The 113,509-nt window shown below is 70.8% G+C and carries 98 protein-coding genes and 5 pseudogenes (1 of these 103 cut by a window edge); 58 read left to right on the forward strand and 45 right to left on the reverse strand.

Annotated elements, in window-relative coordinates; translation table 11 throughout:
* Positions 1-95 precede the first annotated feature (95 nt).
* The gene (locus tag ACZ4S3_RS21455; protein ID WP_467936502.1) at positions 96-1,838 is read right to left on the reverse strand and encodes a pyruvate dehydrogenase; all 1,743 of its coding nucleotides are present in this window, start codon (positions 1,836-1,838) and stop codon (positions 96-98) included.
* A 70-nt stretch (positions 1,839-1,908) separates the two neighbouring features.
* Positions 1,909-3,087: a protein phosphatase 2C domain-containing protein gene (locus ACZ4S3_RS21460; protein ID WP_467936504.1), complete on the reverse strand. Its 1,179-nt coding sequence runs from the start codon at positions 3,085-3,087 to the stop codon at positions 1,909-1,911.
* Between the two features lie 198 nt (positions 3,088-3,285).
* Here ACZ4S3_RS21460 and ACZ4S3_RS21465 point away from each other — a divergent pair, with 198 nt between their 5' ends.
* On the forward strand, positions 3,286-3,768 hold the full coding sequence (locus tag ACZ4S3_RS21465; protein WP_467936506.1) for a DUF456 domain-containing protein: 483 nt from the start codon (positions 3,286-3,288) through the stop codon (positions 3,766-3,768).
* Positions 3,769-3,858: 90 nt separating this feature from the next.
* Here the strand turns inward: ACZ4S3_RS21465 and ACZ4S3_RS21470 are convergent, their stop codons facing one another.
* On the reverse strand, positions 3,859-5,325 hold the full coding sequence (locus ACZ4S3_RS21470) for a DNA-3-methyladenine glycosylase 2 family protein (protein ID WP_467936998.1): 1,467 nt from the start codon (positions 5,323-5,325) through the stop codon (positions 3,859-3,861).
* Positions 5,326-5,488: 163 nt separating this feature from the next.
* Positions 5,489-6,616: a ribosome small subunit-dependent GTPase A gene (rsgA, locus tag ACZ4S3_RS21475; protein ID WP_467936508.1), complete on the reverse strand. Its 1,128-nt coding sequence runs from the start codon at positions 6,614-6,616 to the stop codon at positions 5,489-5,491.
* 478 nt (positions 6,617-7,094) lie between these two features.
* Between rsgA and ACZ4S3_RS21480 the strand changes: the two genes are divergently transcribed.
* Both ACZ4S3_RS21480 and ACZ4S3_RS21485 read left to right on the forward strand, forming a co-directional pair.
* Positions 7,095-7,853: an IclR family transcriptional regulator gene (locus ACZ4S3_RS21480; RefSeq protein ID WP_467936510.1), complete on the forward strand. Its 759-nt coding sequence runs from the start codon at positions 7,095-7,097 to the stop codon at positions 7,851-7,853.
* 97 nt (positions 7,854-7,950) lie between these two features.
* Positions 7,951-9,213 (forward strand): PP2C family protein-serine/threonine phosphatase, encoded by a 1,263-nt coding sequence (locus tag ACZ4S3_RS21485; protein WP_467936513.1) that lies wholly within the window; start codon positions 7,951-7,953, stop codon positions 9,211-9,213.
* Positions 9,214-9,242: 29 nt separating this feature from the next.
* Here ACZ4S3_RS21485 and ACZ4S3_RS21490 read toward each other — a convergent pair whose 3' ends face one another.
* A complete protein-coding gene (locus ACZ4S3_RS21490) occupies positions 9,243-9,902 on the reverse strand; it encodes an HAD family hydrolase (RefSeq protein ID WP_467936515.1) in 660 nt (219 codons plus the stop codon).
* Positions 9,903-9,906: 4 nt separating this feature from the next.
* Positions 9,907-10,665 carry a DeoR/GlpR family DNA-binding transcription regulator gene (locus ACZ4S3_RS21495; protein ID WP_467936517.1) on the reverse strand — a complete coding sequence of 253 codons (759 nt, stop codon included), beginning with the start codon at positions 10,663-10,665 and terminating at the stop codon, positions 9,907-9,909.
* A 73-nt stretch (positions 10,666-10,738) separates the two neighbouring features.
* Between ACZ4S3_RS21495 and ACZ4S3_RS21500 the strand changes: the two genes are divergently transcribed.
* Entirely contained in the window at positions 10,739-11,971 is a 1,233-nt protein-coding gene (locus ACZ4S3_RS21500; RefSeq protein ID WP_467936519.1) for an MFS transporter, read from the forward strand.
* A 37-nt stretch (positions 11,972-12,008) separates the two neighbouring features.
* Positions 12,009-12,413 (forward strand): MmyB family transcriptional regulator, encoded by a 405-nt coding sequence (locus tag ACZ4S3_RS21505; RefSeq protein WP_467937000.1) that lies wholly within the window; start codon positions 12,009-12,011, stop codon positions 12,411-12,413.
* Between the two features lie 278 nt (positions 12,414-12,691).
* Here the strand turns inward: ACZ4S3_RS21505 and ACZ4S3_RS21510 are convergent, their stop codons facing one another.
* The gene (locus ACZ4S3_RS21510) at positions 12,692-13,375 is read right to left on the reverse strand and encodes a DUF899 family protein (RefSeq protein WP_467936521.1); all 684 of its coding nucleotides are present in this window, start codon (positions 13,373-13,375) and stop codon (positions 12,692-12,694) included.
* Between the two features lie 950 nt (positions 13,376-14,325).
* Here ACZ4S3_RS21510 and ACZ4S3_RS21515 point away from each other — a divergent pair.
* The 4 genes from ACZ4S3_RS21515 (at position 14,326) to ACZ4S3_RS21530 (ending at position 17,971) form a co-directional block, all read left to right on the forward strand.
* Positions 14,326-14,868, forward strand: coding sequence for a LuxR C-terminal-related transcriptional regulator (locus ACZ4S3_RS21515; RefSeq protein ID WP_467936524.1), 543 nt, complete (start codon positions 14,326-14,328; stop codon positions 14,866-14,868).
* 293 nt (positions 14,869-15,161) lie between these two features.
* On the forward strand, positions 15,162-15,959 hold the full coding sequence (locus tag ACZ4S3_RS21520; protein WP_467936525.1) for a hypothetical protein: 798 nt from the start codon (positions 15,162-15,164) through the stop codon (positions 15,957-15,959).
* A 174-nt stretch (positions 15,960-16,133) separates the two neighbouring features.
* Complete coding sequence (locus tag ACZ4S3_RS21525) at positions 16,134-16,727, forward strand: DUF5819 family protein (protein ID WP_467936526.1); 594 nt, start codon at positions 16,134-16,136, stop codon at positions 16,725-16,727.
* Entirely contained in the window at positions 16,724-17,971 is a 1,248-nt protein-coding gene (locus ACZ4S3_RS21530) for an HTTM domain-containing protein (protein WP_467936528.1), read from the forward strand. Before ACZ4S3_RS21525 ends, ACZ4S3_RS21530 begins: the two co-directional genes overlap by 4 nt.
* A gap of 33 nt (positions 17,972-18,004) precedes the next feature.
* Here ACZ4S3_RS21530 and xylB read toward each other — a convergent pair whose 3' ends face one another.
* From xylB to ACZ4S3_RS21545, 3 genes are all read right to left on the reverse strand, one after another.
* Positions 18,005-19,408: a xylulokinase gene (gene xylB / locus ACZ4S3_RS21535; RefSeq protein ID WP_467936530.1), complete on the reverse strand. Its 1,404-nt coding sequence runs from the start codon at positions 19,406-19,408 to the stop codon at positions 18,005-18,007.
* 43 nt (positions 19,409-19,451) lie between these two features.
* The gene (locus ACZ4S3_RS21540; protein ID WP_467936532.1) at positions 19,452-20,450 is read right to left on the reverse strand and encodes a zinc-dependent alcohol dehydrogenase family protein; all 999 of its coding nucleotides are present in this window, start codon (positions 20,448-20,450) and stop codon (positions 19,452-19,454) included.
* Between the two features lie 87 nt (positions 20,451-20,537).
* The gene (locus ACZ4S3_RS21545) at positions 20,538-21,347 is read right to left on the reverse strand and encodes a DeoR/GlpR family DNA-binding transcription regulator (RefSeq protein WP_467936534.1); all 810 of its coding nucleotides are present in this window, start codon (positions 21,345-21,347) and stop codon (positions 20,538-20,540) included.
* A gap of 157 nt (positions 21,348-21,504) precedes the next feature.
* Here ACZ4S3_RS21545 and ACZ4S3_RS21550 point away from each other — a divergent pair, with 157 nt between their 5' ends.
* The 6 genes from ACZ4S3_RS21550 to ACZ4S3_RS21575 all read left to right on the forward strand — a co-directional run bounded on the left by ACZ4S3_RS21550 (position 21,505) and on the right by ACZ4S3_RS21575 (position 28,080).
* On the forward strand, positions 21,505-22,863 hold the full coding sequence (locus tag ACZ4S3_RS21550; RefSeq protein WP_467936536.1) for an MFS transporter: 1,359 nt from the start codon (positions 21,505-21,507) through the stop codon (positions 22,861-22,863).
* 87 nt (positions 22,864-22,950) lie between these two features.
* The gene (locus ACZ4S3_RS21555) at positions 22,951-23,901 is read left to right on the forward strand and encodes a sugar-binding transcriptional regulator (RefSeq protein WP_467936538.1); all 951 of its coding nucleotides are present in this window, start codon (positions 22,951-22,953) and stop codon (positions 23,899-23,901) included.
* 217 nt (positions 23,902-24,118) lie between these two features.
* On the forward strand, positions 24,119-25,507 hold the full coding sequence (locus ACZ4S3_RS21560) for an ABC transporter substrate-binding protein (RefSeq protein WP_467936540.1): 1,389 nt from the start codon (positions 24,119-24,121) through the stop codon (positions 25,505-25,507).
* Positions 25,508-25,574: 67 nt separating this feature from the next.
* Positions 25,575-26,456 carry a carbohydrate ABC transporter permease gene (locus ACZ4S3_RS21565; RefSeq protein WP_467937001.1) on the forward strand — a complete coding sequence of 294 codons (882 nt, stop codon included), beginning with the start codon at positions 25,575-25,577 and terminating at the stop codon, positions 26,454-26,456.
* A 5-nt stretch (positions 26,457-26,461) separates the two neighbouring features.
* Positions 26,462-27,325 carry a carbohydrate ABC transporter permease gene (locus ACZ4S3_RS21570; RefSeq protein WP_467937003.1) on the forward strand — a complete coding sequence of 288 codons (864 nt, stop codon included), beginning with the start codon at positions 26,462-26,464 and terminating at the stop codon, positions 27,323-27,325.
* Between the two features lie 278 nt (positions 27,326-27,603).
* A complete protein-coding gene (locus ACZ4S3_RS21575) occupies positions 27,604-28,080 on the forward strand; it encodes an ATP-binding protein (protein ID WP_467936542.1) in 477 nt (158 codons plus the stop codon).
* Between the two features lie 68 nt (positions 28,081-28,148).
* On the opposite strand, the gene ACZ4S3_RS21580 is transcribed toward ACZ4S3_RS21575, so the two are convergent.
* A complete protein-coding gene (locus tag ACZ4S3_RS21580; RefSeq protein WP_467936544.1) occupies positions 28,149-29,336 on the reverse strand; it encodes a cytochrome P450 in 1,188 nt (395 codons plus the stop codon).
* A 377-nt stretch (positions 29,337-29,713) separates the two neighbouring features.
* Here ACZ4S3_RS21580 and ACZ4S3_RS21585 point away from each other — a divergent pair, with 377 nt between their 5' ends.
* From ACZ4S3_RS21585 to ACZ4S3_RS21650, 14 genes are all read left to right on the forward strand, one after another.
* Positions 29,714-31,108 carry a salicylate synthase gene (locus ACZ4S3_RS21585; RefSeq protein ID WP_467936546.1) on the forward strand — a complete coding sequence of 465 codons (1,395 nt, stop codon included), beginning with the start codon at positions 29,714-29,716 and terminating at the stop codon, positions 31,106-31,108.
* An 8-nt stretch (positions 31,109-31,116) separates the two neighbouring features.
* Complete coding sequence (locus ACZ4S3_RS21590; RefSeq protein WP_467936548.1) at positions 31,117-33,249, forward strand: alpha/beta fold hydrolase; 2,133 nt, start codon at positions 31,117-31,119, stop codon at positions 33,247-33,249.
* Positions 33,246-34,928, forward strand: a complete 1,683-nt coding sequence (locus tag ACZ4S3_RS21595; protein WP_467936550.1) for an AMP-binding protein — start codon at positions 33,246-33,248, stop codon at positions 34,926-34,928. The genes ACZ4S3_RS21590 and ACZ4S3_RS21595 overlap by 4 nt, the downstream gene beginning before the upstream one ends.
* A gap of 29 nt (positions 34,929-34,957) precedes the next feature.
* Positions 34,958-35,422, forward strand: a complete 465-nt coding sequence (locus ACZ4S3_RS21600) for an SRPBCC family protein (RefSeq protein ID WP_467936552.1) — start codon at positions 34,958-34,960, stop codon at positions 35,420-35,422.
* A complete protein-coding gene (locus ACZ4S3_RS21605) occupies positions 35,419-36,300 on the forward strand; it encodes an MBL fold metallo-hydrolase (RefSeq protein WP_467936554.1) in 882 nt (293 codons plus the stop codon). Before ACZ4S3_RS21600 ends, ACZ4S3_RS21605 begins: the two co-directional genes overlap by 4 nt.
* A 61-nt stretch (positions 36,301-36,361) precedes the next feature.
* Positions 36,362-37,621 (forward strand): beta-ketoacyl-[acyl-carrier-protein] synthase family protein, encoded by a 1,260-nt coding sequence (locus ACZ4S3_RS21610; protein ID WP_467936556.1) that lies wholly within the window; start codon positions 36,362-36,364, stop codon positions 37,619-37,621.
* Positions 37,618-37,875 carry an acyl carrier protein gene (locus ACZ4S3_RS21615; RefSeq protein WP_467936558.1) on the forward strand — a complete coding sequence of 86 codons (258 nt, stop codon included), beginning with the start codon at positions 37,618-37,620 and terminating at the stop codon, positions 37,873-37,875. Before ACZ4S3_RS21610 ends, ACZ4S3_RS21615 begins: the two co-directional genes overlap by 4 nt.
* Entirely contained in the window at positions 37,853-38,311 is a 459-nt protein-coding gene (locus ACZ4S3_RS21620; RefSeq protein ID WP_467936560.1) for a holo-ACP synthase, read from the forward strand. The genes ACZ4S3_RS21615 and ACZ4S3_RS21620 overlap by 23 nt, the downstream gene beginning before the upstream one ends.
* A gap of 25 nt (positions 38,312-38,336) precedes the next feature.
* Positions 38,337-38,795 (forward strand): SRPBCC family protein, encoded by a 459-nt coding sequence (locus tag ACZ4S3_RS21625; protein ID WP_467936562.1) that lies wholly within the window; start codon positions 38,337-38,339, stop codon positions 38,793-38,795.
* A gap of 42 nt (positions 38,796-38,837) precedes the next feature.
* Positions 38,838-40,220 carry an NDP-hexose 2,3-dehydratase family protein gene (locus ACZ4S3_RS21630; protein WP_467936564.1) on the forward strand — a complete coding sequence of 461 codons (1,383 nt, stop codon included), beginning with the start codon at positions 38,838-38,840 and terminating at the stop codon, positions 40,218-40,220.
* 4 nt (positions 40,221-40,224) lie between these two features.
* Complete coding sequence (locus ACZ4S3_RS21635) at positions 40,225-41,205, forward strand: Gfo/Idh/MocA family protein (RefSeq protein ID WP_467936566.1); 981 nt, start codon at positions 40,225-40,227, stop codon at positions 41,203-41,205.
* On the forward strand, positions 41,205-41,969 hold the full coding sequence (locus ACZ4S3_RS21640) for an NAD-dependent epimerase/dehydratase family protein (protein ID WP_467936568.1): 765 nt from the start codon (positions 41,205-41,207) through the stop codon (positions 41,967-41,969). Before ACZ4S3_RS21635 ends, ACZ4S3_RS21640 begins: the two co-directional genes overlap by 1 nt.
* A gap of 294 nt (positions 41,970-42,263) precedes the next feature.
* On the forward strand, positions 42,264-42,923 hold the full coding sequence (locus ACZ4S3_RS21645; RefSeq protein ID WP_467936570.1) for a response regulator transcription factor: 660 nt from the start codon (positions 42,264-42,266) through the stop codon (positions 42,921-42,923).
* A 61-nt stretch (positions 42,924-42,984) separates the two neighbouring features.
* A complete protein-coding gene (locus tag ACZ4S3_RS21650; RefSeq protein ID WP_467936572.1) occupies positions 42,985-44,235 on the forward strand; it encodes a TrmH family RNA methyltransferase in 1,251 nt (416 codons plus the stop codon).
* Here ACZ4S3_RS21650 and rfbB read toward each other — a convergent pair.
* The 4 genes from rfbB to ACZ4S3_RS21670 are packed head-to-tail and all read right to left on the reverse strand — an operon-like array spanning position 44,222 to position 48,072.
* Complete coding sequence (gene rfbB / locus ACZ4S3_RS21655; RefSeq protein WP_467936574.1) at positions 44,222-45,262, reverse strand: dTDP-glucose 4,6-dehydratase; 1,041 nt, start codon at positions 45,260-45,262, stop codon at positions 44,222-44,224. The two genes, ACZ4S3_RS21650 and rfbB, sit on opposite strands and share 14 nt — an antisense overlap.
* Positions 45,259-46,329: a glucose-1-phosphate thymidylyltransferase gene (locus tag ACZ4S3_RS21660; RefSeq protein WP_467936576.1), complete on the reverse strand. Its 1,071-nt coding sequence runs from the start codon at positions 46,327-46,329 to the stop codon at positions 45,259-45,261. Before ACZ4S3_RS21660 ends, rfbB begins: the two co-directional genes overlap by 4 nt.
* A complete protein-coding gene (locus ACZ4S3_RS21665) occupies positions 46,326-47,372 on the reverse strand; it encodes a ketoacyl-ACP synthase III family protein (RefSeq protein WP_467936578.1) in 1,047 nt (348 codons plus the stop codon). Before ACZ4S3_RS21665 ends, ACZ4S3_RS21660 begins: the two co-directional genes overlap by 4 nt.
* Positions 47,373-47,409: 37 nt before the next feature.
* Positions 47,410-48,072 carry a class I SAM-dependent methyltransferase gene (locus ACZ4S3_RS21670; RefSeq protein ID WP_467936580.1) on the reverse strand — a complete coding sequence of 221 codons (663 nt, stop codon included), beginning with the start codon at positions 48,070-48,072 and terminating at the stop codon, positions 47,410-47,412.
* Between the two features lie 215 nt (positions 48,073-48,287).
* On the opposite strand from ACZ4S3_RS21670, the gene ACZ4S3_RS21675 reads away from it, so the two are divergent.
* The gene (locus ACZ4S3_RS21675) at positions 48,288-49,499 is read left to right on the forward strand and encodes a cytochrome P450 (RefSeq protein WP_467936582.1); all 1,212 of its coding nucleotides are present in this window, start codon (positions 48,288-48,290) and stop codon (positions 49,497-49,499) included.
* 55 nt (positions 49,500-49,554) lie between these two features.
* On the opposite strand, the gene ACZ4S3_RS21680 is transcribed toward ACZ4S3_RS21675, so the two are convergent.
* Positions 49,555-50,388, reverse strand: coding sequence for an SDR family oxidoreductase (locus ACZ4S3_RS21680; protein ID WP_467936584.1), 834 nt, complete (start codon positions 50,386-50,388; stop codon positions 49,555-49,557).
* A gap of 76 nt (positions 50,389-50,464) precedes the next feature.
* On the opposite strand from ACZ4S3_RS21680, the gene ACZ4S3_RS21685 reads away from it, so the two are divergent.
* Genes ACZ4S3_RS21685 through ACZ4S3_RS21695 form a run of 3 tightly spaced genes read left to right on the forward strand, consistent with a single transcriptional unit; the run spans position 50,465 to position 52,760 of the window.
* Complete coding sequence (locus tag ACZ4S3_RS21685; RefSeq protein WP_467936586.1) at positions 50,465-50,929, forward strand: MarR family winged helix-turn-helix transcriptional regulator; 465 nt, start codon at positions 50,465-50,467, stop codon at positions 50,927-50,929.
* Positions 50,926-51,945, forward strand: a complete 1,020-nt coding sequence (locus tag ACZ4S3_RS21690; RefSeq protein ID WP_467936588.1) for an ABC transporter ATP-binding protein — start codon at positions 50,926-50,928, stop codon at positions 51,943-51,945. The genes ACZ4S3_RS21685 and ACZ4S3_RS21690 overlap by 4 nt, the downstream gene beginning before the upstream one ends.
* Positions 51,942-52,760, forward strand: coding sequence for an ABC transporter permease (locus tag ACZ4S3_RS21695; RefSeq protein WP_467936590.1), 819 nt, complete (start codon positions 51,942-51,944; stop codon positions 52,758-52,760). Before ACZ4S3_RS21690 ends, ACZ4S3_RS21695 begins: the two co-directional genes overlap by 4 nt.
* A gap of 20 nt (positions 52,761-52,780) precedes the next feature.
* Here ACZ4S3_RS21695 and ACZ4S3_RS21700 read toward each other — a convergent pair whose 3' ends face one another.
* From ACZ4S3_RS21700 to ACZ4S3_RS21710, 3 genes are read right to left on the reverse strand one after another with little or no spacing between them, the layout of a single operon-like run.
* The gene (locus tag ACZ4S3_RS21700) at positions 52,781-54,091 is read right to left on the reverse strand and encodes a glycosyltransferase (RefSeq protein ID WP_467936592.1); all 1,311 of its coding nucleotides are present in this window, start codon (positions 54,089-54,091) and stop codon (positions 52,781-52,783) included.
* A 29-nt stretch (positions 54,092-54,120) separates the two neighbouring features.
* Positions 54,121-55,041, reverse strand: coding sequence for a TIGR03619 family F420-dependent LLM class oxidoreductase (locus ACZ4S3_RS21705; RefSeq protein ID WP_467936594.1), 921 nt, complete (start codon positions 55,039-55,041; stop codon positions 54,121-54,123).
* Between the two features lie 37 nt (positions 55,042-55,078).
* Entirely contained in the window at positions 55,079-55,504 is a 426-nt protein-coding gene (locus ACZ4S3_RS21710) for an ester cyclase (protein WP_467936596.1), read from the reverse strand.
* A 355-nt stretch (positions 55,505-55,859) separates the two neighbouring features.
* Here ACZ4S3_RS21710 and ACZ4S3_RS21715 point away from each other — a divergent pair, with 355 nt between their 5' ends.
* The 5 genes from ACZ4S3_RS21715 to ACZ4S3_RS21735 all read left to right on the forward strand — a co-directional run bounded on the left by ACZ4S3_RS21715 (position 55,860) and on the right by ACZ4S3_RS21735 (position 61,004).
* Positions 55,860-56,894 carry a methyltransferase gene (locus tag ACZ4S3_RS21715; RefSeq protein WP_467936598.1) on the forward strand — a complete coding sequence of 345 codons (1,035 nt, stop codon included), beginning with the start codon at positions 55,860-55,862 and terminating at the stop codon, positions 56,892-56,894.
* 70 nt (positions 56,895-56,964) lie between these two features.
* Positions 56,965-57,630 carry a class I SAM-dependent methyltransferase gene (locus ACZ4S3_RS21720; RefSeq protein ID WP_467936600.1) on the forward strand — a complete coding sequence of 222 codons (666 nt, stop codon included), beginning with the start codon at positions 56,965-56,967 and terminating at the stop codon, positions 57,628-57,630.
* Positions 57,631-57,664: 34 nt separating this feature from the next.
* Complete coding sequence (locus ACZ4S3_RS21725) at positions 57,665-58,897, forward strand: cytochrome P450 (RefSeq protein WP_467936602.1); 1,233 nt, start codon at positions 57,665-57,667, stop codon at positions 58,895-58,897.
* Between the two features lie 63 nt (positions 58,898-58,960).
* Positions 58,961-59,812: a class I SAM-dependent methyltransferase gene (locus ACZ4S3_RS21730; RefSeq protein ID WP_467936604.1), complete on the forward strand. Its 852-nt coding sequence runs from the start codon at positions 58,961-58,963 to the stop codon at positions 59,810-59,812.
* Between the two features lie 34 nt (positions 59,813-59,846).
* Complete coding sequence (locus tag ACZ4S3_RS21735) at positions 59,847-61,004, forward strand: nucleotide disphospho-sugar-binding domain-containing protein (protein ID WP_467936606.1); 1,158 nt, start codon at positions 59,847-59,849, stop codon at positions 61,002-61,004.
* Here ACZ4S3_RS21735 and ACZ4S3_RS21740 read toward each other — a convergent pair.
* Positions 60,968-61,618 (reverse strand): carboxymuconolactone decarboxylase family protein, encoded by a 651-nt coding sequence (locus tag ACZ4S3_RS21740; protein ID WP_467936608.1) that lies wholly within the window; start codon positions 61,616-61,618, stop codon positions 60,968-60,970. The two genes, ACZ4S3_RS21735 and ACZ4S3_RS21740, sit on opposite strands and share 37 nt — an antisense overlap.
* 351 nt (positions 61,619-61,969) lie before the next feature.
* Between ACZ4S3_RS21740 and ACZ4S3_RS21745 the strand changes: the two are divergent.
* Positions 61,970-62,338 (forward strand): annotated as a pseudogene (locus ACZ4S3_RS21745) (RNA-guided endonuclease TnpB family protein); the annotation flags it as partial.
* A gap of 2 nt (positions 62,339-62,340) precedes the next feature.
* On the opposite strand, the pseudogene ACZ4S3_RS21750 reads toward ACZ4S3_RS21745, so the two are convergent.
* Positions 62,341-62,781 (reverse strand): annotated as a pseudogene (locus ACZ4S3_RS21750) (metallophosphoesterase family protein); the annotation flags it as partial.
* A 149-nt stretch (positions 62,782-62,930) separates the two neighbouring features.
* Here ACZ4S3_RS21750 and ACZ4S3_RS21755 point away from each other — a divergent pair.
* Positions 62,931-63,254: a putative quinol monooxygenase gene (locus tag ACZ4S3_RS21755; protein ID WP_467936610.1), complete on the forward strand. Its 324-nt coding sequence runs from the start codon at positions 62,931-62,933 to the stop codon at positions 63,252-63,254.
* Between the two features lie 104 nt (positions 63,255-63,358).
* Here ACZ4S3_RS21755 and ACZ4S3_RS21760 read toward each other — a convergent pair whose 3' ends face one another.
* The 3 genes from ACZ4S3_RS21760 to ACZ4S3_RS21770 all read right to left on the reverse strand — a co-directional run bounded on the left by ACZ4S3_RS21760 (position 63,359) and on the right by ACZ4S3_RS21770 (position 68,146).
* Positions 63,359-65,011 carry a purine-cytosine permease family protein gene (locus tag ACZ4S3_RS21760; RefSeq protein ID WP_467937005.1) on the reverse strand — a complete coding sequence of 551 codons (1,653 nt, stop codon included), beginning with the start codon at positions 65,009-65,011 and terminating at the stop codon, positions 63,359-63,361.
* A gap of 407 nt (positions 65,012-65,418) precedes the next feature.
* Positions 65,419-66,777: a SufS family cysteine desulfurase gene (locus ACZ4S3_RS21765; protein ID WP_467936612.1), complete on the reverse strand. Its 1,359-nt coding sequence runs from the start codon at positions 66,775-66,777 to the stop codon at positions 65,419-65,421.
* Positions 66,764-68,146 (reverse strand): family 2B encapsulin nanocompartment shell protein, encoded by a 1,383-nt coding sequence (locus ACZ4S3_RS21770; protein ID WP_467936614.1) that lies wholly within the window; start codon positions 68,144-68,146, stop codon positions 66,764-66,766. The genes ACZ4S3_RS21765 and ACZ4S3_RS21770 overlap by 14 nt, the downstream gene beginning before the upstream one ends.
* 684 nt (positions 68,147-68,830) lie before the next feature.
* On the opposite strand from ACZ4S3_RS21770, the pseudogene ACZ4S3_RS21775 reads away from it, so the two are divergent.
* Positions 68,831-69,034, forward strand: a pseudogene (locus ACZ4S3_RS21775) (ATP-binding protein); the annotation flags it as partial.
* 135 nt (positions 69,035-69,169) lie between these two features.
* Here ACZ4S3_RS21775 and ACZ4S3_RS21780 read toward each other — a convergent pair.
* The 3 genes from ACZ4S3_RS21780 to ACZ4S3_RS21790 all read right to left on the reverse strand — a co-directional run bounded on the left by ACZ4S3_RS21780 (position 69,170) and on the right by ACZ4S3_RS21790 (position 73,591).
* Positions 69,170-69,616, reverse strand: coding sequence for a DUF4118 domain-containing protein (locus ACZ4S3_RS21780; RefSeq protein WP_467936616.1), 447 nt, complete (start codon positions 69,614-69,616; stop codon positions 69,170-69,172).
* Between the two features lie 316 nt (positions 69,617-69,932).
* Positions 69,933-71,171, reverse strand: coding sequence for an acyltransferase family protein (locus tag ACZ4S3_RS21785; RefSeq protein ID WP_467936618.1), 1,239 nt, complete (start codon positions 71,169-71,171; stop codon positions 69,933-69,935).
* Positions 71,168-73,591: a glycosyltransferase gene (locus tag ACZ4S3_RS21790; protein ID WP_467936621.1), complete on the reverse strand. Its 2,424-nt coding sequence runs from the start codon at positions 73,589-73,591 to the stop codon at positions 71,168-71,170. Before ACZ4S3_RS21790 ends, ACZ4S3_RS21785 begins: the two co-directional genes overlap by 4 nt.
* A 793-nt stretch (positions 73,592-74,384) precedes the next feature.
* On the opposite strand from ACZ4S3_RS21790, the gene ACZ4S3_RS21795 reads away from it, so the two are divergent.
* Entirely contained in the window at positions 74,385-75,107 is a 723-nt protein-coding gene (locus tag ACZ4S3_RS21795; RefSeq protein WP_467936623.1) for a transcriptional regulator, read from the forward strand.
* A 47-nt stretch (positions 75,108-75,154) separates the two neighbouring features.
* On the opposite strand, the gene ACZ4S3_RS21800 is transcribed toward ACZ4S3_RS21795, so the two are convergent.
* The gene (locus ACZ4S3_RS21800; RefSeq protein WP_467936625.1) at positions 75,155-76,594 is read right to left on the reverse strand and encodes a nucleobase:cation symporter-2 family protein; all 1,440 of its coding nucleotides are present in this window, start codon (positions 76,592-76,594) and stop codon (positions 75,155-75,157) included.
* A gap of 482 nt (positions 76,595-77,076) precedes the next feature.
* On the opposite strand from ACZ4S3_RS21800, the gene ACZ4S3_RS21805 reads away from it, so the two are divergent.
* From ACZ4S3_RS21805 to ACZ4S3_RS21815, 3 genes are read left to right on the forward strand one after another with little or no spacing between them, the layout of a single operon-like run.
* Positions 77,077-79,428: an ABC transporter ATP-binding protein/permease gene (locus ACZ4S3_RS21805; protein WP_467936627.1), complete on the forward strand. Its 2,352-nt coding sequence runs from the start codon at positions 77,077-77,079 to the stop codon at positions 79,426-79,428.
* 16 nt (positions 79,429-79,444) lie between these two features.
* On the forward strand, positions 79,445-80,062 hold the full coding sequence (locus ACZ4S3_RS21810) for a hypothetical protein (RefSeq protein WP_467936629.1): 618 nt from the start codon (positions 79,445-79,447) through the stop codon (positions 80,060-80,062).
* Positions 80,059-81,069 (forward strand): serine/threonine-protein kinase, encoded by a 1,011-nt coding sequence (locus ACZ4S3_RS21815; RefSeq protein ID WP_467936631.1) that lies wholly within the window; start codon positions 80,059-80,061, stop codon positions 81,067-81,069. The genes ACZ4S3_RS21810 and ACZ4S3_RS21815 overlap by 4 nt, the downstream gene beginning before the upstream one ends.
* A 12-nt stretch (positions 81,070-81,081) precedes the next feature.
* Here ACZ4S3_RS21815 and ACZ4S3_RS21820 read toward each other — a convergent pair whose 3' ends face one another.
* A complete protein-coding gene (locus tag ACZ4S3_RS21820) occupies positions 81,082-82,365 on the reverse strand; it encodes a streptophobe family protein (protein WP_467936633.1) in 1,284 nt (427 codons plus the stop codon).
* 315 nt (positions 82,366-82,680) lie between these two features.
* On the opposite strand from ACZ4S3_RS21820, the gene ACZ4S3_RS21825 reads away from it, so the two are divergent.
* The 3 genes and pseudogenes from ACZ4S3_RS21825 to ACZ4S3_RS21835 form a co-directional block, all read left to right on the forward strand.
* Positions 82,681-83,907, forward strand: coding sequence for a DUF6777 domain-containing protein (locus ACZ4S3_RS21825; protein ID WP_467936635.1), 1,227 nt, complete (start codon positions 82,681-82,683; stop codon positions 83,905-83,907).
* A gap of 208 nt (positions 83,908-84,115) precedes the next feature.
* On the forward strand, positions 84,116-85,297 hold the full coding sequence (locus ACZ4S3_RS21830; RefSeq protein ID WP_467936637.1) for a L,D-transpeptidase: 1,182 nt from the start codon (positions 84,116-84,118) through the stop codon (positions 85,295-85,297).
* A 17-nt stretch (positions 85,298-85,314) separates the two neighbouring features.
* A pseudogene (locus ACZ4S3_RS21835) lies at positions 85,315-85,530 on the forward strand (hypothetical protein); the annotation flags it as partial.
* Between the two features lie 51 nt (positions 85,531-85,581).
* Here ACZ4S3_RS21835 and ACZ4S3_RS21840 read toward each other — a convergent pair.
* A complete protein-coding gene (locus ACZ4S3_RS21840) occupies positions 85,582-87,639 on the reverse strand; it encodes a phosphocholine-specific phospholipase C (RefSeq protein WP_467936639.1) in 2,058 nt (685 codons plus the stop codon).
* A gap of 266 nt (positions 87,640-87,905) precedes the next feature.
* Between ACZ4S3_RS21840 and ACZ4S3_RS21845 the strand changes: the two genes are divergently transcribed.
* A complete protein-coding gene (locus ACZ4S3_RS21845; RefSeq protein WP_467936641.1) occupies positions 87,906-88,796 on the forward strand; it encodes a class I SAM-dependent methyltransferase in 891 nt (296 codons plus the stop codon).
* 144 nt (positions 88,797-88,940) lie between these two features.
* On the opposite strand, the gene ACZ4S3_RS21850 is transcribed toward ACZ4S3_RS21845, so the two are convergent.
* From ACZ4S3_RS21850 to ACZ4S3_RS21880, 7 genes are all read right to left on the reverse strand, one after another.
* On the reverse strand, positions 88,941-89,423 hold the full coding sequence (locus ACZ4S3_RS21850; RefSeq protein WP_467936643.1) for an ATP-binding protein: 483 nt from the start codon (positions 89,421-89,423) through the stop codon (positions 88,941-88,943).
* A 53-nt stretch (positions 89,424-89,476) separates the two neighbouring features.
* Complete coding sequence (locus tag ACZ4S3_RS21855) at positions 89,477-91,597, reverse strand: xanthine dehydrogenase family protein molybdopterin-binding subunit (RefSeq protein WP_467936645.1); 2,121 nt, start codon at positions 91,595-91,597, stop codon at positions 89,477-89,479.
* A gap of 38 nt (positions 91,598-91,635) precedes the next feature.
* Positions 91,636-92,622, reverse strand: a complete 987-nt coding sequence (locus ACZ4S3_RS21860) for an FAD binding domain-containing protein (protein WP_467936647.1) — start codon at positions 92,620-92,622, stop codon at positions 91,636-91,638.
* On the reverse strand, positions 92,619-93,233 hold the full coding sequence (locus tag ACZ4S3_RS21865; RefSeq protein WP_467936649.1) for a 2Fe-2S iron-sulfur cluster-binding protein: 615 nt from the start codon (positions 93,231-93,233) through the stop codon (positions 92,619-92,621). The genes ACZ4S3_RS21860 and ACZ4S3_RS21865 overlap by 4 nt, the downstream gene beginning before the upstream one ends.
* Positions 93,234-93,356: 123 nt before the next feature.
* Entirely contained in the window at positions 93,357-93,740 is a 384-nt protein-coding gene (locus ACZ4S3_RS21870) for a hypothetical protein (RefSeq protein WP_467936651.1), read from the reverse strand.
* 289 nt (positions 93,741-94,029) lie between these two features.
* Positions 94,030-94,767 (reverse strand): class I SAM-dependent methyltransferase, encoded by a 738-nt coding sequence (locus tag ACZ4S3_RS21875; RefSeq protein ID WP_467936653.1) that lies wholly within the window; start codon positions 94,765-94,767, stop codon positions 94,030-94,032.
* A gap of 254 nt (positions 94,768-95,021) precedes the next feature.
* Positions 95,022-95,708 (reverse strand): isochorismatase family protein, encoded by a 687-nt coding sequence (locus ACZ4S3_RS21880; protein WP_467936655.1) that lies wholly within the window; start codon positions 95,706-95,708, stop codon positions 95,022-95,024.
* 271 nt (positions 95,709-95,979) lie between these two features.
* On the opposite strand from ACZ4S3_RS21880, the gene ACZ4S3_RS21885 reads away from it, so the two are divergent.
* Positions 95,980-97,185 (forward strand): serine hydrolase domain-containing protein, encoded by a 1,206-nt coding sequence (locus ACZ4S3_RS21885; protein WP_467936657.1) that lies wholly within the window; start codon positions 95,980-95,982, stop codon positions 97,183-97,185.
* A 532-nt stretch (positions 97,186-97,717) separates the two neighbouring features.
* Here the strand turns inward: ACZ4S3_RS21885 and ACZ4S3_RS21890 are convergent.
* On the reverse strand, positions 97,718-98,233 hold the full coding sequence (locus tag ACZ4S3_RS21890; protein WP_467936658.1) for a MarR family winged helix-turn-helix transcriptional regulator: 516 nt from the start codon (positions 98,231-98,233) through the stop codon (positions 97,718-97,720).
* 179 nt (positions 98,234-98,412) lie between these two features.
* Between ACZ4S3_RS21890 and ACZ4S3_RS21895 the strand changes: the two genes are divergently transcribed.
* Entirely contained in the window at positions 98,413-98,739 is a 327-nt protein-coding gene (locus ACZ4S3_RS21895; RefSeq protein WP_467936660.1) for a hypothetical protein, read from the forward strand.
* On the opposite strand, the gene ACZ4S3_RS21900 is transcribed toward ACZ4S3_RS21895, so the two are convergent.
* Complete coding sequence (locus tag ACZ4S3_RS21900; protein ID WP_467936662.1) at positions 98,698-100,107, reverse strand: hypothetical protein; 1,410 nt, start codon at positions 100,105-100,107, stop codon at positions 98,698-98,700. The genes ACZ4S3_RS21895 and ACZ4S3_RS21900 overlap by 42 nt on opposite strands.
* A 157-nt stretch (positions 100,108-100,264) precedes the next feature.
* Between ACZ4S3_RS21900 and ACZ4S3_RS21905 the strand changes: the two genes are divergently transcribed.
* Positions 100,265-101,524, forward strand: coding sequence for a molybdopterin-dependent oxidoreductase (locus ACZ4S3_RS21905; protein ID WP_467936664.1), 1,260 nt, complete (start codon positions 100,265-100,267; stop codon positions 101,522-101,524).
* A gap of 418 nt (positions 101,525-101,942) precedes the next feature.
* On the opposite strand, the gene ACZ4S3_RS21910 is transcribed toward ACZ4S3_RS21905, so the two are convergent.
* From ACZ4S3_RS21910 to ACZ4S3_RS21925, 4 genes and pseudogenes are all read right to left on the reverse strand, one after another.
* On the reverse strand, positions 101,943-102,782 hold the full coding sequence (locus ACZ4S3_RS21910; protein ID WP_467936666.1) for a class I SAM-dependent methyltransferase: 840 nt from the start codon (positions 102,780-102,782) through the stop codon (positions 101,943-101,945).
* Positions 102,779-103,447, reverse strand: coding sequence for a TIGR04282 family arsenosugar biosynthesis glycosyltransferase (locus ACZ4S3_RS21915; protein ID WP_467936668.1), 669 nt, complete (start codon positions 103,445-103,447; stop codon positions 102,779-102,781). The genes ACZ4S3_RS21910 and ACZ4S3_RS21915 overlap by 4 nt, the downstream gene beginning before the upstream one ends.
* Positions 103,444-104,175, reverse strand: a complete 732-nt coding sequence (locus ACZ4S3_RS21920; RefSeq protein ID WP_467937007.1) for a glycosyltransferase family 2 protein — start codon at positions 104,173-104,175, stop codon at positions 103,444-103,446. The genes ACZ4S3_RS21915 and ACZ4S3_RS21920 overlap by 4 nt, the downstream gene beginning before the upstream one ends.
* 21 nt (positions 104,176-104,196) lie before the next feature.
* Positions 104,197-105,264: pseudogene (locus ACZ4S3_RS21925) on the reverse strand (NAD-dependent epimerase/dehydratase family protein); the annotation flags it as partial.
* Positions 105,265-105,610: 346 nt separating this feature from the next.
* Here ACZ4S3_RS21925 and ACZ4S3_RS21930 point away from each other — a divergent pair.
* Both ACZ4S3_RS21930 and ACZ4S3_RS21935 read left to right on the forward strand, forming a co-directional pair.
* Positions 105,611-106,621 (forward strand): PP2C family protein-serine/threonine phosphatase, encoded by a 1,011-nt coding sequence (locus ACZ4S3_RS21930; protein ID WP_467937009.1) that lies wholly within the window; start codon positions 105,611-105,613, stop codon positions 106,619-106,621.
* A 233-nt stretch (positions 106,622-106,854) separates the two neighbouring features.
* Positions 106,855-107,070 carry a hypothetical protein gene (locus tag ACZ4S3_RS21935; protein WP_467936670.1) on the forward strand — a complete coding sequence of 72 codons (216 nt, stop codon included), beginning with the start codon at positions 106,855-106,857 and terminating at the stop codon, positions 107,068-107,070.
* A gap of 165 nt (positions 107,071-107,235) precedes the next feature.
* On the opposite strand, the gene ACZ4S3_RS21940 is transcribed toward ACZ4S3_RS21935, so the two are convergent.
* A complete protein-coding gene (locus ACZ4S3_RS21940) occupies positions 107,236-108,270 on the reverse strand; it encodes a YihY/virulence factor BrkB family protein (RefSeq protein WP_467936672.1) in 1,035 nt (344 codons plus the stop codon).
* An 18-nt stretch (positions 108,271-108,288) separates the two neighbouring features.
* Between ACZ4S3_RS21940 and ACZ4S3_RS21945 the strand changes: the two genes are divergently transcribed.
* A complete protein-coding gene (locus ACZ4S3_RS21945; protein ID WP_467936674.1) occupies positions 108,289-109,932 on the forward strand; it encodes an acyl-CoA dehydrogenase family protein in 1,644 nt (547 codons plus the stop codon).
* A 221-nt stretch (positions 109,933-110,153) separates the two neighbouring features.
* On the opposite strand, the gene ACZ4S3_RS21950 is transcribed toward ACZ4S3_RS21945, so the two are convergent.
* Positions 110,154-110,570, reverse strand: coding sequence for a hypothetical protein (locus ACZ4S3_RS21950; RefSeq protein WP_467936676.1), 417 nt, complete (start codon positions 110,568-110,570; stop codon positions 110,154-110,156).
* Between the two features lie 325 nt (positions 110,571-110,895).
* On the opposite strand from ACZ4S3_RS21950, the gene ACZ4S3_RS21955 reads away from it, so the two are divergent.
* The 3 genes from ACZ4S3_RS21955 to ACZ4S3_RS21965 all read left to right on the forward strand — a co-directional run.
* Positions 110,896-112,188 carry a GAF domain-containing protein gene (locus ACZ4S3_RS21955; protein ID WP_467936678.1) on the forward strand — a complete coding sequence of 431 codons (1,293 nt, stop codon included), beginning with the start codon at positions 110,896-110,898 and terminating at the stop codon, positions 112,186-112,188.
* Positions 112,189-112,453: 265 nt separating this feature from the next.
* Positions 112,454-113,311, forward strand: coding sequence for an LLM class flavin-dependent oxidoreductase (locus tag ACZ4S3_RS21960; protein ID WP_467936680.1), 858 nt, complete (start codon positions 112,454-112,456; stop codon positions 113,309-113,311).
* A gap of 126 nt (positions 113,312-113,437) precedes the next feature.
* On the forward strand, positions 113,438-113,509 hold the 5' end (the start) of the coding sequence (locus ACZ4S3_RS21965) for a class F sortase (RefSeq protein ID WP_467936682.1). It continues 588 nt past the right edge of the window; 72 of the gene's 660 nt are visible here — the first part of the coding sequence; its start codon is at positions 113,438-113,440; the stop codon falls past the right edge of the window.

The raw sequence follows: 113,509 nt of genomic DNA on the forward strand, positions 1-113,509 counted from the left end.
CAGCCAAGCCCGAGCCCGCCACTGCCACTACCAACGCCGAGGCCACACACCCCACATGCGGTTGCAGTACTAGGGGGACGTCGAACGCATGCCGTCTAGACCCGGGGGATGTTCCGCAGGTTTGAGCGGGCCATCTGCAGCATCTTGCCGACTCCGCCGTCCAGCACGATCTTTCCGGCGGACAGCGCGAAGCCGGACACCATCTCCGCGCTGATCTTCGGCGGGATCGACAGGGCGTGGGGGTCGGTGACGATGTCCACCAGCGCCGGACCGTTGTGCCGGAAAGCATCGCGCAGGGCGCCGCGCACCTGCTTGGGCTTCTCCACCCGTACGCCGTGCGCGCCGGCTGCGCGGGCGATCGCCGCGAAATCCGGGTTGCGGTTGGTGGTGCCGTAGGAGGGCAGGCCGGAGACCATCATCTCCAGCTCCACCATGCCCAGGGAGGAGTTGTTGAAGAGGACGACCTTCACCGGCAGGTCGTACTGGACCAGGGTGAGGAAGTCGCCCATCAGCATGGCGAATCCGCCGTCGCCCGACATCGAGACCACCTGCCGCCGGCGGTCGAGGAACTGCGCGCCGATCGCCTGCGGCAGCGCGTTGGCCATCGAGCCGTGGCTGAACGAACCGATCACCCGGCGACGGCCGTTGGGGGTGAGATAGCGGGCCGCCCAGACGTTGCACATGCCGGTGTCAACGGTGAAGATCGCGTCGTCGGCGGCCTCCTCGTCCAGGACGGAGGTGACGTACTCGGGGTGGATCGGAGTGTGCTTCTCCACCTTGCGGGTGTAGGCCTTGACCACGCCCTCCAGCGCGTCGGCGTGCTTCTTCAACATCCGGTCCAGGAATTTACGGTTCGTCTTCAGCCGCACCTTGGGGATCAGACAGCGCAGCGTCTCGCGGACATCGCCCCAGACGGCGAGGTCGAGCTTGGAGCGGCGGCCGAGGTGTTCGGGCCGGACATCGACCTGGACGATCTTCACGTCGTCGGGGAGGAAGGCGTTGTAGGGGAAGTCGGTACCCAGCAGGATCAGCAGATCGCACTCGTGGGTGGCCTCGTAGGCCGCGCCGTACCCGAGGAGGCCGCTCATGCCGACGTCGTACGGGTTGTCGTACTGAATCCACTCCTTGCCGCGCAGCGCATGCCCGACCGGGGACTTCACCCGCTCCGCGAACTCCATCACCTCGGCGTGCGCGCCCGCCGTGCCGCTGCCGCAGAACAGCGTGATTTTGCCGGCCTCGTCGATCATCCGCGCAAATGTGTCGACCTCGGCGTCTCCCGGCCGTACGGAGGGACGCGCGGTGACCAGGGCGTGCTCGATGGCGCGCTCCGGGGCGGGCTCGGCGGCGATATCGCCGGGGAGGGAGACCACCGCGACGCCGCTCTGGCCGATGGCGTGCTGGATGGCGGTCTGCAGGACGCGGGGCATCTGCTGGGTGCTGGAGATCAGTTCGCTGTAGTGGCTGCACTCGACGAACAGCCGGTCGGGGTGGGTCTCCTGGAAGAAGGTGGTGCCGATCTCGCTGGAGGGGATGTGGGAGGCGAGGGCGAGCACCGGGGCCATGGAGCGGTGCGCGTCGAAGAGACCGTTGATGAGGTGCAGGTTCCCGGGGCCGCAGGATCCGGCGCAGGCGGCGAGCTTGCCGGTGAGCTGCGCCTCCGCGCCGGCGGCGAAGGCGGCCACCTCCTCGTGCCGGACCTGGATCCAGTCGATCGCGGAGTTCCGCCGGATGGCGTCCACCACCGGGTTCAGGCTGTCTCCGACGACTCCGTAGAGCCGTTGCACTCCCGCCCGCACCAGGATGTCCACGAACTGCTCGGCGACGTTCTGCTTGGGCATGGTGGCGCGCTCCTCCGACGGCGGGTGGCTTGGTTTCCATCAACCCATGGGGCGGGGCGGTTCGCCCGCGCTACGACTCCCATACCCCCACGGCCGTACGGTCTTTCGGATGGCCCTCGACGCGCGACCGGGCGGCGGTCAGGAAGTCGACGAGGCCGGGCGGCCGGGCGCCCCACCGGTCGGCCAGTCGGGCGGCGAACGCGGCGTCCGCGCGCAGCGGCTCCGCCAGGCCCGTACTGCACAGCAGCAGGGCGTCCCCGGCGCGGGCGACGGCCGTCCGGAAGAGGAACGGCTCGGCGTCCGCCGCGGCGGGCTCCAGATCCTGCCAGGCGCCGTCGCGCAACCGGAAGAGGCCGCCGGCGCCGGCGCCGAAGAACACCCGGGTACGGCATTCCGGGTCGGCGGGCAGCAGCAGGCAGCGCAGCGTGGCCGTGTATTCCTCCGGCGCGGTGCCCAGTTCCGTGGCCCGGCCGCGCAGCTTGCCGTAGCTGCGGTCGGTGAGCCGCCGCAGCCCGGACCTGAGGGCGTCGATGGGGGGCCTCCCGGCCGAGTCCGTTCGAGGGTGGGGGAGGGCCGTACGGATGTCGTCGGCCAATCGGGTGCAACTGCGGCCGACCGCGCCGCCGATCCAGGTGCAGGCGTCGCGGGCGGCGCGCTGGGAGCCCTCGGCACCCGGCGGGGCGCTCGCCACGGCGACCAGGATCAGGGTGTCCCGGCCGGTGCCGAAGCGGGCGGTGAGCAGGGCGTCGCGGCGGGGTGTGCCGTGGTAGCGGGCGGCGTCGCCGCGCAGGGAGGCGGCGCGGAGGGTGAGCGAGCCGTATGCGGCGCCGTCCAGCTCGGTGTCGGGCACCAGGGCGTCGAGCGCGGCGGGGTCGGCGGCGGGGAGCGCCACCGGCTCCGGGCAGTCGCCGATGACGTCGTCGGTGACGTCGCCGATGACATCGCCAGAGACATCGCCAGGGACGTCGCCCGTGGGGGGTTCCCGGCGGGCCGTGGGCGGCGCCGGCGCCGCGGGCGGCTGAGGTGCCGTCAGCGGCTGCCGTCTCCGCGCCGGGCCCGGCCGCCTCCCTCGGGGCGGAGCCACCGCCCGCAGTGCCGAGTCGACCCGGTCATCGAGGGTGTCTGGATCATCGGACGGCCCGGCGTCCCGCACCCCGCCACGTCCCGGCCCGTCCCCCGCCTCCCCCTCTCCGTACAACTGCCGCCACCACTGGTCCTCCTGGCCGCGCCGTGCCCCCTGCTCCGTCATGGCCCGCATTGTCCCTGGATGCGTACCGCGGAAACAGGGCGCGAAGACGGGCTCCCGCCGGGCCGGTGCCGTCCGTCGGAGCGCGCGCCGGGCCCGCTTCCGGCAGGCTTGGGCCATGAGAGAGCGCAGCGTGGGGGTCCCCTCGGCCGATGTCCCCCAGCTTCCGCTGGGGGGTGCCCCCAGGGGGAGAGCCGTCACATGAGCGGGTGGCAGCTGGTCGCGGTCGGCCTGGTCATGCTGCTCGGGCTGCTCGGGGTGCTGGTGCCAGGCGTCCCGGGGCCGCCGATCGTATGGGCCGGGGTGCTGTGGTGGGCGATGACCGAGCAGACCGGCGTCGCCTGGACGATCCTGATCGCCGCCACCGTCCTGCTGCTCCTCAACCAGGCCCTCAAATGGCTGCTGCCGGCCCGCAATCTCCGCGCGGCCGGTGCGCCCTTCCGCACGCTCTTCGTGGCGGGGGTGGCGGGCATCGTCGGGTTCTTCGTGATCCCGGTCATCGGCGGTCTGCTCGGCGCCGTCGGCGGCCTGTACGTCCTCGAGCGGGTCCGGCTGGGCAGCCACGGCGACGCCTGGGCCTCGACCCGCACGGTCATGCGGGCCATCGGCCTGAGCGTGCTGGTCGAGCTGTTCGCCTGTCTGCTGGTCGTCGGCGCCTGGGCGGGGGCCGTGCTCGCGAAGTGAGCGGCGTACGGGCAGGTCATGCGTACCGGCGGGTCCTGCGTACCGGCGGACCCTGCATACGGGGTCACGCGTACGGGTCCTGCCTACGCGTCATGCGTATGCGGCCGCCTCCGCCACCCCCGGGATGTCCCCCTCCGCCCGCAACCCGGCGCGCCACAGATGATGCAGCGCATACGCGCCCCAGGGCCGCCACGCGTCCGCCACACCGGCCGCCCCGGAACCGGCTCCCACATCCGGGTCCCCCATCCCCCGCATCCGGATGTACGCGGCCGCCCGCGGCCCGACGCCGGGGAGGGCGGCCAGCGCACGCTCGGCGGCGTTGCGGTCCGCGCCGGCGTCCAGCGCGATCGCCCCGTCGGCGAGCGCGGCGCACAGCGCGCGCACCGGTGCCGGGACGTCCGCACCGGTCAGCTCGGCCGGTGCCGGGAAGACATGGGTGAGCCCGCCATCGGGCGCATCCAGCGGCTTGCCGTACGCCCGCACCAGCTCCGCGGCGCGCTCCGGGGGCCCGCCGAGCACCGTCCGTACGGCGAGCTCCTCGGGGTCCGCCGCACCGGGCGAACGCAACCCGGGGCGTTCGGCCACCAGGGGGCCGAGCACGGGATCGGTGCCCAGCCGCTCCGCCACGGCGTAGGGGTCGGCGTCCAGGTCGAAGAGGCGGCGCAGCCGCTGGACGGCCGTCGACAGGTCCCGCAGATCGGTCAGTCGCAGCCGGCACTCCAGCCAGCCGCCGTCCGCGCCCCGCGCCGCCGGGCACACCCGGCCCGCGGGCGGGGTGCGCCGGGCCCGCACGCCGTTGCACTCGTCGACCTCCGCGAGGCCGGTGCCGTAGTCGAGCCGCAGCATCCGGCGGTAGGTGCGGCCGCCCCGCTCCCCCCGCATCTCCTCGACGCCGGGTACCGCCCGAATCTGCAGGAAGTCGAAGAGCTCGGCCTCCGCGAACGGGCCCCGGTAGGTCAGCCGCAGCGGAATCCCGCCGGCCGCGCTGCGGGCCCTGCCCCGGACCGCGGCGGCCCGCAGCTCGCTCGGCGTACCGGCGTAGATCTCCCGCATCGTGTCGTTGAACTGCCGGATGCTGGCGAACCCGGCCGCGAACGCCAGCTCGGTGACCGGCAGCTCCGTGGTCTGCAGCAGCACCCGGGCGGTGTGCGCCCGGCGGGCCCGCGCCAGCGCCACCGGGCCCGCGCCGAGCTCCGCGGTCAGCTGCCGCTGCACCTGACGCGCGCTGTAGCCCAGCCGCCGCGCCAGTCCGCCGACGCCCTCCCGGTCGACCACCCCGTCGCCGATGAACCGCATGGCACGGCCGACCAGATCGGCCCGGACATTCCACTCCGCCGACCCCGGCACGGCATCCGGCCGGCACCGCCGGCAGGCCCGGAATCCGGCGCCCTGCGCGGCGGCGGCCGACGGGAAGAACCGCACATTGACCCGCTTGGGAGTGACCGCGGGGCAGCTCGGCCGGCAGTAGATCCCCGTGGTCCGCACCGCGAAGAAGAACTCCCCGTCGAATCGCGCATCCCGACTGGACACCGCTTCGTACCGGGTCTCGTCGTCCATCACATCGTTCCTCACGGCCCCAGTGTGCGCCGTCCGAACCCCCCTCTCCGGCGGAATTCGGACGCAGCGCTGGCGGCCGCCGGGGCCCACCATCGGACGCAGCTCCGGCGACCGCCGGGGCCCGCCAGAGGCAGCCCCCGGCAACTGCTCCCCGCCTCCTGCGCTACCTCAGCGGCCCCCGCTTCCGCTCCCCCATGTGCCGCCCCAACGCCTGCTTCTGCCTCCAGTCCCGCCGCATCTCCGCCCGCAGCCGGGCATCCGTCTTCGCGACGATCCGCAGATTCTCGCGCTGCAGCTTCCGGTAGCTCTCCAGCCGACGCTCGGACAGCGCCCCGCTCCCGACGGCCTCCAGCACCGCGCAACCGGGCTCCGCCTCATGCGCACAGTCGTGAAAACGGCAGTCCCCGGCCAGCGCCTCGACATCCGAGAACGTCCGCGCCAGCCCGCCCGCCGCGTCCCACATCCCGACGCCGCGCAGCCCGGGTGTATCGATCAGCACCCCACCGCACGGCAGCACCAGCAGATCCCGCGTCGTGGTGGTGTGCCGCCCTTTGCCGTCCCGGTCCCGGATGGCCTGGACGACCTGCGCGCTCGCGCCGACCAGCGCGTTGGCCAGCGTGGACTTGCCGGCCCCGGACTGCCCCAGCAGTACGGACGTCCCGCCGGCGAGCACGGCGGCCAGCACATCGAGCCCCGCACCGGTCGTCGAGCTGACCGCCAGCACCTGCACCCCGGGAGCCGCGGACTCGGCATCCGCGAGGAGATACGCCAGCCCGTCCGCCTCCCCGGCCAGATCCGCCTTGGTCAGCACCACCAGCGGCTGCGCCCCGCTCTCCCAGGCGAGCGAGACGAACCGCTCGATACGCCCGAGGTCCAGCGCATCGGCCAGCGATACCGCGATCACCGCATGATCGACGTTGGCCGCCAGGATCTGCCCCTCGGATCGCTTCGACGACGTCGACCGCACAAACGACGTACGCCGCGGCAGCAACGCCCGTACCACACCGTCGAGATGATCGGCGATCAGCCCGTTCTCCAGATCGATCACGGCCCAGTCACCGGTGCACGGCACGCGCATCGGATCGCTCGTCGCTACGAGTGCGGTGTCCGCCAGAACGGTCCGGATGCCGTCGCTGTCAGCCACGACAACATCCACCCGTCCGCGATCCACGCGGACGATACGGCCGGGCACAAACCCCTGCCCGGCAAAGGGGAGGAAACTCTCCGCGAACGCTTCGTCCCAGCCGTAACCGGCCAGTGGGTGCGCAGCGGAAGGATTGAGGTCGAACAACGGGATGACCCTTCAAGAAGGTGCAGTCCCGGCTGCGCGCGCAACGCGCGAGGAGAGGCGAAAAGTCGAGTCAGCCGGAGACCACGAAGGTGAAATTGATGATCTTCTGGGTACGGGCAACGCCCATCGCAATGACAGTCATCAGTACTCACCTCCCGGATTCCTCAACGGCCGACGACGGCAGCTCCAGGCCACCGTCAAGAACATCGCTGAGCGTAGAGCAGCACCGGACAACAGCGCCAACCCTTTTCCCGCACCCCCTTCGCCGACACCCGCGGCGTACCCGGACCTCGACCTGTCCGATCTGCCAGGGCGCGGCGGCCAAGCGCCCTGCGCCGGCAGGTATGGGCGCGAGCGTGCGCGGCCGGGCGCCGGGCTTGGGTGATCGGGCCGGCGCCGCGGCGGCGACCGGCCGTCGTTTCGGCGATGCCGGCCGAGGAACCTTGCTGGCACGGTGCGCCGGGCGCAAGCTTGTGGTGTGGGTGCTCAGGACGGCCCTACGCTCATTACGTCCGTGCAGCGAGCCTTCCGCTTGATGGAGGCCGTGGGGGCACACGAGGGCGGTGCCCCGGCGAAGCAGCTGGCACGCGAGGCAGAGCTGCCCCTGGCCACCACCTATCACCTGCTGCGGACGATGGTCCATGACGGATACCTGAGGAAGCTGGAGGACGGCGGGTTCGTCATCGGGGACAAGCTGCACACGTTGCACGTCGGAAGCCACGGACAGACGCAGCTCACCCGCGTCCGTCCCGTGCTCGCCGCTCTACGGGACGAACTGTCGGCCGCCGCTTATCTGACCCTCTACAAGGAGGGCGAGATCCGGGTCATCGAGATCGTCGACAGCCCCCGGGCACCTCGGGTCGACCTCTGGGTGGGATTCGAGGATGCCGGGCATGCCACAGCGCTGGGTAAGTGTGTTCTGCGCGAGCTCGACGACGACGCCCGCAACGATTACCTCTCCCGGCACCCACTCGCCGATCTCACGCCCCGCACCATCACCCACCGTTCCGAACTGCTCCGACGGCTCGACTCGTCACCCACCGCCTCGGCCGTCATGGACCTGGAGGAGTACGCCCTCGGCACGGTGTGCATCGCGGTGCCCGTATACAGCGGGGACTCGCTCGGCTCGCTCGGCGTCTCCCTTCGGGCGGACCAGGTCACCCGCATCGACCAGGTCCGAGCGCGGCTTCTCCCCGCAGCGAGTCGCGTGACCAGGGGTCTTTCGCTCACTATCTGAAATTCTCGACCTTGCGACTCACCCGCAAATGCCTGTTTTCTTAACAAAACGGACACAGAGGCGTATGCCAACGGATCGGGGAGTTGCGGTCGAGAACATGAGTCAGGCCCGAGACCCTCAGCGCGACCGTCGACCGACCTGGAAGCTCAGCAAGCGGGCACCCGGCTCCGGGGCACCGGACCAGCCACACACCGCAGCCCGCCTCGCCGCGGGGGCACCCGCACTGATCATCGCCGCCGTGGCGCTCCTCGCCGCCGTCAACGGAGCCGGGATGGTCTGGTTGCCGCTGCTCGCCGTCGGGCCTGCGCTGGCCGCTGCCACCAGCAGGCCGTGGGGAGTCCTTCGTATCGGCTTCCTCGCCACGGCCCTGGGCGCCGTGCTCGGGACCCAGGGCGGTGCATCCGGCCGCGCTCAAGCGATCATGCTGTCCACACTGGTCGCCGTAACCCTGGCGAGCGGCCTGGCCAGCGCGCTGCGCGGGCATCGAGAACGGGTACTGGCAGCCGTCCGCTCGGTCGCCGAAGCCGCCCAGCACGCCCTGCTCAAACCCGTACCCGCCGCTGTCGGCCAGTTCCAGGTGGCCGTCCGCTACAGCGCCGCCGCGGCGGAGGCCCGAATCGGCGGGGACCTCTACGCGCTGGTGCCCACCCCGTACGGAGTCCGGCTGATCGTTGGCGATGTGCGCGGCAAGGGCCTGCCTGCGGTGAGCACCGCCGCGCTCGTGCTCGGCGTCTTCCGCGAGGCCGCCTACGACGAGCCGGACCTCCTGGCTGTCGTCGGCAGGATCGAGCGGAGCCTGGCGCGCAACCTTGGTCCCGACGACTTCGTCACCGCTGTGGTCGCCGGGTTCCCCCGGGCCGGATGCCTGGAGGTGGTCAACTGTGGACACGCCCCTCCGCTCCTGGTCCGCGAATCCGACGTCCTGGCCGTCGAACCGACCCATCCGGCTCCGCCGCTCGGGCTGAGCGCCCTCACCGGTGAGGCCCCGAGCCTCCAGGTGCTGCCTTTCACCGACGGCGACCAGTTGCTCCTCTATACCGACGGGGTCACCGAGGCCCGTAACCACAGCCGTGAGTTCTACCCGCTCACCCAGCGGGTGGCACGGCACATGTCGGACGAACCGTCCCGCACCCTCGCCGCTCTGCATCACGACCTGCTGACGCACGTGGGCGGCCGGCTCCACGACGACGCGGCGCTGCTTCTGCTCCGGAAACCGACCGTTGCCGACTCGACATCCGCCGGTGGGTGCCAGGCCCCCCACACCTCCCAGGCCTCCCAGGCTTCCGTAGGCAGCAGATTCGTCTCCCAGTCGCAGCACGCCGACGAAGCCGTGGAAGACGTTCGCTGTGACAGCACCTGAGAGGGAGTGACGGTAACCGAGACGGATGATCACGATGGCCCCGGCCGGATCCGGGGCGAGGCGGGCACCGCGCCATGGCCGCTGCCCGCGTCCCACCGGTCGAGGGCTTCCCTCAGCCGGGCGGGCGTGGTGAAAAGGTGGCCGCGCATGCCGGTCGCCTCGGCGGCGCGGACGTTGTCCTGACGGTCGTCGACGAAGAGGATGCGATCCGGTGCGGCGCGCAGAGCGTTCCGGCACCACCGGTAGGCGTCCGGCTCGGGTTTGGCGTGGCCGATGCGGCAGGAGAAGGCGCGCAGGTGGAAGCGCTTGAGCCAGCCGTGGTGTTCTTCGTAGTGGGCGGCCAGTTCCTCGGGGATGTTGGACAGCAGCGCGATACGCCGGCCGGACGCCGCGAGCTCTTCGATCAGGGCGACCATGGTCTCGTCGACGGCGCTCCAGCCGGCGATGTCGGCCTCGATGAGCTGTGCGATCCGGTCGTCGTCGAAGTGGGTGCCGAGGGAGCCGGCCACCTGACGCCAGTAGCCGGAAGCGGTCACCTCTCCGCGGTCGTACGGCGGGCGCTGTGCCCAGTAGGCACCCCAGAAGGCCTCGGCGGGCACGGCCGCCGTCCGGACCAGCCGGTTCTTGCCTTCCTGGGACTGGTGGCGTGCGATGACGCCGAACAGGTCGAAGAGCACGGTGCCGGTCACGTGGTCACACCTTTCGAACGGCCACGCCCGCCGCGGCCAGTGCGTCGGTCTCATCGCTGGGGGCTGCCTCGTCGGTGACGACGGCGTGCAGAGCGGAGGCGGGGGCGACGAATGCGAGGGCGGTGCGGGAGAGCTTGGCGGCCTCCGCGACGGCGATGACGCGGCGAGCCGAGGCGATCGCGGCGCGCTTGACGGCGGCGTCCTCCAGGTCGTAGGCGGTCAGACCGTTCGTCGCCTGCAGTCCGCAGCAGCCGATGACGGCGGTGTCGAAGCGGAGGGCGGCCAGCGACGCCGCGGTCAGAGGGCCGGCCAGCGCCAGCTCGCCCGGCCGCGGCCGGCCGCCGGGGACCAGCAGCGTCAGCTGCGGTGCCATGGCCAGCGCGTTCACCGCGTGGAGGGACAGCGGCATCACGGTCAGCCGACGGTGTTCGAGCGCACGGGCCACCTCCAGGCAGGTGGTGCCGCTGTCGAGGACGACGGACTCGCCGTCGGCGATCAGCCCGTCGACCTCGGCGGCGATGCGCCGCTTGGCCTCCAGCCCCTCCTGCGCCCGCAGCGCGAAGGGGGGTTCATCGCCGCGCAGCACCAGGCTTCTCGCTCCTCCGCGGTAACGCTCCAGAACGCCCTGGTCGGCCAGGACCTCCAGGTCGCGGCGGATGGTCATCTCCGAAGCGCCGGTGAGTCCGGCCAGCTCCGCGACGCCGATGCGGCCCGCCTCGCGCACGGCATCGGTGATCTGCCTGAGTCGGTCTCTGCTCGCCATGCCCATATTGAACATTGATTGCGTTCAAACGGCAACCTTACGAACAGAGAATTTGTTCGTTACGTTCGTAAGCATGAAGAGACCACTGCGAGCCGGCCGGCTGGCCACCTTCGCCTACTTCGCCTTGAACGGCTTCCTCATGGGGATGTGGATCGTCCACATTCCCGTCATCGAGCACCGCGCCGGGATAAGCCATGCCCTGCTCGGCTGGCTCCTGCTGTTGCTCGGCGCGGGAGCCTTCGCGGGCATGCAGATCAGCGGACCGCTCACCGACCGGTTCGGCGCCCGCGCCGTCGTGCCGGCCGGCGCGGCACTGTGCAGCGCGACCCTGATCCTGCCGGGCCTGGCCGCCAACGTCTGGACGCTCGGGGCGGCGCTGCTCGCACTCGGCTTCGGCAACGGCTGCCTGGACGTCAGCATGAACGCCCATGCCGTCCAGGTCGAGCGCGGCTACCAACGGCCCGTCATGTCCGCCTTCCACGCCACCTTCTCCATCGGCGGCGTCCTTGCCGCGCTGGTCGGCGCCCGCACACTCAGCTGGAACTGGAGCCCGCCGGTCACCCTCGGCGCGATGGCGCTTCTCGGCCTCGCCGTGGCCGCGGCGGCCGCCCCCGCTCTGCTGCGGCCCGAGCGCCCCCGGACCGAAGAAACCGCCGGCCCTGTTGCGAAGACCCGGCGCAGGACTCCCCGGCGGATCTGGGGACTGGCCGCTCTCGCCTTGATGCTCATGCTCTGCGAAGGCGTGGCCAACGACTGGAGCGTGCTCCAGTTCAGGGACGTCCTGAACGCGCCGGCCGCCACCGCCGCCCTCGCCTACGGAGCCTTCGCCACCGCCATGACCATCGGACGCCTGCTCGCCGACCGGGTGGCCGCGCGATTCGGCCCGGTGGCCATCCTCCGCTACGGAGCGTCCATGGCCGCACTCGGCCTGACGGTGGTGGCGCTGTCCCCCTGGATTCCCCTGGCCCTGATCGGCTGGACCATGTTCGGAACCGGGCTGTCCGGCTGCATCCCCCAGCTCTTCAGCGCGGCAGGCCACACCGACCGGGACGCCGCCGGAGCCAACGTCTCCCGCGTCGCGGGCCTCGGCTACCTCGGCATGCTCGCCGGGCCCGCCCTCATCGGACCGCTGACCCACTTCATCGCACTCAACGTCACGTTCTTCCTGCCCGTGGCGTTTTGCCTCATCGCCGCCTGCACGGCCGGCGCCCTGCGCCCCGCCGGCGCCGCGGCCGAAGGGGAAGGGCTCGACGGCTTCGGCCCGCTTCGGGCCCCGGCACCCGACGAGACCGTCCCCTTCACGTAGTCCAGGATCCCGTTCACGTAGCCCAGGATCCGCAGCGCTGCTCACCGACCCCCCGCGCTTGCCTCCGAAGCGGCGCAATCTGCCGTGGCTGGTGTTCCGCTGGCCCCCGGCCCGCGCCCTGATCGTGAACTGGGAGACGGAAGCGCGCTATCTGCTGGGGCAGTTCCGTGCCAACGCAGCCCGGCATCCCGACGACGGGCGGTACGCCGAGATCGTCGGCGAGATCACCCAGGACCCGGACGCGGCCCGCTGGTACGACCGGCGGGAGACGGCCGTCTACCAGCCCGCGATGCGGCGCTTCCGGCACCCCGTCGCAGGTGAACTGCGGCTGCGTTACGTGAAGTTGGCCGCCGTCGACGAGCCCGGCCATCACTTCCTGTGCTATCTGCCCGATGACCGGGACGCCGAGGCGGCTGTGCACAGACTCACCGAGGGCGGGTGAACGCGGCGCGCTTTCAGTCCGGCCATGCCGGGTAGCGGCGCCTGCCGTAGAGGAGCGGACCGGGGCCGGGCGGGTCGCAGGCGTCGGTCCACGTCACCTCGCGGCGGGTCGAGGGATACCGAGCACAGCGCGGTGCAGGTGAAACCGTGGGGAGTGCCGGCTTCGTCCGCCGTGGGTCACCACGGCCACGGCCCCGGCGCGGGATCCCACCAGGGCGCGGAACGCTTCGGGGTGACCGGCTGCTGGAGCGAAACCGGTGCTGCCCGCGCGGCCGACGGTCAGTAGTCGAGCCGCGGCCACCAGTCGCCGCCCCGGCCGCGCGGAGTGAGGTCGAGGAGGTGCCAGAGGGGGGCGAGGAGGTCGATGCCGCGCTGGTCGATGTCGACGGCCATGCGGGGGTGTGCCGAGTAGGAGTGGCGCGGGGTTCCGTCGACGTCCTGGGTGAAGACGGAGATCGTCGAGTCCTGCTCGCCGTCCTTGTCCTCGCTGCCGAGATCGTACTTGAACGTGCTGTCCCCGCAGCTCAGCAGCCGCAGCCCGTGCCATCCACGGTTGCGCGCATGCTGCCGCAGGACGGGCGGGTCGGCGGCCGCGGCGATGGCGAAGTCGGCGTTCTGGGCGATGTGGTGGGCGATGCCGTTGAAGCCGTCGATCCACAGGGTGCACATCGGGCATGGCTCGGTCTGCTTCTTGCCGTACATGAGGTGGTAGACGATCAACGGGCGTTCCGGCGTGGTGAACAGCCCGCTCAGGGAGACCTCGCGGACCGGTGCGTCGCCCGCGTCGAGGTCGGAGGGGCCTTCGATGAAGACGTAGTCATCGACGGCCGGCCCCGACGGGAGCGTGCGTCGCTGGGCGGCGACGCGTTCGCGGTGGCGCATGAGGTCGATCTCGGCCAGTCGGAGCTCTTCCCGGGCGGCGAGGTAGTCCGCCGATTCGCCGGGCAGTCTGGTGTGCCGCATGGCGCCTCCTGAAGGGGGCGATTCACCCGTTTTCCCAGTCTATGGGGACGCGTATGGCCTTGCATGGCGTTCGAGGCGGCCCTGCGGGGGCAATGTCCTCCGAACCAGTGGTGCTCGGGGACGTTACGCCTCCGTCTCCGCTCCACAGAGGCACAAAGACTTTGACGTAGTCGATCCCACCAACGACATACGCCGCGGCAGCAATCCCCGCACCACACCGTCGACATGATCGCCGCTCAGTCCGTTCTCCAGCTCGATCACGGCCCAGTCACCGGTGCACGGCACCCGCATCAGGTCGCTGCACCCGTGCAATGGCGCCATGCGTTTTCAGATAGGCGCGGTGGCACGGCTACGTTAAGCGGCAGCGCCAGCGGCACGAGGCCGTCAACGTGCCCGAATTTCTGCGATCGTTGCCGGCGTCCGCCCACTCATGCAATTCCCGGGAATTCGCCAGGGATTTAGTCATCGTGCTCGGAGTTTCATCCGCAGTTCAGCGCCCCTCCTTGTCTTCTCGGGAAAGGAGGGGGCGAAGTGGAGGAAGGGTAGGGAAATGAGCTCCCCCGGACGCCACCGAACAGGCCGCCGTCGCGCCTGCTCGCGGCAACGCCGCGGTGACGCCCGGATCGCAGAGCTGGAACACCTCCGGGGCGCCTGTACCACCCGACCGAAACGGCCACCGAACGCGTCCCGGGCGCCCGCGACCCGGTCGGCGCAAGTGCGTGCCCGCGCAGGTCAGGGGGCAGGTCAGGTGCGCCGCCTGGCGTACTAGGCATGCCGATGGTCGAAAATGGGTCCAGTCTGGGGGTGAGACGGTAGGACCGACGGCCGTCGACTCCGTTGCCCGTCGCGTGGCGGGTGTTCCTCTCTCCCCTGGGACCTCGATGAACGCGCCCCTAACGCCTATTAGTGTCATCTGCGACTGCCCGCTCCTTCTGCACGGCCTGGCACACGTGATCAACCCCGAGCCGGATCTGCAGATTGTGCACTCGGTCAGGAAGGTTGGCGATCATCCCAGCAACGGTAATGGCGGAGGGGTCGTCCTGCTGAACCTGCAGCTGCCTACCTGGGAGACCTCCAATGCCGTCGCCCAATTGCACCTGCAAGGACATTCGGTCATTGTGCTGTCGGTCTCCGAAACGCAATCCGACGTAGTCTTGTGCATTAAGGCCGGCGCGCGTGGTTACCTGGGCCAGAGAATTGGCGAGGCGGAATTGCTTACCGCCATCCGTGCCGTAGCTTCAGGGTGCAGCTACTTCTCCACTCACCTCAACGGCCGGGTCCTGCCCGTGCCGCCTCTCCACATCACCGACCGCGAGCGGCAGATCCTGCAACTCCTTGCCAGCGGTGCCACAGACCGGGAGATCGCCAGCAAGTTGAACATCACCGAAAACACCGTGCATTCACATCTGGACCGGCTGCGCAGCAAGAGCGGCTCGCACCGACGGGCGGATCTGACCCGGCTGGCGCTCCGCTACGGCCTGACTGGTTATTGACTTTCGAACTAGGCAGTTCTACCCCATATGACAGTCGACGGTTTTACCCACACCCAAACCAGCCATTCTGCCCCTTGAATTTTTGGGTGAATTAGACAAACGTTGCGTGGTAGAACGCAATGAAGCAGCGTCAACGACATGTCGCGTCGCGGCGCGGCGCGCATGGAGACGCTCATGTGGGAGCCACGGGATTTCGCACTCACGTCACCGGCCTTCCAGGTCGTCGCAGGTGAAGATGACAAATTTGCGCGACTCCCTTTTGACATTCCTCAAATTTTTTCACGGTGCTGACCATGAAGAAGAAGATGCTCGGTGTTGCGACAGCCATTTGCTTGGCGGCAGGCGGATACGGCATCACGGCCGCTGAGGCGGGAACTGCGCCTCAGGCCGTAAGTTCGGTAGCTGCGCAGACAGCGCAGAGCCACGCAAAAGGTGCCCATTCGAAGGTGAATACTCCGGACCGCCGCCGGTGCCGTTGGATCAATGGGCAAAGGCGTTGCTTCAACAACTTCCTAGGAAATACACAAGGGAACACACAGGGGAACACACAGGGGAACACTCAAGGGAACACGCAAGGCAACACCCAGGGCAACACTCAGGGCAACACGAAAGGCAACACCCAGGGCAACACCCAGGGCAACACCCAGGGCAACACCCAGGGCAACACGCAAGGCAGCACCCAGGGCAACACCCAGGGCAACACCCAGGGCAACACGAAAGGCAGCACCCAGGGCAACACCCAGGGCAACACCCAGGGCAGCACGCAGGGCAACGCGGCCGGCCAGGGCAACACCCAAGGCAACACGCAGGGCAACACCCAAGGCAACGCGGCCGGCCAGGGCAACACCCAAGGCAACACTCAGGGCAACACCCAGGGCAACGCAGCTGGTCAGGGCAACACCCAGGGCAACACGCAGGGCAACGCAGGCGGCAACGCGGGCCAGGGCAACACCCAAGGCAACACCCAGGGCAACACCCAGGGCAACGCAGCCGGTCAGGGCAACACCCAGGGCAACACCCAAGGCAACGCAGGCGGCAACGCGGGCCAGGGAAACACCCAAGGCAACACCCAGGGCAACACCCAGGGCTGAGCCATGACGACAGGCAATGCCAGGCAATCACCTCGTAGCGGGGCGCCAAATGAGGCCCTTCCGCATAGGCCCGCACCGACCGGACAGGTTCCGGGCGGTGCGGGCCAGGGCGCCAAATTGCCGCCGGATCATATCGGCAGGCGGAGCGGGAAATTCGGTCTCTCGCGTGTATCGGTGAGCATCATCGCGGTCGCTGTGGTGGGCGTGCTGGTCGCGGCTACCGTGCACCTGGCAATGGTCTTTTTCAGCATTGCGCCGCTGAATCCGCTCTCCGAGCAGCATTCCGCAGGAATGCAAAAGTACCTCTCTCCCGAACTCACGCAGGACTGGAAGCTGTTCGCCCCCAACCCGACTTCGATCAATTACCATGTACAGGCACGTGCGAAGGTCCGGATGCCCAACGGAAACCTCTCCACCACCAGCTGGGTGGACTTGACCGCGATAGACGAAGCGCAAATCCAGCACAGTCCTCTCCCCAGTCAGACGAATCAGAACGAACTGCGCATCGCCTGGACCAACTTTCTTGACTGGCACGATGAACAGGGTCGCCCCATCGATGTGATGGGAAAGCTGACGCGGGAGTACGTGTTGCGCATCGCCGCCCATCGTCTTGGACCGCACTTCAAGGGCGGCGCCGTGCAGCTCATCCAGGTGCGGTCGGCCAATATCCCGGTGGCGCCGCCTTCGTGGAGCAATCAGCACATCGACAGCACGACCAGCTATCAGGTGGAACCGTGGTGGAGCGTCGATAGCGAGGACTTCAAGTGAGCGCATACATTCCGGGCACGCCCGGCCGCGAATCCGTGCCGTCACCTTTGGCCGGGCTACGGCGCACGCTCGGCGCCGCGATCGGGCGGGGCCTCGCGCGTATCACCAGCGGCCCCATCGCGCCGTACCAGTCGGCGGTCGTCCGGATCGGCTTCTCGTTCACCTGGCTCGCCTATCTGCTGCGCGAGTGGGTGCACCGCGACGAGCTCTACGGGGTGGGCAGCCCGTGGAGCTGGAACATGGCCCACGAACTGATCGCCACAAACCAGGCCTTCACGGCCCTCATGTGGTCTGACAGCCGGCTGTGGTTCGAGGTGGTCTACGCGGCGGCGATGGCCGCGTCGGTGATGCTGCTCCTTGGGTGGCGGACCCGTACCGCCTCACTGCTTTTCATGATCGGTGCACTGGCGCTGCTGAACCGTGGCCCCTTCATGGGGGACGGCAGCGACAATCTCATCCACATCGTGGTGATCTACCTGGTATTCACCCGCTGCGGCCAGGTCTGGTCGTTGGACGCGCGGCGTGCGGCGGCCCGCCGTATCGGTGGGGGCGGCGACCGGGACGTGGTCGGCATCGTCATGTGGGCGTTTTTCGCCGCCGTGCTCGCCTTGGTCACCGTGCTCGGCAAGTTGAGCATGGGCTGGGCGTTGCTGCTCTGGGGCTTCCTCTTCGCGCAAGCGGCGTGGTGGCTGGTGCGGCGCTACGCGCCCGGGGAGCCACGCACCGTGATGGAGATGGTCGGCAACGTCGTGCACGCGGGTGCGATGTTCGTGCTCGTGGTTCAGGTGTGCCTGGTCTACTCGACTGCCGGCTGGTACAAAATCCAGGGCTCCCACTGGCAGGACGGCACAGCGCTCTACTACCCGTTGCACTTGGGGGTCTTCACCCCGTGGCCCGCGTTGTCCCACGCCATCGCGAGCAGCAGCGTGCTCATCATCCTGTTGAGCTACGGCACGGTGATGGCCGAAGTCGCCTTTCCTTTCATGCTCTTCAACAGGCGCGCGAGGACCGTGATGGTCGCGATCATGATGATGATGCATGCGGGCATCGGTATTCTGCTGGGCCTTCCCTTCTTCTCGTTGGTGATGTTCGGGGCGGACGCGCTCTTCCTGCCGACCTCCGTCCTGCGATGGATCGGCGACCGCGTGGTACGCGCAGTGACGCGGACGCGAGCCACGGCGCCCACACCACAGATGGCCCGGAAAGAGACCGAGCTCGAGCCCGTCCTCCACTACCACGCCTGATGCGGGACGCGTGGGACTGCAAGTACCGCGTCCTCACCCGTACACCATCGACCGGGCATGGGCGTACGCCTCCCGGATGCGGCGGCCGGTGGAGCCGTCGGCCGGGGCGGGGATCTCTCTGGCGGTGGCGAGCGGCCAGTGCGGCGGCTCCGGTGTGCCTGCCAGGGTCCAGGCGGCTTGTCGGGCCGCGCCCAGGGCGACGTACTCCTCGGGTTCGGGGACGGTGACCGGGGTGCCGAAGATCTCGGCGGCGATCTCGCCGACCACGGGGGCCTTGGCGGCTCCTCCGATGATGAGTACGCGCCGGGCACTGACGTGTTGGGCCCGTAGCCGGTCGAGGGCGTCGGCCATATTGCAGAGCATGCCTTCGACGGCTGCGCGGGCGAGGTTCGGCGGGTGCATGTTTGCCTTGCGCATGCCCATCAGGCTGCCGGCGGCCTCAGGGAGGTTGGGGGTGCGCTCCCCGCCCAGGTAGGGGAGCAGGACCAGGCCGCCGGCGCCGTGCTCGGCCTCGCGGGCGAGGGGGTCGAGATCGTCGAGCGGGACGCCGAGCATGCGGGCGGCGGAGCTCAGGACCCGGGCGGCGTTGAGGGTGCAAACCAGCGGCAGGAAGCGGCCGGTGGCGTCGGCGAAGCCGGCGACGGCGCCGGTGGGGTCGCCCGTGGGGTGCTCGGAGAGGGCGAAGGCGGTGCCGCTGGTGCCCAGCGAGATCACCACGTCGCCCGGCTGGATGCCCAGTCCCAGGGCCGCGCCCATGTTGTCGCCGGTCCCGGGCGCCACCAGAGCACCGCGCGGCGTGCGGCCGGCCGCTTCGTACGGGCCGAGCACGCGGGGCAGTTGGGGAGTGCGGTCACCGAAGGCGAGGGCGAGGAGGTCGTGGCGGTAGGCGCCCTCGGCCGGCGCCCAGTAGCCGGTGCCCGAGGCGTCTCCCCGGTCGGTGACCGGTTCGGCGCGCGTACCGGGGCCGCCGCACAACTGCCAGGTCAGCCAGTCGTGCGGCAACAGCACCCGGTCGGTTCGGTCCGCGAGGTGCGGCTCGTGCTCGGCCAGCCAGCGCAGTTTGGCGACGGTGATGGCCGCGACCGGTACGGTGCCGACCGCCGCCGCCCATTTCTCCGGCCCGCCGAGGTCGTCGACGAGATCCGCCGCGGCCTGCGCGGAGCGGGTGTCGTTCCACAGCAGCGCGTCGCGCACCGGCTGCCCGGCCGCATCAAGGGCCACCAGGCCGTGCTGCTGACCCGCGACCGCGAGGGCATCCACGTGTTCCAGGAGGCCGTTGCCCGCGTCGAGGAGCGCCTGCCACCAGGCCTCGGGGGCGACCTCGGTGCCATCGGGGTGGGAGGCGCGGCCCCGGTGGAGGACCTCTCCGGTATCGGCGTCACAGACGACGACCTTGCAGGACTGGGTAGAGGAGTCCACCCCGGCAACTGTGGGCATGACGATGTCGCTTCCGTGCAACGAGACGAGAGGGCAGGGGAGTTCAGGGCTGCGGGCGGAGCTGGATCTTGCGACCCGAGCCGTCACGGAACGTCTGGAGGGCGGCGCCGAAGTCGTCCAGACCGAAGCTGTGGGTGATCATCGTGTCGGCGTCGATGACGCCCTTCGCCATCAGGTCCACGGCGCGGCCGAAGCTGTGCAGGACGGCCATCGATCCGACGATGGTGATCTCGTCGTTGTAGACGCTGAAGGGGGAGAACGATGCCTTGGCGGCGGACGGCGCGACGCCGAACTGCTGGAAGGTGCCACCGCGCCGGACCCGGGTGAGGCCGTCCTCGATGACGGGGATGACGCCGGTGCAGTCGATGACGGTCTCCCAGCCCTGCGGCCGGCCCAGATCGGCGGCGCTCGTTGCGGTGGCGTCCGCGCCGAGGCGTTCGGCGATCTCCAGCCGGTCCTTGTTGATGTCGACGACCGAGAGGGATGCCGCGCCGGCGGCCTTGGCGAGCTGAAGCATCATCAGTCCCATGGTGCCCGCACCGTAGACGAGGTAGTGGTCGCCGAGGCGGCGTGGCAGGACGTCGAAGCCGCGTACCGCGCACGACAGCGGCTCGATCAGGGTGCCTTGCGTGACGTCGATGCTCTCGGGCAGCCGGTAGCAGTTGGCGGCCGGTACCTTCACATATTCGGCCATCGCGCCGTCCACGGTGTCGCCGATCGCGCCCCAGTTCTCGCACAGGTTGCCGTGCCCGATCGCACAGTAGTGGCAGGCGCCGCAGAAGAGGGACGGGTCGACGGCGACCTGCTCACCGGTACGCAGTCCGGTGACTCCCGCCCCCAGCGCGACGATCTCGCCGGTGAACTCATGGCCGGGAATGATCGGGTACGGGGTGGGCGCGAACTCGCCCTGGACGATGTGCACATCGGTGCCGCAGATGCCCACCGCGGCGGGCGCGACGATGACCTCGCCGGGGCCCGGGGTGGGGTCGTCGACGGTGGTGACCTCGTAGTGCCCGGGGGTGTGGATGACGACAGCACGCATGGATCGGGGCCTTTCTCGGGGATGCGCTCGGGGATGCGCTCGGGGGGGGGAGAGGGGAAGGCGGGAGCCTCGGCCGGGGCGGCGGGTTCAGCTGTGGGGGTCGTCGGGGCGGCGGACCTCGACGGTGCGGACCTCGACGCCGAGGTCCCGGACGGGCCCGAGTTCGCTCTCCGGGGTGCCGGCGTCGGTGACCAGCAGGTCGTAGCCGCTGACATCGCCGTAGGGGTAGGTGGCGGTGCGGCCGAACTTGCTGTGGTCGACGGCCAGTACGGCGCGGTCGGCGGCCTGCAGATAGGCCTGTTTGGTCTCCGCGTATTCGCGCACCGGGTGGTAGAGCCGGCCGTCGCGGACCGAGGTGGCGGTGACAAAGGCGACGGTGGCGCGGATGTCCTGCAGCTGACGCCGGGTCTGTGGACCCGCGCAGGATTCGAAGTCCTCGTAGAAACGGTCCCCCAGCAGCGTCACCTCGGCCGGGGACGCCGCCAGGAGGTAGGTGATACGCAGGGAGTTGGTGATGACGCGGATCCCGTCGACGGTGGCGAGCCGGCGGGCGAGCGGGAAGAGGGTGGAGCCGCAGTCGATCAGCACCGTGTCGCCGGGGGCGACCTCTTCCATCAGCGCGTCGGTGATGGCGGTCTTGACCTCGACATTGGCGTTCTCCCGGAAGCGCAGGGCGCTCTCCATGGCGAGGTTGGAGAAGGCCGTCGCCACGCCGCGCCCTTTGCGCAGTAGCTGTCGGTCGTGGAGGTTGTCCAGGTCCCGGTGCATGGTCATCACGCTGACGTGCATGCGCCCGGCGAGGTCGGCGATGCGGATCTCGCCTTCCTCGGCGACATGGCGCAGCACCGCCTGCCGGCGCTCCTCGACCTCGGCCTCGGAGCCGCGGCTCGCTCTCATCGTGGGCACCCCCCGTTCGTTTCCGTGGCGGTTCTTCGCCGTGCTCCCACCCTAGGACATCACACATTTTATGTGAAGCTCTTGAAATTCTCTGTGAGGTTGTTCAGTCTGATGGCCACATCCGGGCGAACGCCCGGCCCCTCAGGAGGTCCCCGCCGTGCTGCGCACACCCCAACAGCGCGATCCGTCGCCGCCCCGCCCCACCGTCTTCGGGATCCCCCGAGCCCTCATATGGGGCTATATCGGCGTCCTTCTCTTCATGGTCGGCGACGGTGTGGAGACCAGCTATCTGCCCACGTTCTTCAAGACGGACCTCGGCTTCACGGAGGCGAGCGTCGGCATCGTCTTCACGGCGTACGGCGTCACTGCCGCGGTGGGCGCCTTCCTGGCGGGCGGGCTCTGCGACCTATGGGGACCGCGCCGGGTGATGATGGCCGGCGCCGCCTGCTGGGTGGTCTGCCACACCCTCATGCTCGCGGTCGCCGTCCCCGCCCACTCCTACTGGCTGATCCTGTTCACCTACGGCCTGCGCGGCTTCGGGTATCCGCTGTTCGCCTACGGATTCATGGTCTGGATCATGGCGGGCGCCCCGGAGCGTCAGCTCGGCAAGGCGCTCGGCTGGTTCTGGTTCTGCTTCACCATGGGCTATCCCGTCCTCGGCTCCGCCCTGGTCTCGCTCCTCAAACCCACGATCGGCTTCTACCGCACCCTGTGGGTGTCCCTCTCGATGATCACCGCCGGCGCCCTGGTCGTCCTGTTCCTGCTGCGCGAACGCACCGGATTTCAGGGCCTTTCCAGGGAGGCGGAGCGGGTCAGCCTGCCGCGTACCTTCCTGGGCTGTTTCACCGTGATGTTCGCCAGGCCGCGTGTCGGCATGGGCGCCGTGGTCCGGCTCATCAACACCACCTCGCAGTTCGGCGTGTGGGTCTTCATCCCGCTCTTCCTCGTCGATCAGGTCGGCTTCAGCGCAGCGGAGTGGGCCTCGCTGCTGATCGTCATGATGGTCAGCAATCTCGCCTGCGTCGTGCTCTTCGGCGCGCTCGGTGACAGGTGGAGCCGGCGCAAGACCGTCGCCTGGCTGGGCGGCGTGGTCTCGGCGATCGCCTGTCTGGCGCTGTACTACGTGCCGGAGGCCGTCGGCCACGACTACCTGTTCGTGGCGATCGCCGCCGGTGCACTGGGCGTCGGCATGGCCGGATACGTCCCCCTGCCCCCGCTCATGACCTCTCAGGATCCGGAACGCAAGGGCCAGATCATGTCGGCCTACACACTGGGGGCCGGCGCCAGCATGGCCTTCGGCCCGCTCATCGGCACGCTCTTCATCGGTGTGATCGGCATCGGCGGGGTCATGTGGATCTACGCCGCCCTGCACCTGCTCAGCACGGTCCTCGTGCTGTGCCTGAAGACGCCCGCGACACCTGCGGAACCCGGCGTCCCCGCCGTCACGCACCCGGTGGAGCGGGCGGCGGTAGGAGCGTTGACGGCACCTTCCAGGAAGCTTGAAGAGGAGTTTTAATGGAGGAAAGGCACATGTGAGATGTAGTCGCTCATTCGAGCGCTCGTCGCAGTGTCCGGCGCGGCGTCCGGAAAGGCCAGGGCTGATATGCGCACACATCACACCGGCCCGGAGTATCTGGTGCAGACGGCTGCGATGGCCCGGCGGTTTTATCTCGAAGGCAAATCCAAGATGGAGATCGCCGAGGAATTCGGTATCAGCCGGTTCAAGGTGGCCCGGACGCTGGAGTCCGCCCTCCGCGAAGGCCTGATACGGCTGGAGATACGCCTGCCGGCCGAACTCGACGCCGATCTCTCCGACGCCCTGCGCACGCGATACGGACTGCGGCATGCCATCGTCATCGATTCACGGCAGGAAGTCCCGGACGATACGGTGCAGGCCACCCGGCGCCTCGGCGCGGTGAGCGCCGATCTGCTCGCCGAAATCGTCACCGAGAACGATGTCCTCGGGCTCGTCTGGGGCCCCGAGATCGAGGCCCTCGGCCTCGGACTGACGACACTCGCCCGGTGCACCGTGATCCAACTGTGCGGAGTGACCCCGCTGCGGCCCGTGAATCCGACGGCCGTGGAGGCGGTGCGCCGGGCCGCCACCATCTCAAGGGGTGTCGTCTACCCCATCTACGCACCACTGCTGCTGCCCGACGCAACGGCGGCCCGGATGCTGCGTGAGCAGCCCGGCGTCGTCGATGCGGTGAGCCGCTTCAGCCAGGTGACCAAGGCCATCGTCACCGTCGGCGGATGGGAACCGGGGCTGTCCACCGTGTATGACGCGCTCAGCGACTCCGAACGGGAGGATTACCGGCGCCGAGGAGTATGCGCCGAAGTCGCCGGCCACTTGCTCGATGCCGAGGGCCGCCTCATCGTCCCCGAACTCACCGAACGGGTCATCGCCATCAGCTTTGACGAATTGCGCAAGGTACCTGAAGTGATTCTCCTGGCCGATGGCGCCGAACGGGCCACCGCCACCTCGGCGGCGCTGAAAACCGGCCTCTTCAACGGGGTGGTGACAGACGCCGGGGTTGCCGAGAGCCTGCTGTGACGGCTTGCGGTGACGGCCCGCTCCGAAAGTCCGCTCGGAAATGGTGGCCCCATGCGCCACTGTCCGCGGGCGCCGGCTTTTTGCTCCATTGGTGGAGTGCGGCGGGAATCGGGCATGCGTTCCGCCGTGATGGAGGCGGGCGCGGCGGCTCAAAGGGGATATAAACCTGGTGCGGGCAACAGCAGACGGGGGCCGGGCGGGGTGAAAGGTGCCAGCCGTGAGTGCACGTCCCCGTGGAAAGAGCGGCAGCAGTCGTCCCGGTCTCCTCGGCCGGCGGACGGCCGTGGCCCTCGCCGTGGCCGTGGCGGCGGCCGGCTGCTATCGCGGCGCCGGCGACGTCGGCAACAGCGGCAAGAACACCATCAATGTGCTGATGGTGAACAACCCGCAGATGGTGGATCTGCAGCGGCTCACCGCCGAGCACTTCACCAAGGAGACCGGCATCAAGGTCAATTTCACCGTGCTGCCGGAGGACGATCTGCGCGACAAGATGAGCCAGGACTTCTCCAGCCAGGCCGGGCAGTACGACGTCGCGAGCCTCAGCAATTACGAGACGCCGATCTATGCCCGTAACGGCTGGCTGACCGATCTGGGCACGCGTGCCGCCAGGGACCGCGCGTTCGACCAGGGCGACATCCTTGCGCCGGTCCGCTCCTCGCTCACCGCCGCCGACGGCAAGATCTACGCGGAGCCTTTCTACGGCGAGTCGTCCTTCCTGATGTACCGCAAGGACCTCCTCAAGGCCGCCGGCCTGACCATGCCCGCCCACCCCACCTGGCATCAAGTCGCCTCCATGGCCGCCGAGTTGGACGGGTTCCGCAAAGGCATGAAGGGCATCTGTCTGCGCGGCCAGCCCGGCTGGGGCCAGCTGATCGCCCCGCTGACGACGGTGGTGAACACGTTCGGCGGGACGTGGTTCACCAAGGACTGGCGGGCGGAGGTCGACAGCCCGGAGTTCACCCGGGCCACGCGGTTCTACGTCGATCTGGTCCGTCAGCACGGTGAGGCGGGCGCCCCGCAGGCCGGGTACACCGAGTGCCTCAACGACATGCAGCAGGGCAAGGTCGCCATGTGGTACGACGCGACCGCCGGCGCCGGATCGCTGGAGGGCGCCGACTCCAAGGTCAAGGGCAAGGTGGGCTACGCGCCGGCGCCGGTGGAGCGGACCGCCGACTCGGGCTGGCTCTACACCTGGGCCTGGGGCGTGCAGAAGGCCGGTACCCACCAGGAAGCGGCCTGGAAGTTCATCCGCTGGGCGTCCAGCGCCTCGTACGAGCGGCTGGTGGGCCGCGAACTGGGCTGGTCCAGGGTCCCCGGCGGCAAGCGGGCGTCGCTCTACCGCGACCCGGAGTACGCGAGGTCCGCCCGCGCCTTCGCCGGTCCGACCGAGCGGGCGATCAGCTCGGCCCGGCCCGACGACCCCGGGGTCCAGCCCCGCCCGGTGCCCGGCATCCAGTTCGTGGACATCCCCGAGTTCTCCGACCTGGGCACCAAGACCAGCCAGGAGATCAGCTCGGCCATCGCCGGGAAGCAGAGCGTGACCGCCGCACTCCGTCACGGCCAACGACTGGCGGAGGAGGTGGCCCGTGCCTACGCCGGCCACTGACGCAACGGCGCACGGCCCGGACGGCGCCCCTCACCCCCGCGCCCGCTCAGCCACCGACCGGGCCACGATGCGGGCCCGCCGCGCGCCCCTCCTTCCCGCGCTGCTCTTCCTCATCATCGTCACCCAACTCCCCTTCGTGGCCACGGTGGTGTTCTCCTTCCTCCGCTGGAACGCCCTGGCGCCCGAGAACCGCGGGCTCGCCGGATTCGCCAACTACCGGGCCGTCTTCACCGACCCCGCGCTGCGCGACTCGGTGGTGACCACGATCCTGCTGACCGTGACCGTGGTGCTGGTCAGCCTGCTGCTGGGGCTGGGCCTCGCGCTGCTGCTGGACCGCAGCTTCCGCGGCCGAGGGATCGTCCGGACCCTGCTGATCACGCCGTTTCTGATCGTGCCGGTCGCCGCGGCCCTGCTGTGGAAGCACGCCCTCTTCAACGCGTCCTACGGCTTCCTCAACGGCGTGCTGACGTGGCTGTGGAGCCTGTTCGGCAGCGACGATCCGCCGCAGCCGGACTGGCTGACCGGCGCCCCGCTCGCCGCCGTCGAGGTGGCGCTGATCTGGCAGTGGACACCGTTCATGATGCTGATCCTGCTCGCAGGACTACAGAGCCGGCCCGCCGACATCATCGAGGCCGCCCTTGTGGACGGGGCCTCGTCCTTCGACATCTTCCGCTATCTGACCCTGCCACATCTGCGCCGCTACCTGGAGCTTGCCGCCCTGCTCGGGACCATCTACGTCGTCCAGAACTTCGACGCGGTCTTCACCATCACCTCCGGAGGGCTGGGCACCGCCAACCTCCCGTACGCCATCTACCAGACCTTCTACCAGGCCCATGACTACGGACGGGCGTCCGCCCAGGGCGTCGTCGTCGTGCTCTGCTCGCTGCTGGTGGCGACCTTCGCACTGCGCACCGTCTCGTCCCTGCTGCGCGAGGAGAGCGTCCGATGAGCGCAATGCTGCGCGCCGCCCACCGGCTGCCCGCTCCCGCCCGCCGCCGGCGTCGCAAGAACGCGTACCTGGGCCTGCTGGCCTGGCTGTGCGGACTGTTCTTCTTCGTGCCCGTCGCCTGGATGGTGCTCACCTCACTGCACAGCGAGACGGACGCGGCGACCAATCCGCCCAGCCTCGGCGCTGCCCTCACCCTGCACGGCTACCGCGAATTCTTCGGCGAGGGCACCGGCGTCAGCCCCTGGCCGCCGCTCATCAATTCGCTGACCGCATCGGTGGTCTCGACATTCCTGGTCCTCACTCTCGCCGTCCCCGCCGCCTACGCCCTGTCCATCAAGCCGGTACGGAAATGGAGCAACGTCCTCTTCTTTTTCCTCTCCACGAAGATGCTGCCGCTGGTGGCCGGGCTGCTGCCGATCTATCTCGTCGCCCAGAACACGCATCTGCTCGACAGCATCTGGCTGCTGGTCATCCTCTACACCTCGATGAACCTCCCGATCGCGGTATGGATGATGCGCTCCTTTCTCGCCGAGGTCCCGGTGGAAATTCTCGAAGCCGCGTCGATCGACGGCGCGGGCCTGACCACCACCCTGACCCGGATCATCGCCCCCGTCGCCATGCCCGGCATCGCCGCAACCGCCCTCATCTCCTTCATCTTCAGCTGGAACGAGCTGCTGTTCGCCCGGGTCCTGACCGGCGTCGTGGCCGGCACCGCACCGGTATTCCTCACCGGCTTCGTGACCAGTCAGGGCCTGTTCCTGGCCAAGGTGTGCGCCGCCGCCACCGTCATCTCCCTCCCGGTCCTCATCGCCGGATTCGCCGCCCAGGACAAACTCGTCCAGGGCCTGTCGCTCGGCGCCGTGAAATGACGCCGAGAGCCGTTTTCGGCCTGTGCACCCGAAGCCGTCCGGTTCACCGGGCATCACCGGCTCGCTCCGCACCGTCACGCAGGGCGAACGGAAATCGCTCTTCTGAGCACTCTTTGCTCATGTTTGAAAAGAGCCCGGCAAACCCATTGACATCACGTTTTACGGATCTTTAATGGAAGAGCAATTGCATATATGAGCCGTACTCGCTCATACGAGCAAAAGCGCACATGCGGCCGCGCCGCTCGCACCACGCCCGGCTTGCTTGAAGGGTTAATGAAATGACTGCTGTGGCCGAATTCATCATCCTCGGTAATGCCGAACTGACTTCTGTCTCGCTCACGTTGCCGGCAGTCCTGCCCTCCGCCCGGCAAGCACGGGCCTTCACCACAGAGTCCCTGCGGCTGTGGGGCGAGAACGAAGAGCTCATCGAAGCGGCCGAACTGATCGTCTGCGAACTGACCACGAACGCCATTCGCCACGGCGCCCGGTCACCGGTCGGATGCGGACGCGAGCGGCGGCGGGATTCCGTGATCACTCTCAAGCTGGCCGGCGATCCCGCGGCGCTGCACATCGAGGTGCACGACGGGTCCGCGGTACTGCCCGTCCAGCGGGCGGCCGGCCACGACGAGGACTGTGGACGCGGGATGCTGATCGTCGCCGCGCTTGCCGAGTCCTGGACGTGCGGCCTGGACCCCGAAGGCGGCAAGTGGGTCCGCGCGACTCTCGCGCGCACGGCCGACGCGCTTCAGGGCTGAGAGCAACCTGACATGGGGCCGGGCACCTCCAACCGGCCCCATGTGGCGTGCCGTTCCGGGCAGGCGCTTCACCACGTCACAGGGAGCTCCTCCAGCCCGTACACGACGTGCTCGCTGCGGAAGGATGTCTCCTCCTCGGTCTGTGCCATCCGCAGCGTCGGGAAGCGCGCGGCGAGTTCGCGGTAGACCACGCGCAGCTCCATGCGTGCCAGCTGCTGGCCTATGCACTGGTGCGGGCCGTACCCGAAGGCCAGGTGGCGGCCGGGCGGGCGGGTGATGTCCAGCCGGCCGGGGAGCGGGACGAAGCCGGGGTCGTGGTTTCCCGCGGGCAGGTGCAGCAGGACGAGATCGTCCTTGCGGATGTCCACGCCGTCGAAGGTCAGGTCCTCGTTCGCGCGGCGCAGCAGGCCGCGCTGCATCACCGTCAGGTAGCGCAGCAGCTCCTCGACGGCCGGGTCCGCCAGGGCCGGGTCGTTGACCAGGGCTTCCCACTGGGGGCGGTTGCGCAAGAGCGTGTAGACGCCCAGCGAGATCATGTGGGCCGTGGTGTCGTAGCCGGCGACGAGCAAGGTGCCGATGAGGGTGAGTATCTCCTGGTCGGAGAGGCCGTGACCGCCGTGGACGAGGTCGCTGAACAGCGCGTCGTCGGGGGCCTGCTTCTTCCGCTCGACGACCTTGGCCAGGTAGGTGAACAACTCGGGCGCCGCACGCTGTTGTTCCGCCCGGCTGTCCGCGAATCCGCCGAGCGCGGTCATCGCCAGGCGTTCGAACATCTCCTGGTCCGCGCGCGGTAGTCCGAAGAGCGCACAGATGGTGAATGACGGGACCCGCGTGCCCACCGTGCGGACCAAGTCCGTACCGGGACCGGAGCGTTCCAGGTCCGCCAGGCACTCGTGTGTCATCGCGCCGATCGCCTCCTCCAGTTGGCGCACCCTGCGAGCCGTGAAGTGGCGGGCGACCGGCATCCGCAGACGCAGGTGATCGGCACCGTCGAGGTTGGTGATGTGCGGTACGTCGGCGTCCCCGCGCCGGGGCAGCCGCTCATGGCTCACGGTGCCCAGGCCGTGCAGGAACGAGCTGATGCGCTTGTCCGCGGCGAGGGAACGGATGTCGTCGTGCCGGGACACCAGCCAGGCGTCGTAGCCGGTGGGAATGCGTACCTTGTGGATCCCGGCCTCGCGGTAGTGCGCGCAGGGGCCGGGCGGATCGAGTGGATCGCCACGGTCGAGGGACAGGGCCGGCACGGAATTCTCCACAATCTCTCCCTGCAGCATGCGGTTTTACCGCGTGGTGGACGCGCGATTGCCCAGAAGGTTCTGGTGGGCCGCCGGGGCATGCGCCGCCGACGCACCGATACCTCGCACCGTAACCACGAAGGGCACCCGGCCGGCAGGCCGTCGCGGCGCGGGCGGCGAACTTCGCAGACTTCCCGCAACGCCGCGACGGGTCCTCCGGGGGGCAGCTGCGGAATTCATCGGAGGTAACAGCCGCCGTGACGGCCGACTGTGGTGACGGTGCAGGTCAGACAGAGCGACAGTGCGCGGCGGGACGTCGGGGGCGCAGACACCGGGTGGTTGAGCCGGAGACATGCGAACGCCCCGTGCCGATTCCCCCGCGAAACCGGAGGTGAACGGTGACGAGCATCGGTGAATACGAGGAGCACCGGCTGGCGGTGGTGGACGACCCACTGCGGACCGTGACCCGGCTGGCGGCCTCTGGCCACTTCGACCGGTACATGGTGTACGAGGACGGGGAGACCTACTCGTTCGCGGGCGGCGTCCTTGCCGAGATCAGCGTCTACCGCAACCGCCTTCACGTCCTCTTCGACGGCGTGACCGTGGCGGAGGAGGCGCTCCACGACACCGCCGACCGCAAGCAGGTGCTGCGCAAGGTCGCGCGGCATCTGTCCGCACTGCCGGTCCGCGGCTGGCGCGCCTACGGCTGGGCGGCGTTCGAGGCGAGCTACGCACTGGCCGGCCTGGACCTCGAGGACGACGACACGCCGCTGCTCCAGCTGATGGTTCCCGCGACGGAGGTCAGGCTGGCCGGCGGTGCGGCACTGATGCGTACGGTGGGGCCCGTTCCCGCGGAGCTGCGCGCGATGGTGGCCGGCGGACCGGACGCGGGGCCGGCCGAGGCCGAAGGGCCCTGGCCCGTGTCCGTCGATGTCACGGCGGACGACGGCTACCGGGAGGCGGTCGCCTCGGCCGTGCGGGACATTCGCGCGGGCAAGCTGCAGAAGGTCATCCTGTCCCGTGTCGTGCCGGTCGGCTTCCCGGTCGACCTGGTCTCCACCTATGCGCACGGACGGCGGCACAACCGGCCGGCCCGTTCGTTCCTCCTGTCCTTCGGAGAGCTGGCCGCGGCCGGATTCAGCCCCGAAACCGTGACCGAAGTGCGCGACGACCGTGTCGCCACCCAACCGCTGGCCGGGACGCGGGCGCTCTCCGGAGAGGCCGAGCGGGACCGCAGGCTGCGCGAGGCGCTCCTGACCGACCCCAAGGAGGTCTACGAGCACGCCATTTCCGTGCAGACCTCGGTCAGCGAACTGCGCACGGTCAGCAGGCCCGGGACGGTACGCGTGGAGGACTTCATGTCCGTCAAGGAGCGCGGCAGCGTCCAGCACCTCGCCTCCTCCGTATCGGGGCGCCTCGCCTCGGGCCACGATGCGTGGGACGCGCTGCGGGCCTGCTTCCCCGCCGTGACCGCCTCCGGCATACCGAAGGCCGCCGCGTACACCTGCATCCGGCGCCTCGAGACGCAGCCCCGCGGTCTCTACAGCGGGGTGGTGATGACCGTCGACGCGAACGGCGACATGGACACCGCCCTGACGCTGCGGACCGTCTACCAGCGGCGTGGCCGGGCCTGGATGCGGGCCGGTGCCGGAATCGTCGAACAGTCCTCACCTGACCGGGAGTTCGAGGAGACCTGCGAGAAGCTGCGCTCCGTCTCTCGCTGGCTGGTGCCCGCCGGACCCGCGACGCCCGCTCCCGAAGTGTCCTTGTCCGCTCCAGCGATCGGCAGGTAGGTACGGCAATGAATCGGGTTGTCATCACCGGCATCGGCATCATCTGCCCCAGCGGAAGCGGTGCGCGGGAATTCTGGCACCACAACACCGCGGGCACGACCTTTGTGCGCCACGAACCGGCCATGGCCCGGCTCGGCATGAAGGGCAGCTCCCACGCGCCCATCCAGGACTTCGACCTCGCCGCGCACCACACCGAGGACGATGTGCGGACCCTCTCGCAGCTGAGCCGCTTCGTGCAGCTCTCCGTCTCGGCCGGCGCCATGGCGGCACGTGACGGAGGCCTGGAGGACGCGGCCTTCCGCCCCGAACGTGCGGGGGTGGTGTTCTCGTCGGCCATCGGCGGGACACCGGAATTCCAGGTGGCGTACGAGCAGTACAGCAACAGCGGCACCCGGCCGCTGGCGCCGTTCCCGGAAGCTCACCCCTTCTACGACTCGGTGTTCCTCAACTACGCACCCTCCTGGCTCAGCGAGCGCTACAAGCTGCACGGCCCGTGCAGCACCCTCACCACCGGATGCACCGCCGGCATCGATGCGCTGGGGCTGGCCTTCGACCAGGTCCGCTGGGGCGACGCGGACATCGTCCTGGCGGCGTCCGGCGAAGCTCCACTGTCGGGACTGGCCTACGCGACCCTCGACGTCATCGGCTCCCTCGCCGTCGTCGACGGTCCGCCGGAGACCGCTTCCCGCCCCTTCGACGCCCGGCGGGGAGGGTTCGTGCTCGGCGAGGCGGCCGCGGCCCTGGTGGTCGAGGAGTACGAGCACGCCGTCGCCCGCGGCGCCACCGTCTACGCCGAAGTGCTCGGGTTCTCCAGCGCCAACAACGCGTTCCACATGAGCGACCTGGCGTCCGACGGAGCGGCCATGGCCACCGTGCTGAGCGGCGCGCTCAGCGACGCTCAGGTGTCCGCGGAGGACATCGACTACGTCAACGCGCACGGAAGTTCCACACCGCAGAACGATGTCTTCGAGACGCAGGCCCTCAAGACGGCGCTGGGCCAGGCGCACGCGGCACGTACTCCCATCAGCTCCACCAAGTCCATGATCGGGCATTCGCTGTCGTCGGCGAGCATGGTCGGGGTCATCGCCACCATCGGCGCCCTGCGGCATTCGGTCGTTCCGCCGACCGCCAACTACGAGGTGCCGGACCCGGCTTGCGACCTCGACTACGTGCCCAACAGCCCACGCGTCCATGACGCACGCACCGCGCTGGTCAGCGCCAGCGGTTTCGGCGGCATCCATTCCTGCGCGGTGCTGAGGAGATCCGACCAGGACCTGCCGGCCCGCCTCCCGTCCGCCGCGCACGGCGAGGACAGCGCCGCTCCTGCCACTCCCACCCGGCGCTCCCTGCCCGTCACCGCGGCGACCGCGCTGGTGCGCGGCACCGCCTCGGCCGACACGCCGACCCTTCTCCTGGTCCACGGTTTCGGCGGAACCGCCGCCCACTGGGAGCCGCTGATGGGGGCGCTGCCTCCCCGGTTTCACGCGGTCGCACTGGACCTGCCGGGGCACGGCACGCACCGCATGCCGGTGGACACTCCGCTGTCGGCCGTCCGGGCCTGCCTCGTCGACGCCCTGGAGCGCCTCGGCGTCACCGGACCCGTGGTGCCGGTCGGGCACTCCCTCGGCGGTCTGGTCGCACTGGACCTGGCCGGGGCGGAGCCGGACCGGGTACGGGGCGCGGCCGTCATCGGTTCCGCCGAACGCATCCGGCTGCACCCGGACCTGGTGGCACAGGCGCTCGCCGGCAGCTGGGACCGCGCGTTCCTGGCCGGGTGCCTGCGCCGTCCGGATCACCCGCTCCGCGACGGACGGACCACCCTGGAGGTGGTGGCCGACGGGTTCGATGCCCTGCGGCTGCCGCGCGCCGACATCGACGTCTGGGGGCTGACCGGGGGGCTGCGGTGTCCTCTCCCGCAGGCTCCGGTGCTGAGCCTCATCGCCGGTGCGGACCGGGTGGTCTCCCCCCGCCGCAGCCGGGACCTGGCCGAGGCGGCGCCCCGCGGGAGCGCCGTCACCGTCGAACATGCCGACCATTACGTGCACTTGGAGGACCCGGAGCGGGTCGCGGCCGTGCTGGCCGAGTACGTCGACGGGCTCGCCGGTTCCGGTCCGGCGGCCGCCTCCGGAGGGCGGCCATGAACGGTGACCCGGCCGTCTCCCGGTCCGAGCGGGAACGCCGTTACGCCGAACTGGGCTGCCGGCGCGACGTCCTGCTCGACGAGGCCGTCCTCGGCGACCCGGTGGCCCGGGGGGACCGCGTCGCGGTCGTCACCCGCGAGCGGCGGATCGGCTACCGCGAACTGGCAACGGCGGTGGACCGGGCGGCGTCGGGTTTTTGCTCCCTCGGCCTCATGCCCGGGGACCGTGTGGCCGTACGGCTGGGGAACACCCTGGACATGCTGCTGGCTTTCCTGGGCCTGGTGCGCGGCGGGATGACCCCCGTCCTGATGCCGCCGGGTCTCGGGATCCGGGAAGTGGACCATGTGGTGCGCACGACGCGCGCCCGCGCCCTGGTCAACCGTGACGTCGGCAGCGGTGCGGAGAGCCGCGCGCTGGTGCGCCATATGGCCGAGGACCACCCGGATGTCCTGGTGTGCCTGGCCGCCGAGGGACACCTGGCCCGGCGCCGCACACCGCCCGCAGGCGTCCACCTGCTGGACGCCGTGCTGGCGGGCGGGGAACCGGCGGATACCCGGGCGCAGGCATCGCCGACGGTCCGCGAGAGCGCCGACGTGGCCTTCTACCTGCTGTCCGGTGGCAGCACCGGGCTCCCCAAGGCGATTCCCCGTACGCACCGGGACTACGTCTGCAACCTCGACGTCAGTGCCCGTCTCACGGAACTCGGCCCCAAGAGCACGTACCTGGCCGCGCTGCCGACCGCCCACAACTTCGTCCTCGGCTGCCCCGGTGTCCTGGGAACGCTGGCCGCCGGCGGCACCGTCGTCCTCGGTTCTCCCTCGCTCGGACGTGTGGTGCGCGACATCGAGCAGGAGCGCGTCACCATCACCGCGCTCGTCCCCGGCCTGGCTCGGCTCCTGCCGGAGCACGCCACCGACCTCTCCAGCCTGGAGGTACTCCAGGTGGGCGGGGCCCGGCTCTACGAACCGGATGCGCGCCGCCTCATCAGGGCCCTGCCGGGACGTCTCCAGCAGGTCTTCGGCATGGCGGAGGGACTGCTCAATTTCACGCGTCTCGACGACCCGGACGACGTCGTGGCAACGACCCAGGGCAGGCCCGCCTCCGCCGCTGACGAATGGTTCCTCGCCGATGGGTCCGGCAACCCGTTGCCGGCCGGGCAGGAGGGTGAACTGCTGGTCAGGGGCCCGTACACGATCGGCGGCTATCTCGCGCCGGAGGAGGTGAACCGGTCCTCCTTCACCGCCGACGGCTTCTACCGCACCGGCGACATCGTCCGCGTGCACGAGTCGGGCAACTTCGTGGTCGTCGGGCGCCGCAAGGACTTTGTGAACCGCGGCGGCGAGAAGGTGTCCGCGTCCGAGCTGGAAACGGTCCTGGCCGACTGCGGCGCGCTGGCCGCCTCCGCGGTCGTCCCGGTGCCCGACGATCTGCACGGAGAGGTGGTCTGCGTGGCGGCGGTGCCGGCCGCCGGGGCCGCCGTCGACCTCCACACGGTGCGGGACTTCATGCTCAGCCGGGGCATCGCCCGCTACAAGCTTCCCGAACACCTCGTCCTCTGCGAGCGGCTCCCGGTGACCGCGGTCGGAAAGATCGACCGGGTCGCCCTGGCCGAGCAGGCACGGGAGCAGGTGCTGCCCGCCCCACAGGTGCCTCACGACGCCGACTCGACCGCTCCCTGAAAACCGTCACCGACCGGAAGGCACGTGCGATGGCCGCGCACACTGACAACGAGATTGTGATCGACGCCCCCTTCACCACCGTCTGGAGCATCGCCAACGACGTGGCGAACTGGCCGGACCTCTTCGACGGCGCCTACGCCTCGGCCGAGATCCTGCACGGTGACGAGAGGCGGTTGACCTTTCGCCTGACCACCGAGCCCGAGGACGACGGCAAGCAGTACAGCTGGGTCTCGGAGCGCGTCATGGACCGGGACGAGGGCACGGTCAGTGCCCGGAGGATCGATAACGGGCCGTTCCTCTACATGCACATATTCCAGTCCTTCGAGACGCTGCCCGGCGGCAGCACCAAAGTCCGCTGGGTCCAGGACTTCGAGGTGCTGCCGGAAGTGCCGTACGACGAAGCGTGGTTCGCGAACCGCGTCAACAAGAACTCCCAGCGCGAACTCGTGCGCCACAAGGAATTCATCGAGGCGCACGCCGGCGGCCGGCAGTGAGCGGCCCGGCCACGGGCCGTGCCGCGGACCCGCAGCGGACGGTTGACCTCGGCGACGGGGCCTTCGCGGTGGTCAACGGTGACGGCGGGATGGGACTGTCCAACTCGACGGTCCTGGTCGACGACGGACGGGCCGTGGTGATCGACACCATGCTGCTCCCGCGTATGAACGCCCGCACGCGCGAGGAGCTGCGGGCCAGGAACGCCACCGCCGAGCTGATCCTCAACACCCATCAGCACATCGACCACATGGGAGGCAACGGCGCATTCCCCGGAGTGCGTGCGGTGGCGCCCGCAGGAGCCGCGGCGGCGCTGCGCCGGATGGCCGAGGACACCGCCTTCCTGCCCCGCCTGATGCCCGCCTTCGCGCCCGAGCTGACGGACCTCGAACTACGGCTCCCGGAACCCGTGGACCCCGAAGCCCTGGCGCTTCCGCACGCGGCACGGGCCCTGGTCTTCGAGAACGCGCACAGCATCGTGGACCTCGCCGTCTGGCTCCCCAGACAGCGGTTGCTGGTGGCCGGCGACCTCTGCTTCCACGGGGTCACCCCGCTCGCCCGGCACGGCAGCGTCACCGGCTGGATCGGCGCACTCGACCGACTGATCGACCTGGACCCGTCCGTCGTCGTCCCGGGGCACGGCGAGGTGACCGGCCCGCACGTCCTCCACGTACTGCGCGACTACCTCCGGAGGCTGTGGTCGGCAGCGTGCCGGGCGGTCGAGGAAGGAGCCACCGCGGCGGACACGGCGGCGGTGGTGGACCACTTCGATGCCGGGCCGGTCGCGGAGTGGGGTGAGCCGCAGCGGACGGCCCTGAATCTGCGCGTGGCCCTGGGCGAGCTCACCGGCGATCCGCTCCCGCTCGGACCGCCACGGTGACGCCACCGACGCACCCGTTCCGGGCCCGGCCGCCGGGTGAGCCCGGCAAGACAGGAGGATCATGAGCAACAACAGCGGCGGCGCGTCCCACCGTGCCCGACGCGTCGTGGTCACCGGCATCGGTGTGGTCAATCCGCTCGCCACCGCGACGGAGCCCTTCTGGGAGGCCGTGCTCGCCAAGAAGACCGCGATCGGCGCGATCGGCCGTTTCGATGCCGACGGGCTGCCGGTCCATCTGGCCGCCGAAGTGGCCGGCTTCCAGGCCACCGACCATGTGCCCCGCCGGCTGGTGGTCAAGAGCGACCTCTTCGCGCACTACGCCATGGCCGCCGCCGGGCAGGCGCTGACCGACGCCGGCTTCGACACCGAGCCGTTCGACCCGTTCCGTACGGGCATCAGCTTCGGCAACAACAGCGGTGGGTGGGAGCTGTGCGAACGCGGCTTCCGCGAGTACTACCAGCAGCATCCGACCATGATCAATCCCTGGCAGGCGACCGCGTGGTTCCCCACCGCCGCCCAGGGGTTCGTGAGTATCCGTTACGGCATCCGCGGCTTCAGCAAGAGCTTCGCGGCGGACCGCGCCAGCGGCGCCTGCGGTCTGCTGCACGGCATGCGCAGCATCCTGAGGGGACGCAACGACGTCGTGCTGGCGGGCGGCGCGGAAGCGCCCCTGACCCGTCTGGGCATGGCGGCCCATGTCACCACCGGAGACCTGAGCCGCGCCTCGGCCGCGGAGGACGGCTACCTGCCCTTCGACGGCGAGCGCGCCGGACTGGTCCTGGGCGAGGGCGCCACCGTCCTGGTCCTGGAGGAACGCGAGCACGCGCTGCGCCGCGGGGCCCGGGTGCTCGGTGAACTCTCCGCCGCCGAACAGCGCACGGCCGCTCCGCACGACCCGGACGGGGCGGCCGGCGCGCTCACCGCGGCGCTGCATGCGGCGGACCGGGCACCCCAGGACATCGACGTCGTCTTCGCCGAGGGCGCCGGCTCCGCCGAGAGCGACGCCACCGAGGCCCGTGCCCTGGCCCGGGTATTCGGTGAGGGTTGCGTACCGGTGACGGTTCCGAAGGCCGGTTACGGCCATCAGTACGGAGCCAGCGCCGCGACGGAACTCGTCTGTGCGGCTCTGTCCATCAGGGACGGAGCCCTCCCGCCCACACCGGGCACGCGAACGGTCGACGAGCGGTGCGCCGTCGACCTGGTGACCGAGACTCGCCCCCGGGCCGTCAGCACCACCGTCGTCCACTCCCGTTCCCGGGAAGGGACGAACGTGGCGATGGTGCTGACGGCTCCGGACCGACACGACCGGAGGGTCGCATGACGTACTACGCCGCAGTGCGCGGAGCAATTTCCGCGCTGGGTTTCGAGGATGACCAGATCGTGCCCGATGCACGGCTGCGCGGAGACCTCGAACTGGACTCCACGGAGCTGGTCGAGGTGTCGCTGCAACTCCAGCGGGACCTCGGCATCGAAGTGAAGCTCGAGCTGGCGGACGACCTGACCGTCGCGGACGTCTGCCGCCTGGTGGAGGAAGCCGGACAGGCGACGAGCGATGCCGGGCAGCAGGCCGGCTGAAGCGCGGATCGTGGGCATCGGCGTCGACATCGTCGATCTCACGCGGATGGCGCGCTTCCTGCGCCGGTACCCGGACCGCTCCCTGCGGATGATCCTGGGCGGCGCCGAACTCGCACAGGTGCGGCGTTCCCCGTCCCCGGCCGTCCGGTTGGGCATCAGCTTCGGCACCAAGGAGGCCTGCGGAAAGGCCCTGGGTACCGGGCTGGCCGGCCTCGCCTGGACCGATATCGAAGCCGGCGTCGAGTCCGTGATCGCGGACGGGGAGGCCGGGTGGGCCGTGCGGGAGGTCGGCGTTGCGCTGCACGGTGCCGCCCGGAGGCGGGCCACCCGCCTCGGCATCGAGCGGTGGGCGGCGCGGGCGTGGCCTCTTCGCGCCGGTGCGCTGATGGTCTGCGCCTTCGCCACGACCGGCAGCGCGGGTGGGACAACGAACTGACGTGATGAGAGGAAGGCAAGAATCCATGGCCGAGCACATCGACAGCAAGGTCTTCGTCAAGGCGCCCCTGGAGACCCTGTGGACGCTGGCGAACTCGATGGAGAACGACCGCCGGCACTCCTCGGACGGTCACCGTCTGGTGGCCGAGGACGACGAGCGCCGCTCGCAGGTACTCAAAGTGCAGACCCTGCCCGACCGCGAGGGCCGCTCCTGGTCCTATTTCGTCGAGCGGATCATGCGCCCCGAGGACTACACGGTGTACGCACGGCGCTGGGGGAACCCCAATTTCCGGTACGCCCACCTGATCTGGATCTACCGCGAGGAGGCTGACGGTTCCAGCATCCGCTGCGTACAGGATTTCGAGATGACCGACACCTCCACCGTCGACGGCCCGACCATGGCGCGGATCATCCGGCAGGGCACGGAGAAGGCACTGCGGGCGACCGTCGAATTCGTGGAGGAGCAAGCCGCCCTTTCGAAGTGACGCCTGCTCAAGACGCCTTCTCACAGGGAGAGGAGAACGGCCGTGTCGACCCCGGAGCCCCGGAGCCCGCACCCCGCCGGTCCCCCGTCGGCGCTTCCCGGATTCCGCCACTGGCTGGACGAGCGACGGCGCAGGGACACCCACCGGGTCCAGCGGATACCCCTGGACCGGATGACCAAATGGCGGACCGACGCACGAACGGGAAACCTCCAGCACGAAAGCGGCCGCTTCTTCACGGTCGAGGGCCTGGAGGTTTCCCACCGGGACGGCTCGGCCGCCCGGTGGACCCAGCCGGTCATCCACCAGCCGGAGGTTGGCCTCCTGGGCCTGTTGACCCGGCAGTGCGCCGGAGAGCCGTACTTTCTGGTGCAGGCCAAGACGGAGCCGGGCAACTGCAACGGTGTGCAGCTGTCCCCCACGGTGCAGGCCACCCGGAGCAACTTCACCGGAGTGCACGGCGGTTCCGCCGTTCCCTACCTGGACCACTTCCTACGGGCCGGACCGCGCGACGTCCTGGTGGACGTCCTGCAGTCCGAGCACGGGGCGTGGTGCTTCCGCAAGCGCAACCGCAACATGGTCGTCCGTGTCTCCGGGTCCTGCGAGGCGGCCGACGGGTTCCGCTGGCTGTCGCTCGCGGAACTGCACCGCCTCCTCCGGGAGGACGACCTCGTCCAGATGGACACCAGGTCCGTACTGGCATGCCTGCTGTCCTGCGGACTCGCCCCCGTGGGGAGGGGACTTCACACCACCGGCGAGGTCCTGCACCGGATCACCGGGTACCGGGCCGAGGGGGCGGTGCGGTCCCGTCTCATACCGCTTGCCGCGGTGGGCGGTTGGCAGCGCGACGGCTGGTCCCTGTCACCGGCCGCCGGCGCCGGCGGCTTCGATGTCGTCGGGGTGGACGTCACCGCCCCCGGCCGGGAAGTGGCCGCCTGGCACCAGCCCATGGTCGCGCCGCACGGCACCGGGCTGGCCGCGTTCGTCATCCGGCGGATCGACGGGGTGCTCCACGCGCTGGCCAGGATCGGCGTGGAGCCCGGCTCCCCCGATCTTGCGGAACTGAGCCCGACGGTCCAGTGCTTTCCGGTGGAGGACGAGCCGGGTTCGGCGACGGAGACACAACCGCCGTTCCTGCGCGACGTCCTGACCGCCTCGCCCGAGCGGATCCGGTTCGACACCGTGCTGTCCGAGGAAGGGGGGCGGTTCCTGCACGCGAGGACCAGACACCTCGTGGTGGAGGCCGATGAACGGTGGCCGCTCGAGGAACCTGCGGGCTTCGTCTGGGTGACCCTTGCCCAGCTGGGCGAGCTGCTGCGGCACAGCAACTACGTCAATGTGCAAGCGCGCAGTCTGGCGGCCTGTTTGCACAGCCTGACGGTGAACGCGGCGGACGGCACGGTCCGCGGCGGCGCGGGAGGTCAGTGATCGCATGGTTCGGTTCGGAGTGCTCGGCACGGCCGACATCGCCCGGCGGCGTACGGTCCCCGCCGTGATCCGCCACCCCGACTGCTCGGTGACGGTCGTGGCCGGCCGGGACCCACGGAAAGCGGACCGCTTCGCCCAGGAGTGGCGGTGCGCCACCGCGCCGACGTACGAAGCGCTGCTCTCCCGCGATGACGTCGACGCCGTCTACATCCCTCTGCCCACCGGCCTGCATCACCCGTGGGCCGCCGCCGCCCTGCGGGCAGGCAAGCACGTTCTCGTGGAGAAGCCGATGGCCGCCACGGCGGACGAGGCCGCCGATCTGGTCGCCATGGCCCGTGAACGCGATCTGGTGATCCGGGAGAACTTCGCCTTCCTCCACCACCGGCAGCACCGCACCGTGCGCTCGCTGCTCGCCGAGGGCCGGATCGGACAACTGGAGGAATTCCACTCGGCGTTCTGCATCCCTCCGCTCGAGGCGGGGAACATCCGCCATCGCGCCGATCTGGCGGGAGGCGCCCTGCTGGACACCGGTGTGTATCCCCTCCGCGCGGCCCAGATGTTTCTGGGCAATGATCTCGAGCTGATCGGCGCCGTGCTGCGGTATGACTGCACACTGGGCGTGGACATGGGAGGCACGGCCCTGCTGCGGTCCGCGCAGGGCGTGGCGGCGACCCTGACGTTCGGGATCAGACATGCCTACGGCTCCGGCTACCGGCTGTGGGGCAGCGCCGCCCGCGCGGAGCTGTCGCGCGCGTTCACGCCGCCGGAGACGTGGACACCGTCCCTGCGGCTCGCGTCCCCGCCCGAAGCCGAGGAACTGCCGCTGCCGGCGGACGATCAGTTCGTCAACGCCGTGGGCTCCTTCGCCGCGGCGGTGCTGCGGGTGGCGCAGGGGGATGAGCGGGCGGCCTGGGGCGCCGATGCCGTCCGCACGCTGGAGATCGCCGACGCGATCCGGCGGCACGCACGGCGGGAAGTGGTCTGATGCGTATCGTCGGACGGGGGTTCATCGCCCGGCACATGACGGCGGTGGGCGAGCGCCATCCGCAGGTCACCCTGCTCGCCGCCGGAGTCTCCAGCACCCGTGTCACCGATCCGGCCGAGTTCGCCAGGGAGGCCGCACTGGTCCGGGGCGAACTGGCCCGCGCAGCGGACCGCGGAGGCACGGTGGTCTTCCTCTCCACCGCCTCGTCGTCCTTGTACGGCGTGCGCGATGAGCCGGCCCGGGAGGATGCCGAGCCGCGCCCGCTCGACGGGTACGGGCGGCACAAGCTGGCCTTGGAAGAAGAGGTGCGGAGCGCAGGAACCGACTGGCTGATTCTCCGCCTCAGCCACGTGGTCGGTATCGGCCAGCGTGAACACCAGCTGCTCCCCTCGCTGTTGCGGCAGATGCGGTCGGGCAGCGTGTCCCTCCACCTGGGGGCGAGCCGGGATCTCATCGATGTGACGGACGTGCGCACCGCGCTGGACTCCCTGCTACGGCAAATGGTTCGTAATGAGGTCGTCAATATCGCTTCAGGAATTCTGTATCCGATGGAAAAAGTTGTGGCCGATATTGAGTCACGTCTGCGCGTCACCGTCCGCAAAAACCTGGTTCAGGCTCCGCCGTCCGGCACATCGGTCTCCATCGACAAACTCCGGCGGCTGCTCCCCGAGTGGCCGTTCAGCTTCGGGCCCGACTATACGCAGCGACTACTGGACGCCTATACGGAAAGTCACTGGTCCGACACCGGCCGCACTAACAGGTGAACCTTCAATCAGTGTCCGGAAGTTACCCCCCTCGCCACATCCTCCCAGCCATAATTTAATGTTAGTGTTCGATATCGAGAACCAGCGGCGTCAACCACTGCCGCCGCTCTTCAGGTACGGGGGACGAAGACATCTTGCGATCGCGAGGACAGGCGCAGTCGGCATGCACCGCGCGCACCGGGACTGACCGTCCGGAGCCTGTTTTAGGCTCTCCCCGCCACTACTCCCCCGCTTCCTGCTTTCCAAGTTGCATCTTCTCCGTGCTCTTGGCCAGAAGGATATGGGGGATAGTGGATGACTGCCGAGAAAATCGATCCGTCGACGCAAGCTGCTGTCGTGGCAGACGATCACCCCGTGGTACGTCACGGCGTCCGGTCCGTACTTGAGAAATGCGGCCTCGTCGTGACCGCGGAAGCGGCCAATGCCGACGAGCTTCGACAGACGGTGCAACTGTGGCGACCATGCCTGCTGGTGGCAGACCTCAGCCTCCAGGACCGGTGGATCATCACCGAAGTCGCCGACATCTCCTCGTCATTCCCGAACTCCCGGATCCTGGTGCTCACGGAATGCCTGGATTCCACCATCGCCCAGAAAGTGATGCAGGCCGGAGTACACGGCTACATCAGAAAAGGCGCGCCGCTGACGCAGCTCTCGTCCGCGGTCGGCACTGTAATGGCCGGCGGGATGTACCTTGATTCGGCCGTCGGAAAAAGGGTCCTGTCGGGGAAGGAAAAGGGAGTCGTGTCCTCGCTGACCGCACGCGAGCAGAAAGTTCTCGCGCTGATCGGCGCCGGCCTGACGAACATGCAGATCGCCCGACGCATCCACGTCAGCCTCCGCACGGTGGAAGCTCATAGGGCGAGCATCAAAGTGAAGACCGGGTTGCGCGACCGCAGCCAATTGAGCGCTTTCGCTCGTGAGGCAAAACTGGTCAATCTCATGGAAGTGCTGTGACGATCGGCCCACCGAGGGCAAGCGGCGGCTCGTCACACTGCGGATGTGAAAGGATCTCGGTGTGAGCTTTCCCATCATTCAATCAATCAAGGATCCGCGCATCGCAGAAGCGAGAACACTGCTGACCCGGGCCGGTCGCCTCGCCGCGGGACGGTGCCTGCTGGAAGGCGGAAGCCTCATCCAGCAGGCCCTGGTCGGCGGGGCACGGCTGCGGTATGTCATGCGTGCCATCGACGCGACGGACCCCGAGCTCGAGTCCGCACTCACTGCCGCCGGCGTTCCCGTCCACGAGGTGCGCAACGGTCTGCTGCCGAAGGCGGTGGGCGGGTCCAAGCCGGTTTCCTGGGTCGCCCTCGCCGACTTGCCCCCGGAGGTCGCGGCGGACAGCGAGTGCAGCGATTTCGCCCTGGTCTGTGAGGGGATCGCCGACCCCGGCAACCTGGGGACGCTGGTGCGCTCCGCACGAGCACTCGGGGTACGTGACGTGGTCCTGACCGACGATCAGACGGACCTCGGCTCCCGCAGGGTGCTGGACGCGGCCCGGGGTTCGGTGCTGACCAGCCGGATACGCCGGTTCACCACCCCCGCCGCTGCCGTGAAGCAGCTCAAGGCGGCCGGCTATCAAGTCGTCGCCACCAGCCCCCGGGGCACCCATCTGCAGACCATGGCCCCGCTGCGCAATGGACCTGTCGCGCTGGTCATAGGCAATGAGACCGCGGGGGTGAGCGAGGAAACGCTCGACGCCGCCGATCTGATCGTGCAGATTCCCATGGCCGGCGGCGTCGAATCGCTCAACGTCGGCGTGGCAGCCGGTATCAGCATCTATGAATTGCGGGCCAAAATGATCCTCACCATGCTTACGGAGCACATCCGCGGCACGCTCGGCCGCGAGCTGAACGTCACCGCCCGCCTGGTGCGGGCCGCCCTCGACACCGAGTTGCGCAAGATCGGTGACCTCGACAGCCGGCAGATGGTGGCGCTCATGGTCGTGGCCTGCGAACGTTCCACCCCCCTGGCCGAGTTGCGCCGCGACATCGGCGCGGACACCGAGGAATTGACCGAGGTGCTGCGTCCGCTACAGGACCGCGGCTACCTCGTCTCGGAATCGGCCGACGTGGTGTCCATCACCGCGGTCGGTGAGCAGGCGCTGGCGGCGATGTGGTCGTCCCAGGAGCGGGTGGAGGAGGAACTGCTCGCCGGCATGTCCTCCGGTGAACGTGACCAGCTGCGCGACATGCTGCGCCGCGTACAGGCCAACGCGTCCCGGCTCTGCGAGCCCCAGGAGCAGGCCGGCCAGGTCACTGACCGCTGACGGCCAACTCCTCGCACCCGCCTGCTTCTTGGCCGGGTGTGCGTCCGTCCGGGCCGTCGTCCTGTCCCCGGTTTCCACGCTGGATCTCCCGGTGCCAGGCGACGGTCTCGGCGAGCCCCTCCTCGATCCGGCGGCGCGGCCGGAAGCCCAGTTCCGTGCGGATTTTGGCGATGTCGATGGCGTAGCGCCGGTCGTGTCCGGGCCGGTCGGCGACGTGCTCGATCATGTCCGGCGCCGCTTCGCACAGCGCCACCAGGAGCTCGGCGAGCCGGAGGTTGCTCAGGTCGGTTCCGCCGCCCACGTTGTAGCACTGACCGGCGCGGCCACGGGTACGGGCCAGTTCGATGCCCTGGACGTGGTCGTCCAGGTGCAGCCAGTTGCGGACGTGCAGCCCGTCACCGTAGAGGGGGACCTTGCGCCCGGCGAGGAGTTCCGTGACGAAGCGGGGAACCGCCTTCTCCGGGTGCTGCCACGGTCCGTAGGTGTTCGACCCCCTGGTGATGCGTACGTCCAGGCCGTGCGTGCGGTGGTAGGAGAGCGCCAGCAGGTCGGCGGCGGCCTTGGATGCCGCGTAGGGCGATGACGGTGCCAGCGGTGCTTCCTCCGTGCAGGAGGCGGACTCCGTGGATCCGTAGACCTCGTCCGTGGACACCTGGACGAACGTCCGGGTGCCGTGGCGCAGTGCCGCATCGAGCAGGGTGTGGGTCCCCAGCACATTGGTGCGGACGAACGCCTCCGCAGAGCTGATGGAACGGTCGACGTGTGACTCCGCCGCGAAGTGCACGACCTGATGGTGAGTGCGCAGGAGTTCGTCCACCAGCGGTGCGTCACCCACGTCGCCCTGGACGAAGGTGAACCGCGGGTCGTCGCGTACCGGCGCCAGGCGTGCCGGGTCACCCGCGTACGTCAGCTTGTCCAGCACGGTCAGCCGGATCCGGGACGGGTTGCCGGGAGCGAGCAGGGTGCGGACATAGTGCGAGCCGATGAATCCGGCCCCGCCCGTGACGAGGATGTGCTGAGTGGTCATGAGGAGATCTGCACCTTGCTGTGGTCGCCGAGGAAGAGGCGGTGGGCCGCGGGCATCCGGGGCGCCGGTCTGACCTCGACCTCGTGTCCGATGAGGGATCCTTCGATGCGGTGCACCCCCTCCAGCGAGGCGCCCCTGAGCATGATCGAGTATTCGATGCCGCTGCCGACGACACTGCTCTGCTCCGCGAGGCTGGTGTACGGACCGACGTAGGAGTCGATGACCGCGGCGTTCCGGCCGATCACGGCCGGGCCCACGATGCGGGAGCGGCGCACCGTCGCGCCGGCCTCGATGTGCACCCGGCCGACGATCTGGCTCTCGGCGTCGACCGCACCGTCGATGCGCGGCTGAAGGCCCTCCAGGGCAAGGCGGTTGGCCTCCAGGATGTCGAAGATGTTGCCGGTGTCCTTCCAGAAGCCGCGGACCGGCAGCGAGCCGACCGGCCGGCCTTCGTCGATCAGCCACTGGATGGCCCCGGTGATCTCCAGCTCGCCCCGTGCCGACGGGACGATCGAGTCGACCGCCCGGTGAATGGCCGGCGTGAAGGCATAGACGCCGGCGATCGCCTGGTCACTCTTGGGGACGGCCGGTTTCTCCTCCAGCCCGTGGACCCGCCCGGTCCGGTCGTCGACCACGGCCACACCGAAGGCGCTGGGGTCTTCCACGCGCGCGAGCAGCAGCATGGCGTCGGGACGTTGCCGGCGGAAGGCGTCGACGAGTTCGGGGACACCGCCGTCGACGAAGGTGTCGCCGAGGTACATCAGGAAGTCCTGGTCGGCGAGGAAGGCACGGGCCACCAGCACCGCGTGTGCCAGGCCCCCGGGGCGGTCCTGGGGGATGTAGGTGGTCTGCAGCCCGAACCGCGAGCCGTCACCCACCGCCTTGCGGATCTCCCCGGCGGTGTCGCCGACGATGACGCCGACATCCGTGATGCCGGCCGCGGCGATTGCTTCGAGGCCGTAGAAGAGCACCGGTTTGTTGGCCACGGGAACGAGCTGTTTTGCGGAGGTGTGGGTGATCGGCCTCAGGCGTGTGCCCGCGCCGCCCGCCAGGACCAGTGCCTTCATGCCCGCCACTCCCGCGGTGCCCGGACCGTCCCGGTCATTTCGATGACGGCGGCGGTGCAGGTGTAACCGGCTCCGCCGGCGTAGAGCAGTACCCGGTCCCCCGGCGCGAGATTCCCCTCCTCCAGGAGGTGGGCCAGGCCCGCGAACTGGTCCCCCGTACCCAGGTGTCCGGTGCGCCGGCCGAAGTCCCACGTCGTGCGTTCCTCGGGCAGGCCGAGCAGGTGGTGGAGCTCATAACGGCCGTTCCCCCGGTGGGTGGCCGGCAGCACCGCACGGGCGAGGTCGTCCACGGACGTGTCCGCGTCCGCCAGCACACGCTCAGCGGTACGGCGCAGCAGGCTCAGCAGCCGTTCGCCCGAACCGTCGGAGGCGGGCGACGAGGCGTAGTCCTCGGCGCGCTGGAGCAGGGGAACGGGGACCTTGCCGCCGGGTGCTTCGGCGAACGGTTCCTTGCCCCGGCCGGCCGGCTCCAGTGTGTTGTCGGCGAGGGTCACCGTGGCCAGCAGGCGCGCGAACCCCGCGCGGCGCGACAACAGCAGTGCCGTTCCGCCGTCGCCGTAGGCGCACACCTCCTGGGAGTTCCATCGGTCGATGGCGGGAGGGGCGAACCGGTCGCCGGTGGTGAGCAGCGCGGCGGTGCCTGCCGAAGGGCCTGCGGTGAGCCATGCCGCGGCCATCTCCAGGGTGCCGAGACCGGCGTTCGACCGCTGCTGGACGTCGAAGGCGACGGGGTGGGCTCCGACCGCGCCGGCCGCCACGTAACTGGCCGCGGCCCACATGTCCAGGCCCTGGAACCACAGGCTGCTGTGCAGCACCAGGCCGATGTCCTGGGGATCCAGGCCGGATTGGCGTACCGCCGCCCGCCCCGCGCGGACCGCGAGGTCGGCCGCGGCTTCATCGGATGAGACGCGTACCGAGAGATAGTCGAGCTGAGCCCGGCGCTCGGCCGTCAGGCGGCCGGCCGCCACCTCGGACTCCGCGGAGACCGGGGACGCAAGCGCCGTACCGACCGCGGCGACGTACAACTCCTGCTTCCAGCGCATGGGGAGCTCCTGAGCTCTGGGGAACGTGCATCGCTGATCACTCGGCGCGACGGCGCCACAGGCAGTACCAGCCGTAGGGCGTGGCGGCGTCCTTGTCCGGAGCCGCGCTGCCGAGTTCCATGTGCTCCACCTGGAATTGGGCGCCGAAGGCTTCCCACAGGTCGGTGCTGGAGACCCCGAAGGTCCGCACGAAGTGAGTCGCCGCGTCCGCCTCCGGCTGCCCGGGGCGCTGGCTGGAGACGCAGCGCAGGACGTAGAGGCCGCCGGGGCGCAGCACCCGCGCGATGCCCTCCGCGAACCGGGCACGCTCGGGCGCACGCAGGCAGTGGAAGCAGCCCCGGTCGGTCACGACGTCGAACCGGCTCTGCGCAAAGGGGAGTTCCAGGACATCGGCGACGTGCCAGTCAACGGTGTACCCGTAGACCTCGGCGAGGGCGCGGCCGCGCTCGACGGCCTGCGGCGCGATGTCGACGGCGGTCACGTCGAAGCCCGCCCCGGCCAGGTACACCGATTCCGAACCGACGCCGCACCCTATGTCCAGTACGGAGCCGCCCGGCGGGAGGGCGCCGGACCGCACCAGTTCCACGAGTTCCGGAGCGGCCGTGGCCGTTGTCCACTGCTGTTCGGACGGGTCCGTGTTTTCGTAAGCCTGGAAATAGTAGTCACGAATTTCCTGCCCGGAGCTGCTGATGGCGTTCATGTTCCCTGCCTTGGCAATGTGACGGGTCGGCGCTTGCGATTCTTCGGCCGCCGAACAGACCGGGTCAAGCGGTGCCGGCAATTGTTGCGGCAATCCCGCGCAGTGTGTATCGGGTTCCCGCACCACGGTCGCATTCCGGCCGGATGCGCGCGTGCCGGGCCTTAGCCTGCGACACAGGTTCGGACTGTCCCGAAGCCGACGCAAGGGAGCTGACAGTGTCTGAGGCCGAAACGGACGCACCGGAAACGGGCGTGGCATTCCTGCCGACCGGGCGGCGTTGCCCGCTGGATCCACCCGAGGAGTACCGCCGCATCCGCGAGGAGGGTGCGCCGTGCCGGGTGAGACTGCCAGGGGGCCAGGAAGGCCTGCTGGTGACGCGGTACGCCGATGTGCGCGCGGTCCTGGCGGACACGCGGCTCAGTTCGGGTACGCACGGGGTGGCGCCGGCGGACGGCGATGGGCCCGCCTGGATACCTCCCGGCATGTTCATCCTGATGGATCCCCCGGAGCACACCCGCTACCGCCGGCTGCTGAACGAGGGGTTCTCCGCGCGTCGTATCCGGAAGCTGAAGCCGAGGATCGAGCAGATCGTCGAGGACCGCTTGGCGGCGATGGAGGGCCTGGGCGACGGTCCGGTGGATCTGGTCCGCGAGTTCGCGCTGCCGATTCCGTCCCTTGTCGTCTGCGAGCTGCTGGGAGTGCCGTACGAGGACGTCGCCGAATTCCAGCGCACGTCGTCGACGCTGCTGTCGCTGGAGGGCGATGCCGAGGTCGATGCGGCGCGGGACGCGGTGTGCCAATTCATCCACCGGCTCGTGGTCGCCAAGCGCGACCGGCCGGCGGATGACCTCCTCAGCGAGCTGATCACGGCGGACGGGACGCAGCCGCCGCTGACCGACCAGGAACTGGTCGGCATGGGCACGCTGTTGCTGGTGGCCGGGCACGAGAGTACGGCGAGCATGCTGTCGCTCGGTGTGCTGACCCTGCTGGAGCACCCGGAGTGGCTCGCCGCGCTGCGGACCGATCCGGACGGTGCCGAACGCGTCGTTGACGAGCTCCTGCGCTATCTGACGGTGTTTCAGTTCGGCCTGTTCCGCACCGCCCAGGAGGACATGGAGCTGTCGGGCGCGGCGATCCGGAAGGGGGAGACGGTGGTGGCCTCCCTGGCGCCGGCCAACCGCGACGCCGAACGGTTCCCCGACCCGGACGCTTTCGATCCGGCGCGGAGGCGGGGGACGCACCTCGCCTTCGGCCACGGGGTGCATCAGTGCGTCGGCCTGCAGCTCGCCAGGGTCGAACTCGCCGTCGCCCTGCGCGCGCTGGCCCGGCGCTTCCCGAAGCTGGCCCTGGCCGTTCCCACGGACCGGCTGCGGTTCCGCGAGGACGCCGTCGTGTACGGCGTGGAAGAGCTGCCGGTCAGGTGGTGATCCGGGGTGGCGGCGGTTCTCACCGGTGGGCCCGGCGGGAACCGCCGCCACCGGGTCACCGGAAGTCGTCCGCGTGGTCCGCCAGCCAGTCCTCGAAGCTGAGCGCGGGACGACCGGTCAGTTCCCGTACGGCGTTCCCGGCCCGTGCCCACGGAGCCTGACTGTCCCTCAGCGCGGCCAGCGTGGCCGCGGCATCGGGACCGCACCACGCGAAGTACCCCAGCGCCGTCTCCTGCGGCACCTCCTCGAAGCGCAGCGGGCGGCCGAGCGCCTCGCCGATGAGCCGGGTCTGTTCCGCGGCGCTGATCGGGTGGGCGCCGGTGACGCGGAGCACCTGGCCTTCGTGGCCGGGCTCCGTCAGGGCGCGCGCGGCCACCTCGGCAAGGTCTTCCGGGGCGACGGGGGCCGTGACGACGTTGCCGTACAGAGCCCGGACCACACCGTCGGTCCGGATGCCGTCCGCCCACTCCAGGGCATTGGACGCGAAGGCGCCCGCACGCAAGAACGTCCAGGACAGCCGGCTCTCCCGCACTATCCGCTCGCCGGCGGCGTGCCAGCGCCCGATGGTCTCGAGCGGCTCGCCTTCCACGCTCAGCGAGGACAGCAGCACCAGCCGCCGGACGCCGGCCTGTTGGGCCGCGGTGACGAGTCCGGCCACGTGATCGGGCATCCGGGAGGCCCGGGTCGCCACGAAGACGCTGTCCACCCCCCGCAGCGCGGTCTCCAGCGAGTCGGGCACATCCAGGTCCCCCGCGACCGGCTGCACACCGTCGAGGCCCGGCAGCGCCTCCGGTTTCCTGCTCAGCGCGCGGACCGGCACACCGCGCCGCACCAGCATCGGGACCAGCGCCCGGCCGACGTTCCCCGTGGCTCCCACTACCAGGATCATCCGATTTCCTTTCATAGGCTAATCATCAGGTACCCAATTATTTGCACCCTGATCATTGGGTCCCTATGCTTTCACCATGCCACTGCGCGACGAACTCCACGCCGACCTCGAGCAAGCGGCACTGCCGCACCTGGTCTCCCTCGCCGGACACGTGGTCAGCCGCAAATGGGACCGCCTGGCCGGCCGTCAGCACGGGGTCTCCGCCGCCGGGGTGAACGTCCTGCTCGTCCTCACCCGGGGCGAGGCGACGCATCGGGAAATCGCCCGCCGCTGCTGGGTGCACCCGTCGACCCTCACCGGAGTCGTGGACACCCTGGAACGGGACGGGCTCGTCAGCCGTCACCGCTCGGAGCGGGACCGGCGCCAGGTACGGCTGGCACTGACCCCACAGGGCGAGAAGACCATAAGAGCCATCGGCGAGGAGATCCGCGCCGAATTCCCGCCGACCGACGTCGAGCAGGACGAAGCGTCGGTAGCCATCGTGCGGGCCTTTCTGATCGAACTGATCGCGAAGAACTACGGGGAGGAGCAGGGCAGTTGACCCAGGAACTCCGCGTCCCACCACAGACGGCGGCAGCCGCTCCGGCGCGCGCCGCGGTCGAGGTGCGCGACCTGGTGAAGAAGTACCCGAAGCGCACCGTCAACGCGGTCGACGGACTGTCGTTCACCGTGGCGCCTGGAGAGGTGTTCGGCCTGCTCGGCCCGAACGGCGCGGGAAAGAGCACGACGCTGGGCATTCTGACGACTCGCATCGTCCCCACGAGCGGCACGGTGTTCCTCGGTGGCATCGACGTGTCCTCGTCGTCCGTCGAGGCGCGCTGCCGGCTCGGCGTCGTACCGCAGCAGAACAACCTCGACCGCTCGCTCTCCGCCCGGCACAACCTCCTCTTCCACGCGGCGTACCACGGCGTGCCCCGTAAGGAGCGCCTGGCGCGCGCCGATGAGCTGCTGGACGTCTTCGGGCTCGGCGACCGGGCGGAGGACCGCGTCGACGTCTTCTCCGGTGGCATGGTGCAGCGCCTGATGATCGCCCGTGCCCTCATCCACGAACCCGAGGTGCTCTTCCTGGACGAGCCGTCCACCGGGCTCGACCCGCAGGCCCGCCTCTTCGTCTGGGACCGGGTCGGGGAACTGCGCAGCCGGGGCGTGACCGTCGTGCTGACCACGCACGACATGGAGGAAGCCGCGGAACTGTCCGACCGGGTCGCCATCGTGGACCACGGCAGGATCCTCGCCCTGGACACACCCGAGGACCTCGCCCGCAGCCTGGGCGGCCAAGCCGTCCTGGACATCACGGTGAACGTCCCCCAGGACGGCATCCCCGACGGTCTTCTGACCGGCCTCTGTGACCTTGACGGCATGCAGCGCGTCGAGTGCACGGACGCCTCCGCCACCGCCACGGACCTGCGCCTGTACACCACCCAGGACCCTGCCGCGGTGCTCGTCCCGGTGACCCGGATGCTGGCCGACGGCGGAACGCCGCTGTCCGGCGTCCGCGTCGGCAGGCCCACCCTTGAGGACGTCTTCATCCAGCTCACCGGAAGGGGATTGCGATGACCGCCGTGCACCCCGCAGCGGTACCGGCCGGCCGCCGGAGCCCGCGGGCCGGCACGGTCTTCCTGGCCGTGCTCAGCCGCGATGTGTTCGTCACCACCCGCCGGGAACTGGGTGTGTTCCTCTGCCAGGTCACGGTGCAACCGCTGTTCATGCTGTTCGTGTTCGTCAAGGTCCTCGGCGGCATGAGCTACGTCGGCAAGGACTTCGGCGATGTGCTGCTGCCCGGGGTCATCTCCCTGACGGGCTTCGTCGCCGCCTTCCAGACCGTTGCCCTCCCGCTCATCATGGAGTTCGGCTACACGAAGGAGATCGAGGACCGGCTGCTGGCGCCCATCCCGCTCCGCCTGCTGGCGGTGGAGAAGATGGTGATGGCAACGCTCCGTGCCGTGTTCGCCGCTCTCCTCATGTACCCGCTCAGCGCGCTGGTCGCCGGCTCCGCGCCCTGGCGGGCGGTCGGCCTGCCCTGGATGCTGCTCTGCCTCGTGCTCGGCGGCTGGGCAGGCGGAGCCATCGGCCTGATCCTGGGCACCGCGCTCCCACCACAGCGGGTGAACATCATGTTCGCGCTGATCCTCACGCCGCTCATGTTCACCGGGGGGATCCAGTACCCATGGCCGTCGCTGGACGGCATGCGGTGGTTCCAGGTGGTGACGGCGCTCAACCCCATGACCTACCAGAGCGAAGGACTGCGCGCCGCTCTCGTACCGTCCGTCGACCACATCCCGCTCGGGGTGAGCCTGGGGGTTCTGCTGGTCATGGACATCGCCCTGGCGGCCCTGGGAATCCGGGGGTTCCGCCGGCGCGCCCTGGGCTGAGAGCGGCGGCGCGGCCCGCATCACCGTGCGGGGCGCAGGCTGCCGGGCGCCGGGTGGCCGGCGTCCGGCGCCAGGCCGGCGAGTTGCGCCACGAGCGCTTCGGGCGGCGGGAGGGCGTCGTTGCGCTGCCGGAGCCTGAGCGCGGCGGCGCGGTAGGACGCCTGCGAGAGCAACGTCTCCAGCGCCGGGCGCACGGAGTCCACGGTGGCGGCGTGGTTCGCAACGGCGACCGCGGTACCGGCCGCGACGAGGCGCTCCGCGATCAGCGGCTGGTCGAAGCCGCACGGCAGGCACAACTGGGGAACGCCGGCGGCCATCGCGGTCATCGCGCTGCCGCCACCCGCGTAATGGACCACGGCGTCACAGCCGTCGAGGACGCGATGCAGCGGAGCATCCACCAACGGCCGTGCGGACGGCGGCAGTTCGCCGCAATGTGCCAACTCCTGCCGGCCGATGAGCAGCAGTACCTCCACCCCGAGTGCGTCCGCCGCCCGCAGCACGGCCGGCACCCGCAGGGAGTCCGGACCGAAGGCGCGGTACGCCGAACGTCCCCACACCACGCAGATACGCGGCCGGGCCGACCGGGCCGGCAGGTCATCCGCGTCCCCCGGCCCGTTGTACGGCGTGTACCGGGCCGGAAGCCGGAGGACGCCGGGCGCAGCGGCCTGGGCGAGCGGCTCGGGGCAGGGGTCGATGACGATGCCGGCCCGGCGTGCCGAGTCGCCGACGGCGCCGCCGGGTCCGTGCAGGCCGTGCCGGGCGAACGCCCCGCTCAGGTCCAGCGGAAGGAAGTCGCGGCTGCGGCGCTCCGGCGCACAGCCGATCGGGCCCCACCGGTCCTCGGGGCCGATGGGGCCCCACAGGTGCATGACGGCGGGCACACCTGTGAGGCGCGCGGCGAACGGCCCCTCCGCGCTCAGCAGATCATGGACGACCACGTCCGGGACCCAGTCCCGGACGAAGGCCGCCGTCGCGTCGGTACTGGCCCGGTGCAGCTCGGTCAGGGCGGGCTCGGTCTCGCCCCACCACTGGGCGAAGTCGAACCGCTCGGGATCCGCAAGGGGTTCCCCGGTGTCGGGGTGCAGCGGCGGCGACGCGTACGGCCAGGCACCTTCGAACGCGCTGAGGAGGTTGCCCATGCGGGCCTTGACGAGCATGTCCATCGAGGAGAGGACGGGGACGGCCCGCAGACCCGCTCGGGCGACCGCGGCCGACTGCGACGCGTCGCACAGGACCCGGACGCGGTGCCCGGACCGCTCCAAGGCCCGCCCCAGCGGGACCATGGGATCGTAGTGTCCCGGCCAGGCCGAGACGGCGAAGAGTACACGCACGGTGGTGTTCTCCCCGCCGCCCCGGCGAGTCAGTCGGCGCGCAGCCGTTCGAGCAGACGTCCGGCCACGTCCAGGAACTCCTCGGGCGACGTCACGGTCATCTGCAGGTCGATGAGGACCTCATCCGCGCCCGCCTCGGCGCCGGCGCGCAGATATGCGGCCACGGACTCCACGGTGTTCCCGGCCGGATGGCGCGGGGCGGAGGCGGGCCCGAGCACCGGGTTGGTCCGCAGGACCATCCGCAGGGCGTCGGGATCACGGCCGGCCCCGGCGGCGGCCCGCCGCACCGCGGACCACATGTGTCCCAGCACCGGAACGGGCAGATCCGCCGGCAGCCAGCCGTCGGCCCGCCGCCCCGCGCGCGCCAGCGCCGACGGGTGGAAGGCCGCCAGATAGACGGGCGGGCGGGGACGCTGCTCCGGCCCCAGCTCGACGTGGGACGGCGGGACGCTCCACAGCCGGCCCGTGTGCTGCGCCGGACCGTCCTCGGTCCAGAGCGCATCCAGGACATCGAGGACCTCCTCGACCCGCTCGCCCCGGCCCTCGTAGGGAACTCCGATGGCCTGGTACTCATCCCGCGACCAGCCCAGACCCAGCCCGACATCGAGCCGTCCGCGGCTGAGCCGGTCCAACGAGGACAGTGTCCGTGCGAGCAGAACAGGCGGATACCAGGGCGCGACAAGGACGTTGGTGCCCAGGCGGACGCGCTCGGTGACCGCCGCCACGGCTCCAAGGACACTGACCGGGTCGAGGAAGGCCCGGTACTCCCGCGGTATGGGCCCGGGGCCCTCGGGAGTCGAGTACAGACTCCGCGGTTCGACCGGGACCAACGCCCGGTCGCCCACCCAGAGGCTGTCGAATCCGGCCCGCTCGGCGGAACGCGCCAGTCGCGTCAGGTGGCGGGCATCGGCGAACGGTCCGTACTGCGGCAGCGCCAGGCCTATGCGCATCGCTGCGTACTCCTTCCGGAGGTGGGAATCTTCGGGCTCAGGGCTGCAGGCCGAGCTGCTGCATCAGGCTCAGCCGGTCGAAGACCGCACTCCAGCTCACGATCCGCCCGTCTCGGACCTCGACCTTGTCCACGGCCCGCCAGCGCAGCTTCTTGCCCGTCGGCTCGATCCGCTGCCCGTTGGGGTGGACCAGCGCACCGCTGTGGGTCCCGGCGAAGAAGAGCTCCACGGCGATGGCGGAGCCGTCGGCGGATTCCACCTCGGAGACCACCTCCCGGCGGAGGTCGGGATAGGCGGCAAGGTGCCTGGTGAGCACGCCCTTCGCATAGTCGCTGCCGGTACCTTCGGTGGTGGAGGTACGGAACACCGCGTCGGATGCGAAGAGTTCGTCCAGCTGGTCGAGGCTCCCCGCCTCCACCGCTGTCCAGACCGCGTCCCACAGTTTCTTCGCGGTGGTGACCATCGATATCACTCTCCTATTGCGCTGTTGTTCCCTTCGCCACAGCATGAAATTGCCGGAACGCATACCGGCGGCAGCGGGTTGTACCGCGCTCACGTGCGGGTTATCCGCAACGGCACGGCGGTTCCACGTCAGATTGCCGCCGAGGTGATTCGTAGCGGCGCAGAAGCAATTGACAGTGCTCGACGGGGAATTGCACAGTACCAATGCGCACAGCGCCATTGCACTGCCAATGCGCGCACCGCCGAACCGCTCGGCGGCAATGCACTCGACGCAAATGCGCACAGCACCGGATGCGATGAAGCCGGGAAATTATTCGCACCGCCCAACCATTCTTCGCCGACCTCGGAGGTCTGCCATGTCCACAAGCTCCGCGAGCACGGCCACGGTGGGGAAGGACCCGCTCCCCGTCCTCGAACTGGCGATGGCTTTCTACGGCTCCCGCGCCTTGATGAGCGCGCTCGAACTGGGGGTCTTCACCGCGCTGGCGGAGGGTGCCGCGGAGCGTACCGTCCTGGAGGAGAAGCTGGGGCTGCACTCCCGCACCTCGCGGGACTTCCTCGACTCCCTGGTGGCACTGGGACTGCTGACCCGTGAGGGTGGCGAGTACGCCAACTCGGCTCTCGCCCAGCGGTTCCTGGTGCGCGGTACGGACGCCTACGTCGGAGGCTTCGCCGAGATGGGCAGCGCCTCGCTGTACCCGCTGTGGGGCAAGCTGACCGACACCCTGCGCACCGGCGACCCGCAGATCCCGGAGGACAGCAACTTCTTCGAGGGCCTGTACCGGCGCCCGGACGCCGCCCGGAAGTTCATGGACGCCATGGACGCCTTCAACGCCGACATCGCCGCCACGCTGGACGAACTGGCCGACTGGGAGTCCTACGCCACCCTGACCGATGTCGGGGGCGCCCGGGGTGACCTGGCCGCACGGCTGGTGACCGCGCATCCGCAGCTCTCCGCGGTCTGCATGGACCTGCCCGGCGTACGCGCCCTCTTCGATGAGCGGGTGCGGGAGGCAGGCGTGGCGGACCGGGTCACCTTCCACAATGCCGACTTCGTCTCCGACGCGCTGCCGGCGTCGGACGCCTACATCTTCGGCCACATCCTTCACGGCCGGGACCTCGACCAGCGACGCGACCTCGTCGCCAGGGCCTATGCCGGACTCAACCCGGGCGGCAGCCTGTTCATCTACGACCGCATGATCGACGACAACCGGGACACCAAGGTCCTCAGCCTGCTGGGCAGCCTGGGAATGGCCCTGGTGTCGCGCATCGGCAGCGAGTACACGCCGTCCGACTGCCGGTCGTGGCTGGAGGACGCCGGATTCGAGGTCGTCGACGTCCGGCCGCTCGCCGTCACGGACACCATCATCGTTGCCCGTAAGCCCGCCTGACCCGTAAGCCCGCCTGACCCGCAGGCCACGACGACCGGACGGTCCCGCCCCCCGAAGAAGAAGGACGGTCATGATGGACGACGACGCCGAGGTGATGGCAGGCCAGGAGGTCTACTCGGAACGGGTCTTGAAGTTCTATGACCTTCTGGTGCTCCGTCTCACCAGCAGCTTCGTGTGGCGGTGTCCTCCGGGTGTCATGGCCCGCCTGCACGAGCGGAATCTGGGCGAGCGCCACCTCGAGCTGGGTGTCGGTACGGGGTACTTTCTCGATCGGGGACGGTTCCCCGTACCGCGGCCCGCCATCGACCTGGTGGACCTCAATCCGGATGCGCTGGCCCACGCCGCACGCCGGCTGGCCCGCTACGACCCCGGGGTGCACCGCGCGAACGTCCTCGAGCCGCTGCCGGTGCCGGACGGGACGTTCGACTCCGTCGGCATGAACCTGCTGCTGCACTGTCTCCCCGGAGGCAGTCTGCGGGCCAAGGAGCCCGTGGTGAAGAACGCGGTGACCGCCGCCCGCAAAGGCGGCCGGGTCTTCGGCAGCACGATCCTGGCCGAGGGTGTCGAGGTGAATCCGGCCGCGCGGGCGATGCTGCGCAACCACAACGAGCGGGGCATTCTCCAGAACGCCGGTGACAGCCTCGCGGATCTCCAGTGGGTACTGAACGAGCACCTCACCGATGTCGTGATCCGCGTCCGGGGCTGCATAGCGCTGTTCGAAGCCACCGCGGGCTGAAGGCCGGACGCCACCCGAGAGGAACCTCCACCACATGACCGACCACGACGAGGTGACGGTCGCCGCCGCAGACGCGGCGCGGCCGGCAGTGCGGCGCTTCCCCTTCGACGTGCCACCGCAGTCGGCGGCCCCGGCACCGGATACGTATGCCGACCTGCGGGAGAACGATCCGGTGCACCGGGTCGAGCTGCCGTACGGCGGTCAGGCCTGGCTGGTGACCCGGTACGCGGACGTCAGAACCGTGCTGGCCGACCCGCGCTTCAGCCGCACCGCGGCCTCGCGGCCGGACGCTCCCCGCTTCGAGCCCGTACCACCGCCTCCCGTCGGGGTGTTCGTCTCCGATCCCCCGGAGCACACCCGGCTCCGTTCCCTGGTGGCCACGGCCTTCACCCGTCGCCGGGTCGAAGCCATGCGACCCGGTGTCCGGGCGTCCGTACAGGCGCTGATCACACGGATGAAGGAGGCCGGTCCGCCCACCGATCTCGTGACGGACTTCGCTCTTCCGCTGCCGGTCGCGGTGATCTGCGACCTGTTCGGTGTACCCGAGGACGACAGGACGCACTTCCGGCAGTGGTGCGACGCGCTGCTGTCGACGACGTCCATGACCGAGGAGCAGATCCACTCCTCGCGCGGCCAACTCTTCGGCTATCTCTCCTCGTTGGTGGCGCAGCGGCGCCGGGACCCCGCCGACGACCTGCTCAGCGGGCTCGTCAAGGCCCAGGTGGAGGACGATCGCCTCACGGAGGAGGAACTGGTCGTCTTCTCCGGTGGGCTCCTGGTGGCCGGCTACGAGACGAGCGCGAGCCAGCTCGCCAACTTCACCTGCCTGCTGCTGCGCGACCCCGAGCGCTGGGCGAGGCTGAGCGCGGGAGCGGAGCAGGTGGAGACGGTGGTCGAGGAGCTGCTGCGCTATGTGCCGTCGCTGGACATCGGGGGGTTCACCCGGGTCGCGACGGAAGACGTCGAACTGAGCGGTGTCCTGGTGCGGGCCGGCGAGACGGTCGTGCCCGTACTCGGCTCCGCCAACCGCGACGCCGCCGTCTTCGCCGAGCCGCACCGTCTCGACCTGACGCGTGCGACCAACCCTCATATCGCCTTCGGATACGGACCGCACCGCTGTATCGGTGCGCAACTCGCCCGGGTCGAGTTGCAGGAGGCGTTCACCGCGCTGCCCCGCGCCTTCCCGGAACTGCGTATCCATGCGGAACCCCGCTGGAAGACGGGGACGATCATGCACGGGCTGGCCTCGCTCCCCGTGTCCTGGTGAACCGCTCTCGAACCCGACGCCGCCGCCACCTACCACGGCCCAACAGGCCAGGAGGAACAGAACATGATCGCCCGTAAGGCACTTCCGGCACCGTACGCCGACTTCAACAAGAGCACCGGCGCCCCCGGCCGGCACATGTCCCAGGACGGCCTCACGCCCCAGCAGCGGCTGGCGGCCCCCGACCCCCGGACGTTCGGCCTCTTCGGCTTCCAGGTTCCCAGCGACACCCGCACCTTCGAGTACCCGTTCGCCGCCACCCGCATCGACGCGGGGCAGGGGCTGCGGGTCCTGGACGTCGGGGGAGGTCTGTCCGGTCTCCAGTTCCTGCTGGCCCAGCGCGGCTGCAAGGTGACCACCGTTGACCCGGCGGCGCGTCAGTCGCCCCGCGCGGAGGACGCCGGAGAGGCGGGAGCCCGGTTCTCCCCGGGGTACTGGATGGCGCTGGAGCCGGCCGATCACGCGCGGATCAACGAACTGTTCGGCACCGACGTGGAGCTCGTCGCCGACGAGATCCAGCACTGGGACGGGCCCTCCGGCGTCTTCGACCGGGTGGTGTGTCTGTCCGTGCTGGAACACGTCGGTCCGGCCGAGGCGCGCGAGATGGTCACGTCGATGGTCGAGCGTCTCGCCCCCGGTGGCCTGCTGCTGCTGACGGTGGACCTCTTCCTCGACCTGGAACCGTTCGGCGTACTGAAGGAGAACGTCTGGGGACGCAGCCACGACGTCCACCAGCTGCTCGCCGGGCTCCCCCTCACGCTGAAGGAAGGGGACCGGCGGGAGCTGCTGGGCTTCCCGGAGTTCGACCGGGAGAGGGTCGTGCGCCTGCTGCCGGAGCTCCTGGTGGGCCGGCACTACCCGGTCATGACGCAGGCACTCGTCCTGGAGAAGACCTCCGCGGGCGTCGCCTTCTCCTGAAGAAACCTCCGGCCGTACCGTCAAAGGAAGCCGCATGCGCGTACTCTTCAGCACTCTGCCGTCCCGCGGGCATTTCTACCCCCTGGTGCCATTGGCGTGGGCCCTGCAGGCCGACGGGCACGAGGTGGCTGTCGCGACCACCGCCGGTTTTTCGGCCGCGGTGACCGCGTCCGGGCTCTGCGCACTCGAGACGGTCGACGACATCGACATGCGCCGCATGATCGGCGAGGACCGTACGGGCCGGCCGGTGCCCGACCCTGACGATATCGAGGGCAAACTGCACCGCAGCGGTCGCGGATTCGCCAGGGCCAATGTCGCGGCGCTCCCTGCCGTACGGGAGTTGACGCACGGCTTCTCACCCGACGTGGTGATCGGCGAACCCACCGACTTCGCGGGACGGCTCGCGGCGTTCGCCGCCGGCCTCCCCCACATCGTGCACGAATGGGGGCTTCCCGTACCCGGGCGCATGATGGACGGGCTGACGGCCGAACTCGAGCCCGAACTCGCGGACTTGGGCCTGGCCGCACCGCCCGGCCCGCGCCTGCACATAGACGTGTGCCCGCCGTCCCTCTCCGGAGCGCCTACGGACGGTCGGCGCCGCCTGAACATGCGGTACACGCCGTTCAACGGTGGCGGACGGTTGCCCATGTGGGTGCGGACGCGGGCGGCACAGCCGAGGGTGTGTGTCACCTTCGGCACCATGATCGGCGTCTACCCGGGAGCCGCGGAGTCCATCGCAGAGCTGGCTTCGGCCCTTCTCTCCGCGGGAAACGACGTGGTGCTCGCGGTCGGCGACGAGCTCGCCCCCCACGTCCGCGCGCTGTGTCCCGAGGTACGGCACATCGGCTGGCTCCCGCTGCACGGCGTCCTGCCCGCGTGCGACGTGCTGGTCCATCACGGCGGGTCCGGCAGTGCCCTCACGGCGATGTGCGCGGGCGTACCGCAGGTCGTCACCCCCTACGCGACCGATCAGTTCAGCAACGCGGCACACGTGGCCCGAGCGGGCGTGGGCATCCGCCTCGACCGGGGCGGCGCGGGCCCGGATGACGTGGCCGCCGCCTGCGCCCGTATCGCCGGGGAACCCCGCTTCGCGAAGCAGGCCCGTCTCTTGCGGGAGGACATCTCGGGCCGGCCCTCCCCCGCCACGCTGGCCGCTCAACTTCCCTCGCTCCTGGCGGAGTCGGCCGTGTGACGGCTGCCAGGGCCCCGGTCCGTACTGCTTCCGCTGCCGGGGCGGGCCGGATGCGGGACATCGCGGAAGCGTGGTGCGCCGGGTTCCGGGGCGAGCCGGGTGGTGCGGGCGGTGAAGCTGATGGCGTGGTACCAGCCGCACAGCATCAGGAGGTCCAGGAGCTGTTCGGGGCTGAACTCGCCGGCGAGCCGTTGCCAGAGTGCGTCGTCGATGTCGTGGTGGGTGTGCAGCGCGTCGGTTGCGTCCAGGAGCAGCCGGTCGCGTTCGGCCATCCAGCAGGCGTCCGCGCTCGTGCCATGGGTGAGGGAGCCGATCTGCGCGGTGGTCAGACCCGCGCGGTGCGCGAAGTGTGCCAGGTGCACGCCCCATTCGTACTCACAGCCGCACAGCGCGCAGGTGCGGTCAATGACGATTTCCCGGTCGCGCAGTCCGAGAGTGAGCCGGCGACCGAGCTCGTAGCCGCCCCAGCCGTGCAGCGCCTCGGCCATCGGCAAGTGGCGCGCAAACATCCGGAAGAGGGCGATCGGCTCCGCTTCCCCCGGCATCATGCGGCGCAGTGCTGCCGCGGTCTCCGGGGAGTACGGAGCCTCGGCCGGCGGGATCCGTGCCGTCATGATTCTTCCCTCCCATGCTTCGATTTTCAAAGCGTGGGAGGGAGCATAGCGCTTCTGAAATCGAAGCACCACCCTTTGCGAGAGCGTCGTACGCACCGCCTTCAGGAGCGGTGCGGCAGCCGGTGCAGCTCCACCGCGGTGAGCCGGCCCGCCGATACCTCCGCCGTCATCAGGTCTCCTTCATGGATCCCCCCACCTTCAGGTGGGGGAGGAAATGAAGCTCCTGCGGAGCAGGGCAGGGGAAACCGGGTTGCCGTCTGGGCGATCCGGTGTCCACCCTGCGCGGTGGTGAGGTAGTCCACGCAGAGAGAGGGCTCTCAACTGTCAGTCCTCCCAGGTAGGTTCGTGTTCATGGTGGCATCAGCGCAGGCGGCGGAGGGTTGCGGGCATGCCCGCTACACCTACCGCGTCCGTGTGTCGTCCACCGCTCGTGCCGCGCTCGAAGCCGAGTGGGACCGGTGCCGGTGGATCTGGAACGAATGCGTCGCCAAGTCCAAGGCCGTCCGTGCTCACAACCGGGTCCATTCCGAGGACAAGCGGACGTGCGGGCCCGTTCAGCTCGCCAAGATGCTGACCGAGGCCCGCGCGGTGACGCCGTGGATGCGGGACGGAGCCAACGTTCCGCAGCAGCAGACCATTCGCGACTTCGGCAAGTCCCGCGCCAAGGCGCTGAAGGACATCAAGGCCCAAGCCAGGAATCCCCCTCGTTCACGAGGGGGAAGAGTCAAGTAGGTGCAGTACGGCTGCCGTCGGCGGTCGGTCGGCGAGCCGGGGTTCAGCAGGCGCAGCCGGTCGTCGGCCGTGGAGTCCCAGGGGATGTGGCTGTGCCCGAACACCAGCACATCGAGTCCGGGGAACCGGTCGGCGCAGCGGCGCTCCCGCCCCTGCGCAGCGCCGGTCTCGTGCACCACGCCGAGGCGCAGCCCCTCCAGTTCCGCGTACGCCACCTCCGGCAGCCGAGCCCGCAGCTCGGGGCCGTCGTTGTTGCCGTACACCCCGATCAGTCGCCGGGCGCGGCCCTCCAACAGGTCCAAGGTGGCGGCGTCGACCCAGTCCCCGGCGTGGACGACGTTGTCGGCGCGCCCCACTTCGTCCAGCAGTTGCGGCGGCAGCGCCTTGGCGCGCTTGGGCAGGTGGGTGTCGGAGATCAGCAGCAGTCGCACGAGCCGACGGTAGCCCGCGCGCGGCTTCCACGGCCCTCGCTCCGGGCGCGAGGTACGAGGCGCGAGAGATAACCGAGATATAGGAGATACACGGGATACACGGGATACCCGAGATGCGAGAGATGAGGCGATTGCCTTAGAGTCTGCGAATGATCTTTATTGTTGTGAAGTTTCCGGTGAAGCCCGAATATGCCGAGGAGTGGCCGGAGCACGTCGGCGCATTCACCCGCGCCACCCGGGAGGAGCCGGGCAACCTGTGGTTCGAGTGGTCGCGAAGCCTCGAGGACCCGGACACCTACGTACTGGTCGAGGCGTTCCAGGACGATGCGGCCGAGGCGCATGTGAACTCCGACCACTTCCGGGCGGCGATGGAGCAGATGCGCCCGCTGCTGCGCCGTACGCCCGACATCGTGAGCACCACGATCAAGGATACAAACGGGTGGAGCGCGATGGGCGAGCTCACGATCGACTGACGGCCGGCCCGGACGGCCGACGCCTGACGGCTGGCGGCTGGCGGACGTGAAGAGGGAGAGGGCGGGGCGCCCGGGTCGCGCGTCCCGCCCTCTCCCTCTTCGGGTCAGGCGCCGGCGGGCGCCGCCGGGAGGAGGTGGTCGCCGGTCTTGTCGGTGCTCAGGCACAGGGAACAGACCATCGCGTCGTGCGTGGGGCAGGCGGCCAGATCCGGCCGTTCGAAGCTCTGGCGGCACACATGGCACGCGTACGTGGTGGCGCTGGGGTTGCCGTCCGGGCCGAGCAGCGGCTCCGCTATGCCGTCGTCGGCGCGGCGCAGGTAGTAACGGCCCTTGGTGAGCACCGCCGTGAGCGGGGTGAGGACAAAAGCGATCAGGGCGGCGGCGACCGGCGAGTACGGCTGGAGGGCGTCGCCGAGAGCGTGGAAGTACATGGCGATCGACAGGCCGGAGGCGGCGGTGAAGGCCACCACGCCCACCGGGTTGACGGCGTAGAGCATGCCCCGGCGGAACTCGGGTGTCTGCGGGGAGAGTTTGAGCAGGTACTTGTTGACGATGATGTCGGTGGCGACGGTGACGACCCAGGCGATGGCGCAGTTGGAGTAGAACCCGAGGATGCTGTTGAGGACGCTGAACATGTCGGCCTCCATCAGCGTCAGCGCGAACGCCAGGTTGAGCAGGACGAAGACCATACGGCCGGGGTAGTGCCGGGAGATCCGGGTGACGGAGTTGGTCCACGCGAGCGATCCCGAGTAGGCGTTGGTCACGTTGATCTTGATCTGGCTGATCACGACCAGAACGACCGCGAGCGGGATGACCAGCCAGGAGGGCAGCATCGCGGCGAAGGCTCCCCGGAACTGCTGGATGGGTTCGGTGGCCGCGGCCGGACCCACCTCGGCGAGGATGTACACCGCCAGGAACACCCCGATGGCCTGCTTCAGCGCGCCCAGTACCACCCAGCCGGGGCCGGCCATCACCACGGCCGTCCACCAACTCCGCCGGTTCTGGGGGGTCTTGGGCGGCATGAACCGCAGATAGTCGATCTGTTCACCGATCTGCGCGATCAGCGACAGGCAGACCCCCGCACCCAGCAGCACCGAGGCGGTGTTGATGCCGCCGTGGCCGTCGCTCCCGGCGTAGGACAGGAAGCGGCTGACCGTGCCGGGGTCGGTGGCGACCAGGTACAGCAGGGGCCCCACCATCAGGAGCAGCCAGACGGGCGTGGTCCACACCTGGAGTTTGCTCAGCGCTTTCATCCCGTAGACCACCAGCGGGATCACCATCAGGGTGGACACCAGATAGCCCAGCCACAGCGGCAGCCCGAGCCCCAGTTTCAGGCCCTGCGCCATGATCGAGCCTTCGAGCGCGAAGAAGATGAAGGTGAAGCTGGCGAAGATGACGCTGGTCAGGACCGAGCCGTAGTAGCCGAAGCCGGAGCCGCGGGTGATCAGGTCCAGGTCGATGTTGTAGCGGGCGCCGTAATAGGCGAGCGGAAATCCGGTGAGGAAGATGACCGCCGCGGCGACGGCGATCGCCGCGAGGGCGTTTCCGGTGCCGTGGGTGAGGCCGATGCCGGCCCCGATGGAGAAGTCGGCCATGTAGGCGATGCCGCCCAGCGCGGTGGTCGCCACCACCATGGGCGTCCAGCGCCGGTAACTGCGCGGGGCGAACCGGAGGGTGTAGTCCTCCAAGGTCTCCTTGACCGCCTGGTCGGCGCCGGGCCGCTCTTCGAGCGCCGGCGCGTCCGGGACATCTGCCACTGCCGGCCGTGGTGAAACGCTCACGCCGCGCCTCCTGGAGTGCGATCGGGCTTGAGTGCTGTGCGCACGGCCGGGCGGCAGCCACGGGCCGTACGGATCCCCGCTTGGCGCCGTCGGCAGGAGGGGAAGAAACGGGAGCCCGCTCGGGGGTGTCCGTGCCGGAAACGCTAGGCACGGCGTATTTCTGCGCCGCACTCGCCACGTGAACGCACGATTTCCGGGATCTCACCGGGCGCCGGGCAGCCGTCGGGCCCACGGATGGTGTACGCCATCCGCCCGGGGACGTACGGGAGTCGGCCGGCCCGCGGGTCCGCAGCCGAGCAGGCCGGCCTGCCTCCACCGGCGCGGGGCCCCGCGTGAGGCGGGCGCGCGTCCTCCGCCGGGAAGGCCGCGCGCTCGCCCGGTCGCTATCCGGCGGCTTGCTGCAACTTCCGCAACGACGCCACCAGTTGGTCCACCTCCTCCGATGTGTTGTAGAGCGCGAGCGAGGCACGGGCCGCGCTCTGCAGGCCGTAGTGGGCCAGGGCCGGCTGGGCGCAGTGGTGGCCCGCACGGATGGCGATGCCGTCGCGGTCCAGCCAGTCGGCGATGGCCGCCGGGTCGTGGCCGGCGAGGGTGAAGGTCAGTACGGCGATGCGGTCGGGGGCGGAGCCCAGGAGGTCGAGGCCGGGGACTGCGGACAGGGCTTGTTGTGCGTAAGCCATCAGGGAGGTTTCGTAGGCGGCGATGGCGTTCCGGTCGAAGGAGGTCAGCCAGTTGAGCGCGGCGAGCAGGCCGACCACGCCGGCGATGTGCCCGGTGCCGGCCTCCAGCCGGTGGGGTACGGGGGCGTAGGTGGTACGGGAGAAGTCCACCGACTCGATCATGTTGCCGCCGCCCTGCCACGGCGCCATGTCGCGCAGGATCTCCGGTTTGGCGTAGAGGGCGCCGATGCCGGTGGGGGCGAACAGTTTGTGGCCGGAGAAGACGTAGAAATCGGCGTCCAGGGCCTGCACATCGACGGGGAAGTGCGCCACCGCCTGCGCCCCGTCGACCAGCACCTTGGCCCCGTAGCGGTGCGCGAGGGCGGTCATCTCCCGTACCGGCGGGACGGTGCCGAGGACATTCGACGCCTGACTGACCGCCACGAGCCGGGTGCGCATGGAGAGCAGGTCGTCGTAGGCGTTGAGGTCGATCTGTCCGTCCGGTTGCAGGGGTACGGGCACCACCCGGGCCCGGGTCTCCTTGGCGATCAGCTGCCAGGGCACGATGTTGGAGTGGTGCTCCAGCACCGGGACCAGGATGTCGTCCCCGGGGCCGAGGTTGGCCCGTCCCCAGCTCTGGGCGACGAGGTTGATCGCCTCCGTGGTGCCGCGTACGAAGACGATGTCGTCGGGGGACGGGGCGCCCAGGAACTGCGCGACCGCCGACCTGCCCGCCTCGTACGCCTCGGTGGCCTCCCGCGCCATGGTGTGGGCGCCGCGGTGGATGTTGGAGTTGGCCGCGCCGTAGAAGCCGGAGAGCGCCTCGATGACCTGGCGCGGCTTCTGCGTGGTGGCCCCGTTGTCCAGCCAGACGAGCGGGTGACCGTTCACGGTGCGGTGCAGGATCGGGACGTCCCGGCGCGCCGCCTCGGGCGAGAAACCGCCCGCCTGGGTGGCGGGGTGAGTGGCGGGTTGGCCGGCCGGGTCCGCGGAGCGGCCGGCCGTCGGGACGGTCGTCACCCCCGGCGACGGGTGCGCCTCCGTCGCCGGCCGTACCCACCGCCCAACTTCAGGAATAGTCATGGTAGTTGGACACCTCGACGTTCTGGAGCACCGCCAGCGCGTCCTCCACCAGCACCGCGCTGTTGAAGTAGGCCGTCATCAGGTACGAGGTGATGCCCTTCTGGTCGACCCCCATGTTCCGCATCGCCAGACCGGGTTCGACCTCATCCGCGATCTTCGCGGGGCGCAGCCCCACCACGCCCTGTTCGGCCTCGCCGACGCGCATCAGCAGGATCTCGGTCGTACCGATGCCCGCCCCGCCGGAAAACCGCACCTTGTCCGAGGGGAGCAGCGGGACGCCACGCCAGGACAGCAGCGGGCTGCCGAAGCGATTGTCGATCACCGGGGGCACGCCCCGGCGGGTACATTCGCGGCCGAACGCGGCGATGGCCCGGGGGTGCGCGAGGAAGTAGCCGGGCTGCTTCCAGACGCGGGTCAGCAGCTCGTCGAGGTCGTCGGGGGTCGGCGAGCCGGTACGTGCCTGTACGCGCTGGCCCGGGGCGACATTGTTGAAGAGGCCGAATTCCGGGTGGTTGAGCAGCGAGGCCTCCTGGCGCTCGCGCAGCGCGTGGGCGGTGAGGTTGGACTGGGCGCGGGTCTGGTCGATGGGCCCGTTGTAGAGGTCGGAGACCCGGGTGTGGACGCGCAGCACGGTCTGGGCGAGGGTCATGTGGTACTCGCGGGGCGTGTCCTCGTAGTCGACGAAGGTGCCCGGCAGGTCGGGTTCGCCGACGTGTCCTGCACTGAGGTCCACGGGCACCTCCGCCCCCGGCAGCACCCCGTTCGCGGCGAGGTAGGCGTCCATCGCGCCCCGGACTCCCGCGTCGCGGTCACACAGCCCCGCGAGCGCGCTGCGTTCGACGCACAGGGCCACGCCGGGGGTCAGCGCCCGGACGCGGTACGGCATGGGTTCGGCGCGGGTCCAGGCGTCGAGGTCGAAGAACTGGCCGTCGCCGATCACCTCGAGCACCGCGTCCTCGCCGTACCGGCCGCTGACCCGCTTCTCGGCGCGGCCCTGGACGAGCACCCACAGCCGGTCGTGCGCGTCGCCGTCCTGGGCCAGCATCTGCCCGGACTCGAAGGCAACCTCCGTGAAGGCGCCCGCAAGTTGGGCGAGCAGTTCGTCGTCGGCCTCCCGCAGATACGGCAGTTCCCGCAGGTCTCCGGGGATGATGCGCGGCGATCCGTTGTCGGTGTGGGTGCTGATGCGGTCGTCACCGAGGACGTAGGTGCGGCGGCGGTTGACGCGGAAGACGCCCGATTCGACGTCCACCCAGGGCAGGGCGCGCAGCAGATAGCGCGGGGTGATGCCGCGCATCTGGGGGCTGGTCTTGGTGGTGGTCGCGAGCTGTCGTGCGGCATCCGGGCCGAGACTCATCCGATCGTTCACGGGACCTCCTTGGAGACAGACATGCCGAACGGCCGGCGCGCGGCCGATCGAGGGCATGTGGGAACAAGTTCTGATCGTGTTGTCGGAATGTGCCGCCCGCAAGCAGCCGTTGACCGGCGCCCGGCCGGAAATGCCCCCCTGACTGAATCCACAATTCCGCATATGCGTGCGACTACTGTGTGTGGCAAGTCCGCCACCACGAGTGGAGCCACCGGAACCCCCTCTCCGACCCCTTGCGGACACGCCTCTCCCCACCCCGCAACCGACCTGATTTACCCTCATAAGGCCTCTTTGGCATTGCGAAAGGGGGACTTATGAGCCTCCTTGGATGCTTCGTGATCCCCCCTGCGCGCCCCTTCCCACGTCGGTGGTCGCCTCGGGGTGACGGGCAGTGCCAGACATGGGACATATCTGGGACTTTTCGGGCGATCGAGCGCCGGGCGTACGGGCGCCGGGGCCCAGGCGTCACCGACTCCCCCAGCAGGGCAGCGCCTACGCTCCCCCAGCCGGCACCTGCGCCCCTGCTGAGCGTGCACTCCGTCGCGAGCCAGGGCGCTGCACCAGCTGCCGCTGCTGCTCGGCTCGGCGGCCGGGGTGCTGCTGCTGTCCAACGACGAGGCGCGCCGGCTGCTGGATCTGCCCACGCACGCCGAACGCCACCACGTCGCCGACCTGGGCCTGGAGCCGCATCTGCGCCGCGCCGCCACCACCGACGAGGGCGGCCGCGGCCTGTTCCTCGTCGCCCGGTTCGCCGAGCGCTGGGGCACCCGTTACACCCCCGGCGGCAAGGTCATCTGGACCGAACAGTCCCTGGACGACGGCCACCGGGAACCCGGCCCCGACCTCGCCGACGCCCTCCTCGACCAATGGGACGAACCGGCCCTGTGACGCCGCGCCGCACCCTTCCGGGCACCCCTCCGGAAACGTCCGCCAAACGTCCGCCCGAGCTCGGCGGGGAAGGCCTTGGCGAGCCGCCCCCACCAGGTCCCGGTGCCAGGCGCGCACCGGATGACGACGGCATGATCAGCCCGTTGAGCGACGGACGGCACGTACGACGGCGGCGCAGCCGGCGCCCGCCAGTCCGGCGGCGGCGAGCACCAGCAGGCTCGTCCGGTCCACCGGCTGCCAGCCCAGCCGGGCGCGGCCGTTGACCACGAAGCCGTCGAAGAACATCCAGCAGACCAGGACGATCACGGGCACCGGCCGGGGTCGCGCCAGCGCCGCCACCGCCAGGGTCAGCAGGGTGAAGACACCCAGGGCGACGGAGATATGAGCGCTCTCCCCGGTCAGCAGCAGGACGGTGGCCAGCAGCGCGGCGCCGACGGCACCGACCGGCAGGGCGAGGTCGCGGGCGAGGCTGTGGACCGGCGGGGTGCGGGGTGCGACGTGGGGGCGGGGCAGCGCCAGGCCGCCGGGAATGTGGCGGACGGGCGGGCGGATCACCGGTGTCCGGTGGTGCACGGCGGCCATGGGAAACCTCCTGCGTGCGGCCCTGTCGTACGGCCCCCTGGTGTCAGGCTGCCTCCGAAAGCCGCCCCGCAAGCGGCGCGGCTGGGTCCTTAACGCCGCCGATACGGGCGATACGGGGTTCCTGATGCGGCCCTGATGCGGCCCTGCCACGGCCCCGAGACGCCGCCGGGCGGCTGGGCGGCGCGCTCGCTCGCGACGAGGTCGCCGCACCGCGACGGGGCGCCGCGCGCGGCGTCGCCCAGCGGAAGACGGCGCCGGAGACCAGCGCGCGAGGGCTGGTCTCCGGCGCCGTGTCAGCCGGGTCGGCGCGGTGTCCTCAGCGGGCCGCCGTCTCCGGGTAGAACTCCCGGGGCCGTCCGCGGTTGTCCTTGAGGCGGCCCAGCAGGCCGGCCGGATATTCGATGAGCCAGTAGCTGGCCGCCGCCGCGGGGACGGCCGCCAGCAGGACGATCACGACGGCGAGCGGGAAGCCCGCCGGGCCGGTGGGCAGCAGGCCGGCGTTGTGCAGCTGGACCATGACCGGCTCGTGCCAGATGAACAGGCTGTAGCTGATCAGGCCGGCGGCGGTGAGCCAGCGGGCCGTCAACAGGCGGTTCCAGGCGGTGTGTTGGCGGGTGTGGAGGGTGCCGAAGAGCAGCACGATCCACAGCGCGGAGGCGAGCGGGTGGTAGAAGGTGAAGGCGACGTTCTCCGGGGAGGAGAACAGCGAGAGGCAGTAGAGACCGGCCAGGGCGAGCGCGCAGAGCGGCAGCGCCGCGCGGGGGGCGAGCCGGCCCCGTTTGCCGAGGGCGACGGTCAGTACGGCCAGGCCCATGCCGGCCGCGAAACCGCCGAAGCGGGCCTGCGGGCCGAAGTAGACCGCCCAGTCGGTGTACGGGACGCCGACGACGTAGTGCGCGACGGTGATCCAGGCGAGCGGAGCGGCGTACAGCAGCAGGCAGCCGCCTGCGCACAGGGCCACCCGGGAGCCGCGGCGGCGCAGCGGCCGGCAGGCCCGTACGGCCAGGGGGCCCAGCGCGATGAGGACGACGTAGAACAGCACCTCCAGTGACAGCGACCAGGTCGGGCCCAGGGTGTAGAAGATCCGCTTGCCGTCGAAGACATGGGTGAACGTGAGGTGCTCGACCAGGTCCCGCCAGTTGCCCGGCAGGGTCGGATTGCGGTCGGCCCAGACGACCAGGACCGCCAGGACGTACAGCGGCAGGATCCGGATCGCCCGCCGGAAGAGGAACACCTTGGCCGGACGGGTCGAGCGGCCGTCGATGGCGGCCCGCGCGTAGGACAGGGTCAGCAGATACGCGGAGAGCACGAAGAAGAGGTCGATGACCTCGAAGGAGAAGAAGGCCCCCAGGTAGGGGCTGTCGACCGGCGGGTGGCTGCCGTGGGCGTCGTAGCGGAAGTACTGCTGCCAGACGTGGAAGATGACCGTGCTGAGGGCGGCCAGTCCGCGGAAGCCGTCGATGTCGCGGGCGCGGCTGCGGGCGGGGGCGCCCTCCGGGAGGTTCCCCGGTGTGGCACGCGCGGGCTCGGCGGAGAGCGTGGCGGACGAACTCATCGGCGGGCCACCGCCTTGGCCGTGGCCCGCGGGGTGACCCGCCACTGCCGGTCGCCCAGCGCCTCCTTGAGGTGGGCCTGCCGGGCCACCATGTTCTTGAAGTGGCTGTAGAAGAAGGTCGACACGAAGAAGTACGACCAGAACCACGGGCTGCGGCCGCGGAGTTCGGGGACGGCCAGACGCCAGGCGAACAGCGCCTGGATGGGGCCGGCCGCCATGGTGAACAGCATCGCCAGTACGCACACCGGCACCGCCCAGTCGAGCCGCTGCAGGCCGCCCGCGCGCCAGGCCGAGTACAGCAGGATGGGCAGGATCTGGAGCGTCAGCCAGGGCTGCACCTCGCGCCAGCCGAGCAGTACCAGCAGGCCCAGTTTCTGGCGGACGGTGAAAAGGGGCGAACGCAGGCCGTGCCAGAGGTGTTTGAGGGAGACCTGGAGCCAGCCCTGGGCCCAGCGGGAGCGCTGGTTCCACAGGGCGTTGAGGGTGGTGGGCGCCAGTTCGCGGGAGATGAGGGTGCGGTCGACGGCGAAGCGGGCGCCCTCGTTCAGGGCGCGGAGGGTCGAGTCGATGTCCTCGGTCAGCATCGAGCCGTGCATACGGGTGCGCGCGAGCAGGTCCGTGCGCCAGAAGCCGTTGGAGCCGCCGAAGACACCGAAGCCGTACAGCCGGGTCCGGCCGGGGTGGCTGACCGCGTAGATCGCCTCGAACTCCACCGCCACCAGTTTGGCGACCCGGGAGCTGTCGCCGTTACGGATCACGCAGTGACCCTGGACGACGTCATAGCCGTTCGACAGCCAGTGCCAGGCGTCCTGGAAGGCGGTCGGAGCCGGGTGGTGGTCGGCGTCGAAGATGCCGACGAACTCGCCGCAGACGCGGGTGACCGCGGCGTTGATGTTCTGTGCCTTGGAGGTGGAGCCGGCGACCGGGAGCAGCACCAGGCGCGGGTCGCGGCCCGCCATCTCGCGGAGGGTGTCCTCGACCGGCAGCGGGTGCGGGGTGTTGTACGCGAGGACGATCTCGAGCTCGCCCGGGTAGTCGAGGCGCAGGAACGACTCGACGGTGTCGACGATGGTCGCGGCCTCGTTGGGGAGGTATGCGGCGATGACGGCGCTGGCGGCCGGGTACGGCGCGCCGGGCCGTTCGGGGCGGTCGGTGGAGTCGAGCGAGTAGAGGCACTCGAGGACGATCAGCAGGGCGGAGAGGACGAGCCCGGCCACCACGACCCAGTACATGGCCGAGCCGAGGTCCCAGCCCAGTGCGTAGGTCTGCTGGTAGAGCACGAAGGGGACGCCGATGCCGAGCAGCAGCGCCAGGACGGGGGACAGCGAGGCGAGGGCGGGCCGGATCAGGGAGCTGAGCGGGCGGCGCCGGTGGCGGTGCGGCGCGGGGTGCATCCAGGGCGCGTACCGGACCGGGCGCAGATCCCGGTGGCGGAGCGCTTCGACCGCCGCGTCGCGGGCCTTGCCGAGGGCCTGGGCGCCGCCCTCGCAGGCGGCCAGCGGGAGCCAGCCGATGGCCGGGGTGAGGCGGACGTTCTCGTCGGCGACGATGAAGCGGGTGCCCGCCACGGTGGTGGCGAACTTCTGCAGGCTCTGGCGGGCCGTTTCCTCGTCGACGCCGGGCAGCAGCATCAGCAGGTGGCCGTCGTCGTGCCGGCCGAGCCGGTCGCAGAAGCTGCCGAGCCGCTGCGCGACGCCGGCCAGCCGCTCGGCGACCTCGCGGCGTACCCGGGGGCCGAGCCGGGCCTCCAGGGCGCTCATCTCGGCGACGGCGACGACGGCGAGCACGCCGCCTTGCCTGCTCGCCTCGGGGCGCTGGAGTTCGCGGTCGAGTTCGTCCAGGAAGTGCGGGTGGGAGTAGAGGCCGGTGCGCGGGTCCTGGAGGAGGTTCTCGACCGGGACGGGGACGCGGCGCAGTTTCGCCTCGATGCGGGCGGAGAGTTCGACGGGGTCGGAGGCCTCGGGTATGCAGTCGTCGGCCCCGTGGCGCAGCATGTCCACGATGCCGGCGGTCTCCGGAGTGGCGGTGACCATCAGGAGCGGCAGCGCCTGTCCGGCGGGGACGGTGCGGACCTCGCGGATCACGTCGAGTCCGCGGCGGTGGGCGGGGTGTTCACCCCCTTCGGCCGGTTCGTGCCGTTCGTCCAGGGCGACTATGGCGTCCGGGGGCGCCTGTCCGACGCGGCGGTTGACCTCGCCGGGCGGGACGTGGCTGACGTCGTGTCCGGTGGAGCGCAGGGTCTGGGTGAGCCGCTCCAGCCGTGGCCCCGGAGTGCCGACGACCAGCACATGCCCGCCGGGGCGGGACGGTTCGGCGCCGGCGGGGTGGGCGGGTTCGTCCGCGGGGTGGGCGTGGTCGTCCGCCGTGCCCAGCAGGGCCGTGGGTGAGCCCTGGGGACCGGTGGGGTGCGAAGTGAGCACCTGAGGGTGTCCTTTCTTGCAACGAGGCATGCCGAAGCCGGTCCGGGCGCCCTGAGGGCGGCACTAAGGACCGGGGCGGCATGGGGCGCGATGTCTTCGATGACGTCGGCCGGGCCGCGGCCATGCGGAGCCGCCGGGGGATGTGGGGAATCACCCGGGCGGTTGCCGAAGGGCGCGCGGTGGCGCGGTCGTCATGAGGGGAGAGCGCCGGACAGCGTCAGCACGCTTGCCACATACATGACAAGCACAGCTTTCGTGACCGCCGGCAGCGGCTGTCTCTCCGCGGATCGGCCTGTCTCGTCAGGACGCACAGCCGTGCAGCCAGAGGCTGTTGAGCCAGGAAATGCGCGAGCGCATTCCAGCGGTGATCGCATATGAAGGGTCCCATCCTGATCGGATTGTGGGGGAGGACCGGATTTCTGTTGTGCCACCGAAGGATCCCGCTTTGCGAGCCCGTCGGCAACGCCACCCTCGGCGATCACTGTGACGCCGCACCTTCATCCACGTAACGCTCTTATTACGTCCCGTCGTCTTACCGGTCTCGATGAGTGCTACCGCCCGGTACGCACCACTGCATCGGCTATACACGGTAAGGAAGTTGATGAGCGATATCGGACGATACGTCACAACTCCTCCCTCACGCCCCGCAACCACCTCGGCACCTTCGGATCGAAGGGGAACTGTAGGTTCGTACTTCTGGACTATCTGTTAATCTGCCCGCTCCTGGATGTTCCTCCATCTCCCGCCACCGAAGCACCCCTCCGCTCGCCGGGTGCAGCGAGGTGTCCCGCACGTGTACAGCACTCCGTTTTCCCCCGCAGAAGCGCGCTCCGCGCGGGCCCGGGTGGGCCTGACCACGGCTCAGGTCGCCCAGTCCATGACGGCGTGCGGCGCCCCGGCCCGCCCCGAACTGATCGAGGCCTGGGAGTACGGCTCCCAGGTGCCGACGGAGCCGCAGCTCTTCGCGCTGGCCGACATCCTGTGGTGCCCGCCCACGGCCCTGATGGGCATCGAGCCGCGGACGCTGGCCGAACACCGGATGGCCCGGCAGCTGAGCACGGAGCGGCTGGCGCAGCTGATCGGCATGGACCCGGACAAGTACCGGCTGGCGGAATCGGCGCAGCAGTGGACCGGCAACTACCGCCAGACCAAGGCACTGGTGGACGCCCTGGGGCTGTCGCTGCGGAAGCTGATCGGAGTGATGGGGCAGGTCGATGAGCTGGCCGGACATCTGCGGGCGGCCATCGAGGGACGCTGGAAGGCGCAAGTCTCTCCGATCATGGAGATCACCACGCTGAACAAGACCCGGGTGAGCGACGCGCTGCGCACGATGCACGGGGAGTTCGCCGAGTTCGCCGAGCGCTACATGGGGCATGTGGTGGCCCGTAACGACGACGCCCGGCTCAAGGAGGTGGCGGCCGAGCGCTCGGCGTATCTGCGGCGGCTGGTCGACCACTTCTGGGAGCTGATCGGCGAGGCCGGTGAGGCGCCGCCGTTCAATTCGGTGACGCACTGAGCGCGTCGGACGCGAGCGGCTGAGCGGCCCGCGTCCGACGAAGCGGCTCAGTGCAGGGGGGTGCCCATCGGCGAACCCTGCGGATCCGCCGGCTCCTCGTCCTCGATGGTGTCCCAGTCGATCTCCATCGACTTGCGGCGGGTGAAGACATTGAAGAACAGGTTGAGCAGGATGGCGGTGAGGCCGCCCAGCGTGATCCCGCTGTTGAGGACCGCCCGTACGTCGTCCGGCATCCGGTCGAAGAACGGCGCGACCGCGGAGGGCAGCAGCCCGGCACCGAGGCTGACGGCCAGGATCAGGGCGTTGCGCTCCTCGCGCAGATCCACCTTGCCCAGGATCTGGATGCCGACGGTGGCGACCATGCCGAACATGGAGATCGCCGCGCCGCCGAGCACCGGATGCGGGATCACGGCGACCAGGCTGCCGACCTTGGGGAGCAGCCCCAGGGCAATCATGAAGACACCGGCCGCGACGACCACGAAGCGGCTCATCACCTTGGACATACGCACCAGGCCGATGTTCTCGGCAAATGCCACATACGGGAAGGAGTTCAGCAACCCGCCGAGAACGGTGGCGACACCGTCGGCGCGCAGGGCGTTGGCGACGGTGGTGTTGTCGACCCTTTTGCGGGTGATCTCCCCGATCGCGTACACATCTCCGGTGGTTTCCACCATGGTGATCAGCATGACGACGACCATGGCGATGATCGGGAACAGCTCGAACTTCGGCATTCCGTAATGGAACGGGGTACTGACGCCGAACCAGTCGGCATTCCCCACCGCACTGAAATCGACGTCACCGAAGCACCAGGCGACCGCGGTGCCGCCGACCAGACCGAGCAGTACGGCCAGGCTGCTCAGGTACGGCTTTCCGAGCCGGACCACGGCCAGGATGAACAGCAGGGTGCCCAGGGCGTATGCGAGATTCTTGCCGGAGCCGAATTCGGGGTGCCCGATCAACTGCGCACCGCCGGCGGCGTCCTGGAGGCCCTGGGGTATGAGGGTGAGACCGATGATGGTGAGGATCGTGCCGATGACGACCGGCGGAAAATACTTCACCAGCTTGCTGAAGAACGGCGCGAAGAGGAATGTCGCGATACCCGCGGTGATGACCGCGCCGTAGACGACGAGCAGTCCCGCGACGCCGCCGCCCGCACCCATGCCGATGGCAATCATCGGGGAGACCGCGGTGAAGGTGACGCCCTGCACGAGCGGCAGCCGGGCGCCGATCTTCCAGATGCCAAGGGCCTGGATGATGGAGGCGATACCACAGGTCAGCAGGTCCGCATTGATCAGGTAGACGAGTTGCTCGTGGGTCAGGCCGAGGGCATTGCCGACGAGAATGGGGACGATGACGGCCGCGGCATAGAAGGCGAGGACGTGCTGGAAACCGTAGAGCGTGAGTTTGCCGACGGGGAGCACCTCGTCGACGGGGTGCGTCCTTGGTCCGGAGAACTGCGGGGAGGATTGTCGGGAGGATCGTGCCATCTCTGCCTTGCCTTCACGAGGTAGGTGAATAAGAAGGGAACCGGCACCGACATGTCCGGATGGCATGACGGGACCGGCTGGGTCCTACAAAGCCGACGTTGAGCGGTGTTGCCGACACCACGTAGCCCTGCGCTGCGCATTGTGTCCTGGTTCGACAGGACTTCCTTCGATCGGCGGTGCAAATGCCGGTATTTCCATGGCATTTACAGGTGGGCCTATCGGAGCGCTCACCTTAGTTGACCTCCGGCATTTCCCGCGAGTAACCGGCGGTCACGTCGCCCGGCTCCCCGGCCGGGCGCCTGTGTGCGCCGGGTGTGCGAGCAAGGCCGTCGAAGCCGTCGCGAGCAAGGCCTTCATCGAGGGGCAGGAGACCGAGCCACAGCTGACGGACCGCATTCGCACGTCGCGTGACCTGGGGTTTTATCCAGCGGGCCGGTCCGCGCGAACAGGCGGGGCCCGGCCCGCCGCCGTAAACTCCAGTTATGGCTAAGCGGCCGGATTCCACCGCTCCGGAACTCGTCGTCGAGGCGGACGGCGGCTGTCAGGTGATGGATCCCCACCGGACGTACCACGTGGGCCGCGACCCCGCCGGCGAAGTCGTCCTCAAGGACGCCAGGGTCTCCTGGCACCACGCGGTGCTGCACACCACGGACGGCCACTGGATCATTCAGGACGAGAACAGCACCAACGGCACGTACACCGACGGGCGGCGGGTGGATCACTGCGATGTCGGGCCGGGGAGCGTGATCCGGTTCGGCAATCCGGCCGACGGGCCGTGCGCGGTGCTCAGCGGGGCGCCGCGTCCGCCGGAGCCGCGGCAGGGCGTCGGCCGGCCGTCCGCCGTCTCGCGTCCCGCCGGCACCCACACCTTCCGGCAGCCCAGTTCCGTACGGCCGCTGCCGGCCGCCAGGACCACCCGGATCGGCCGCGCGCCCGGCAACGACCTGGTCGTCGACGACCTCGCCGTCTCCCGCCGGCACGCGGAGCTGCGGGCCGGACCGGACGGCTACGAGATCGTCGACCTGGGCAGCCACAACGGCACCTACCTCAACGGCCAGCCGGTCACCCGCGCCATGGTCATCCCCGGCGACATCATCGGCATCGGCCACTCCGCGTTCGCGCTCGTCGGCGAGGAACTGCAGGAGTTCATCGACACCGGCGAGGTCTCGCTCGACGTACAGGACCTGGCCGTCCGGGTCGACAAGGGCCGCAGGACGCTGCTCGACCATGTGTCCTTCCCGGTGGGCGAGAAGTCACTGCTGGCGGTGGTCGGGCCGAGCGGGGCGGGCAAGTCGACCCTGCTCAACGCGCTGACCGGGCTGCGGCCCGCGGACGACGGCACCGTGCTCTACGACGGCCGGGACCTCTACCGCGACTACGCCGAACTGCGCCAGCGCATCGGGCTCGTACCGCAGGACGACATCCTGCACTCCCAGCTCACCGTGCGCCGGGCCCTGGGCTACGCCGCCAAGTTGCGCTTCCCCGAGGACACCGCGAAATCCGAGCGGCAGGCCCGGGTCGACGAGGTGATCCATGAACTGGGCCTCGGCCAGCGGGCCGACCAGCCGATCCACAGCCTCTCGGGCGGCCAGCGCAAGCGGGTGAGCGTGGCCCTCGAGCTGCTGACCAAGCCGTCCCTGCTCTTCCTCGACGAGCCGACCTCCGGACTCGACCCCGGCATGGACCGCTCCGTGATGCATATGCTGCGCGGCCTGGCCGACGACGGGCGTACCGTCATCGTCGTCACGCACAGCGTGCTGAGCCTGGATGTCTGCGACCGGCTGCTGGTCCTCGCGCCGGGTGGGAAGATCGCGTACTACGGGCCGCCCGACGAGGCACTGGCGTTCTTCGGGTTCACCCAGTGGCCGGAGGCGTTCGAGGCCTTCGAGGCGGACACCGCGCGGGACTGGGCCGGGGAATACCGCGCCTCGCCGCTGCACCGGCGCTATATCTCCGCCGACTCCCGGCAGCCCCTGCAGGCCCCCGAGGCCCCACGGGGCCCGGTGACCGCGCATACCGCGCAGAGCTGGGGCGGGCAGCTGAACACGCTGGTGCGGCGGTATGCGGCGGTGCTGACCGCCGACCGTACTTTCCTGGTCATCATGGTCGCGCTGCCGTTCGTGATGGGGGCGTTGGCACATGCCCTGGCCGGCAGCGCCTTCACCCGGGATTCGGCGCTCAACGGGCTGCTGATCCTGTGTGTCGGCGCCGTGCTGACCGGCGCCGCCAATGCCGTGCGCGAGCTGGTCAAGGAACGGACGATCTATCAGCGGGAGAGAGCCGTCGGGCTGTCCCGCTCGGCGTATCTGATGTCCAAGGTGCTGGTGCTGGGCACCATCACGGTCGTGCAGGCCGTGGTCCTGACGATGGTCGGGCTGTTCGGCGTCAGGCTCAACGCGCCGGGCGGCAAAGGAGTGTTGATGCCGCCCCTGGTCGAAATCATCCTTGCCGTGGCGCTGTTGGCGTTCACGGCCATGATGCTCGGCCTGTTCGTCTCCGCCCTGGTGCGCAAGGAGGAGGTCACCATGCCGCTGCTGGTCCTCCTCGCCATCGTGCAGGTCGTGCTCTGCGGTGCGCTGCTGAAACTGCACGGGGTACCGGGGCTGGAGCAGGTGGCCTGGCTGGTGCCGTCCCGGTGGGCACTCGGCGCGATGGCGGGCACCGTCGATCTGCACCGGCTCCTGCCGACACCGGTCACCGCCGATCCGCTGTTCCAGCACAAGCCGGGGATCTGGCTGCTCAACATGGGCATGCTGATCGTGCTCTCCCTCGTCCTCGGGTTCCTGGTCACCAGGCTGCTGCGGCGGCGCGAGCCCGAGATCATGCGCAAGTAGCGCCGAGGAGCCGTCTGTGACCGCGCCCGACTTCCTCCCCAGCCATGTCGTCCCGCCCGCCGGCATGGCCACCTGGTCCGCGCCGGACGCCACCCGGCCGACGGTGCCGCTCGACCCGCTGCTGCCCGTCCAGGTCGTCGACCGGCGGGGCGACTGGGCGCTGGCGCTGTGCTCCAACGGCTGGTCGGCCTGGGTCGACGGCCGACTGCTGCTGTCCATCCCGCACGGCCCGCCCGCCGCCGGGCAGGCGCCCGCCCGGACCGCGGACCCCCGGCCGCTGCTGGGCGCGCTCGAGGGGGAGCTCGGCCGTTACCGCCGGCTGGTCGAGGAGCTGGCCGCGGGGCGGCTGGACGGCGAGTCGTTCAGCCGGCAGACGCGGGGGATGCGGGTGGGGGTGGTCGTCGACGGCGATGCGGTGTGGCTGTACGACGCGCGGCACGAGCGGTGGTGTTACTGCGACGGGGTGTCGTTGGAGACCTATGCGGTGACGGCGGGGCCTTCGGCGCGGAGCGGGGAGGGGGACTCCCCGGGCGGGACGGGCGAGGCGTACGAGAGGGGCGAGGCGTCACCGGCCGACGACGCGGTGACGGGCGGCCCGCCGGCCGCCCCCACCCTCCCGGGTGACGTCCGGTGAACGCCGAGGGGCCGGAGTCCCGGGAGCACACGACCGCCGACGGCTCCTCCGGGCTGCGCGGCCGCCGGATCGCCGAGTACCTGCTGCAGGACGAGATCGGCCGGGGCGGTATGGCGGTCGTCTACAAGGCGGAGGACCTGCGGCTCGGCCGCACCGTCGCGGTCAAACTGCTGGCGCCCGAACTGGCCCGTAACGACACCTTCCGCAAGCGCTTCGTCCATGAGTCGCGGGTGGCCGCGGCGATCGACCATCCGCACATCGTGCCGGTCTTCGAGGCCGGGGAGACCGAGGGCGTGCTCTATATCGCGATGCGCTACGTCCAGGGGCGGGACCTGCGGGCGCTGCTGGACCGTGCGGGCCGGCTGTCGCTGGAGGCCGCCTGCCGGATCGCCCTCCAGGTGGCCTCCGCGCTGGACGCCGCCCATGACCACGACCTGGTGCACCGGGACGTCAAACCCGGCAACATCCTGGTGGCCGAGGGCACCGACAGCGACCGCCCCGAGCATGTCTACCTGACCGACTTCGGGCTGACGAAGAAGTCGCTGTCGCTGACCGGCTTCACCAGCGTCGGACAGTTCGTCGGCACGCTGGACTACGTCGCACCCGAGCAGATCTCGGGCCGCCCGGTGGACGGCCGCTGCGATGTCTACAGCCTGGCCTGTGTGCTGTTCGAGATGCTGACCGGGGCGCCGCCGTTCCGCCGCGACGACGACATGGCGCTGCTCTGGGCGCATCAGTACGAGCCGCCGCCGGTCCTGACCGAGCAGCGCCCGGACCTGCCGCCGGCGACCGATGCGGTGTTCGCCCGGTCGCTCGCCAAATCTCCCGGCGAGCGGTACGACAGCTGCCGGGAGTTCGTGACGGCGCTGCGCACGGCGGGGCGGGACGCCGCGGCCGGGCGGCCCGAAGCGCACGCCCCCACCAGCGTGGACACGCCCGTCGTACCCTCGGGCCCGGCCGCTCCCCCGCCGCCGAGCTGGGCCACGCCGATGTTTCCCGGCCGGTAACCGAGGACAGCCTCAGGCCGGGGGCCTGTCTTCCCGGACCTCTCCCGGATGCCGCACCCGCCGCGCCAGGAGCCCGCCCAGACCCCCGGTGACCAGCCCCCATGCCGCGCCCACCGCCACCAGCCGCAGGAGCTGCGGCTGCAGGGTGACCTCGCCGCCCAGGTTGCCGCCAAGGTTGCCGACGCCGAGCAGGGAGAGCCCGTAGTGGGCGAAGATCCGGGTGACCAGCCCGATGACGAGCAGCGTGACGGCGAGCGCCACGGCCATCTCCAGGGCCTGCCGCCAGACCGGCATCCCGGCCGGTGAGCGGACCGCGGCGGTGAACGCGGCACCGAGCAGCACCACGGCCGCCACCGCCACCAGCAGCCAGACGCGGCCGTCGTGTGCGGCGAGGGACCCCAGGTCGACGGTGCGCTGCCCGTGGCGGGTGCGCAGCACGTCGTCGAGCACCTGCGGCAGGGGCAGCCCGATGGCCTTGTCGACATGGCCCGCCCAGGCGCCGCCGATGCCGATGCCCAGCGCCATCCAGGCCAGGTTGGGCAGCCCCAGAAAGATCACGGCGATGGTCTCCGCCGGATGCCCCTTGGTGATCAGCACGACCACACCGGTGATCAGCCCGATCACCACGTAGGCGAGCAGCACCAGCAGCATCGCGAAGGCGGGCGGCCGGACCGAGTTCTGCAGATGCAGCAGCGGGGAGGAGAGCGGAGCCCGGCGGGAGACGAGGAAGGACAGCGCGAGCACCGCCAGCACCCACAGCAGTCCGAAGCCGAGCGTGGCGGGCACATCGGCGCGGAAGCCGACGGTGGGGGTCGCGCCGAGTTCCGCGCCGATCTCGTTGGCCAGGTCGTTGCCGACGGAGACCGTGAAGCTGTGGCGTGCGACGAGGGCGAGGATCAGCAGGAACAGCAGCCAGAAGGCGGCCGTACGGGCGACCCGGGCGAGCAGTTCGTGATGGGTGGCCACCGCGCGGTGCCGTAGCGGCCGCAGGAAGACGGCGGCGGTCACCAGGGCTCCCGCCAGCGTCACCGACAGCGGTACGACGTCGACGGCGGCATCCGCCTGCACGATCACCCCGGCGTCGCCCGCCAGCTCGACGGAGCCGCCCGCCGCGATGACCACGGCGGCCGCCACGACATGCGCGAACGCGCCGCCGGGCAGGCCCCCGGCACCGGCCGCCCACAGGCCGAGCGCGGCGACCACGACCATGGCGATGACGCCCGCCGCGGCGGCGGCCAGGGCTTCCCCCCAGACACGGAGGGCGCCGCTTCCTGCGGGGCCTCGCAGCTGGCTCACGCTGTCTCCTGCCGGACGCCGGGCCGAGTGGGGTGGAGCGGGTGGGGTGGAGCGGGTGGGGGTGGAAAGGGGAGGGGCGGAAAGGGGAGGAAGAGATGTGGCAATTAGTGAAATTACGGGCGAATCGCCGCCCTCGCCACCGTAAGCACGGGCAGGCCACCCGGCTTGCGGACGACGCCGATTACCGGCACACAATGGCACTGACCTTGCCGAACCAGGGCGAAATTCCCGGCACCGTGCGCTTCAGGTGCTTCAGGCACTGCATGCGTTCCAGGCGCTTCGCCGGATGGCCCCCACGCGCCGGAAGAGGGACCTGTGACATCTCAGCCGCCGCCTGACAGCCACCCGGCCGGACCGCCGTCGGGCCCGCTCTCCGGCCGCTCGTCGGGTGCCCCTGCGGGCTCCACGTCCGGGCCGACGCAGGCCGGCGGGCCGCCGACCCAGCTCGACCGGCCGCGCGGACCGGGCGGCGGGGGCCCGGGGGGCGGCGGAGGCGGCGGCGGAGGCGGTGGGGCCGGCGGACCGGGAGACGGTGCGCGCTGGTGGCGGTCCGCGCCCCGGGTCGCGATCCTCGCGGCCGCCGTGGTGGCGGTCGTCGTACTGACCGTCCTCCTCACCCGTCCGGGCGGCAGCGGCGCGGGCGAGGTCTTCCTCCAGCCGGCCGCCGATCAGGGCCCCGCCCCCTTCACCAAATCGACGGCGAGACACTCCTCCGCGCCGCCGTCTGCGAGCGCATCCCCCAGCGCACCGTCCGGCGGCACCAGCGGTACGCCCAGCTACCGTGGCTCCTCGCCCGGCCTGTACGGCGGCAGCCGCAACGCCGCCAGCTGCGACATCGAGCAGCAGATCACGTTCCTGGGGAGCGACCGGGCCAAGGCCAAGGCGTTCGCCGACACCGAGGGCATCGACGCCGGCGCCGTACCGTCCTTCCTCCGGTCGCTGACGCCCGTACAGCTGCGCATGGACACCCGCGTCACCAACCACGGCTTCAAGGACGGCAAGGCCACCGCCTTCCAGTCGGTCCTGCAGGCCGGCACCGCCGTCCTCGTCGACTCCCGCGGGATGCCGCGGGTGCGCTGCGCCTGCGGCAACCCGCTCCGCCCGCCGGTGGCCCTCAAGAGCAATGCGAAGACGGCCGGCACGGCGTGGCCCGGATACCGCGCCGCGAACACGGTGGCCGTACAGCCGTCCACCACCACGGTGAACGTCTTCATCCTCTACGACCCGCGAACGGGCCAGTGGTTCCAGCGTCCCAAGGGCGGCGACGGCAGCACCGACGCCTGGTCTCCGCCCCCCGCCGAATCCCCCTCCGGCACCCCGTCCCCCGGGTCCCCCTCCTCCCCCGGGTCCTCGTCCACGTCCTCGCAGCCCCCGTCCACCACCACCTCCTCGGCCACCTCGCCCTCCGCTCCCCCCGAGTCCTCCTCATCCACCGCACCGGAAACGCAGACCAGCCCCCAGGGCTCCACCGCCGAAGCACCCACCACCGCATCCCAGCCGCCGGCCGCCACGGGCGGCGAGTCGGGCCGGACCAGCCCGTGACGGGGGCGAGCGGCAGTACCGGGGCCGGGTAGCCGGGCAGCCCCGTACGGGCGAGCCCGCGGGGACGGGCCTCGCCCGTGGAACCGGCCGCCCCTGAGACCGAACCGTGTCATAGATCTCCGATCCACCAGACAACCTCCTAAGCAGACAAACCCTCTGCATATACGGCGGGTTCCCCGCCGTATAGCTGTCTGCTTTGGAGGACCTCGTGCACGCCGCTGCGCCCCGCCGCCACCCCGCCCGGTTCCTGCCCGCCCTGATGGCGGGTGCCACGCTGCTGACCGCCTGCGGGGCGGGCGCCGGCTCGTCGAAGGCGGACGAGCCCGCGGCCAAGGTGACCGTCACGCCGGCCGCCGGCAGCAAGTCGGTCAAGCTGGGCTCGGCGATATCCGTCCGGGCCGACGGCGGCAAGCTCACCTCGGTCGAGGTCAAGGATGACCAGGGCGGCAAGGTCGAAGGGCGGCTGGCCGCTGACGGGGTGTCATGGAAGTCGGACGGGAAGGTCCGGCCGAAGACCACCTACACCGTCAGGACCAGGGCGAAGTCCACCGGCGGCAAGGAGTCCGCCGCCACCTCGGTCTTCACCACCCAGCAGGCCGACAAGGTCAACAAGCTCACGAACACGCCCGGCGGCGGGCAGACCGTCGGCACCGGAATGCCGGTCTCGATCCTCTTCGACCACCCCATAGCAACGGACCGGCGCGCCGAGATAGAGAAGGCGCTGAAGGTCACCACCCAGCCGCATGTCCAGGGCGCGTGGGGCTGGGTCAAGGACTGGTCCGGCAAGGACCGGATCGACTGGCGCCCCAAGGACTACTGGCCGTCGGGCACCAAGGTCTCCGTCAAGGGCGCGCTGTCCGGGATCAACTCCGGCGACGCCGGCGGCTGGTTCGCCCGGGACTACAACTTCGGGTTCTCCATAGGCGCCGATCACAAGGCCGTCATCGACGTGCCCTCGCACACCCTGACCATGTACGAGAACGGCAAGAACGTCGGCAGCGTCACCGGCTCCGCGGGGTCTCCCCAGGACCCGACCCGCGGCGGTGTGCACACCGTACGCAGCAAGAATGCCGCCGAGACGATGGACTCCTCCACCATCGGTCACGGCAACGAATGGATGCTGGACTCGAAGTGGGTCACCCACCTCACCGCGTCCGGCACGTTCCTGCACTCCGCGCCGTGGAACAAGTCGCTCGGTGCGGCCAACACCAGCCACGGCTGTTTCGGGATGAGCACCAGCGACGCCAAGAAGGTCTACGACTTCCTGTCGATCGGCTCCACGGTCGAGGTGAAGGGCACCAGCAACCCCAACAAGACCGACGTCGGCAACGGCCTGGAGGTCTGGCAGGAGTCCTGGTCGCAGTGGCAGCAGCGCAGCGCGGTCAAGTAACCCGCATCCGGCGGGCCGGCGTCTACGACATCCGCTCCCCCCGCGTCCCCAGCACCGACGAGGTAACCACCTTGCTCCGCACGGGACTTGAGGCCATCCCCGCCGAACGGCTGTGGGTCAATCCCGACTGCGGCCTGAAAACCCGCGGCTGGCCGGAGGTGCGGTCCGTGCTGGAGAACCTGGTCGCGGCGGCGGGTGTGGTCCGGGGCGGGCTGCCGGGCGCCGGGTCCTGAGGGCGCGCCGGGGGCCGGTACGCGAGGTACCGGCCCCCGGTGCCCGGCCGCTCAGCCGGTGATGATCGCCGGGTCGCTCACGCCCGGCTGCCCGTTCTCGACGTGTCCGGCGAACCGCCGCAGGAAGCCGGCGTCCCCGTCGGAGACCACCGAGACGTCGTACCACCGCTTGCTGGCACGCAGGTCCACCGTGTGCTTGACGGTGGCACCGGCGCGCACCGTGAAGGTCTCGCCGGCGCCGCCGTAAGCGTGGGTGAGGGTGAGGTGGCGGTCGCCGCTGCCCGGGTTCGTCATGGTGAGCACGAGGTTCCCGGCAGTCGCGTCGTGGCGGGCGGTGACCTCGGGGCCGGCGGTCTTGCCGGGGCCCTTGAAGACGCGCAGGAAGCCGTTCGGGCCGTGGACCGTCAGGTCGTAGGAGCCGTTGGAGTACTGCGTGTTCCAGGCGTCGGAGATCGTCTTGCCGGCCTCCGTGGTGTAGGTCCACGGCCCGTCGCCGCGGTTGCCGGCGGTGACCGTGAAGCAGGCTCCGGCCGCGTCGCCGCCGCTGAAGGTGAGGGCGTACTTCCCGGTGGCGGGCGTGGCCGCGCCGTCCACCAGCGGCGCGTAGGGCAGCGGGCGGGTGGGCCGGGAGCCGGCCTCCTGCTTGGGCAGCACGGGGTTGGCGGGCGGCTTGGGCACGTAGCTGTCGTGCCGGTTCTTGTCCGGCGGCTCGTAGGCGTCGGTGTCCGGCAGTGCGGCGGGCTTGGTGTTCTCCAGGCCGAAGTCGAAGGCGGAGGTCAGGTCGCCGCAGATGGCGCGCCGCCAGGGCGAGATGTTGGGCTCGTGGACGCCGAAGCGGCGTTCCATGAACCGGATGATGGAGGTGTGGTCGAGGACCTCGGAGCAGACGTAGCCGCCGGTGCTCCAGGGGGAGACGACGAGCATCGGGACGCGCTGGCCGAGGCCGTAGGGGCCGGCCGCGTAGGTCGCGTTGCCCGAGAAGTGGTCGAGCGACGCGTCCACGGTGGACAGACCCTGGTTGGCGTCGGCCGGCGGGAAGGGCGGCAGGACGTGGTCGAAGTAGCCGTCGTTCTCGTCGTAGGTGATGAACAGGGCGGTCTTGGCCCACACCTCGGGGTTGGAGGTGAGCGCGTCCAGCACCTGGGAGACGTACCAGGCGCCGTAGTTGGCGGGCCAGTTGGGGTGCTCGGAGAAGGCCTCGGGGGCGGCGATCCAGGAGACCTGGGGGAGCTTGTCGGCCTTCACATCCGCCTTGAGGATGTCGAAGTAGCCGTCGCCCTGCTTGGCGTTGGTGCCGGTGCGGGCCTTGTCGAACAGCGGGTCGCCGGGCTTGGCGTTGCGGTACTGGTTGAAGAACAGCAGGGAGTTGTCGCCGAAGTTGCCGCGGTAGGCGTCGTCGATCCAGCCCCACTTGCCGTTCGCGTCCAGGCCGTCACCGATGTCCTGGTAGAGCTTCCAGGAGATTCCGGCCTTCTCCAGCCGCTCCGGGTACGTCGTCCAGCCGTATCCGGCCTCCTCGTTGCCGAGGACGGGGCCGCCGCCCGAGCCGTCGTTGCCGACATGGCCGGAGAACATGTAGTAGCGGTTGGGGTCGGTCGCCCCGATGATCGAGCAGTGGTACGAGTCGCAGACGGTGAACGCGTCGGCGAGCGCGTAGTGGAACGGGATGTCCTTGCGGGTCAGGTGAGCCATGGTGCCGGTGCCCTTGGCGGGGATCCAGCTGTCGTACTTGCCGTCGTTCCAGGCCTTGTGACCGCCGCCCCAGTCGTGGTTGAGGCCTTCGATGAACTGCATGCCCAGGTTCTCGGCGTCCGGGTGGTAGGGCAGTACGTCCTTGCCGCCGTCCGGCTGGTGCCAGACCGACTTGCCGCTGTTCAGCGTGAGCGGACGCGGGTCGCCGAAGCCCCGGACGCCCTTCAGGGAGCCGAAGTAGTGGTCGAAGGAACGGTTCTCCTGCATCAGGACGACGACATGCTCGACGTCTTTGATGGAGCCGGAGCTCCGCTTGGCGGGGATGGCCGCGGCGCGGGCGATGCTGCTCGACAGGGCGGAGACGCCCGCGGTGGCGCCGGCTATCTGGAGGAAGCGCCGCCGGTTCAGTTCAGGCATATGTCAGGAACCTCTTGTGATGTGGGGGAGTTCTGATGGATGGACGGAGGTGGGGGGTGATGCGGGGCCGGTTGCGAAGACAGGTTCAGCAGAGTGTTCCAAGAGCAGCGAGCGTCAGGGAAGGGGGGGTGTCGTCTGTGTGACGCGGCGCGGTACGCGCAGCGAAATACCCGGCCGGCGCCGGGACCGCCGGACGCCACGACGGCCGGCGGGCACGACAACGGATGAACGAGCAGGGAACAACGGGGAACGGCAAGGAGTACGTGATGGTACGGGGCACGGACGCAGGCGACGACGCACGGCTCGCGGGAGAGGTCGCGGCGGGCAACACCCGTCAGGCGGAGGCGTGGAACGGGGACGACGGAGCGTACTGGAGCGAGCAGCGGGAGCGCCATGAGGCGATGTACCGCCGTCTCACACCGCATCTGATGGCGGCGGCGGGCCTGCGGGCCGACAGCCGGGTGCTGGACATCGGCTGCGGCAGCGGCGGGACGAGCCTGGCGGCGGCGGAGATCGCCACCGCCGGGTCGGTGCTCGGCGTCGACATCTCGGCGCCGTTGCTGGCGGTGGCCCGGGAGCGGGCGGCACGGGCCGGAGCGGGGCGGGTGCGCTTCGAGCAGGCGGATGCGCAGGTCCACGGTTTCGAGAGCGGCCGCTTCGATGTGGCGATGAGCCGCTTCGGGGTGATGTTCTTCGCCGATCCGGCGGCGGCGTTCGCCGGTATCGCCGATGCCCTGCGCCCCGGTGGCCGGCTGGCGTTCCTGTGCTGGCGGGGCGTGCGGGAGAACGCGTATCTGACCGTGCCGATCGGCGCCATCGCCTCGTATCTTCCCTTGCCGGAGCTGGAGGCGCCGGGCGAGCCGGGTCCCTTCTCGCTCGAGGACCCCGACCGGGTCAGGGCCCTGCTGGACGGCGCGGGATTCGAGGACATCTCCCTCAGCGCGGTGGACGAGCCGATGTGGATGGGGACGGACGCGGACGACATGATCGGCTATCAGCTCGGCATGCCGATGGCCCGCGCGATGCTCGCCGGAGCCGACGAGGACGCGAAGGCCAAGGCGATGACCGCGCTGCGGGATGCCGTCGCCCCGTATCAGGGGCCGGACGGCGTCACCTTCGGTTCGGCGTCGTGGCTGGTCACGGCCCGGCGGAGCTGACGCGGCGGCGTACGGCGGCCGTCCCTGCACCCGCAAGGACGGCCAAGCCGCTGCCAAGCCTCGATCGTCACCGCAGCGGATGCCGTTGTGCGGGAGTTCGTTGCCGGATGGCGGATGCCGGCCGGTCCGCGCAGGAGGACGGCGTCAGCCCACGGACATCACGGGAGCCACGGAAGCCACGGGAGCCGGCTGCGGCTTCACGTCCGGGACGCTGCGCAACGCCACCCGGCCCGTCAGCCGTGCCGTGCGCGCCGCCCCCACCCGTCGGGTGAACCAGACGACCTTGCCCGTAGGCGTCCCGCTGGTGCCCCAGCTGTCGCTCAGCGCCGCCACGGTCGAGAGTCCGCCGCCGGCGCTGCGCAGGGGCGGCAGCCGGGGGCCGTCGTCGGCGACCGAGGCCGTCAGCCGGCGGCCGGACCGGCGCAGTTCGACGACGCAGTGGGCGTGCGGGCCGATGTGCCGGTGCACGTTGGTCAGGAGCTCCACCACTCCCCGGCATACCGGCGCGATGTGCGGCTCGAGCTGCCAGTACCGCAGGTACGCGGCCACGATGCGCCTCATCTGCGGGATGCGTTCCGCCGAGGCATGCAGTGCGACCGCGTAGTGGCGGTCGTCGGGCAGGGTCATGATCGTGGCTCCTCGGCGGATCGTGGTGCGGTCGGGCGGTGCGCGGGGGCCGGTCAGCCCGTCAGGCGGGGCAGGATCTTGTCCGGGGTGAGGGGGAGGTCGCGCAGCCGGATGCCGGTGGCATGCCGTACCGCGTTGGCGATGGCCGCCGCGGTGCCGACGATGCCGATCTCGCCGATGCCCTTGCTGCCCATGGGGTTGAGGTGCGGATCGTCCTCGTCGAGCCAGTGGGCCTCGATGTCGGGGACGTCGGCACAGGCCGGTACGTGATACGAGGCCAGGTCGGTCTCGGTGAAGTCTCCGAAGGCCGGGTCCAGGCTGCTGCCTTCCGTCAGTGCCATGCCCAGGCCCATGGTCATGCCGCCGGTGAACTGGGAGCGTGCGGTGCGGGAGTTGAGGATCCGGCCGGCCGCGAACACGCCCAGCAGGCGGCGTACCCGTACCTCGCCGGTGACGGTGTCGACCTGCACCTCGGCGAACTGGGCGCCGAAGGAGTGCCGGGAGTACGGGCTCGGCTCGGCCGCCTCCTGCTGGGTGTCGGCGGTGGCCGTGATCCCCTGGGCCGGGAGCGGCCCCTGGTGCTCGCTCAGCCGCGCGATCAGGGCCATGGCGGCCTTGTGGACGGCCCAGCCCCAGGAGCCGGTGCCCGCGGAGCCGCCGGCCAGGAAGGCGGGCGGCAGGTCGCTGCTGCCGATCTCGATCCGTACGCGTTCCTCGGGGGCGCCCAGCGCGGCGGCGGCGACCTGGGCGAGGACGGTGCGGGCGCCGGTGCCGATGTCGGTGGCGTTCACGCGGATGCGGTAGCTGCCGTCGGCGGCGGCGTGCGCCTCGGCGGCGCTGCCCATGATGAGGACGGGGTAGGTGGAGGCGGCAACGCCCGTACCGAGCAGGAGGTTTCCCTCGCGGCGCACACCGGGCCGGGGGTCGCGGGGCAGCCAGCCGAACCGTTCCGCGCCCGCCCGCAGACACTCGACGAGATGCCGGCTGCTGAACGCGAGCCCACTGTCCGGTTCGGTCTCCGGCTCATTGCGGATCCGCAGGTCAACGGGGTCGATATCGAGCGCGACGGCGAGTTCGTCGACGGCGGACTCCAGGGCGTACATCCCGGGGGCCTCGCCCGGTGCGCGCATCCACGACGGGCTGGGTACGTCGAGGGCGGCGACGCGGTGCACGGTGCGGCTGTGGGGCGAGCGGTACATCATGCGGGCGGGGATGGCGGCCTGCTCGACGAATTCGCTGATCTTGGAGGTATGGGTGGCGCTTTCGTGCGCGAGGGCGGTGATGAGACCGTCGGTGCCCGCTGCCAGCCGTACGTGCTGGAGGGTGGGCGCCCGATGGCCGACGACCGCGGGCATCTGGCGGCGTGGCAGGGAGAGTTTGACGGGGCGGCCGGTGTGCCGTGCGGCCATCACGGCGAGGACGACCTGCGGGCGGGGTGTCCCCTTGGAGCCGAAGCCGCCGCCGACGTGTTCGGAGATGACGGTGATGTCGTCCTTGCCGAGCGCGAAGAGCGTGGCGAGGTCGTCGCGCACCCTGGTGGAGCCCTGGCTGGCGTCGTGGACGGTGAGGTGGCCGTCGCGCCAGCGGGCGGTGGAGGCGTGCGGTTCCATGGGGTGGTTGTGCAGCGGGGGCACGGTGTAGGTCGCGTCGACGGTGCGGTGCGCGGCGGCGAACGTCTCGTCCACGTCGCCGCGTTCGCGGGCGGCCGGATAGCCGCCGTTGACCTCCTGCGGTGTGTACAGGCCCGGGTGATCAGCGGTCAGCCGTACGTCGTGCCAGGCGGTGTCGTACGTGACGCGGACCGCTTCCGCCGCCGCGCGGGCCTCCTCCAGGCTGTCGGCGACGGCGAGTGCGACATACCAGCCGCGGTGCGGGACCCGGTCATCCTGGAGCACGGCCAGCGTGGCGTCGTCGGGGGTGGCGAGACGGGGCGCGTTCTCGTGCGTCAGCACCGCCCAGACCCCGGGCAGGGCCAGCGCCTCGTCGACGTCCACGGCGGTGATCCGGCCGGACGCGACGGTCGCGGGGACCGGCCAGGCGTAGGCACAGCCCGGCGGGGTGTGTTCGGCGGCGTAGCGCGCGGCGCCGGTGACCTTCTCCCGGCCCTCACGGCGGACGAGCGGTGCGCCTAGGGGGTGCGGGGTCGGGCCGAGGGGGAACGGGGCGGGGGGCATGGCGCGGTCCTTGGGGTGGGGGGCTGAGCCTCGGGGCGTCAGGCGCGGGCCGCGAGGTCGGCGAGCACGCCGACCGTCAGGTTCCGGGCCAGGGTGACCTTGAAGCCGTTGTCGCGCAGCGGGCGGGCGGCGGCGAGTTCGGCGTCGGCGGCGCGGGCGAAGGTGTGCTCGGTGGCGGACGCGCCGTGCAGCACCGCTTCGGCTGCGCGGGCCCGCCACGGCCGGTGCGCGAGCCCGCCGTACGCCAGGGCCGCGTAGCGGACGGCCCCGTCGCGTACGTCGAGCACGGCGGCCACGGAGACCAGCGCGAAGGCGAACGAGGCACGGTCGCGGGCCTTGCGGTAGCGCGAGTGCGCGCCGTCGCGGGCCGGCGGAAGCTGGACGGCGGTGATCAGTTCGCCGGACCGGATCACCGTGTCCCGCTCCGGGCGGTCACCGGGCAGCCGGTGGAAATCGGTCATTGGCACACTGCGTTCGCCGTCGGGGCCGTGCAGGTGAACGGTGGCCTCCAGGGCGGCGAGGGCGACCGCCATGTCGGACGGCTGGGTGGCGACGCAGTGCTCGGAGTGCCCCAGGACGGCGAGATCGCGATGTGCGCCTTCGCGGGCCGGGCAGCCGGTGCCCGGTGCACGCTTGTTGCAGGGCTTGGCGGTGTCCTGGAAGTAGAGGCAGCGGGTGCGTTGCAGCAGGTTTCCGCCGGTGGTCGCGGTGTTGCGCAGCTGCCCCGAGGCGCCGGCCAGCACCGCCTGCGAGAGCACGGGATAGCGGTCACGTACCGCTGCGTTCGCGGCCAGATGACTGTTGCGGACCATCGCACCGATCCGCAGCCCGCCGTCCGGCATCTCGTCGATACGGTCGAGCGGCAGCCGGCTGACGTCGACGAGCAGCCGCGGCGTCTCCACCCCCAGCTTCATCAGATCGACGAGGTTGGTGCCGCCGCCGAGGAACCGCGCCCCCGGCTGCTCCCCCATGACCCGTACGGCCTCCTCCACACTCCCGGCCCGCACATACCCGAACGGCTTCACCGCCCCGCCCCCTCGCCGGCACCACGTACGTTCACACTGCTCGCGTCCCTGGCATCACCCACCGCTTCGACGATGCGGGGGTAGGCGCCGCACCGGCACAGGTTCCCGCTCATCCGCTCGCGGATCTCGTCGGCGGTGAGCTCCATCGGGGCCCCGGAGTCCGCGTCGTACGGCGTGACATGCGACGGGAATCCGTCCGCCGCCTCCCCGAGCATCCCGACGGCCGAACAGATCTGACCGGGGGTGCAGTAGCCGCACTGCAGCGCGTCCCGCTCCAGAAAGGCCTCCTGCATGGGATGCAGCTGTTCCCCGTCGGCCAGTCCCTCGACGGTGGTGAGGTGCCGCCCGTCCTGCGCCACGGCCAGCAGCAGACAGCTGTTGGCCCGCTGCCCGTCGACGAGCACCGTGCACGCGCCGCACTGCCCGTGGTCGCAGCCCTTCTTGGCGCCGGTGAGATCGAGGCGCTCGCGCAGCACGTCCAAAAGGGTGGCCCGGTGATCCACCGTCAGCGTGTACGTCGTCCCGTTGACCCGCAGATACAGCTCGGAACGCTCGCTCCGCGCCGCCCGCAGTAGCCCGGCGCCGCCCGCCGGCTGATTACTGGACTCCACTCGTTCGCGCCTTTCCGGTCCAACGATCCGACAGGGTCTGTGCTTCCGGCTCAGCTCCCGGCTGCCCTCAGCGGGTGTCCCTCAGCGGGTGTCCGTCAGCGGCTGCCCCTCAACGGGTGTCCCTCAGCGGGTCTCCAGCCGCAGCTGGACCTCCTGTTCCTGGTCACCGGCGGCCGTGCCGAGGATCCGCACCGCGAACGCGTGCGTCAGGCTCTCGCGCAGCCGGGCCACCGCCCAGTAGCCGCCCTGGAGATCGACCGTCACCGGCGCGGTCAGCGGCCGCGGCGCGGCCTCCGCCCGCAGCTCGCTCACATCGAACGTCGCGGTCCACACCGTCGTGTCCGCCCCGGCCACCTCCGTGGGCACATCGTCCGCGGCCCGGTCGGAGGCGAAGGACTCACGCAACGCGCTGAAGACGGCATGCGCGTCCTTCGTCGCGCAGCCGACGACCTCCACCACGACCTCGTCCGGGTGTACCGCGTGTGACGTCTCTTCCGCGCTGTTCACAGTCGGGGCCTTCCTCTGGGAGCCGAACGCTTCCAGGCTCGCCCCATGGCCCGCTGTGTGCGACCGGAGGCTCGAACGAGTGGTTTGAATGGGCGCAACTTCCCCACGACACCCCAGAGCATTACTCTATGTAATCGGAGCGGTACGCTACTCACCGACTGGGGCGAGGAAGGCGCTGTAGGCATCACGGCGCACCTGCCCACGCCAGGGAGCGAGCCCGAGCACGAAGTGCTTGCACTCGACGACGTCCGGGCGGCCGGCCATGCGGCCGCCGCCGCTCCGGGCCCCGTTACGGGCGGGCGTCGCGGCGGAAGAGGGCCGTGGAGAGGAAGGGTTCGCCGAAGCGGGGGGACTCGGGTGGTTCGTCGCGCATGGGGCGCAGTTCGATCTCCGTCAGGTCGGAGAAGATCCAGCGCAGGGAGTCCGGCGTGTAGGCGAGGCCGCCATGGAGACCCGCCTGACGGTAGAAGTCGGCGTCGGGAAGCTCGGAGCCCATCTCGCCGGCCGCGAAGCAGGTGAGGGCGAAGTGGCCGCCAGGAATGAGGGCCCGGTCGAGCAGGGTGAGGTAGCTGACGCGGCGGTGCGGCGGCAGATGATGGAAGCAGCCGGAGTCGTAGATCAGGTCGTACGGGCCGCCGAGTTCGGTGCCGGCGAGGGTGAAGGCGTCACCGCAGCGGAACCGCACATCGGCCCCCGCCTCGCGGGCGCGGCCCTCGGCCCAGGCGATGGCCGCCGGGGAGAGGTCGACGGCGTCCACCGTGAAGCCGAGTGAGGCGAGGTGGAGCGCGTTGCGGCCGGGGCCGCAGCCGAGGTCGAGGGCGCGGCCCGGGGTGATCAGGCCGCGGTCGAGGTAGGAGACCAGGTTCTCGTCCGGCTTCGCCGCGAAGAACGGCACCGGCTTGGAGCGGTCCGCGTAGAAGCCGTCCCACCAGGAGGCCGCGTCGGTCGTCCAGCGGTCGGCCTCCGGCGCGAACAGGCCGTCCAGCAGCCTGAGTACGTCGTCCATCGTGCGGATGTTCCGGTCCATCCGACTCCCCTTCCCCGATCCGGCGATGGTAGGTCCGGGGCACGCAAAAGCCCAGCTCAGGTGGCGTGACAGGATGCCGCATCCGGTCGCGTGAGAGGCTCGGCCGAGGGACTGCAGGGCGTGACCCTCTGATGGAGGCGAACGTCGCCCACGCACCCGGCAAAGGCTGCCACGGGGGCAATCCCCGCCGCGTCGATCCGGGTTTCTGGGGCGAGGTCCCGCCGGACACCTGGAGGCCGGATCACGCCGCCGCGTCAGGAGCCCACCTCAGCCTCGGCTTCGACCTCGACCTCGGCCTCGGCCTCGGCCTCGCCGCAGAGTGCACGCGCCCGGACCGGCCCACTCGGCGCGCCGGCGAAGGGGACCTCCGCGGATCGGGCGACGATCTCGACCTCGTCACCGAGGGCCCATTCGGCGGCGCGGGCGGACATGGCGGCCGGGACCGGGGGGCCGATGCCGGGGGCCGCGGGGATGTCGTAGGTGGCGTGTGCGTCGTGGGGCAGGACGACGCGGAAGCCGGTCGCCAGGGCCGTACGGGCGGTTGCGCTGACGCACATCTCGGACAGCACACCGCAGAGGGCCAGCGCCCGGACGCCGGTGTCGGCGAGCAGGGCGGCCAGCGGGGTGTCCTCGAAACCGTCGTCGTCCGTCTTGCGGATCACGGCCTCCAGGGGACCGCGCTCGATGGGGAGGTGAAGCTCCCAGCCGGGAGTGTGCGGTGCGTCGACGGCGCCGGGCGGGCCGTCGTTCTGCAGGTGGACGACGAGGGCACCGGCGGCGCGGGCGCGGGCGATCAGGTCGCGGCTCCGGTCGAGCACCCGGGCCGCGTCGGGGACCGCGTCGCCACCGGAGACAAAGGCCGTCTGCATGTCGACGACGATGAGGGCCTCAACGGGACGGGGGCACAAGGGCGGGCGGAGCGGGCTCGGTTGCTCGGTCATGGCTCCATCTTGCGGTAGGCGCTGGTGGGTGCTGGTAGGCGCTCCTGGGTGGAGGGAGGCCCAGTGCGGTGCAGTGCAGTGCGGTGTGGTGCGGTGTGGTACGCGCTGGAGATCTGCATCCGCACTGCGCCGTACGGGCCCCCGTAGTTGCCACGGGCATCGAACCGGACGGATCATCCCGTACGGGACGGTCCCGGCGGAATGGGCGTACGAGGGCGATATGTGCGAGGACGGCGCGACATGTGCGGGGACGATGCGAGGGAGAGGCAGCATGGCAGAGGTGGGGGAAGCCACTGTGAGTGGGCGCTGTGCGGCGGGATTCGAGGGGGTGCGGGAGGCCTTTGAGCGGAATTTCCGGGTGCACGGGGACGTCGGCGCGGCGGTGACGGTGACCGTGGACGGCGAGGCGGTGGTCGATCTGTGGGGCGGGCACGCGGACGAGGCGCGGACCCGTACCTGGGGGCACGACACGCTGGTGAATGTCTACTCGACCTCGAAGGGGATGACCGCGCTGTGCGCTCATCTCCTCGTGGACCGGGGCGAGTTGGAGCTGGATGCGCCGGTCGCGCGCTATTGGCCGGAGTTCGCGCAGGCCGGAAAGCAGGACATACCGGTGCGCTGGCTGCTCAGCCACCGGGCCGGGGTGATCGCACCGCGTGAACCGCTGGCGGAGCGGTATGCCTATGACTGGGATTACGTGTGTGCGGCGCTGGCCGCCGCGCCGCCTTGGTGGGAGCCGGGCTCCGCGCAGGGGTATCACGCGGTGACGTTCGGGTACCTGGTGGGCGAGGTGGTGCGCCGGATCAGCGGGGTGTCGCTCGGCGCGTTCCTGCGGAGCGAGATCGCGGAGCCGCTCGGTGCGCGGGTGTTCATCGGTACGCCGGCCGAGGAGCACGCACGGTGTGCGGAGATGGTCGGGCAGCTGGACGAGGCGCGGATCGCCGAGCGGTTCCCGGGTATTCCGAAGCCGCCGTTCCGCGCGCTCGACGATCATCCGCTGGCGGTGGTCATGCTGGCACTGACCTATATCCCCACCGGTGACGTCAACAGCGCCGCCTACCGCTCGGCCGAGATCCCGGCGGGCAACGCACACGCCTCGGCGCACGGTCTGGCCACCGTCTACGGGGCACTGGCGGGCGGGAAGCTCGTACGGCCCGCCACTCTGGAGGCGATGCGCGAGGCGCAGAGTCTGCCGCATGAGCCGGATCTGGCGATCGATGCGCTCGCGCCGCCGGGGACGGAGCGGCGCTGGGGGCTGGGTTTCATGCTCAATCACCAGGGTCAGGCGGGCCCCAATCCGCGGGCGTTCGGGCACGGCGGCGCGGGTGGCTCGTATGCCTTCGCGGATCCGGAGAATCGGTTGTCGTATGCGTATGCGATGAACAAGTACGGCGGAGGTGCCACCGGTGACGCCGATCCGCGCAATATGGGGCTGATCGCGGCGACATATGAGGCCCTGGAGCGGGTGCGCGGCTGACATCGGGTGGTGGGGGCCGGGCGGTGGGGGCCGGGCCGCCGGGCGGATCCGGCGCTGGAAGACTGATGAGGATCTTGTTGAGGGGCTGTCCGGCCGTGGGTCGGACGGCCCCTTTCGGCTATGCGGTGGCCGGGGCGAGTGTCCAGGTGCCGTTGGTTCGGGTGAGTCCGAGGTTGAACGGTCGGCGGAGGTTGAGTGCGGCGGCTCGGGTGATGTGCCACCGGCCGTCACAGCCGTCGGAATCCTCGGCCGGTTCGACGTCCAGGTCCGGTCCACAACCAGCGCAGGCGACAGCGTGACTGGTTCTACCGAACGTTCCGCACGTACGAGAACTTCCGCGCCGAGGCGATCGAGGAGGCGCGCCAAGTGCAGTACGAGAAGGGTGGTGCGGCGGTCGTGCGGCATCTGAGGATCCTGTATCCGCACCTCCCGGTGCCCATGATCACGCGGCTGATCAAAGAGCTCTGACCCGGTACCCGCCGGTGGAGGACAGCGCCGGCACACTGGCCGGCGTCGCCGGGCCCGGCCGTCCCTACGGCGCTGCCGTCTCGGGCGGTGGCGCCGGCCTCGGTGCGACGCGGGGTTCGCCGGCCGCATCCGTCAGGGCGCGCAGCGAGGTGATCAGCCCGGCGCGCCGTTCGGCCGGCAGGCGGGAGACGATCTCGGCGATTTCCGTGTGCCGGTGGGACAGCACCCGTTCGACGAGGGCGTGGCCCTTGGGTGTCAGTTGGAGTACGACCTCGCGGCGGTTGCCGGGGTTGGGTTGCCGGGCGACGCCGCCGGCCGCCTCCAGCCGGTCGACCATCCGCATCGCGGTGGACGGATTGACGCCCAGCGCGGTGGCCAGTGAGGCGAGCTTGACCGGGCCCCGGCTGTCCAGCACCACCAGGGCGCGCAGCTGGGGCAGGGTGAGGGTGGGATCGCTCTCGGCGAGCGCGCGGGCCGATATCGCCACCAGCAGCCGGGAGGCGGTCAGCACGGCGGCGATGACCTCCTCGGCGTCGCCGTCGAGGCCGTGATCATGATCGAGGTGCGTGTCATGCCCCATGGCGTCTTTATACCCGGTGGCGGCATTTCCGCTGGTGGCGGGCGCGTACGGGCATGGCCGGAGGTCCCGCGCCCGCGCACCCGCCGAACGCGGTGGCACGGCGCAATAATGGAGAAGTGCGGCACGGATCCGTGTCCCGGCGCACGGTGCGCGGGGCGCGGGGAGAGGCAGTGGTGACCATGGACAGGGACAGGGACCGGGACACCGAGCCCGTTCACGAGGCGTATTCACTTGTCTGCCTGCATTGCGGATACGGCTGGGAAGAGGAGTACGAGATCCGGCACACCACGGATCTGTCCGGGCATCGGCGGGCCGACTACTTCGTCCGTGGCGTCCGGGTCGCCTCGCCGCTGACCCGTGCCGACTGCCCGGCCTGCAATCGCGGCCCGATCCGGATCCTGCGCCCCGGCCGGGTGAGCGCCAGCCGTTCGCTGTTCGCGTGGTCCAGCTACCCCGACTGGACGTCACCATCCGGTGTACAGAAGGTGGTTGACGAGAAGGGCTAGGACGGCCTGAGCGGTCAGCCAGTGGCGGTGCCGGGCGGCGGGCAGCAGGGCGGTCGCGGGCAGCAGCCAGAGGGCGAACGGCAGCCAGATGCGTTCGGTCTCCGCCTTGCTCATGCCGGAGAGGTCGGCGGCGAGGAGGGCGACGAGCGCGGCCAGGACGAGGAAGGCCAGGCGGTCGGCGGCCGTCCCGGGCGGTTGGTGCCGCAGCTTTCGGAGGGCGCGCGGTGCCGCCGTCAGGACGTGCCGTAGTCCGGCGACGGTGGCGAGGCCGGTGATCAGGACGGTGCAGCCGAGGTTGCCCCAGATCCAGTACGCGTACGGGCGGACGGCCGCGGCGCCCTGGTAGTAGCGCTCGACCAGGAGGCGGTAGCCCTCCCACCACGCGAATCCCGCGAGGGTGAAGACGACGCCGACGGCCGCCGCCGCGGCCAGGGCGAGGGGCAGCGGCCGGGCGGTACGGCCGATCAGCAGGACCGCGGCGGCGATGACGGCGATGAGGGTGAGGCCGTAGGAGAGGTAGCAGGTGAGGCCGAAGAGGAGGCCCGCGGTCAGGGCGGCCGCCGCCGGGGAGCGGGTGGTGCGGGTGGCGGCCAGGGCGAGGAAGGCGAGGGCCCAGGCGGCGACGGCGGCGAAGTAGCCGTCCGCGGAGGTGCCGACCCAGACGGCGGCCGGGGCCAGGACGAGGAAGGGTGCGGCGCGGCGGGCGGTCCTTTCGTCGGTGAGGGCGCGCAGGGCGATGAGGACGGCGGCCGCGGCGGAGGTGCCGGCGGTGATGCACCAGATGCCGGCCCAGGCGCCGCCGCTCAGGCCGATGCGGTCGAGGCCGACGAAGGTGAGGACCGCGGCCGGCGGGTGACCTGCGACATGGGCGGGCCAGTGGTCCGGGGCGTTGTTGAGGATGTGGTGGGTGAAGTCGCGCAGCGCCGGGCCGAGATGGTCGAAGCGGTGGATGACCGTCAGGTACTCGTATTCGGTGGTGAGGCGGCCGGCGATGCCGGTGTGGAAGCCGTCGATCAGCGCCAGTGACCATGTCCAGGCCATCGACGCGAGCCAGCCGGCGAGGAGGAGGAAGCGCCAGGGCAGCCGGGTCGCCAGTGGGGGTCCGTAGGCGATGACGAGGACGGCGACCGCGAGCGCGGCGGGGGTGCCGGGGCCGATGTGGGGGAACCAAGAGGCGTACAGCGGGGGCCAGTTGACGTGCAGGCTGCCGTTGGCGTGCTGGATGACGGTGCCGACGACGGCGACGACCGTGACGAGGAGGGCGCCGACGGCGGCGGCCAGCAGATCGGCGCGGCGCACACCGCGTTCTTCGGGGGTCGCACGCGAGGTCGCAGGAGCGGTCGCGCGGGAGGGCAGACGAGGGGTCACACCGGAACGCTAGGGCGCGGGCGGGCCGCTCCGGCCGCCGCGCGGCAGCGACGTCAGAGTTTCGTCATGCGTCGTAGCCGCCTGGGCGCACCCTTCGCGGCTTACCGTCGGGGCACGGCGGCGGAACCCTCGTCGCGCGAACCGTCGAGGACACCTCATGCGCGCCCATCACCTCGCTCCCCCGCCCCCTACCTCTCCGTCGTTCTGGCGCAGCCCGCTGCGCGGCCCCCGGCTGACGGCGCTGCTCGGTGTCGTCCTGCTGGCCGGTATCACGCTGCTGTTCGTGACCGGGCTGCTGTCGTACGCCGCCTATAACCCGAATCTGGCGGGCGGCGTCAACGACAAGACGCCCGACAAGGGCCTGCTGGGCTTCTATCTCTTCGCCTGGCCGACCGGTCCGCACTGGCTCTACCGGGTCACCCAAGGGGTGCATGTCACCCTCGGCATCACGCTGGTGCCCGTCCTGCTCGCGAAGCTCTGGTCGGTCATCCCGAAGCTCTTCACGCTGCCGCCGGCCCGGTCCCTGGGCCATGCGATGGAGCGGCTGTCGCTGCTTTTGCTGGTGGGCGGGGCGCTGTTCGAGTTCGTCACGGGGATTCTCAACATCCAGCTGGACTACCTCTTCCCCGGGTCGTTCTATCCGCTGCACTTCTACGGGGCGTGGGTGTTCATCGGCGCGTTCGTGGCGCATGTCGTGCTGCGGATCCCGCGCACCGTACAGGCGCTGCGCGAGCGTACGGATCCCGCGGCGGACGCCGATGACACCGGGCTGGTCGCGCCGCGGCCCGCCCCGCCGACCGTCTCGCGGCGTGGGGCGCTGTGGCTGGTGGGCGGCGGCTCGTTGCTGCTGTTCGGGACGACGGCGGGGCAGAGCATCGGCGGGTGGTGGCGGCGTACGGCCCTGCTGGCGCCGCACGGCGGGCGGGACCCGGGAAGCGGCCCGAACGGCTTCCAGATCAACAAGACCGCGGCATACGCCGGCATCCGGCCGCAGGACACCGGTGACGACTGGCGGCTGACGGTCGAGGGCGGCGGGCGCCAGGTGCGGATCGGCCGCGCCGAGCTGCTGCGGCTGCCGCAGCACGAGTCGGCGCTGCCGATCGCCTGTGTCGAGGGCTGGTCGACGGACGATCAGCTGTGGAGCGGGGTGCGGCTGCGCGATCTCGCGGCGCTGGTGGGGCTCGGGGAGCGGCCGCCGGACGTCCTGGTGGAGTCGCTCCAGCTGCACGGGGCGTTCCGGCGGGCCGCCCTGCGCGCCAACCAGGTGCGCGACGGGCGTTCCCTGCTCGCGCTGCGGGTGGGCGGCGCGCCGCTGTCGCACGACCACGGCTATCCGGCGCGGATCATCGTGCCGGCGGCGCCGGGGGTGCTCAACACCAAGTGGGTGGCCCGGCTGACGTTCGGGGAGCTGTCGTGAGAGCCGTCAGGGGAGCCGTGAAGCGAGCCGGCGGGTGGGGGAAACGGCCGGGGGCGTGGCTGGGGACGGGACTGCGGCGGCTGCGGCGGCGTCGCTGGTACGGCGAGGGGTCGCTGCATCTGCTGCTGATGCTCGCCTCGTTCGCGCTCACCGGCTATGCGGGGCTGCGGCTGCTCGGCGGTGCGCAGTGGCCGCTCGTCGTGGTGTGGTTCGCCGGGGCGGCGCTGCTGCACGATCTGGTACTGCTGCCGCTGTATTCGCTCGCCGACACGGTGGTGCGGGCGGCCACGGCGGGCACGGGGCGGCACCGCGCGTGGACGGGATACGTACGGGCTCCCGGCGCCCTGTCGGCGCTGCTGCTGTTGGTGTGGTTCCCGCTGATCGCGGGCTCGGCCGGCGACGGCGGACCGGCGGCGCACTACGAGTCCGCCACCGGCCTGCCCGGCGAGGTGTTCCTGGCGCGCTGGCTGCTGATCACCGCCGGACTGTTCGCGCTGTCGGCCCTGTTGCTGCTGGGCCGGACGGCGGCGCCCCGGCTGCGCGGCACGGCGGCGCGGGTGCGGCGGCGCAGGGCCACGAAGCAGCGCCCGGCGCCCGGCCGCTGATCGGCGGGCGCCTGCGGGTCGGCGACGGACCACTGCTCCCCGGGCGTCCAGCCCGCGGCCGCCGCATACCGCAGCAGCGCGGGCGTCCCGACCCGGGCCCAGGGGAACAGCCCGCCCGTGGCGCTGTGGCCGCCGTGCCCGGTGTCCACCCGTACCTGGACCCGTTCGTCGACGTCCGCGGGGGTGGTCTCCACGATGAGCAGCCCGCGCCGGGTGAGCAGTTCGGCCGCCCGCAGGAGCAGGGCGAGGGGGTCGCCGCCGATCCCGATGTTGCCGTCGAGCAGCAGCGCCGTTCCCCAACTCCCCTCACCCGGAAGGGAGTCGAAGACCGAGCGGCACAGGGCGGTGCCGCCGACCGCGGCCGTACGGGCCACCGCGGCCTCACTCACATCGATGCCGAGCGCCCGCCGGCCCTGGGCGGCGAGCGCGGCGACCAGCCGGCCGGGGCCGCAGCCGATGTCGAGAACGGTGCCCTCACAGCGGCGCAGCGCCGACAGGTCGGCGGCGTCGGCCCCGGCGCACCAGCGCTCGACCTCCAGCGGCAGCAGCCAGCCATCGGAGCGGCGCAGGAACAGCGGGCCGCGGCCGCTGCGCAGTGCGTCGGCGTAAGGGTCGGCACCCCAGGTCGGGGTGCGGTTCGTGGTGGGACTCATCGTTCGGCGACCGCCGTCAGCCGGGCGAGGGTGGCGGCGAACCGTCCCCCGGGGGCCTGGGCCGCGACATGGCCGGCGTCGGCCGCGGTGTCGACGTCGCGCAGCGCCGGCAGTTCCCCTACGCGGAGTCCGGCGGCGGTCAGCCGGGCGCGCTGGACGGCGCCGGTGCGGGCGGTGGACATGGGGACGCCGCGCAGCAGCCCGGGGGCGGGGGCGGCCAGGCCCAGCGCCCAGAATCCGCCGTCCTCGGCCGGGCCGAACCAGGCGTCGCAGTGCTGCCAGGCGTCCGGTTCCAGGGCGGGGGCGAGGAGTTGGGCGGTGACCTGGGGGGTGTCCATGCCGATGAGCAGGGTGGGGCCGGGGCTGTCGGCGAAGGCGGCGGCCAGCCGTTCGTCGAGGCCGCCCGCGCACTGATGCCGGACGTCGAACCCGGCCGGCAGCCAGCTTCCGGGCCGGCCGTCGAGCACCAGCACCCGCCGCCGGGCGGGCATGGCGCGGACGGCCTGGAGGGTGTCGTACAGCGCGGCCTCGGCCAACTGGGCGGCCTCATAGGGGGTGTAGGGCGGGGTGAGGCGGGTCTTGACCTTGCCGGGCACCGGTTCCTTGGCGATGACCAGGACGGTCGTCGGCCCGGAAAGCCGCGGAGGGCCTGCGGGTCCGGTCATCGGGCCGTCTCCCGCGCATCCGGACGGGGCTCTTCCGGGCGGGGCTCGTCCGACCGGGACGGATCCGCACCGGTCGCGAGCGGCGGGCGGCGCAGCACCCGGCGCATATCGCGTACCGCGTGCCAGGTGCCGCGCCAGGTGCCGGTGACCTTGGAGCGGCCGGTGCGCGGGCGGTAGGGGACGTCGCGTTCGTCGATGCGCCAGCCCGCGTCGGCGGCCCGTACGACCATCTGGAGCGGATAGCCGCTGCGGCGGTCGGTGAGGGCGAGGCCGAGCAGTGCGGTGCGGCGGGCGGCGCGCAGCGGGCCGAGGTCGTGCAGGCGCAGGCCGGTGCGGCGGCGCAGCATCCGGGCCAGTGCCAGGTTGCCGAGCCGGGCGTGCGGGGGCCAGGCGCCGCGGCCCACCGGGCGGCGGCGGCCCAGCACCAAGTCGTATGCGCCGTCCTGCACGGACCGCACGAAGGGGGCGAGCAGGCCCGGGTCGAGGGAGGCGTCGCAGTCGCAGAAGCAGACGATGTCGGCGTCGGCGGCCAGCAGTCCGGCGTGGCAGGCGGCGCCGAAGCCGCGGCGGGGCTCGTGGACGACGGTGGCGCCCAGGTCGCGGGCGAGGGCGGCGGAGCCGTCGGTGGAGCCGTTGTCGACGACGATCGCCCGCCAGCCGTCCGGGATGCGTGCCAGCACCCAGGGCAGGGCCGCGGCCTCGTCCAGGCAGGGCAGCACGACGTCCACCGGGGCCGGGCGCGCGGTGGCGGCGGCCGCGCGGGCCGGTGCCGCCCGCATGCCGTCCCGTGCGAACTCCGCCATCCCCTCGGCGAATCCGGTCGCCGCCCGCCAGCCGAGTTCGTCCGCGATCCGCCGCGAGGACGCCGTGATGTGCCGGACGTCGCCCAGCCGGTACTCCCCCGTGACCACCGGCTCCGGCCCGCCGCACGCCTCCGCCAGCGTCCGGGCCATCTCCCCGACGGTGTGCGGCTCCCCGCTGCCCGTGTTGTACGCGGTCAGGGTCCCCGTCTCCCGGTCGGCCAGGGCCTCCAGCGCCACCACATTGGCCGCCGCGATATCCCGTACGTGCACGAAGTCCCGCCGCTGGCCGCCGTCCTCGTACACGGTCGGTGCCTGCCCGCGGGCCAGCGCCGAGCGGAAGAAGGAGGCGACGCCCGCGTAGGGGGTGTCGCGCGGCATCCCGGGCCCGTAGACGTTGTGGTAGCGCAGCGAGACGGCCCGGCCGCCGGTCGCGCGGGCCCAGGAGCCGGCCAGATGCTCCTGGGTGAGCTTGGTCGTGGCGTACACATTGCGCGGATCGACGGGCGCGTCCTCGCCGACCAGGCCCGGCCGCAGCGCCGCACCGCAGGCGGGGCAGCGCGGCTCGAACCGTCCGGCGTCCAGGTCGGCCACCGCGCGCGGCCCCGGGCGCACCGTCCCGTGTTCGGGGCAGGTGTAGCGCCCCTCCCCGTAGACCACCATCGACCCTGCCAGCACCAGCGCGCCGACCCCGGCCGTGGCCATCTCGGCGAGGAGTACGGCGGTGCCCAGGTCGTTGCAGCCCACGTAGTCGGGCGCGTCCGCGAAGTTCTTGCCCAGGCCGACCATCGCCGCCTGGTGGCAGACCGCGTCCACACCCCGCAGCGCCTCGGCGACGGCCGCGCTCTCCCGTACGTCCGCGACGATACGGCGCACGCCCGGCCGCGGCGCGGGCGGCTCGGGGTGGGCCGACGGCAGCAGCGCGTCGAGGACCACGGGCTCGTGCCCGCGTTCCGCCAGCGCCGCCACGACCTGCGATCCGATGAATCCGGCGCCGCCGGTGACCAGTACACGCATGCCGGTCACGCTAGGCGCGGTACGGCGCTCCGGCCCGCGTGGCGGCGCCCGTGTCACAGGTCCGTAAGATCCGCACGCTCCCCGCACCGCGGTCCCCGCACCACGCGCTCCCCGCACCGCACGGTCCCCGCACCTCGCTCCGCCCGCTCTCCCTTCGGACGGCGATTTGATAACAGACCGCATTCGAGGTATTTCGGTCCGGCATATGACACATATGCTCGGTTCGGGGGCGGTTTCCCCCGCGCAAGATCTCACCCCTGATGCCCCGTCGGAGTACCCCTTGGCCGTGTCGAACAGAGAGCAGCGCACCGGCTCCCGGGTGCTGTTCGCGCTCCCGTACACCGTGATGGCCACGGTCTGCGCGGCGGATCTCCTGGTGGGCCCGGGGCTCGGCCTGCTGCCGCTGGTCTCCCTGGGACCCGCGTTCGCCGGGCTGGTCGGCGGCTGGCGCCGTACGGTCCTCGTCGGGCTGATCGCGGCCGTCCTGTGCGTGGGCCTGGGCCTCCACAGCGATCTGCTGGAGGGGCGGCGGGGGCTGACGGCGCTGCTGACGGTGGCCGGGGTCACCGCCGCCGGTGTGGTGGCCGCCGTCATGCGCCAGCGCCGCGAGGCGGAACTGGCCAGCGTCCGGTCGATCGCCGAGGTCGCCCAGCGCGTCCTGCTGCGCCCGGTCCCGCGCGGCGCGGGCCCGCTGCGCATCGCCGTCTCCTACACCTCGGCGGTGGCCGAGGCGCGGATCGGCGGGGACCTGTACGAGGTGGTGACCTCACCCGGCGGCGTACGGATGATCGTCGGGGACGTCCAGGGCAAGGGCCTGGAAGCGGTGGAGACCGCGGCCGTGGTGCTCGGCGCCTTCCGCGAGGCGGCACATGACGAACCGGATCTGCCCGCGGTCGGCGAACGGGTGGAGAGGGCGCTGAACCGGCACCTGGCCGGCGAACGGTTCGTCACCGCCGTGCTCGCCGAGGTCGGCGACGGCCCCCACGCCACCCTCCTCAACTTCGGCCATCCGGCCCCCCTCGTCGTCCGCCCCACCGGCTCGGTCGCCTTCGCCGCCCCGCCCGACCGCGCCCTTCCCCTCGGCCTCGCCGAGCACGGCTCCGACGCGCCCCTCCCCTACGAGGTGCCGTTCGCCCCCGGCGACCAGCTGCTCTTCTACACCGACGGCGTCACCGAGGCCCGCGACGCGACGGGCCGCTTCTACCCCCTCGACGAACGCGCCGCCCTGCTCAAGGACCCCGACCCCGAGGCGGCACTGCGCGCGGTGCGCGAGGACCTGGTCGAACACGTCGAGGGGCCGCTGCACGATGACGCGGCGATGCTGCTGGTGCGGTACCGGGCCGGGCACGGGGACTAAGGGCTGTCCCGTAATGCCTGGTGGATCAGCGCAGGGCGTCAGATGCACTGCGTTCGCTGCGCTCACTACGTCGGCCGGGTCGTCAGCGCCGTCAACGTCTCGACACATGCGGGCCGTTGCCCGGCCGAGGAGGCGCGGATGTCTCTCCTTCCCGCACTCCGTGAAGCCGCCGCGGACATCGAGGCGGACCCGCGCGTCGCGGGCCGATACGCTCAGGGAACCTGGACATCGCCATGTTCCGCCTCCAGAAAACGGACTTCGCCCTCGCCCGCCATGAGGGCCAGGACGTGGTGTGCGTCTGGCTGAGCCGCTCGGTATCGGACGAGGACGCCGCGCTGGACCTCCTCCTGGACGCCCTCGGCCTCGACCGCGGCGCGCTCTGGTTCCTCGGCAACCCCGAGCGAGGCATCACGGAGCCGGAACCCCCGGCGAGGTTCCCCACCATCTGACGGCATCGCGCATTTCGGCCGCATACCGCGCCGCGCGATCCTTGGCACGGCACACAGATCTCCCGCTGCGGCCGAAGCATTGTCCGCGTGGTGAAGTTTCGTTCGCGCGACTAGCCGAGGATCCTCTCCTCGCGCCCCGGGACTGCCAACGGCCCGCGCACCGCGTCACCCGCCGGACGGCCCCCGGCCGGGCTCGTCCCCATCGGCCCGGTCGCCGCCCGCGGTTCCCTTCCGCTCCCCCACCGCATGCACCCGCCGCTCCCGCTCCGCGCGCCCGGCGGCGGTGGCGACCGACGGCCACACCCGGTCGAAGGCGGCGTTCGTCGCGGCCCCGACCAGTACCGCGAAGGCGGACACGCCGATCCACAGCAGGACGGCCACCGGTGCGGCCAACGACCCGTAGATGGTGGGCCCCTCGACGGTCGAGACGAGGTAGATCCGCAGCAGAAAGCTGCCGAGCACCCAGATCCCGAGCGCGACGACCGCGCCGGGGATGTCCTCCGGCCAGGGCGAACGGACCGGCACGGACGCATGGTAGAGCGTGGTCAGGAAGGCGACGGACAGGATCAGCACGACCGGCCAGTACAGGGTCCGGATGACGTCCGCGCTGGCCGGCAGCCAGCTGACGACCGCGTCCGGTCCGGCCACCATCAGCGGCAGCGCGACGGCGCCGACGACCAGGGCGGCGAGGTAGAGCGCGAACGCCAGCAGGCGGGTCTTGACGATGCCGCGCCGGCCGTCGAGCCCGTACATGATGGTGATGGTGTCGACAAAGACATTCAGCGCCCGGGAGCCGGACCACAGGGCGATGGCGAAGCCGAGCGAGATGACGTCGGGGCGGCGGCCGGTGAAGACGTCGTCCAGCAGCGGGCGGGCGATCTCGTTCACGCCCTTGCCGGAGAGCACGGTGCCGGAGGCGCTGAGGATGTTCTGCCGGATGGTGTCGATGGTCGCGTGACCGATCCACTGCTCCATATAGCCGAGCAGGCCGATCAGTCCGAGCAGCAGCGGCGGCAGCGACAGCAGACAGAAGAACGCCGCCTCGGCGGCCAGACCGGTGACGCGGTACTCCATGCAGGAGTTGACGATGTCCTTGAGCAGCAGCCACGCCAGCCGGCGCTTGGAGACATTGCGGTAGAGGACCCGGGCCCTGGTCAGACGGCCCGCCGGCCGTTTGACTGGTTCGTTTGCTGGCTGCACCTCCTTACCGTATCTGCCATGGCAGCCAGCACTCATACGGTCACGAACCAGCCCCCGCCACTGGTCGGATACGACGTCTTCGCCTCCGATCCGGCGCTCACCGAGGGCATCACGCGGTATATCGACGACGCCCGGCTCGATGCGGTGCGCGAGGAACTGGGCCGGCTGGGGCAGGCGGCCGGTTCGGCGCATGCTCAGCGGTGGGCCGAACAGGCCAACGCCTCCCCGCCTGTCCTGCACACCCACGACCGCTACGGACATCGCCTGGACGAGGTGGAGTTCCACCCGGCCTGGCACCGGCTGCTCGGGCACGCCGTGACGGCCGGCCTCACCGACGCCTGGTCGCGCCCGGACGGCCATGTCCGCCGTACCGCCGGATTCCTGGTCTGGTCACAGGCCGAGGCGGGACACACCTGCCCGGTGTCCATGACGCATGCGGCGGTGCCCGCACTGCGCGCCGATCCGGAGCTGGCCGCCGAGTGGGAGCCGCTGCTGACCTCACGGGTGTACGAGCGGGAGCTGCGGCCGGCCGCCGAGAAGGGCGGGGCGCTGGCCGGCATGGCGATGACGGAGAAGCAGGGCGGCAGCGACGTACGGGCCAACACCACCCGCGCCGAGCCGCTGGCCGCGTCCGGGGAGTACGTCCTGACCGGCCACAAGTGGTTCTGTTCCGCGCCGATGTCGGACGTCTTCCTGGTGCTGGCGCAGGCGCCGGGCGGGCTCACCTGTTTTCTGCTGCCGCGGGTGCTGCCGGACGGGACCCGTAACGCGTTCCGGATCCAGCGGCTCAAGGACAAGCTCGGCAACCGCTCCAACGCCTCGGCGGAGATCGAGTTCGACGGGCAGACCTGGGCGCGCCGGGTGGGCGAGGAGGGGCGCGGGGTGGCGACGATCATCGAGATGGTCGCGGCGACCCGGCTGGACTGTGTGACCGGGTCGGCGGCGGTGATGCGGCAGGCGGTGGCGCAGGCGGTGCACCACTGCGCCTACCGGGAGGCGTTCGGGGGGCCGCTGATCGACAAGCCGCTGATGCGCAATGTGCTGGCCGATCTGGCGCTGGAGTCGGAGGCGGCGACGACGCTGGCGCTACGGCTGGCGGCGGCGTACGACGGCGGCACCGAGCAGGACCGGCACTTTCTGCGGCTGGCGGTCCCGGCCGCCAAGTACTGGGTGACCAAGCGGTGCACACCGGTGGCGGCCGAGGCGCTGGAGTGCCTGGGCGGCAACGGCTATGTCGAGGAGTCGGGGATGCCGCGGCTGCTGCGCGAGGCGCCGCTGAACTCCATCTGGGAGGGCTCGGGAAACGTCCAGGCGCTGGACGCCCTGCGGGCGCTGCGGCACGAACCGGCCGCCCTGAACGCGTACTTGACGGAGATCGGCACGGCCCGCGGCGCGGACCACCGGCTGGACCGGGCGATCAAGGAGCTGTTGACCGAACTCGCCGATCTGCACGGCGTCGAGGCGCGGGCCCGGCGGCTGGTGGAGCGGCTGGCGCTGGTACTGCAGGGGTCGCTGCTGGTGCGGTACGCGCCGCCCGAGGTGGCGGACGCCTTCTGCGCGTCCCGGCTGGGCGGCGACGCGGGCGCGGCATTCGGGACGCTGCCGCACACGCTGGACCTGGCCACGATCGTGACGCGGGCGCGACCGGTCAGGGACTGCTGAGCGCTACGGGAACAATCCCTGGACCTCGCCTCGTTGGTGGCCCGTAGGGGGGCCTTGCGACCCCTACGGGATCTGTTCGGCAACCCCCTGGGGGCTGGCGCGGCGGCGGTTCCGCGTTCCCTCTGGAGGGGCGGGGGCTTCCTCCGGGGACGGGACGGGGGGTTACCGCCGCCGCGCCGGTCAAGGAGGGGTGCCGCGCCGACTCGGCACCCTTCCCGGTCTCAGGGCCATCTCGGCGGGTCCGCCGCGGTCCGCCCGCGTACCGCCGCATCGATGGCCAGGATGAGGTCGCCGTCGGGTGCGTCCGGCCGGAAGCCGACCAGCACCCCGCGGGCCTCGTAGTACCGCAGGACCCGGCCGGCGTCCTCCCCTTCCGCGCGGCCCGGTTCGCGCAGATACGCGACGAGATCGGCGAAGGCCGGCGCGGGCAGCAGACCCCCGAGGCCGGCCACCCTGCCGAGCACCTGGGGTGCGCCGTCGATGACATAGCCGTCGGCGGGCAGCGGCTGACGTCTGATCAGAACGTCGACCGCGGGCAGCCGGGGTACCCCGTAGTGGGCGGCCAGCCGTCCGGCGCGTGCGATACGCAGTCCCTCCGTCGCTCCGATCACCACGACGCGCGGAGCGATCGCCCTCATGATGAGCTCTCCTCCCGCACCGTGCCCTGCGGATGTGGCGGCGGCCGATGGAATCCCCGGCGGACAGCCGGCGGGCTCGCCGACGGGTGACCGGCGCGCCTGCGGACGGGGTCCCCCCGCGCCTTTAAGGCGTGGGGGAGGGAAGCCATCGGCCGCTGGGACCAGATTTCCCGGTACGCGTCATAGGCCACAACGGTTGCATCCCGTTGCAGTGGATCTGCCCAATGGGCCTACGGCTCCGCCCTGGTGACGGCACGATGGGCACGGGCCAGGTGGCGGCACCGGCACCGGTGGCCGCCGTGACAGTTGCGCAACGGGGGGCAGCGTGAAGGACACAGCGATCGGCAGCGCCGTCCGGTCGGCCCAGGACATCCGGGAGACCGCACGCCGCCTCGCCTCGGTCCGTGAGGCCGCGCTCTCGGGGGAGCTGCCGCCCGATGCGCCGCTGGGGGCGCCCCGCCCGGTCATCGGCGAGTCCTGGCTGCGGGCCATCGGCTCGGGCGTCGACCCGGAGCGGGACCGGCTCCAACACCCGCTGCCCATGGCCGAGTTGGAGCACCGTCGCCAGCAGTCCCAGCTGACGACGGTGCTGCCGGTCCTCAACGACGGGCTGCTGGCGGCCGCCGACGCGGCGCAGCAGATCATGGTCGTCACCGATGCCGAGGGCCGGGTGCTGTGGCGGGAGGGCAGCGCGCCGGTCCGGCGGATGGCCGACCGGCTGGGCTTCGACAAGGGCGCCGACTGGACGGAGGGCGTCGTCGGCACCAACGCGATCGGCACCGCGCTGGTGGCCCGGCGCCCGGTGCTGGTGCATTCCGCCGAGCACTTCGTCCGCTCGCACCACCAGTGGACGTGTGCCGCGGCGCCGCTGCACGACCCGCGCGACGGACGCCTGCTGGGCACCGTGGATATCAGCGGCCCGGCGCCCTCCTTCCACCCCACGACGCTGTCCCTGGTCTCCGCCGTCGCCCGGCTCGCGGAGGGCGAGCTGCGCACCCGGCATCACGCGTCACTGGCGCGGCTGCGGTCGAGCGCGGCGCCGGTGCTGGCGCGGATCGGCGGGCGGGCGCTGGCCGTCGATCCGAACGGCTGGACCGCCGGGGTCACCGGAATGACCCCGCCGGACCGGGTGGCGCTGCCCAAGGCGCCCCAGGCCGGTCCGCTGTGGCTGCCGCGGTACGGCATGTGCACGCTGGAGCCGCTGCCCGGCGGCTGGCTGATCCGGATCGGCCGGGAGGAGCCGGCGGACGGGCCCAGCCGGGTGCTGCTGGACGTCAGCGGGCGGGACGGTGCGGCAGTCACCGTCACGGGGCCGGCCGGCGGCTGGTCGCACGAGCTGTCCCCGCGCCACGCCGAGCTGCTGTTCGTCCTCGCCGTGCATCATCCCGAGGGCCGCAGCGCCGCCGAGCTCGCGCAGGACCTGTTCGGCGACCGCGGGCGTACGGTCACGGTGCGCGCCGAGCTGTCCCGGCTGCGCCGCCATCTGGCGGGGGTGCTGACGCACCGGCCGTACCGCTTCGCGGACGGGGTGGAGGTGGAGCTGCGGCTGCCGCCGCGGCGCGTACAGCTGCTGCCGCAGTCGTCGGCGCCGGCGGTGGTGGCGGCGCGGCGGGGGTGAGGGGTTGGGGGTGCGGGGCCGGGCGTGCGCGGTTGGGCGCGTGCGGGGCGGGGCGCGGGCGGAATCAAAAATCGCGTGCGGACGCGCGTTCGTTTCCCCTACGCTGGCCGCGCTCTGAAGACAGCTCTCCAGAAGGACGTCGCGGAACGGGAGCAGCGCGCGCCGCCGCAGGGCAGGTGCGTGGCCAAACGAGTGGGCGACACGACAATCCGTGATGGCGCATGCCCGCATGCCGTCCGGCCCGCCCGTCCTTCTGGAGGACCTCATGTCCGTAGGCCTCGGCCTTCCCATCGGCGATCCCGCGCAGCTGCTCACCTGGGCCCGGCGCGCCGACGCCACTCCCTTCACCACCGTCGCGCTGCTCGACCGGCTGGTGTTCACCAACCCCGAGCCGCTGATCACCCTGGCCACCCTGGCCGGTGCCACCTCCCGTGTCCGGGTGCAGACCGAGGTGCTGCTCGCCCCGCTGCACGCCACGCCGCTGCTCGCCAAGCAGGCCGCCACCCTCGACCTGCTCTCCGGCGGGCGCTTCACGCTCGGCATCGGGCTGGGCGGGCGCGAGGACGACTACCTGGCCGCGGGCGTCGACATCCGTACCCGGGGCCGCCGCCTCGACCAGCAGATGGCGGAGCTGCGGCGACTGTGGGCCGGTGAGCCGTTCGCCGAGGATGTCGGTCCGATCGGTCCCGCTCCGGCGCGGTCCGGCGGCCCCGAGGTGCTCTTCGGCGGCTTTGTGCCCGCCGTGGTGGAGCGGGTCGCCCGCTGGGGCGACGGCTTCCTCGGCGCCGCACTGCCGCCCCAGCAGATGGACGGCATGTTCCGTGATGTGGAGGCCGCCTGGACCCGGGCCGGCCGGGAGGGACTGCCGCGGCTGGTGGCCCAGGTCAACGCGGCTCTCGGCCCTCAGCCGGTGATCGACCGGGCCCGCCGGGAGCTGCGCGCGTACTACGGGCCGGACGCCGGCTGGACCGACCACATCGTGAACGGGATGCTCACCACCCGGGCGCAGATCCGCGACGCGGTGGCCGCGTTCACGGCGATCGGCGCCGATGAGGTGATGCTCTACTGCTGGTCGCCTGACCCGGACCAGGTCGGGCGGCTCGCCGACGCGGTGTTCGGGTAGGCGCGGCCGCCGGTCGGTGAGCCGGTCACCCGATCGGCCGTGTGCTGTCGCCTCCCGCGCGCCGCGCGCCTAGCGTGCCGTCCCAGGACCGTGCGCGGAGGGGAGCACGGCCCCGGGAGGAGAGCGATGAGCCTGTTGGGCCGGCCCGAGGAGCCGCGCGCGGAACCCGCCCCGCGCCGGCCCAACTGGGGCGTGCTG

Source organism: Streptomyces sp. NPDC028368, assembly GCF_055565615.1.

Bases quoted from the DNA above. Each gene is read 5' to 3' on its own strand.
- ACZ4S3_RS21645 (WP_467936570.1), top strand. From the start codon at position 42,264: ATGACTGCCGAGAAAATCGATCCGTCGACGCAAGCTGCTGTCGTGGCA.
- ACZ4S3_RS21520 (WP_467936525.1), top strand. From the start codon at position 15,162: ATGAAGAAGAAGATGCTCGGTGTTGCGACAGCCATTTGCTTGGCGGCA.
- ACZ4S3_RS21610 (WP_467936556.1), top strand. From the start codon at position 36,362: ATGAGCAACAACAGCGGCGGCGCGTCCCACCGTGCCCGACGCGTCGTG.
- ACZ4S3_RS21465 (WP_467936506.1), top strand. From the start codon at position 3,286: ATGAGCGGGTGGCAGCTGGTCGCGGTCGGCCTGGTCATGCTGCTCGGG.
- ACZ4S3_RS21455 (WP_467936502.1), bottom strand. From the start codon at position 1,838: ATGCCCAAGCAGAACGTCGCCGAGCAGTTCGTGGACATCCTGGTGCGG.
- ACZ4S3_RS21565 (WP_467937001.1), top strand. From the start codon at position 25,575: ATGCGGGCCCGCCGCGCGCCCCTCCTTCCCGCGCTGCTCTTCCTCATC.
- ACZ4S3_RS21710 (WP_467936596.1), bottom strand. From the start codon at position 55,504: ATGGTCACCACCGCGAAGAAACTGTGGGACGCGGTCTGGACAGCGGTG.
- ACZ4S3_RS21905 (WP_467936664.1), top strand. From the start codon at position 100,265: ATGCGCGCCCATCACCTCGCTCCCCCGCCCCCTACCTCTCCGTCGTTC.
- ACZ4S3_RS21640 (WP_467936568.1), top strand. From the start codon at position 41,205: ATGCGTATCGTCGGACGGGGGTTCATCGCCCGGCACATGACGGCGGTG.
- ACZ4S3_RS21960 (WP_467936680.1), top strand. From the start codon at position 112,454: ATGTCCGTAGGCCTCGGCCTTCCCATCGGCGATCCCGCGCAGCTGCTC.
- ACZ4S3_RS21875 (WP_467936653.1), bottom strand. From the start codon at position 94,767: ATGGACCGGAACATCCGCACGATGGACGACGTACTCAGGCTGCTGGAC.
- ACZ4S3_RS21555 (WP_467936538.1), top strand. From the start codon at position 22,951: ATGCGCACACATCACACCGGCCCGGAGTATCTGGTGCAGACGGCTGCG.
- ACZ4S3_RS21950 (WP_467936676.1), bottom strand. From the start codon at position 110,570: ATGAGGGCGATCGCTCCGCGCGTCGTGGTGATCGGAGCGACGGAGGGA.
- ACZ4S3_RS21850 (WP_467936643.1), bottom strand. From the start codon at position 89,423: ATGACCCTGCCCGACGACCGCCACTACGCGGTCGCACTGCATGCCTCG.
- ACZ4S3_RS21500 (WP_467936519.1), top strand. From the start codon at position 10,739: ATGAAGAGACCACTGCGAGCCGGCCGGCTGGCCACCTTCGCCTACTTC.
- ACZ4S3_RS21880 (WP_467936655.1), bottom strand. From the start codon at position 95,708: ATGACCGAGCAACCGAGCCCGCTCCGCCCGCCCTTGTGCCCCCGTCCC.
- ACZ4S3_RS21685 (WP_467936586.1), top strand. From the start codon at position 50,465: ATGCCACTGCGCGACGAACTCCACGCCGACCTCGAGCAAGCGGCACTG.
- ACZ4S3_RS21600 (WP_467936552.1), top strand. From the start codon at position 34,958: ATGGCCGCGCACACTGACAACGAGATTGTGATCGACGCCCCCTTCACC.
- ACZ4S3_RS21540 (WP_467936532.1), bottom strand. From the start codon at position 20,450: ATGCGTGCTGTCGTCATCCACACCCCCGGGCACTACGAGGTCACCACC.
- ACZ4S3_RS21945 (WP_467936674.1), top strand. From the start codon at position 108,289: ATGGCAGCCAGCACTCATACGGTCACGAACCAGCCCCCGCCACTGGTC.
- ACZ4S3_RS21595 (WP_467936550.1), top strand. From the start codon at position 33,246: ATGAACGGTGACCCGGCCGTCTCCCGGTCCGAGCGGGAACGCCGTTAC.
- ACZ4S3_RS21720 (WP_467936600.1), top strand. From the start codon at position 56,965: ATGATGGACGACGACGCCGAGGTGATGGCAGGCCAGGAGGTCTACTCG.
- ACZ4S3_RS21705 (WP_467936594.1), bottom strand. From the start codon at position 55,041: ATGCGCATAGGCCTGGCGCTGCCGCAGTACGGACCGTTCGCCGATGCC.
- ACZ4S3_RS21660 (WP_467936576.1), bottom strand. From the start codon at position 46,329: ATGAAGGCACTGGTCCTGGCGGGCGGCGCGGGCACACGCCTGAGGCCG.
- ACZ4S3_RS21695 (WP_467936590.1), top strand. From the start codon at position 51,942: ATGACCGCCGTGCACCCCGCAGCGGTACCGGCCGGCCGCCGGAGCCCG.
- ACZ4S3_RS21780 (WP_467936616.1), bottom strand. From the start codon at position 69,616: ATGGCCGCCGTGCACCACCGGACACCGGTGATCCGCCCGCCCGTCCGC.
- ACZ4S3_RS21620 (WP_467936560.1), top strand. From the start codon at position 37,853: ATGCCGGGCAGCAGGCCGGCTGAAGCGCGGATCGTGGGCATCGGCGTC.
- ACZ4S3_RS21510 (WP_467936521.1), bottom strand. From the start codon at position 13,375: ATGCGGCACACCAGACTGCCCGGCGAATCGGCGGACTACCTCGCCGCC.
- ACZ4S3_RS21470 (WP_467936998.1), bottom strand. From the start codon at position 5,325: ATGGACGACGAGACCCGGTACGAAGCGGTGTCCAGTCGGGATGCGCGA.
- ACZ4S3_RS21840 (WP_467936639.1), bottom strand. From the start codon at position 87,639: ATGCCTGAACTGAACCGGCGGCGCTTCCTCCAGATAGCCGGCGCCACC.
- ACZ4S3_RS21740 (WP_467936608.1), bottom strand. From the start codon at position 61,618: ATGACGGCACGGATCCCGCCGGCCGAGGCTCCGTACTCCCCGGAGACC.
- ACZ4S3_RS21570 (WP_467937003.1), top strand. From the start codon at position 26,462: ATGCTGCGCGCCGCCCACCGGCTGCCCGCTCCCGCCCGCCGCCGGCGT.
- ACZ4S3_RS21665 (WP_467936578.1), bottom strand. From the start codon at position 47,372: ATGCGCTGGAAGCAGGAGTTGTACGTCGCCGCGGTCGGTACGGCGCTT.
- ACZ4S3_RS21910 (WP_467936666.1), bottom strand. From the start codon at position 102,782: ATGAGTCCCACCACGAACCGCACCCCGACCTGGGGTGCCGACCCTTAC.
- ACZ4S3_RS21800 (WP_467936625.1), bottom strand. From the start codon at position 76,594: ATGGCACGATCCTCCCGACAATCCTCCCCGCAGTTCTCCGGACCAAGG.
- ACZ4S3_RS21855 (WP_467936645.1), bottom strand. From the start codon at position 91,597: ATGCCCCCCGCCCCGTTCCCCCTCGGCCCGACCCCGCACCCCCTAGGC.
- rfbB (WP_467936574.1), bottom strand. From the start codon at position 45,262: ATGACCACTCAGCACATCCTCGTCACGGGCGGGGCCGGATTCATCGGC.
- ACZ4S3_RS21890 (WP_467936658.1), bottom strand. From the start codon at position 98,233: ATGGGGCATGACACGCACCTCGATCATGATCACGGCCTCGACGGCGAC.
- ACZ4S3_RS21615 (WP_467936558.1), top strand. From the start codon at position 37,618: ATGACGTACTACGCCGCAGTGCGCGGAGCAATTTCCGCGCTGGGTTTC.
- ACZ4S3_RS21670 (WP_467936580.1), bottom strand. From the start codon at position 48,072: ATGAACGCCATCAGCAGCTCCGGGCAGGAAATTCGTGACTACTATTTC.
- ACZ4S3_RS21805 (WP_467936627.1), top strand. From the start codon at position 77,077: ATGGCTAAGCGGCCGGATTCCACCGCTCCGGAACTCGTCGTCGAGGCG.
- ACZ4S3_RS21545 (WP_467936534.1), bottom strand. From the start codon at position 21,347: ATGAGAGCGAGCCGCGGCTCCGAGGCCGAGGTCGAGGAGCGCCGGCAG.
- ACZ4S3_RS21625 (WP_467936562.1), top strand. From the start codon at position 38,337: ATGGCCGAGCACATCGACAGCAAGGTCTTCGTCAAGGCGCCCCTGGAG.
- xylB (WP_467936530.1), bottom strand. From the start codon at position 19,408: ATGCCCACAGTTGCCGGGGTGGACTCCTCTACCCAGTCCTGCAAGGTC.
- ACZ4S3_RS21915 (WP_467936668.1), bottom strand. From the start codon at position 103,447: ATGACCGGACCCGCAGGCCCTCCGCGGCTTTCCGGGCCGACGACCGTC.
- ACZ4S3_RS21730 (WP_467936604.1), top strand. From the start codon at position 58,961: ATGATCGCCCGTAAGGCACTTCCGGCACCGTACGCCGACTTCAACAAG.
- ACZ4S3_RS21935 (WP_467936670.1), top strand. From the start codon at position 106,855: ATGTTCCGCCTCCAGAAAACGGACTTCGCCCTCGCCCGCCATGAGGGC.
- ACZ4S3_RS21590 (WP_467936548.1), top strand. From the start codon at position 31,117: ATGAATCGGGTTGTCATCACCGGCATCGGCATCATCTGCCCCAGCGGA.
- ACZ4S3_RS21895 (WP_467936660.1), top strand. From the start codon at position 98,413: ATGGACAGGGACAGGGACCGGGACACCGAGCCCGTTCACGAGGCGTAT.
- ACZ4S3_RS21755 (WP_467936610.1), top strand. From the start codon at position 62,931: ATGATCTTTATTGTTGTGAAGTTTCCGGTGAAGCCCGAATATGCCGAG.
- ACZ4S3_RS21735 (WP_467936606.1), top strand. From the start codon at position 59,847: ATGCGCGTACTCTTCAGCACTCTGCCGTCCCGCGGGCATTTCTACCCC.
- ACZ4S3_RS21845 (WP_467936641.1), top strand. From the start codon at position 87,906: ATGGTACGGGGCACGGACGCAGGCGACGACGCACGGCTCGCGGGAGAG.
- ACZ4S3_RS21765 (WP_467936612.1), bottom strand. From the start codon at position 66,777: ATGACTATTCCTGAAGTTGGGCGGTGGGTACGGCCGGCGACGGAGGCG.
- ACZ4S3_RS21460 (WP_467936504.1), bottom strand. From the start codon at position 3,087: ATGACGGAGCAGGGGGCACGGCGCGGCCAGGAGGACCAGTGGTGGCGG.
- ACZ4S3_RS21635 (WP_467936566.1), top strand. From the start codon at position 40,225: ATGGTTCGGTTCGGAGTGCTCGGCACGGCCGACATCGCCCGGCGGCGT.
- ACZ4S3_RS21575 (WP_467936542.1), top strand. From the start codon at position 27,604: ATGACTGCTGTGGCCGAATTCATCATCCTCGGTAATGCCGAACTGACT.
- ACZ4S3_RS21485 (WP_467936513.1), top strand. From the start codon at position 7,951: ATGAGTCAGGCCCGAGACCCTCAGCGCGACCGTCGACCGACCTGGAAG.
- ACZ4S3_RS21885 (WP_467936657.1), top strand. From the start codon at position 95,980: ATGGCAGAGGTGGGGGAAGCCACTGTGAGTGGGCGCTGTGCGGCGGGA.
- ACZ4S3_RS21680 (WP_467936584.1), bottom strand. From the start codon at position 50,388: ATGATCCTGGTAGTGGGAGCCACGGGGAACGTCGGCCGGGCGCTGGTC.
- ACZ4S3_RS21495 (WP_467936517.1), bottom strand. From the start codon at position 10,665: ATGGCGAGCAGAGACCGACTCAGGCAGATCACCGATGCCGTGCGCGAG.
- ACZ4S3_RS21715 (WP_467936598.1), top strand. From the start codon at position 55,860: ATGTCCACAAGCTCCGCGAGCACGGCCACGGTGGGGAAGGACCCGCTC.
- ACZ4S3_RS21725 (WP_467936602.1), top strand. From the start codon at position 57,665: ATGACCGACCACGACGAGGTGACGGTCGCCGCCGCAGACGCGGCGCGG.
- ACZ4S3_RS21785 (WP_467936618.1), bottom strand. From the start codon at position 71,171: ATGAGTTCGTCCGCCACGCTCTCCGCCGAGCCCGCGCGTGCCACACCG.
- ACZ4S3_RS21930 (WP_467937009.1), top strand. From the start codon at position 105,611: ATGGCCACGGTCTGCGCGGCGGATCTCCTGGTGGGCCCGGGGCTCGGC.